The sequence below is a fragment of the Streptomyces sp. NPDC008079 genome (assembly GCF_042957385.1).
Taxonomy (GTDB): Bacteria; Actinomycetota; Actinomycetes; order Streptomycetales; family Streptomycetaceae; genus Actinacidiphila.
In genome coordinates this window covers 1-110,033 of sequence record NZ_JBIBIC010000023.1, presented here as the reverse complement: position 1 = coordinate 110,033, position 110,033 = coordinate 1, and the positions used below count along the sequence as shown (strand labels likewise).

Sequence of the window (110,033 nt, the reverse complement as noted above, 5' to 3'; positions counted from 1 at the left end):
CCGGCCGCCGATGGGGCGGCGCAGCACAGTCTCGTCCATGACGACCCACAGCAGCGGGGCCTCGTGCTTGCGCACCAGCGTCTGGCGCTCGACGCGCAGTTCGACCAGGCGGTCTATCTCCTCGGCCGCCGCGTGCGGCATCCCCGCGCGCAGTACGGCGCGCGCGTACGCGGGGGTCTGGAGCAGGCCGGGCACGTAGTGCGGCTCGTAGGCGCGGATGACGGTGGCCTCGCCCTCCAGGCTGACGAAGGCGCTGAACCAGTCCGGCAGGACGTCGCGGAAGCTGTGCCACCAGCCGGGCCGGTTGGCCTCGCGGGCCAGGGCCAGGAAGCCGCCGATCTCCTCGGGAGTGGTGATTCCGTAGGTGATCAGGAGTTTTTCGACATAGGGGATCTTCAGCCCGACTTCGGCCTTTTCCATCCGCCGGATCGTGGCGTGGGTGACATCGAGGGCCTGCCCGGCCTGTTCGAAGCTGAGCCCGGCCCGCTCGCGGAGGTCCTGGAGTCGCTTGCCGAGCACCATGCGCAGGACGGTCGGAGCGCCGCCCGGCCGCGGGTCCATCACGTGGCTCAACCCCCAACTCCCTTGACTGATAAGCAGTGTGGCATGTCGTCAGCGTCAGCGACAGCGTGTTCTGTTGAATTTGCAAATTACAGAACGGACCTTGCCATGTGTCCGGCACGAGCCCCATAGTTACGGAGTGGTTCCTTCACCCAACGCTCTCCGACGCGAGCGCCATGACACCGGTGGCGGCTGTGGCCGCCACGACGTCTTTCGGCTGCCCGCGCAGAGCGCTTCGGTGGCCGACGCCCGGGGCCGGATACGCGACCGGCTGAGCGAGTGGAACGTGTGCCCCGAACTGGTGGACGACGCGAGCCTGGTGGTGACCGAACTGTTCACCAACGCGGTGCGGCACACCGACAGCGAGAAGATCACCTGCGTCGTGCACCAGCGCGGCGCGGTGATACGGCTGGAAGTGACCGACCAGGGCCGGGGCTCCAGCAGGCCCGAACCGTGCGACGCGGGCGCGGACGAGGAGGGCGGTCGCGGACTGCTCCTGGTGAGCGTGCTGGCGACGGCCTGGGGATCGGAACCCGCGGAAGACGGGACAGGGCGCGTGGTGTGGGCCGAACTGGCCGTACACCCCGCGCCCTCGTGTTAGCTACAGCGGCAGCAGATCGGGCCGCTTCGGCTCGACGTCGTCGCCGGAGGACTCCCCGCGCAGCCGCCGTCCGATCCACGGCACCAGATACTCCCTGGCCCACTGGATGTTGTCCTTGCGCACCGCGGAGGCCGGCCGCTGGGACAGCGGCGGCCACGCCTGGTCGGGGTCGGCGGGCACGTCGAGGCCGAGCACCTGCGCGGCGCGCAGCGCGACCCTGGTGTGCCCCTCGGGCGACAGGTGGAGCCGGTCGTCGCTCCAGGCCCTGCGGTCCTGCACCGAACGCAGCGACCACAGGTCGAGCACCGGACAGTCGTAGCGGTCGGCGATGGACCTGACATGCGCGGTGTACGTGGCGATCTTGCCGCGCAGGTGCCGCAGCACGGGTACGTCGCGGGTGTCGAAGCCCGTACAGACCAGCACCGTGCCGACGGCGCCGCTGAGATCGGCGACGGCGGCCTCGAAGCGCTCGGCGATGGCGTCGGGGTCACCGCCGGGGCGCAGGATGTCGTTGCCCCCGGCGCAGAAGGTCACCAGGTCGGGAGCGAGTTCCTTGGCGCGCGGCACCTGCGCGGCCACGATCTGGTCGAGCAGCCGGCCGCGGACCGCGAGATTGGCGTAGCGGAAGGTGTGTTCCTCGCGCCGGTCGGCGAGGAGTACGGCCAGGCGGTCGGCCCAGCCCACGTACATACCGTCAGGACCGGGGTCGCCGACGCCTTCGGTGAAGCTGTCCCCCACCGCGGTGTACGACCCGATCGCACCGTTGTCGTCTGTTTGCGAATCGTCAGCCACGTCGGACCATCTTTCTCCTCCGGGTGTGACTTACGCGACCGTAAGGAGGGGTTGACGCGACGTGATTCATCCCACCAGGTCAAAGCCGCCAGGAAGGAATAGGCCGCCTGATGACGGCGCACCGGACACATACCGTTCGGTACGTGGTGTTCCGCGCTGCCGTATCGTCGGCAGTGCCCCAGGTCGCGACGTATGAGAGGTAGGAGGATCACCGGTGACGCAGGAATTGCCGCGGACCGACCCGACCGGATCCGAGCCGATAGCCGAGGCGCTGTCAGAGCCCGAACTGACCGGTGTGCGGAATTTCCGGGACGTCGGGGGTCTGCCCACGACGGACGGGCGCCGGGTACGGCCGGGCGTGCTGTTCCGCAGCGGTCACCTCGCGCACGCCGACGCCGACGCCATCGCGTTCCTCACCGGGCTCGGCCTGCACACGATCTTCGACTTCCGCAACCGGGACGACATCCGCGTCGAGGGCCCGGACGTCGACCTGCCGGGCACCGTCAATGTGAACCTCCCGCTCAGCGACCCGGCGAACAACAACAACGCCGGTTTCTGGCACACCGTCCGCAACGGCGACCTGGCCGCGCTGGAGGAGGTGCTGGGCGAGGGGCGCGCCGCGGAGCGGATGGCGCAGTCCTACCGCACGTTGATCCGCGAGCGCACCGCGGAGCACGCCCGGATGCTCGAACTGCTCACCGAGCCCGCCGACCCGGCCGTCCCCGCGCTGCTGCACTGCGCCGCGGGCAAGGACCGCGCGGGTACGTCGATCGCGATCATCCTGCTGGCGCTGGGCGTCGAGCGCGCCGCCATCGAGGCGGACTACCTGGAGAGCAACGCGCCGCACCGCCGCTACCGGGTGCGCCGCGGCGACGGCAGCACCGGCTCCGAGATCGACCCGGCGGTGATGGCGCTGCTCGACCCGCTCTTCGAGGCGCGGGCGGAGTACCTGCGGGCCGCCTTCGAGACCATCGACGAGGAGTGGGGCTCGGTCGACCGCTATCTGGAGGAGGGCCTGGGCCTGACGAAGGAGCGGCGCGAGCGGCTGCGGGACGTGCTGCTGACGGACTGAGACCCCCGGGGGCCCGTACGCGCGGCGTACGGGCCCCCGTCCGTGTCCCGGCGGTGCGCCTCAGCGGTTGGCGACCGCCTGCTTGACCAGCGTGCGGCCGAAGTCCCACATCAGGCCGCCCCCACCGTGCGCGTCGTCCATGACGGCGGTGAAGGCCGTCACGAAGCGGTCGACGTCCGCCTCGTTCACGACCAGCGGCGGGATCAGCTTGATGACCTCGACGTGGTCGCCGGAGACCTGGGTGAGGATGTGGTGCCGCTGGAGCAGCGGCACCACGACCATCTGCGCGAAGAGCCCCTTGCGGGCGGCCTGGAGCATCGTCCAACGGCTGCGCAGGCCGAGCGACTTGGGGCGGCCGAATTCGATGCCGACCATCAGGCCGCGACCGCGGACGTCCTTCAGGAACTCGTACTGGTCGGTGAGCGCGGCCAGCCGGGTGCGCAGCAGGTCGCCCATCAGCCGGGAGTTCTCGACCAGCCGCTCGTCCTCCACCACCGACAGTGTGGCCAGTCCCGCCGCCATCGCCTGGGCGTTGGACCCGAAGCTGGCGGAGTGCACCAGGACCCGGTCCATGGAGGAGTAGACCTTCTTGAAGATCCAGTCCTTGCCGAGCGTGGCGCCGACCGGCACGTATCCGCCGGAGAGCGTCTTGGCGACGGTCAGCAGGTCGGGCTCGACGCCCTCCTCCTGCTGGTAGGCGTAGAAGGTGCCGGTGCGGCCGATGCCGGTCTGCACCTCGTCGCAGATGAGCAGCGCCTTGTGCTTGTGCAGCAACTCCTGGGCGGCGCGCAGGTATCCGGGCGGCGGGATGTAGACGCCGTGGCCCTGGATCGGCTCGATGATCATCGCGGCCACGTCGCCGCGCTTCAACTCCCGTGCGAGCGCTTCGAGATCGCCCACCTCGATCGGGGTGTCGGGCAGCAGCGGTGCGAAGCCGTCCTGGAATCCGGCCTCGCCGTTGACGGACAGCGACCCGGTGGTCAGCCCGTGGAAGGAGTGCTTGCAGTACAGGACGCGCGTCTTGCCGGTGGCGTACCGGGCGAATTTCAGCGCGGTCTCGACGGCCTCGGTGCCGCTGTTGCCGAAGAACACCCGGTCCAGGTGCGGCGAGTGGGCGAGCAGCTTCTCGGCGAGCAGGCCGGGCAGCGGCTGGCAGTCGAAGCGGGTCAGGTCCGCGAGCCCCGCGTCGAGCACGTCGTGCAGCGCCTTGCGGACCACCGGGTGGTGCCGTCCGACGCCCATCACGCCGAATCCGGCGAGCATGTCCAGGTAGTCGTTGCCGTCGGCGTCCCAGAAGTGCGCGCCCTCGGCCCGCTCGTAGACCTTGTCGAAGCCGATGGTGTGCAGCATCCGCGGAAGCTGGTGGTTCAGGTGCTTGGCGTGCAGGTCGTAGCGCTCGCCGCCGCGCTCGGCGAGCAGCGTCGCCAGGTCGAACCCCTTGGCCGGGCCGGGCACTTCGCCGCCGCCGGCCTGCGGGGCGGGCCCTTCGCCCACGCTGCTCTCAGACGATGTCATCGCTCACCTGCTCCTTGCGTACGTGAATGGGTACGGCCTCCCGCGCGGTGTCGTCCGCGGCCCCGGCCGGTTCCCCGACCGTCACCGTACGCGCGCCGCCGTTCCGGGTGTCGGTACGGGTGTCGATACGGGTCAGGGCCGCGCCGATCCGACCCGCGATCTCGGCGGGGGTCAGTCCGATGTCGGCCAGCACCTCGGCGCGCTTGGCGTGCGCGAGGAACTGCTGCGGGATGCCGAAGTCGCGCAGCGGCACGTCCACACCCGCGTCGCGCAGCGCCTGCGCGACGGTCGAACCGACGCCGCCCGCGCGGCCGTTGTCCTCCACGACGGCCACCATGCGGTGGCGCGCGGCCAGTTCGGGCAGCGCCGGGTCGACCGGCTTGACCCAGCGCGGGTCGACGACGGTGACGCCGATACCGCGGCCGGCCAGCAGTTCCGCGACCGACAGGCAGGTGGCGCCGAGCGCGCCGACCGAGACCAGCAGCACGTCGGACGTCTCGCCCTCGGACGGCCGGTGCAGCACGTCCATGCCGCCGACCCGGTCGACGGCGGGCAGCGGCTCGCCGACGGTCTCCTTCGGGAAGCGGATCACGGTGGGCGCGTCGTCCACGTCGAGGGCTTCGCGCAGTTGGGCACGCAGTTGGTCGGCGTCGCGCGGCGCGGCGATCCGCAGTCCCGGCACGACCTGGAGGATCGACATGTCCCACATGCCGTTGTGCGAGGCGCCGTCGACCCCGGTCACCCCGGCCCGGTCGAGGACGAAGGTGACTCCGCACTTGTGCAGGGCCACGTCCATCAGGACCTGGTCGAAGGCGCGGTTGAGGAAGGTCGCGTAGACCGCGACCACCGGGTGCAGTCCGCCGGTGGCCAGGCCCGCGGCCGAGGTCGCGGCGTGCTGTTCGGCGATGCCGACGTCGTAGACCCGGTGCGGGTACGCCTTCGCGAAGGCTTCGAGTCCGACCGGTTGCAGCATGGCCGCGGTGATCGCCACGACGTCGGGCCGCTCGGCGCCGACCCGGACCATCTCCTTGCCGAAGACGGAGGTCCACGACGGGCCGCCGACCGGGGCGAGCGGGCGGCCGGTGAGCGGGTTGATCGCGCCGACGGTGTGGAAGCGGTCCGCCTCGTCCTGCTCGGCGGCCGGGTAGCCGCGGCCCTTCTCGGTGAGGCAGTGCACCAGCACCGGGCCGCTGAACCGCTTGGCGCGGCGCAGCGCGGTCTCGACGGCGGCGATGTCGTGGCCGTCGATCGGGCCGACGTACTTCAGGCCCAGGTCCTCGAACATGCCCTGCGGGGCGAAGGAGTCCTTGAAGCCCTTCTTCGCGCCGTGCAGCGACTCGTAGAGCGGCTGCCCGATGACCGGGGTCTGCTGGAGGACGCTCTTGCCCCAGGACAGGAAGCGTTCGTAGCCGTCGGTGGTGCGCAGCGTGGTGAGGTGGTTGGCCAGACCGCCGATGGTCGGGGCGTACGACCGCTCGTTGTCGTTGACGACGATGATCAGCGGGCGGTCCCGGCCCGCGGCGATGTTGTTCAGCGCCTCCCAGGCCATGCCGCCGGTGAGCGCGCCGTCGCCGATGACGGCGACCACATGGTCGTCGCCGCCCTTGACCTGGTTGGCCTTGGCGAGGCCGTCGGCCCAGCCGAGGACGGTGGAGGCGTGGCTGTTCTCGATCACGTCGTGCTCGGACTCGGCGCGGCAGGGGTAGCCGGACAGGCCGCCCTTGCTGCGCAGTTTGGAGAAGTCCTGGCGGCCGGTGAGCAGTTTGTGGACGTAGGACTGGTGGCCGGTGTCCCACAGGATCCGGTCGGCGGGCGAGTCGAAGACGCGGTGGAGCGCGATCGTCAGCTCCACCACCCCCAGATTCGGTCCCAGGTGGCCGCCGGTCCTGGCCACGGCCTGGACCAGGAACTGCCGGATGTCGGCGGCCAGTTCGTCGAGCCGGCCTTCGGGCAGTGCCTTCAGGTCGCGCGGGCTTCGGATGTTCTCCAGCATCGACATAAGTGGACCTCGTTCCCCCTGCCGGGATTGCTATGTTCAGCCGACCGTTCCCGCGACGGCTTGGCCGCCGACGGTCACGGAGGGTTCACCCGACGTGGTGCCGTCGGCCTCCATCTGCTCGGCGAGTTTCATCGCCTCTTCGATCAGCGTCTCGACGATCTTCGACTCCGGCACGGTCTTGATGACCTCACCCTTGACGAAGATCTGACCCTTGCCATTGCCCGACGCCACACCCAGATCAGCCTCACGGGCCTCACCCGGACCGTTGACGACACAGCCCATCACCGCGACCCGCAGCGGAACCTCCATACCGTCAAGACCCGCCGACACCTGATCCGCCAGCTTGTACACATCCACCTGCGCACGCCCGCACGACGGACACGACACGATCTCCAGCCGCCGCTGCCGCAGATTCAACGACTCCAGAATCTGGATACCGACCTTGACCTCCTCCGCCGGAGGAGCCGACAGCGACACCCGGATCGTGTCCCCGATACCCTCCGACAGCAGAGCGCCGAACGCCACAGCGGACTTGATCGTCCCCTGGAACGCCGGACCCGCCTCCGTCACACCCAGGTGCAGCGGATAGTCCGACTGCGCGGCCAGCAGCCGGTAGGCGTTGACCATCACCACCGGGTCGTTGTGCTTCACCGAGATCTTGATGTCCCGGAAACCGTGCTCCTCGAACAGCGACGCCTCCCACAGCGCGGACTCCACCAGCGCCTCAGGCGTCGCCTTCCCATACTTCCTCAGCAGCCGCGCGTCCAGCGACCCCGCGTTCACACCGATCCGGATCGGCGTCCCCGCGTCCGAAGCCGCCCGCGCGATCTCCTTCACCTTGTCGTCGAACTGCTTGATGTTCCCCGGATTCACCCGAACCGCCGCACACCCGGCATCGATCGCCGCGAACACGTACTTCGGCTGAAAATGAATGTCCGCGATCACCGGAATCTGCGACTTCTTCGCGATCGTCGCCAACGCGTCGGCGTCATCCTGCGTCGGACACGCCACCCGCACGATCTGACAGCCCGAAGCCGTCAGCTCAGCGATCTGCTGAAGAGTGGCACCGATGTCAGAGGTACGGGTCGTCGTCATCGACTGGACGGAAACAGGCGCGTCCCCGCCCACCGGGACCGACCCGACCTGGATACGACGCGAAACACGACGCGTCGCCAGAGGCCGGGCCGGCAGGGAGGGCAGGCCGAGCGCGACCGGCTCGACTGCTGTCATCGTCAGGTCACTTCGCCCTGTTGGAGGCGACCGTCTCACGGGCGGCGCGGATGGACTCCTTCAGGGAGCCCATGGTGGCCATGACGGCCGTGGGCTCGTAACCGCAGTGCGCCATGCAGTTGTCGCACCGGTCGTCCTTGCCCCGGCCGTACTTGTCCCAGTCCGTCTCGTCCAGGAGCTTCTGGTACGTGGCCACGTACCCGTCGGCCATCAGGTAGCAGGGGCGCTGCCAGCCGAAGAGCGAGTAGTTGGGGATCGCCCACGCGGTGCAGGGGAAGTCCGCCTTGCCCTCCAGGAAGTCCAGGAAGAGCGGGCTGTGGTTGAGCCGCCACTTGCGCCGGTTGCCGTCGTCGAACGCCTTCTTGAACAGCTCACGGGTCTGCGTCACGCCCAGGAAGTGGTCCTGGTCGGGCGCCTTCTCGTAGGCGTACGCAGGAGACAGCATCATCTCCTCGACCTTCAGATCGTCATTGAGGTAGTTCATCACCTCGATGATCGTCTGCGGCGTGTCGGTGTTGAAGAAAGTCGAGTTCGTGGTGACCCGGAAACCGCGGCGCTGGGCTTCCTTGATCGCGGCCACGGCCTCGTCGAAGGTGCCTTCCTTGGCCACGGACTCGTCGTGCCGCTCGCGCATACCGTCAATGTGAACGGTAAAGGCAAAGTAAGGAGAAGGTGTGAACTTCTCGATTTTCTTGCGCAGCAGAAGGGCATTGGTGCAGAGGAAGACGTACTTCTTCTTCGCGACGAGTTGCCGGACGATCTCGTCGATCTGGGGGTGCATCAGCGGCTCACCACCCGCGATGGACACCATCGGCGCGCCCGACTCCAGCACCGCACCGACGGCCTGGGCCACCGGCATGCGCTGCTTCAGCACGTTGGCGGGGTGCTGGATCTTGCCGCAGCCCTCACATTTGAGGTTGCAGGCGAAGAGCGGTTCGAGCTCGACGATGAGCGGGAACTTTTCGCGGCGCCTGACCATTTTCTGTTCGAAGAGGTACGACGCGACACGGATGGTCTGACGGAGCGGCATAGCCATCTAGCTCACCTCCAGGGGAGCACGGTAGTGCGGTGCCAATCAAGAAAGGCAGGAACAAGATCTCTGAGCACCCGGAATGCGATGATCCCGGTGCGAAGCGTTCCGACACGTACGAGTTCGAACTCGGGCGTGTCGACGACGACTCGGGCCGCCGCGATGTGGCGCGCGCCTTCGGCGAGCGCGGCGCGTCGCATCGCGGCCGATTCCATGTCCACGGCGATGGCACCGGTCGCCGCCAGTGCGGTGCGCTCGGCGCCCCGCACGACATGGTCGGATTCTGCGAGGGGGCCGGTGTGCACGGTGTGACCGGCCGCCTTGAGCGCGGCGGCGAGCGCCTCGCTCTCGTGGCCGTCCTCGGCGACCACAACGTCACCGGGGCGCATGCCGGGCGCGAGCCCGGCACAGAAGCCCGTGGTGAGGACGGCCGAGCCGCGCAGCTCCGGTTGGTGCAGGGCCTCACGGACCACCCGGTCGGCGGCCGTGGGTCCCATGCCGGTCCTGAGCACGGTGACCCTTTCGGCGGCGTTCCGGGCCGCTCCCCTGCGCAGCGCGACCTTCTCGATGCGCAGGGCGCACACCACCAGCAGCGGCGGTCCTGTATGGCCCACGAACTAGGCCCCCTTTCCAGCGGCGGTTCCGGCGGTGACGGCCGGGGCACCCGCGGTACCGAACGGCTCGTCGCGTACGTATCGCCCGAGGGCGGTCAGCGGGAAGACCATGCGGTAGAGGTGGTAGTTGATCGAGAAGTCGCGGGGAAAGCCCGTACCGGTGAAGTACGGCTCGTCCCACGACCCGTCGGGGAGCTGAGTGTCGGTCAGCCAGCGCACCCCGCGCGCGACCGCGTCACCGTCCCGTTCGCCCGCCGCCAGCAGCGCCATCAGGGCCCACGCGGTCTGCGAGGCGGTGGAGGCACCGCGGCCCACCCATTCCCGGTCGGAGTAGGAGCGCAGGTCCTCGCCCCAGCCACCGTCGTTGTTCTGCACCGATTCCAGCCAGCTCACCGCCTTGCGGATCGCCGGGTGGCTCGACGGCAGACCGGCCGAGGCCAGCGCGGGGACGGCGGACCCCGTGCCGTAGATGTAATTGACCCCCCAACGGCCGAACCAGGCGCCGTTGTCCTCCTGTTCCGCCAGCAGCCACTCGATGCCGCGGCGGGCGTGCTCGTCGTGCTCGAGACCGAGCGCGGCGAGCATCTCCACCACGTGCGCCGTGACGTCGGCCGACGGCGGGTCGATGACCTCGCCGAAGTCGCAGAAGGGCAGCCGGTTCGGGAACCTGCTGGTGTTGTCGGCGTCGAAGGCGCCCCACGCGCCGTTCCGCGACTGCATCCCGACGTTCCAGCGCACGGCCTTCTCCACCGCGGAGTCGACGCGCGCCCGGTCCGGGTGGTCGATCCTGCGCAGGGCGAGGACGACCTCGGCGGTGTCGTCGATGTCGGGGTAGATGTCGTTGTGGAATTCGAACGCCCAGCCGCCCGGGGCGAGCTGGGGCCGCTGCACGGACCAGTCACCCGGCCGGGTGATCTGCTCGCCGAGCATCCATTCGGCCGACTTGACCAGCGCCGGGTCGTCCGCGGGGACGCCCGCGTCGGCGAGCGCGATGGCGGCGAGGCAGGTGTCCCAGACCGGGGACTGGCACGCCTCGATCATCCGGACGCCCTCTTCCGGCCATACGGCGAAACGATCCAGCGAGTCGAGACCGGCCTTGACCACCGGGTGGTCGAGCTCGTAGCCCAGCAGGTGCAGGGCGATCACGGAGTAGACGGCGGGTGGCTGGATTCCTCCCCAGCAGCCGTCGGCCTCCTGACGCTCGATGATCCAGCGGGCACAGGCGTGCATGGCGCTGCGCCGCACCATGCGCGGGCTGAAGCGGCGGTAGACGTGCAGCACCTGGTCGAGCCGCTCGAAGACGCCGTCCCAGGTCCTGATGGAGGCTCTGCGCCGCTTGGGGTTGGGCTGTTTGGGGTTGATGTGCAGCTCGTCGATGCCGAACGGCGCCGGGCGGACCGGGCGGTGGGCTCCGACGACGGTGAGCGGCACGATGGTCTGCCGCGCCCAGCAGCCGAACGAGTAGATGTTCAGCGGCATCCACTTGGGCAGGTAGATGATCTCGGGCGGCAGTTCCGGGAGGTCGTCCCAGCTCCACCAGCCGAACAGGGCCAGCCAGATGCGGGTGAAGACCCGGCTGGCCGCCACTCCCCCTTCGCCGCGCGACCACTTGGCGGCGAGTGCCATGTGCGCCTCGTCCGGGGAGTCCCCGGCGAGTCGCAGCGCGACATACGCCTCGATGGTGGCCGACACGTCGCCCGGCCCGCCGTGAAAGGTGGGCCAGGCGCCGTCCTCACGCTGCTGCGAGCGGATCCACCGGGCGGAGGCCGCGGTGGTCTGCTCGTCCTGGATACCCAGGAACTGTCGGAGCAACAGATCCTCGGCGTCCATCGTCACGTTCGTTTCGAGGTCGCCCTTCCACCATCCGTCGGGGTGCTGCCGTGCCAGAAGGTGGTCTGCGGCGCGCTGCACGGCACGCTGCGCCGCCGCCTCGGTGCCGTCGGCTGGAACAGGGTCCGGCTCCGAGGTGCTGCTGGCCGAAGGTGTCCGGTGGGTTGGCGTCCCTGGACTGCCATCGGTCGTCGCTGTCATGGCTTCCCCTTTGCAGTTGAGACTATCTGCGGTGTTGGGGCGGCCGTCGGCCGTCACATAAGAGGGACCGGCGACGTTAGCGCTCCACGTTTCGTTCTGTCGTTCTCTTTATTTCTCGCGGACCACCACAAAATCCGCGAGACCAACGAGCTTACGTTGAATTTGTTCCGGCATGTCCATTTTGTCCAGCGCGGCGATGGCGGTCGCGTACTGCCTCCTGGCCTCCTGGGAGGTCCACTCACGTCCACCGGCCTCTTCGATCAACGCCGCGCGCATAGCGAACTCTTCCTCGCTGAAGGCACCGGTTTCAGGATTCTTCGCGTCCGCCGCGAGCAGTTCACCCAGGCGCTCCGACGCGGACCCTCCCGCGGCGAGCGCGGCGACCACGGGAAGCGACTTCTTGCGCTGCCGCAGATCGCTCCAGGTCTGCTTGCCGGTGGCCGCGGGGTCGCCCCAGATGCCCAGCAGGTCGTCCACCGCCTGGAAGGCGAGCCCCAGGTGGTAGCCGTACTCCTCCAGCGCGTCGGCGTCGGACTCCGAGGCCCCGCCGAGCACCGCGCCGATGGAGGACGCGCAGGCCAGCAGCGCGCCGGTCTTGTTGCCCTCCATCTCCAGGCACTCCTGGACGGTGACCCGCTCGCGGTGCTCGAAGGAGATGTCCTGCGCCTGACCGTCGATCAGTTTGCGGGTGGCGGTGGTCAGCCGGCGGGTGGCCCGCCCGGCGTCGACCGTGCCCTGTTCCAGCAGCAGCTCGTTGGCGAGCGCGAAGAGCGCGTCGCCGACCAGGATCGCCTGGGCGGGACCGTGCACCTTCCACACCGTGTCGCGGTGCCGCCGCTGCTCGTCGCCGTCCATCAGGTCGTCGTGCAGCAGCGAGAAGTTGTGCACCAGCTCCACGGCGACGGCGCCGGGTACGCCCGTCTCGGCCGAGGCGCCCGCGGCCTCCGCGGACAGCAGGGCCAGCGCCGGGCGTACGGCCTTGCCGCCGTCGCCGTCCGCGGGGCGGCCCGCCTCGTCGATCCAGCCGAAGTGGTAGGCGGCGACGGTGTCCATCGGGGGTGCGAGGCGGGCCACGGCCGCGCGCAGTACGGGTGTGGTCAGGATGCGGCCGTTTTCCAGCAGTTCGATGACGCCGGTGGCGGTCACGTTCTCTCCTCTGGTTGCACCAATAGCACTCATGCCGCCTCCAGGACGCCGTTGTCGAATGGCATCCCGAGCGCGGACAACGCTTCTCGGGAGGCGTGCAGGCCGCTGCGCACCGCGCTCTCCATGGTCGCGGGCCAGCCGGTGGCGGTCCACGACCCGGCCAGGTAGAGGCCGGGGGCGCGGGTCACCGGACCGGGCCGCAAGCTCCCGACACCCGGAGTGGGCGCGAAGGTCGCGGTGCGTTCCCGGGTGACGAAGAAGTCGCGGACGCCCGCGCCGCGGGCCGCGGGCAGCAGCCGTTCCAGCTCGGGCAGGTAGCGGGCGCGCAACTCGGCCACGGGGAGGTCGATCTCGTCCTCCACCGCCGACTGGGACACGGCCACGTACTGACCGCCGCCGGTGAGCCCGGAACTGACGGTGCGGTCGAAGACCCACTGGACGGGGCTGCCGAGTGCCGCGAAGAACGGCTGTCGGAGCACCTGTCTGTTGTAGATCACATGCATATTGAGGATCGGAGCGGTACCGATGCGCAAGAGCTTTTCCGGATCTTCGAGCGATCCGGCGGGCAGCAGGCCGTGCGCCTCGCGCTGCGGGACCGCCAACACCACGATGTCCGCGTCGAGTTGCTCGCCGCGTCCCGGTCCGGTCTCGATCGAGACGTGCCAGCCGCCGTCCGCCGCCTCTTTGATGCCGGTGGTACGGGAGCGCAGCATGGTGCGTACGCCCGCGGTGTCCAGCGCGGCGCGGGCCCGGCCGTCGTGCAGGTCGCCCAGCGGCGCCGAGGCCCAGCCGATGTCGGCGGCCCCCGGGTCGGAGAGCAGTCCGGTCTTGAAGACCTTCGCGGCCAGGCCCAACGAGGCGTCGGCCGACCGCGCGTTGAGCGTGGCCACACCGACCAGGTCCCACAGCGCCTCGATGGTGCGCGCCGACTGCCCGCGCGCACTGAGCCAGCTCGCGAAGTCCGTACGGTCCAGGGCCGGGTCGTCCAGGTCGAGGCGGCCCAGCGCGAGCGCGGCGCGGCCCACCGAGGCCCGCTCACGCGGGCTCAGATGCGGATAGCGGAGCAGGCTCGCGGCCAGGTGCAGGGGCACCGGCAGCGCGGTCCTGGACAGCCGCCCCAGCCGGAGCGTGTCGGCCTCCAGCACCGGTACGTCCAGCCGGTCCTGAAGGGTCACCAGGTCGCGGGCCGCGATCCGGTCGATGAACCACTGGTAGGCGTCGCAGCAGCGCAGAAAGACGTGCTGGCCGTTGTCGACGGTCAACTCGCCGCGCTTGAAGGAGAAGGCGAGGCCGCCGAGCCGGGGTCTGGCCTCGGCGAGGGTGACGCGCACCCCGGCGTCGGCCAGCGCGAGCGCGGCCGTCGTACCGGCGAGTCCGCCGCCGACCACGACGGCGGTGCGCATGCCGCCGCCGTCGGTGGTGATCCGCTCATGCGCGGTCATGCGTCCTCCCCCCTTCGGCCCCGCCGTGTCCAGCACGGCGAACCGTTGCTGGCAGTGACGCCGTACGTGTCCCGGTGGTTGCCTCGTCGTGCGCGTACCGTGCCCCGTGCCGTGCGCGCGGACCCGCGCCGTCGCGGGACGGTCTCACGCGTCACCTCGTGGGGAGCGGGCGGTACGGCGGGCGTCGAGCCCCGCGAGGCCGCGGACGGCGACGTACGCCTTCTGCCGTCCGGGCAGTGACACCCGGCCGCGCAGGACGGCCTCGGGGTCGGCGGCGATCCGGTCGAGCAGCCTGCGGTAGATCCCGGCCATGGCCGAGACGCAGGCGCCGCTGCGCCGGTCGAGCATCGGGAGCAGCCGGTATCCGGTGGCGAACAGGGCGCGGGCGCGCCGTACTTCGAATTCCACCAGGCCGGGGAAGTCGGAGCCGGGCGGCGCGGTATCGCTGTGGAAACCGGCCGCGCAGCCGAACTTGGCGAGATCCTCGGCGGGCAGGTACGTCCGTCCGTTCGCGGCGTCCTCGCGGACGTCCCGGAGGATGTTGGTGAGTTGTAGGGCGAGGCCGAGCGTGTCGGCATATTCTGCGGCACGCGCATGATCGTGCCCATTCGCGGTGCCGAACACGCCAAGCGAGAGCCGTCCGATCGCGCCGGCCACGCAACGGCAGTACACGGCGAGGTCGTCCCAGGTCTCGTACGTCTCGCCGCGGACGTCCATCAGGACGCCGTCGATGAGTTCGTCGAGCCCTTCGAGCGGCAGCGGGAAGCGGCGCGCGGAGTCGGCGAGCGCGACCGCGACCGGGTCGGTGTCGTCCTCCGCGACCTCTCCCGCGCGGACACGGGTGAGCAGCGCGCGGGTGCCGTCGAGCCGCTCGGCCTTCTCCCGCGGCGGCAGTTCACCGTCGCCGATGTCGTCGACCCGGCGGGAGAACGCGTACAGCGCGGACATCGCCTGCCGTTTGGGGGCGGGCAGCAGGCGGATGCCGTACGCGAAGTTGCGGGCCTCGTGGCCGGTCACAGCCTCGCAGTAGCGGTAGGCCGCGAGCACGGGACCGGACGTGTGGGCGGAACCGTTCACGGTCCGGCTCACCCCTCTCTTCGCAATGTCGACCCCACCTCGCGCAGCAGGCTGGGCTTGGTGGCTTTCGGCGATACCGCCAGTACGTCGTACCCCGCCGCTTCGACCGCCTTCAGCGCGGCACGGCCGCCGCCGACGAATCCGGCGAGCAGCAGCCTGAGCCTGCCACGGACGCTGCCCACCAGGGGGGTACCTTCATCCAACAAGTATCCGGCGCGTTCCGCCTCGTGCGCGACCAGGGCGCGCACCTGTGCGCCGGCCGTCGCGGCGGCGAGATCGGCCTCCTCGACCGAGAAACGCTTCATGTCCTCGGCGGGCAGATAGATCCGGTCGCGGCCGAGGTCCTCGGCCACGTCCTGGAGATGCTCCACGATCTGGAGCGCGGTGCAGACCGCGTCCGAGCGCCGGACGCGCTCGGGCGTCGAGGTGCCGGTGATGGACAGCACCAGCCGGCCGACCGGATTGGCGGACAATTCGCAGTACGCCAGCAGGTCGTCGTAGGTCGCGTACCGCCGCACCCGCTGGTCCTGCCGGTTGGCGGCGATCAGACCGAGGAAGGGCTCGGGGCTGAGGTCGTGGCGGCGGACGGTGGGCTGGAGCGCGAGCAGCAGCGGGTGCCGGGGAGTGCCGTCGAACACGCGGTTGAGGTCGGCCTCGAAGGCGTCCAGCATCGCGAGCCGGTCGTCGGCGGAGTCGGCGGACAGTCCGAGTCGCAGCGCGTCCTCCCGGCCGCCCCCCGCCAGGTCGCCGTCGCCGATGTCGTCCACCAGCCGGGCGAATCCGTACACCGCCATCAGGTCCCGGCGCCAGGCACGCGGCAGGAACACCGGTGCCACGGGGAAGTTCTCGCGCGCGGCCTTGTCCAGGACGGCCCGGGACTCGGCGTCCCCGGTCACCATGCTCTTCCCGGCACACAGGCGGCGAGCGTGCCCCGGAGCAGGATGGTCCCGATCATCATGGCCGCCACACCCCCCGTTCTACACCGCCCAGCAGATACTTCCCATTTCGGACACGCCGCACCGGGTGTCGCACCCGGGTGTCGGTCAGCGGTTTCGATCATCTCCAGGCTCCCAGCACCGGTACAGCTTACGACCGGTGATGCTGCGGCGTACGCCGGGGGCGTGACACGTGGTGGGATTGACATACAAGGTCCCCGCCGGATCGTCCGACGGGGACCTCGTACGCCTGCGAGCAGGCAGGGAACGCTACTTGCCGGTGTGCTCCTCGTACGCCTTGAGCACGTCGTCGGTCAGACCGTCCATCAACAGCTCGCCCTTCTCCAGCCACACCACGCGGTCGCACGTGTCGCGGATGGAGTTGTTGTTGTGGCTGACGAGGAAGACCGTGCCCGCTTCCTTGCGCAGTTCCCTGATCCGGGCCTCGGACCGGCGCTGGAACGCGCGGTCGCCGGTGGCCAGCGCCTCGTCGATCATCAGCACGTCGTGGTTCTTGGCCGCCGCGATCGAGAACCGCAGGCGCGCCGCCATGCCGGAGGAGTACGTCCGCATCGGCAGCGAGATGAAGTCGCCCTTCTCGTTGATGCCCGAGAAGTCGACGATCCCCTGGTAGCGGCGGCGCACCTCGTCCTGCGTCATGCCCATGGCCAGACCGCCCAGGATGACGTTGCGCTCACCCGTGAGGTCGTTCATCAGCGCCGCGTTGACGCCCAGCAGCGACGGCTGGCCGTCGGTGTAGATCTTCCCTCGCTCCGGCGGCAGCAGACCCGCGATGGCGCGCAGGATCGTCGACTTGCCGGAGCCGTTGGAACCGATGATGCCGATCGCCTCACCGCGGTACGAGGTGAAGCTGACGCCCTTGACCGCGTGCACCCGGCGGACGTTCGGCGAGCCCTTGCGGGAGATCAGCCGGCCCAGGGCGGCGGTCGCGCTGCCCTTGCCGGTGCCCGCGCCGTGCACCGTGTAGACGATGTGCACGTCGTCCACTATCACGGTGGGAACGCGGCTGTCGGAGGGCTGCTGTGCCCTCTCGACGCTCTGCTGCTCAGCCACGGCCATATTGCTCCTCCGCCTTCCAGAAGTAGACGTAGCCGCCGACGCCCACCAGCACGGCCCAGCCGACCGCGGACGCCCACACGTGCGGCGGCAACTGGGAGGAGGTCACGCTGTCGATGAGCGCGAAGCGCATCAGATCGATGTAGACCGCGGCCGGGTTGATGTCGAGCAGGATGCGTACGAAGTGCGGCGCGTCGCTGGTCAGCTTCTCGATGCTGTACATGACGCCGGACATGTACATCCAGGTGCGCAGGATGAACGGCATGAGCTGCGCCAGGTCCGTCATCTTGCTGCCCAGCCGTGCCACGATCAGCGCCAGGCCGGTGTTGAAGACCCACTGCGTGATCAGCGCGGGGAACATCAGCAGCCAGGAGGCGTTCGGCACCTCACCGGTCATCAGCACGATCGCCAGCAGGACGAACATCGACATGATGAGCTGCTGGAGCTGCATCAGCGTGAAGGCGATCGGCATCGAGGCGCGCGGGAAGTGCAGCGCCCTGATCAGACCGAGGTTGCCGGACACCGCGCGCACGCCGCTGAGTACCGAGGACTGCGTGAAGGTGAAGATGAAGATGCCGGTGACCAGGAAGGCGATGAAGTTGTCGATGCCTTTGCTGGTGCCGATCAGCAGACCGAAGATCAGGTAGTACACCGCCGCGTTCAGCAGGGGCGTCATCACCTGCCAGAGCTGGCCGAGGCGGGCCTGGGTGTACTGCGCCTGGGTGCGCGCCTTGGCGAACTCGTTGATGAAATGTCGACGGCCCCAGAGCTGCCGCGTGTACTCCACCAGGCCAGGCCGGGCGCCACTGACGGACAAGCCGTACTTGGCCGCTACCTGGGCGGGGCTGAGGCCGTCATCGGCCGTGGGTGCCGGGGGGACACCGACGGCGACCGCACCATTGTGCGTTGTCTCGCTCACAGTTGACACTTTCGTCCTCAAGGTGCGCGCCGGGGCAGGGGAATCCCGGGCTGCGCCTGATGCTCTCAGGTCCGAGCTTGTCAGATGATCGGGGGTCGGCCTAGCCGGGTCAACCTCCAGACGGTCCGCCAGCGCATCGGCCGCCGTTGACCGCAGGGAGTTGTCCATCCCTCACGGAATCCGCCGAGCCACGCTCGCAGCGCCGGCCCGGACGGCCGGCGCACCAGCGTCAGCGCGAACCAGACGCCGAGGTACGCCGGGACCAGCGGCCAGGGCAGATTGCGCCGGGCCAGCCACACTCGGTTACGGGCCACCAACCGGTGGTACACCGCGTGCCGGGCGGGTGAGGTCGCCGGATGGAACAGCACCATGTCATGCCGATAGTCGATCAGCCAACCCGCGTCAAGAGCGCGCCAGGCCAGATCTGTCTCCTCGTGCGCGTAGAAGAATTCAGCGGGCAGCGGACCGACCTGCTGGATGACGCGGCTGCGCACGGCGCACGCGCCGCCCAGGAAGGTGGTGACCCGCGAGTCCCGCATCGGGTCGGCGGCGCGCAGCCGGGGGACGTGCCTGCGCTGCGTCTGCCCGGTCTCGGGGTCGGCGATCCGGAAGCTGATGATGCCCAGCTCGGGGTCGGCCTCGAAGGCCCGCCTGACCAGCTCCGCGGTGTCGTCGCCCGGCAGCAGCCCGTCGTCGTCCAGGAAGAGGACGACGTCCACTTCCTCGGCGCCGGGGCCGAACATCTCGATGCCGACGTTGCGCCCGCCGGGGATGCCCAGGTTCTCGGGCAGCTCCGCGGTGCGCACCTCGGCGGGCAGCGGCGGCAGCGGTGACCCGTTGCCGACCACGGCGACCGTCACCGGCGGGCCCTGCTGCTTGGCGACCGAGTCCAGCAGGTCGTTCAGCTCCGCGGGGCGGTTGCCCATGGTGATGATGACCGCGCCGACGCGCAGCGGCGTCCCCTGCGTGCTCACTTCAGCCTGCTGGAGGCGAGGACGGAGACCAGGTGCAGCAGGGTCTGGAGCAGCGCGATGCCCGCCAGCACGGCGACGCCGAGCCGGGTGAAGAACAGGTCGCCGCGCGCCTGATCCACGATCGCGAGCAGCAGGATGAGCAGGGACGCCTCGACGCCCAGCACGAGGCGGTGCCACTTCAGCGCGGCGGCGGCCTTGCGGGCCAGCGCCACTCCGGAGGAGCGCGGCTCGGACGCCGCCTCCTTGACCGGTGGGAGCCCGCCCTGGTGCCGGGCGACCCCGACGAGGTCGGTCTCGGCCTTGATCAGCACCGCGCCGAGCGCGGCGAGGGTGCCGAGGAACGCCCACAGCCAGTCGATCCGGCCGCTGCCCCACAGGTCGGCGGCGCGCAGTCCGAAGCCGACCAGGACGGCGGCGTCGCACAGGTAGGCGCCGACGCGGTCGAGGTAGACGCCGGACAGCGAGAACTGCTGCTTCCAGCGGGCGATCTCCCCGTCCACGCAGTCCAGCAGCAGGTAGAGCTGCACCATCAGCACGCCGAGGACGGCGCCCGCGATCCCGGGCACCAGCAGCGCCGGGGCGGCGAGGACGCCGAAGACGGTCATGAGGTACGTCAACTGGTTGGGCGTGACGCGGGTGGGCGCGAGGTGCCGGTCTATGCGCAGCGACAGCTCACGCATGTAGAGCCGGCCGGCCCAGTGTTCGCCGCTGCGGCGGTCCTTGACCCCCGGGGGGTGAACGACCGGGCGCAGTTCAGCTACTGATGGCTTTGACATAGTCGGCGTATGCGTCCCTGATCTCGGTGGCGGAGAGGTCCAGGTGTTCCAGGATCGTGAAGCGGCCGGGGCGGGTCTGCGGCGCGTAGCGCACCGCTTCGACGAACTCCGGTTCCGTGAAGCCGATCTCCTCGGGGAGAACGGGCAGTCCGTGGCGGCGCAGGGTCTCGGCGATGAGGCCCGACTCCTCGCGCGCGCCGCGCAGGTGCATCGCGAAGGCGGCGCCGATGCCGACCTGCTCGCCGTGGGCGGCGGCCCGCTGCGGGTGGAGCAGGTCGAAGGCGTGGCTGATCTCGTGGCACGCGCCGGACGACGGGCGGGTGTCACCGCTGATCGACATGGCGATGCCGGTCAGCACCAGGCCCTCGGAGAGCGTGACCAGGAAGTCGTCGTCGCCGATGCCGCCGGGGTGCCGCAGCACGGACTCGCCGGCGCTCCTGGCCATCGCCGCGGCCAGGCCGTCGATCGGCTCGCTGTTCTCGCGGTGGGACAGCTCCCAGTCCGCGAGCGCGGAGAGGTTGGAGATCGCGTCGCCGATGCCGGCCCTGACGTAGCGGGCGGGCGCCTCGCGGATCACGTCGAGGTCGATGACCAGCGCGATCGGCGTCGGGACACCGTAGGAGCCGCGCCCGTTGTCGTTGTCCAGGGTGGCGACCGGTGAGCACAGGCCGTCGTGCGAGAGGTTGGTGGCGACCGCGACCATGGGAAGGCCCACCCGCGCGGCGGCGTATTTGGTGACGTCGATGATCTTGCCGCCGCCGAGGCCGATGACCGCGTCGTAGCGCTTGCCGCGCATGGAGTCGGCGAGCTTCACGGCCGCGTCGATGGTGCCGCCGTGCACCGGGTACCAGTCCGCGCCGGGCAGCTCGGGGGCCAGCCGGTCGCGCAGCTTGAGCCCGGAGCCCTCGCTGACGGCGAAGGCGAGCTTGCCGGAGGTGGAGATCCGCTGATCGGCCAGGAGTACGGCCAGGTCGGCGATCGCGCCGCCCCTGATGTCGACGACGACCGGGGAGGGGATGAGCCTGGTCAGTACTGGCACGCAATCACCCGCCCCTTGGCGAGGTCGTCGTTGTTGTCGATCTCGACCCAGGCGACGTCACCGATCGGGGCGACGTCGATGGTGAAGCCGCGGTTGACCAGCTCCTGGTAGCCGTCCTCGTAGTACAGGTCGGGGTCGCGCTCGAAGGTGGTCTTCAGCGCGTCGGCCAGCTCGGCCGCCGCCTCGCCCTCGATGAGGGTGACGCCGATGTACTCACCGGTGGCCTCGGCCGGGTCCATCAGCTTGGTGATCCGCCGCACTCCCCTGCCGGGCTCGGCGACGACCTTCATCTCCTCGTCGGCGAGGTGCTTGACGGTGTCCAGGGCCAGCACGATCCGCTTGCCGCCGCCGCGCGCGGCCAGCAGGGTCTTCTCCACCGACACCGGGTGCACGGTGTCGCCGTTGGCCAGAATCACCCCGTGCCTGAGGACGTCGCGCGCGCACCACAGGGAGTAGGCGTTGTTCCACTCCTCGGCCTTGTCGTTGTCGATCAGGGTGAGGGTGAGGCCGTACTTCTCCTCCAGCGCCGTTTTGCGCGCGTAGACCGCTTCCTTGCGGTAGCCGACGACGACGGCGACCTCGGTCAGGCCGATCTCCGCGAAGTTGGACAGGGTGAGGTCCAGGACGGTCAGGCTGTCCGCAGCCCCTTCGGGACCGACGACCGGCACCAGTGCCTTGGGCAGGGTGTCGGTGTGGGGGCGCAGGCGTCTTCCGGCGCCGGCCGCCAGCACGAGGCCGATCATGCGGGTTCTCCTGTTTCGTCGTGTACAGCGGGAGCCCCTGCGGACACCCAGAAGCGGACGCTCTCGGTGAGGACCAGCAGCGCGAGCGCCGCGGCGAGCACCGTCAGCGCGACCGTGAAGCCTGTGTGGTGTGCGACGGCGGCCAGGAGGGCGACCACCAGGGTGCGGCCCTCGTGTCCACCGGCCGCCCGTACCAGGGCCCGCGGCGGCGCCCCGGTGCCGCCGCGGATGCGGTACACCGTGTCGTAGTGATGGTAGGCGACCGCGGCCACCAGGCCGAAAGCAGCGGGCAACGCCCCGTTTACCCCGGAGACGGCCGCGAGGGCCAGCACCGTGCCGTACTCACCGGCCCTGAAGATCGGCGGGACCAGCCAGTCCAGAGCCCCCTTGAGCGGCCGGGAGACGGCGAAGGACGAGGTCAGGACGTAGACCACGGCCACCAGCGGCGGCCACCAGCTGCCCCGGGAGGAGAGCGCGGCGGTGGCGGTGACCGCGGCGGCGCCGAGCAGGGCGACCGCGGGCGCCGCGAAGGACGGCATACGACCGGCGAGCGGGCGCAGGATCCGGGCCCCAGCCTCGGCGAGCGGCCCGCTGTCGGCGAGGTCGGCGAGCGCCTGGGCGGCCCGGTCGGTGCGCTGGGCCTTGCGGGTGAGTGAGCGCAGGACGCGGCCCGCGGTGGTGTAGCAGGCGGCGAGGCCGCAGCCGACCAGCAGGACGACGAAGGTGACGCGCGGGGTGGTGACCGCGGTGAGCACGGCTATCAGCGCCCAGCGCTCGCCGATCGGCAGCACGATCATCCGCCGTACCCACACCGTCCAGCCGACGCTGTCGAGCCTGCCGGACAGCGCGGCGGTGGGGCTGGTGTTGGCGGTGGCGTCGTGGTTGGCCTCGTTGAAGGCGAAGTCGACGACATGGCGGCAGGTCTGGAGGACCATCGCGCCGAGCGCGAGCGCCCATACGTCGTGGCCGCCGCGGGCGGCGCCGAGCGCGAGGCCCGCGTAGTAGGCGTACTCCTTGGCCCGGTCGAAGGTGGCGTCGAGCCAGGCGCCGAGCGTGGAGTACTGGAGGGAGTAGCGGGCGAGCTGGCCGTCGGTGCAGTCCAGGACGAACGAGGCGAGCAGCAGGACGCCCGCCGCGACGTATCCGGTCCGGGTGCCGGTGGCCGCGCAGCCCGCGGCGATCAGCGCGACCAGCAGCGACGCGGTGGTGACCTGGTTCGGGGTGAGGCCGCGGCGGGCGCACCAGCGGGCCAGGTAGCGCGAGTACGGGCTGATGCAGTGGGTGGTGAAGAAGCCGTCGCGGGACTTCACCGCGCTGCGCAGCCGTACCGCCTCCTCGTCCACGGCGGCGACGGCCTCGGCCGTCGCGGCGCGCTCGGCGGCGTCGGCGGGGACGGCCGCGACCAGGACGCCCAGCTCGGGGCGGTGCGGGGCGGCGCCCTGCGCGTCGAGGGCGGCGGCCAGCGCGTCGGGGACGACGGCGGCCGAGGTGGCCGCGCGGGCGGCGGGGGCGGTGTCGCCGTCGGCGGCGGACAGCAGGGTGCCGCCGGGGGCCGATACGGACGAGGCCGGTACGGAGGGAGCGGTCTGCGACGGGACGGTGGCGCCGCCCTGCGCGGTCAGCCCGGTGACGGCGGCGGTGAGCGCCTGGCGGCCTGCGGCCTGCGCGGACACGGCGCCAGGAATCGCGGCGGTGTCGAAGCGCGGGTCGGTCAGGGCCAGGCGCAGCGCGTGCCGGTGACCGACGAAGCGGCGGTCGACGACGGCGACCCGGTCGGCGGCGGGCACCTGGGCGAGCCGCGCGGCGACGGCGACGGGCGTGTCCGCCTCGACCACCTGGAATCCCAGCGCCCGCAGGTCGTCCGCGAGCGGCGACGCTGATCCCGCGGCGGGCGGGCCGGTGAGAATGGCGGTCGACAGAGGAACTCACTCCCTGGATGCGTGCGAAGGGCTTGCCTGTAAGGGCCGCGGTCGGCAAGTCCGGGCCAGGCACGACGGCAGAGGCTATCGGATCCACGTCCGCCACCGTTCACCGCCCGTTCGCCTGAACTTGGCGTGCCCGGCGTGATCATCATCGTTGATCACGGGCGCCCGGACAAACGACGGACGCGCTCACCCGTACGAGTGAGGTGGGCGGTGTTCCCCGCGCCCCTTCTGCGCGCCTCATCACCGCAGGTCACCGCACATGACAACGGTCTCCAGTACCGGCTTGCCCACGGTGGGTAACCGGTGTTGACTGACCGCCGCACACCGGATGGCACGGCGGTCCGACGAGAGGGGGACGCGGCCATGGGGTCAGGCCACGCGCACGGCCACGGCGAAGGTCGCACGCGCAGCGGCGGCCAGGAGCGCGGCGGCGAGCGGAAGGACGGCGGCGACGGCGGCCGGAAGAGGGGCCACGGTCACGACCACAGCCACGGTCTGCGGCCGGGCGCCGACGGCACGGCTGGTTCCGCGTACCGCGGCCGGCTGCGGATCGCGCTCGGCATCACGCTCTTCGTGCTCGCGGTCGAGGTGGTCGGCAGCGCGGTCACCGACTCCCTCGCGCTGCTCGCCGACGCCGGTCACATGGCGACCGACGCGGCCGGTATCGCGATGGCGCTGCTCGCCATCCACATCGCCAACCGCCCCGCCAGCGAGCGCCGCACCTTCGGCTTCGCGCGCGCCGAGATCCTGGCGGCGGTCCTCAACGCGGTGCTGCTCTTCGGCGTCGGCGCGTTCATCTTCTACGAGGGCGTACGGCGGCTGATCAGCCCGCAGCACATCGACGCCGGCGGCACCGTCGTCTTCGGCGCGATCGGTCTGGTCGCGAACTCCGTGTCACTCGTTGTGCTGATGCGCGGGCAGCGCGAGAGCCTCAATGTGCGGGGCGCTTTCCTCGAGGTGATGGCGGACGCGCTGGGGTCGCTCGCGGTGATCGTGGCGGCCGTGGTGTTCATGACCACCGGCTGGCGGCAGGCCGACCCGGTGGCGTCGCTGCTGATCGGTCTGATGATCGTGCCGCGCACGTGGAAGCTGCTGCGCGAGGCCATCGACGTCCTGCTGGAGGCCGCGCCCAAGGGCGTTGACATGGGCGATGTCCGCAGCCACATCGAGGGGCTGCCCGGTGTGGAGGGCCTGCACGATCTGCATGTGTGGACGATCACCTCGGGGATGCCGGTGCTGTCGGCGCACGTGGTGGTCAGCCAGGAGGTCCTGGAGGCGGTCGGCTACGAGAAGATGCTGCACGACCTTCAGGGCTGCCTCGGCACGCATTTCGATGTGGAGCACTGCACCTTCCAGTTGGAGCCGGTCGGGCACGCGGAGCACGAGGCGCGGCTCTGCCACTGAGCGGCACGCGAAGTGAGGCAGACTGAGGGCCTGTCGTCGAAAGCGAAGGATGGACATGCCCACCAGTCCTGCCACCGGCCGACCCGGCTCCCCCACCGCCGTACCGTCGCCCAATGGTGTTGCCGCGCAGACCCTGGCAGATGCCGAGCAGACCCCGGCGGGTCAAGCCGTGGCGGAACCGATCCTGCTCGAACTCGTCGACGAGGACGGCCGGACCATCGGCACCGCGGAGAAGCTGTCCGCGCACCAGGCGCCCGGACGCCTGCACCGCGCCTTCTCGGTGTTCCTCTTCGACGGCGAGGGCCGGCTGCTGTTGCAGCGCCGCGCGCTGGGCAAGTACCACTCCCCCGGTGTCTGGTCCAACACCTGCTGCGGGCACCCGTACCCCGGTGAGCAGCCGTTCGTGGCCGCGGCCCGGCGCACCGCCGAGGAATTGGGCGCGGCGCCGGTGCTGATGCGCGAGGCGGGCACGGTCCGCTACAACCACCCGGACCCGGCCTCCGGTCTGGTGGAGCAGGAGTACAACCACCTGTTCGTCGGGCTGATCGGCGACGCGCTGCGGCCGGACCCCGAGGAGATCGACGACACGGCGTTCGTGGGCCCGCAGGAGCTGGCGCGGCTGCGCGCGGACGGACCCTTCTCGGCGTGGTTCCAGACGGTGCTCGACGCGGCGCTGCCGACCGTGCGCGAGGTCACCGGCGGTACGGCGGGCTGGTAGCCCCCGTCCAGCGGGGCCCCGTCCGGCACCGGGCAGGACGGGCAGGGCAGCGCGGGACAGGCACGCAGGTCAGGACGGGCAGGCAGAACGGGCACGCAGGTCAGGACGGGCAGGCAGGTCAGCGCAGGACGGGCCGGGGGGTTTCAGAGGGCGGTGGTCCGCAGCGGGAGCGCCGCCCAGATCACCTTGCCGCCGGTCTCGGTCTGCGCGATGTCGCACTGGCCGCCCGCCTCCGCGGTGATCGTCTTCACCAGCAGCAGCCCGCGCCCGCCGGTCTGCCCGTGGTCGGCCTCCAGCGCCCTGGGGCGGTACGGGTGGTTGTCCTCGACGGCGATCCTGATCCAGTCGGCGCCGACCGCGACCTCGACGGTGATCTCGGGCGACAGCACGGCCGCGTGCTTCACCGCGTTGGTGACCAGTTCCGAGACGATGACCAGCAGTCCGTACAGCAGGTCCTCGTCGATCGGCACCCCCTGGTCGGCGACGAGGGCGCGCACCCCGCGCCGCACCTGGGGCACGGACGAGTCGAGAGCCGGGGCGGTGAACCGCCACACCCCCTCGTACGGTCTCGGAGCCGGAGCCTGATCGGGCGGGACGCTCCCGCGCACCTCCATGACCGCACCCACCGTCGCTTTCGCGTGACGTGTCCCCGCGGCCCCTGCCGACAACCCCGGCAGCTTCCGCCTCACAGGTCGAGTGTCCGTAACGGCGGGAGCCGAACAGGCAGGAAACCGTAAGTCCGCACCTTTCTGTAATTTTTGACCGGAAACGATCGCCGACTTCGTTTTTTCGATCGATTCGCGGCAGTCTTCGGACGCTTCCCGAACTCTTCGACCGAGATCATCTGCACGTGCACCGGCGTACCGGTGCGTCCTGGCACGGCGTACCGGTGCCTCCCGGCGCGGGCGCCGTGCGCCCCCGGCCGGCCGCGCGCCGGTCGATAGGATCTGTCGGCACCGGCCAGCGCATGTCGCCCCCGTGAAGGAGCACGCATGTCCACCTCCGGCCCTGGGCTGCTCGTCAGCGCCGCGGACGGCACCGCGACCGTGACGATCAGCAATCCGGCCCGGCGCAACGCGATGACGACGGCCATGTGGCAGTCGCTGCCGGGACTCCTCCACGACCTCGCGGTCGATCCCGCCGTCCGCGTGCTGGTCCTCACCGGCGCGGGCGACACCTTCTGCGCGGGCGCCGACATCACCGACCTCGCCGACCCCGTCTCGTCGAGCGGCGCGCAGTCCGCCGCCATGGCCGCGGAGGAGGCGCTGGCCGCCTTCCCCAAGCCGACGATCGCGGCCGTACGCGGCTACTGCGTGGGCGGCGGCTGCCAGCTCGCCGTCGCCTGCGACCTGCGCTTCGCCGCGCGGGGCGCCCGCTTCGGGATCACGCCCGCGCGCCTGGGCATCGTCTACGGCGCCGCCTCCACCCGGCGCCTGGTGCGGCTCGCGGGGCCCGGTACCGCCAAACACCTGCTGTTCTCGGCCGAGTTGATCGACGACGAGCGGGCGCTGCGCACCGGCCTGGTGGACGAGGTGCTGCCGGAGGACGAGCTGGACAAGCGGGTCACGGAGTTCGCCGGGGTGCTGCGGTCGCGCTCGCAGCTCACGCAGGCCGCCGCGAAGGAGTTCACCGCGACGGCGGACGCGTCGGACGACACGGCCCGCGCCGCCCACTGGGCCCGGCAGGCCGCCCTCAGCGGCGACACCGCCGAGGGCGTCGCCGCATTCCTCGAACGCCGCGAGCCGCGCTTCACCTGGACCCCGGCAGCGGACTGAAGCAATTGCGCGGCCGACCGAGCGGAGGAACGAAGTCGATGGCACGGCTCACGACGGCCGAGGTCCGCCGCTGGCGGGCCCGCTCCCAGGGCCTGACCGAGGACGGAAGCGACGGCGCGGGCGGCAGCGCGGGCGAAAGCGACGGCAGCGGCAGCGGCAGCGGCAGCGGCAGCGGCAGCGGCAGCGGCAGCGGCAGCGGCAGCGGCAGCGGCAGCGGCAGCGGCAGCGATCGTACGGTGGCGGACGCCGTCCGGCTCTCGGCCGGTCTCCAGGCGCAGGACGCGAAGGCGTGCCGGCTCCAGGTCAGGGCGCGGACCGGCGGCACGGACGGAGCGCCGACCGCGGCCGACGTGGACAGGGCGTGCGGCGCGGACCGCCGCGCCGTCGTCCGCACCTGGCTCATGCGCGGCACCCTGCACGCGGTGGCGGCCGAGGACGTGCGCTGGCTGACCGCGCTGCTCGGCCCGCGCGCGGCCGACGCGTACCGCGGGCGCCGCGCCCGGCTGGGCCTCGACGAGGAGCTGTGCGAGCGGGCGCTGCCCGCCCTGGAGCGGGTGCTGGCCGACCGGCCGCCCGTACCGCGCGCCGAACTGGTCGACCTGCTCGCGGCGGAGGGGGTGGCCGTGGACCCGGGCGGCCAGGCCCCGGCGCACCTCGTTCTCTTCGCGGCGGCCAGGGGCGTGCTGTGCCGCGGCCCCGAGGCGGCGGGCGACGTGTCCACGTATGTCCTGCGTGAGCGGTGGCTGAAAGACGTCCCCGACGACGGCCCGACCGGCGACGACGCGCTGGCCGAACTGGCCGTCCGGCACGCCACCGCCTACGGCCCCGCGTCGGTCGCCGACTTCGCGCGCTGGTCCGGGCTGCCCCTGGGCCAGGCCAGGCGCGGCCACCGCGCCGCGGAGGACCGGCTCGCGCAGGTCGTGGGCCCGGACGGCGAGCCGCTGTGGGCCGCGGCCGGCACGGCGCCGCCTCCGGCGCGGCCCGCGGACCGGCCACGGGTACGGCTGACCGGGCACTTCGACCCGTATCTGCTCGGCTACCAGGACCGCGACGCCCTGCTCGACCCGGCCTTCGCGACCCGTATCGCCACGGGCGGCGGCATGCTCATGCCCTGCGTGCTGCGCGACGGCGCGGTGGTCGCCACCTGGCGCCACACCTGGCAGGGCCGCCGCCTCACGCTCCGCGTCGAGCCGCTGACCGGCCCCCTCCCCGCCCCGGTCGCCGCCGGCATCACGGCCGAGGTCGCCGACATCGGCCGCTTCCTGGGCACGGAGGCCGCGTGGGAGTGGGCGCGGGGACTGTAGGCGTCCCCATGACCGGCCCGGCTGAACGCCCAGCGCATACGAGTCGCACCGGCACGCGGTCCGCGCCGGAGTGGGCGCAGGGGTCGCGGGCGTCCCCTCACGGCCCGGCTGAAGGCTTCAGCGCATGCGGGTCGCGCCCACCGCCACGCGGTCGGCGGCGCCCGGCGGCATGGCCGGGTGGCGGCCGAGGAGGATCACGCCGATGGTGATGGCGGCGAGACCGGCGGCCTCCCAGGCGAGGGCGCCGGGGGTGACGCGCAGGCGGTCGCCGAGGAAACCTATGCCGCAGGCGATTCCGGCCAGCGGCTGGGCGGCGGTCAGCGCGGGCAGCGACATCCGCAGCGAGGCGGTCTCGAAGGCGCTCTGGACGAGCAGCATGCCGGTGAGGCCGATGACGGCGATGGCGTACGGCTGCCAGTGCACGGCGAGGGCGGCCACACCCTCGTCACCGGCCAGTTGGCTACAGATCCGGGTGAGGGCGTCCTGGAGCCCGTAGAGCAGGCCCGCGGCCAGCGCGAGGAGCGTGGCCTCGGACGACGGCGGCAGCCGCTTGGCCGCGCCGGTGAGCAGCAGCGCGAGCCCGGCGACGATGCCGAAGACCAGCCAGTGCCGCAGCGCCCCCGCCTCGGCCGCGCTGCCCTCCGGCTGGCCCGCGACGATGAAGGCGGTCACGCCGAGGGCGAGCAGGACGACGCCGCCCCAGCCGCTGAGGCCGAGGGACTGGCGCGGGGTGAGCCAGCGGGCGAGCGCCATGGCGAAGAGCAGATTGGTGGCGGTGAGCGGTTCGACCAGGGAGACCTCGCCGTAGACGAGGGCGACGGCTCCGAGCACCTGGCCGCAGACCATGAGGCCGACACCGAGCAGCCAGTCCGGCATCCGTACCAGGTGCAGCAGCAGCCGGAAGGACAGGAAGTCCGCGAGCGAGGCACGCGCGGCCGCACGCTGCTGCAACACGAAACCTAGGCCGAGGCAGCACGCGGCACTGACTCCCAGCAGGAACACGGCCACGCGGTCACTGTATAGGCACTGACCGCGGGATCGAGGGGTTCCGTGGGCTTCGCCACAGGTCCGCGTCGCCTTCGGGACAGCGACGCGGACAGCTCACCGACAGCTCACCGACAGCTCACGAACAGCTCGCGGACAGCGGTCCCACGGGAGCCGGCCGGCCCGGCGGACAGCCGAGCGCCGGCCGGCCGACAGCCGGGCGACAGGGCGCCCCGCAGCCGCCGTACGGGTCACGGCCGCGCGTTCGGAACCGTTTCCGCGCTCTCCCACACGGTGAGGAACGCCAGCCGCAGGCACGCGGCGAGCGCCGGGTGCTCGATGTAGAGCGCGGTCGTCGCGCCGGTCCCGGCCACCGGGTCCGGCATGTCGCAGAGCACCAGCGACGCGTCGGCGACCACCAGCTTCAGCGGCAGCGCGGAGGTGAAACGGTGCTCCTCGCCCGCCGCGCCGAAGCGCCGTACGTTCTCCAGCACCTCCGTGTCGTCGAGCGAGTCGTGGGTGTAGATCGCCCGCACCGAGCCGCCCGAGCGGCGCAGCCGACGTACCACCTTGATGCCGGGGGTGTTCGCGGCCGGGGCGACGAAGGGCGGTTTGCAGAAGCTCAGCAGTTCGGTCTTGGCCTGGCCCTGGATGTCGGTGAACGCCTCGGCTATCGACTTGGGGTCGCGCAGGATCTCGACGTAGTCGATCGGCACGGTCTGCGTGCGGCCGTCGGCCCAGACCGGGACGAGGGCGGCGGTCAGCGCGGAGGAGACGCGGTCGAGGCGTTCGAGGGTCTCGCGCTGGAGGGCCATGAGGCGGGCGACGGCCAGTTCCGGCGCGACGGCCGAGAAGGTGGCGACCCGGCCGGGGTGCGCGGTCGCCAGCCGCCGCCGTACCAGCGTGTCGAGCACGTCGTACACCCGCTGCCGGGGTACGTCCGCCGCCCGCGCGACCTCCGCCGCCGTGTACGACTCGCGTCGCACGAGGGCGAGATAGACCCGCGCCTCGTACCGCGCGAGACCCAGCGCGACAAGGTCGTTGACCGGTTCTTCCTCCGTCTCCATGGCGCCACAAGGTATACGGCGGAGATCGACTTGCGGAAGCGAGCCGGGGTCGGATCCAGGCCGATCCGAGGGCAACTCTTTGCCATAGGCCGGTAGTTACTTGGGCCCTCGGTCACTACGTTCAGCATCGGTCACCACTCACGGTGGTGGCAGTCGGCAGTAGATGACATCCGGATCACCAGTGAACGTGCGCCACACGAAGTCCCAGGCGTCGCCGTCGCATGATCGGTTGTCATGACCTTGACATGAAGGTCAGCGGCGGACGCCCTCGGGAGCCGATCCCCCCATGGAGGGCAGTTCATTGAAGTCGTCACACCCCGGCCGGGCCAGACGGGCCGTCCGCCGCACGGCGGTCGCCGTACTGTCGGCGGCGGCTCTCGTCACCGGCGGTCTGCTGGCCACCGCGGCGCCGTCCGTCGCCAGCACCCCGGCGTCGGGCGCGGCAGCCACCTCCGCGTCGTCGAGCACGGCCGCGTCGTCGCACACCTCCGCGTCGTCGAGCACGTCCGCGAGCACGTCGTCCGGCGCGTCCGCGTCCGCGTCGTCGGCCGCTCCCACCCAGCGCCTGTGCGCCGTCCCCGCCAAGAAGGGCCAGATGGCCTGCATGGCGCTGACCCGTACCGACGTCGTCCACCACCTCGGCATCACCCCGAACGCCACCCCCTCCGGCTACGGCCCCACCGACCTCCAGAGCGCGTACGCGCTGCCGTCGTCCGCGGGCGCCGGAGCCACCGTCGCGATCGTGGACGCGCAGGACGACCCCAACGCCGCGGCCGACCTGAGCACGTACCGCGCGCAGTACGGGCTGCCGGCCTGCACCACGGCCAACGGCTGCTTCAAGAAGATCAACCAGAACGGCTCGACCACGTCGCTGCCGAGCGCCGACTCCGGCTGGGCCGGTGAGATCTCACTCGACCTGGACATGGTCAGCGCGGTCTGCCCCCAGTGCCACATCCTGCTGGTCGAGGCCACCTCGGCGAGCATGGACGACCTGGGCACCGCGGTGAACCAGGCGGTCACGCAGGGCGCGAAGTACGTCTCCAACAGCTACGGCGGCAGCGAGGACTCCTCCGACACCACCGCCGACTCGCAGTACTTCAACCACCCGGGCGTCGCCATCACCGTCAGCTCCGGCGACGAGGGCTACGGCGCGGAGTACCCGGCCGCGTCCAAGTACGTCACCGCCGTCGGCGGCACCGCGCTCAGCCGGGCCAGCGGCACCACCCGCGGCTGGACCGAGTCCGTCTGGAACACCTCGAGCACCGAGGGCACCGGCTCCGGCTGCTCGGCCTACGACGCCAAGCCCACCTGGCAGACCGACACCGGCTGCGCCAAGCGCACCATCGCCGACGTCTCCGCCGTCGCCGACCCGGCCACCGGCCTGGCCGTCTACGACAGCTACCAGGCGTCCGGCTGGCAGGTCTACGGCGGCACCAGCGCCTCGTCGCCGATCATCGCCTCCGTCTACGCCCTGGCCGGCACCCCCGCGGCCGGGACCACCCCCGCCTCCTACCCGTACTCCCACACCGGCTCGCTGAACGATGTCACCAGCGGCTCCAACGGCTCGTGCGGCGGCTCCTACCTGTGCACCGCGAAGGCCGGATACGACGGGCCGACCGGGCTGGGCACGCCGAACGGCACGGCCGCCTTCACCAACGGCGGTTCGACCGGCGGCAACACGGTGACGGTCACCAACCCGGGCGCCAAGTCCACCGCGGTCAACACCGCGGCCTCGCTCCAGATCAGCGCCAGCGACTCAGCCTCGGGCCAGACCCTCACCTACAGCGCCTCCGGCCTGCCGACCGGTCTGTCGATCAACTCCTCCACCGGTCTGATCAGCGGCACCCCGACGGCGGCGGGCACGTACAACGTCACCGTCACCGCCACGGACACCACCAGCGCCTCCGGCAGCGCGTCCTTCACCTGGACGGTCACCGGGTCGGGCGGCGGCGGCTGCACCACCGCGCAGCTCCTGACCAACCCCGGCTTCGAAAGCGGCAACACCGGCTGGACGACGTCCTCCGGCGTCATCGACAACAGCACCGGCGCCCCCGCCCACAGCGGCTCGTACAAGGCGTGGCTGAACGGCTACGGGACCACCCACACCGACACGCTCTCCCAGTCGGTCACGATCCCCGCCTCCTGCACCAGCGCCACCTTCACCTTCTACCTCTACGTCAGCAGCCAGGAGACCAGCACCACCACGGCGTACGACAAGCTCACCGTCGCCGCGGGCAGCACCACGCTGGCCTCGTACTCCAACCTCAACAAGGGCACCGGCTACGTGCAGCGGTCGGTCAACCTGTCGTCCTACAAGGGCCAGACGGTCACCCTGAAGTTCACCGGCACCGAGGACTCCAGCCTCGCGACGTCGTTCCTGATCGACGACGCGGCGGTCAACGTCGGCTAGCCCGTCGTCCGCCGGGGTCCTCCGGATCGGCGACACCCGGCGACGGGAGGGCTTCCCGCCCCGGCCCCACAGGGGCGGGAAGCCCTCTCCGCCGCATCTGTGACGACGGCACCGCGTTCGCCGTCGCCACGGCCAGGTTCTAGAGGTCGATGACGACCTTGCCCCGCACGTGCCTGCCGGCCTGGAGTTCGGCAGCGCGGCGGATCCGCTCGACCGGGAAGGTCTCCGCGATCGGCACCCGGAGCCGGCCCGCGGCGACCAGGCGGGCGATCTCCTCCAGCGCGCCGGGGGCCGCGTTCGCGCCGTTGGCCGCGGGTACCCCGTCGACCTGCGCGGCGATGGCGCAGATGCGACCGTCCGGGACGCCGAGTTCCCTGGCGGCGTGCACGGTCTCCACGCCGTGCAGGTCGACGGCGGCCGTGACGCCGCCGGGAGCGAGCGATCGGACCCGGTCGGCCAGGCCGTCGCCGTAGACGACCGGCTCCGCCCCGAGCTCGCGCAGATAGTCGGCCGACGCCGGCGATCCCGTCCCGATCACGCGCGCTCCCGCGATCCGGGCCAGTTGGACGGCGAAGACCCCGACCCCGCCCGCCGCGCCGCCGATCAGCACGGTGTCGCCCGGGCCCGGATCGATGACGGCGAGGGCGGCGGATGCCGTACGGCCGGCGATCGTCAGGGTGGCGGCGGTACGGTCGTCGACGCCGTCGGGCGTGTGATGAGCCTCGTTCGCCGCCGTCCCCCCGGCCGGGTCGATCACCACGAAGTCGGCGACCGCGCGGGACAGGGCGCCCCCGAACACCCGGTCGCCGGGGGCGAACCCGCTCACCTCGGCACCGACCTGGTCGACCACTCCCGCGTAGTCGGTGCCGAACCCGGCCGGCAGGCTCAGGCCGAACCGGGCGGCGGTGTCCGCGTCGGCGGTCATGATCCAGTCCATCGGATTCAGACCGGCCGCGGTGACCCGTACGCGGATCTGTCCCGGCCCGGCTTGCGGGGCGGGAACCTCGCGGACCTCCAGGGCCTCGGGGCCGCCGAACGACTCGAGCCGGACCGCCCTGCTCCCGTCCGCGGGAGGCTGATCGCTCTGTGCCTTCATGTGCGCCTGTCTCCTTGGGACCGAGGGAACACACCGAAACGGACTATGCTCCGTTTACATGAATGACCGTAACATAAACGGAGCGCGATCCGTTTTGGCGGACGCGGAGCCCCGCGCGCCACGGGCGGACGCGGCCCGCAACCGCGACCAGTTGCTCGCGGTGGCGACCCGCGTGTTCATGTCGGCCGACGCCGAGTCGTCGATGCGGGCGATCGCCCGCGAGGCCGGGGTCGGGATCGCCACGCTCTACCGGCACTTCCCGACCCGCGAGTCGCTGGTCGACGCGGTCTACCAGGATCAGGTCGTACGACTGACGACCGGTGCCCGCGAGCTGCTCGGTCAGCTGCCCCCGGCCGCGGCGATGCGGCGCTGGACGGACCTGTTCGGCGACTGGATCGCGACCAAGAACGGCATGCTCGACACGCTCCTCGCGATGATCGAGTCGGGCGAGATCACCCATGCGCGGACCCGGACCGAGCTGCTGACGGCCATCACGACGATGCTCGACGCGGGTAGTGCGGCGGGCGACCTCCGCTCCGACGTCACCGCCGAGGACATCGCCGCCGCCCTCATCGGCATCTTCACCGTGGCCCCCCGGCCCGGGCGCGAGGCCAAGGCCGGCCGCCTGCTGGACCTGCTGATGGACGGCCTGTCGCCCGCCGCCCGGCCGAGCCGCGCCGAAGACTGAGTCGGCGTCAGCCGTGTCGGCGTGCCGCGCCGCAGGCTGACCGGGTCAACCTCGCGGGTGTGCCGCGCCGAAGGGATCGCGGGACCCGGGCCGGCCCCCACTGCCGACCCGGGGTCCCGCGATGGTGCCGATCACCGTACGTCGACGGTGATCTTCCACCCCGCGATGGCATGGCAGGACATGACACCGGGGGTGGCGCCGGGGCAGGCGCGCCGGAACCCGCTCAGTTCGGCGGTGCCCACCCGCGCGCCTCGGTAGACGCCGGGAGAGATCTCGGAGAGGGCGGCGCCCCGCTCGCCGGGCGGCCGGTCGCCGGGGGCGGTGGCGACCCGCAGGGTGCTGCCGACACTCAGGCAGACCTCGCGGCCTTCGGCCCCGCCGCCGGGCGTGACCGTGACGTCACCGCAGACCGGCCGGGTGCTGCTGTCGCTCGGATCGGGCGACCCGACACGTACGCCGCTCGCGCTTCCGCAACCGGCCACCAGCAGTACGGCGGCGGCAGCGGCGAATGTCCGAGCGCGCATCGTGTCCTCCTCCGGTGGCCGGTTCGGGGTCCGGTCATGGATGGGACGCAGCCGGACGCCACCGGGTTCCCTCCCGCCCGGAGGGTCCGGGGGCGCCGTCGGGAACGCGGCGCGGGCCGCCTCGGGGAATCGGGGCCAGGCGCGCTCGAAGGTTCGCTCAGCGCTCGGTGATGCGGCCGTCGGCGACCTCGACGCGGCGGGTCGTGTGCACGGCGTCCAGCATCCGCCGGTCGTGGGTGACCAGCAGCAGCGTGCCCTCGTACGCGGCCAGCGCCGCTTCGAGCTGTTCGATCGCGGGCAGGTCGAGGTGGTTGGTCGGCTCGTCGAGGACCAGGAGATTGACGCCGCGGGCCTGGAGCAGCGCCAGCGCGGCGCGGGTGCGCTCGCCGGGCGAGAGGGTCGCGGCGGGGCGCAGCACATGGGCGGCCTTGAGGCCGAATTTGGCGAGAAGCGTACGGATCTCGGCCGGATCCATGTCGGGCGCCGGGGCGCGGAAGGCGTCGAGGAGCGGTTCCTGCCCGCGGAAGAGGCCGCGGGCCTGGTCGACCTCGCCGACCAGGACGCCGGGGCCGAGCGCGCTATGGCCCTCGTCCAGCGGGAGGCGGCCGAGCAGCGCGGCGAGCAGGGTGGACTTGCCCGCGCCGTTGGCGCCGGTGATGGCCACCCGGTCGGCCCAGTCGATCTGGAGGTCGACCGGCCCGAAGGCGAAGTCACCGCGGCGCACGCGGGCGCCGCGCAGGGTGGCCACCACGGCGCCGGAGCGGGGCGCGGCGGCGATCTCCATCCGCAGTTCCCACTCCTTGCGCGGCTCCTCGACCACGTCCAGGCGCTCGATCATCCGGTCGGTCTGCCGGGCCTTGGCGGCCTGCTTCTCGCTGCCCTCGGCGCGCGCCTTGCGGGCGATCTTGTCGTGGTCGGGCGCCTTGCGCATGGCGTTCCTGACGCCCTTGTCCATCCAGCCGCGCTGCATGCGCGCCCGCGCTTCGAGTCCGGCCTTGGTGTCGGCGTACTCGTCGTACTCCTCGCGGGCGTGCCGCCGGGCCGTCTCGCGTTCCTCCAGATAGGCGGTGTAGCCACCCCCGAAGGTGCTGACCTGCTGCTGGGCGAGGTCCAGCTCCACCACGCGGGTGACGGTGCGGGTGAGGAATTCGCGGTCGTGGCTGACCAGGACCGTACCGGCGCGCAGGCCGCCGACGAATTTCTCCAGCCGTTCCAGGCCGTCGAGGTCGAGGTCGTTGGTGGGCTCGTCCAGCAGGAAGACGTCGTAGCGGCTGAGCAGCAGCGAGGCGAGTCCCGCGCGGGCGGCCTGGCCGCCGGAGAGCGAGAACATCGGCTGGTCCAGGTCGACGCCCAGGCCGAGCGAGGCGGCGGCCTCCTCGGCGCGTTCGTCCAGGTCGGCGCCGCCGAGCGCCAGCCAGCGGTCGAGTCCGGTCGCGTACGCGTCGTCGGCGCCCGGAGCCTCGTCCACCAGCGCCTGGGTGGCGGCGTCCAGGGCCGCCTGGGCGGCGGTGACCCCGGTGCGGCGGCTCAGGAACTCCCGCACGCTCTCCCCGCCCGGCAGCCGCTCGGGCTCCTGCGGCAGATGCCCGACGGTGGCGGTGGCCGGGCTGAGCCGCAGCGTCCCGTCCTCGGGCGTGTCGAGCCCGGCGAGCAGCCGCAGCAGCGTGGACTTGCCCGCGCCGTTGGCGCCGACCAGACCGATGACGTCGCCAGGGGCGACGACCAGGTCCAGGCCGGAGAACAGGACACGGTCGCCGTGTCCGGCGGCGAGATTCTTGGCGACGAGAGTGGCACTCATAAGAGGGCGGAGTTTATCGGGTGCGACGGGAGGCGGGCGAAGGGCTTTCACGGCGGGCGGCGGAGGCTTGCCCTCCGGTCGGCGGAGGGCGTGCCTCCGGTCGGGCCAAGGGCTGTCGCCGGGTCTCGCCGTGCCGCCGGGTCCGGCTCGACGCGAGGTGGGTGGCCGGTGCAGCCATATTGGCTGGTTGCCTTCTTACGCCGCCTTAACCTACGGTTGCGTAACTTACGTAGGCGTAGGTGCGAATCTCCGCTGCACCCGCAGGCCGTGCGTATGTGCCCGTGGATCAGTCCGCGGCGCCGTACGACCGACCGATCGCATGTCGCGTACGTACGTCCGTACGATCCGTACAGCCCGTGCGGGTCCCGTACACCCCCGTCCCATGTCCGTCCCCTCTCCCGTCCCCAGGAGCCCCCGTGACCTTGACCTCGCCCGACCGTGCCCAACCCGACGTCTGGAGCGACGCGACGCTGCTCTACGCGCTGGAGGAGGTCGTCGAGCGGGAGCTCAACCGGCACCTCGGCGTGGCCAAGGAGTGGATGCCGCACGAGTACGTGCCGTGGAGCGACGGCCGCAATTTCGACGGAATAATGGGGGGCGAAGCCTGGGCCCCCGAGCAGTCCAAGGTCACGGACGTCGGCCGGATCTCCCTCGTGGTCAATCTGCTCACCGAGGACAATCTGCCCAGCTACCACCACGAGATCGCGACACTCTTCGGCCGTGACGGCGCCTGGGGCACCTGGGTGCACCGCTGGACCGCCGAGGAGGGCCGGCACGCGATCGTCATGCGCGACTACCTGCTGACCAGCCGCGCCGTCGACCCGGTCGAGCTGGAACGGTTCCGCATGCAGCACATGTCGGAGGGCTTCGAGCACGACCACCGGCACAGCATGGTCCACTCCGTGGCGTACGTCGCCTTCCAGGAGCTGGCCACCCGCGTCTCGCACCGCAACACCGGACACCAGTCGGGTGACCCCGTGTGCGACCGGATGCTCGCCAGGATCGCCACCGACGAGAACCTGCACATGGTCTTCTACCGGAATCTCCTGGCCGCCGCCCTCGAGCTCGCCCCCGACCTCGCCATGCGGGCCATCCGTGACGTCGTCGTCGAATTCCGCATGCCGGGACACGGCATGCCCGGCTTCGAGCGGGCCGCCGCCCGCATGGCCATCGGCGGCATCTACAACCTCCGCATCCACCACGACGACGTCCTCCAGCCCGTCCTGCGCCACCTCAAGGTCCTCGAGATCTCCGGTCTGGGCCCCGAGGGCCTTCAGGCCCAGCAGGAGCTCGGCCTCTTCATGGGCGGCCTCAACGAGCAGGCCACCCGCTTCGACGAGCGCCGCGAAGCCCTTCTCGCCCGCCGCGCCGCCCGCGCCTAATCCCCTTCGGGCCGCGCCCCTACGACGTCCACCTCCCGAAGGTGGGCGCTCTGGGGGCGCGGCCCCGCGCGATTGTCTTACCGAGGTCGGTACGCCCGATCTTTTAGGGGGCGCAGGGAACTGCGCGCTCAGCCACGACGGTGGCGCGGCCTCAGAACCGGCCCCAGCGGGGCAGTTGCCGTGGGTTCTCGGGCCGCAGGCCCGGCGGGGGCCGGTCGCGCAGTTCCTCGCGCCCCCGACGGGACCCGGCTCCCCGAGAGCCGTGCGGGCCCTAGGCGGCACGCCCGGTCTTTTCAGGGGCGCGGGGAACTGCGCGACCAGCCACGACGGGGGCGCGGCCTGAAAACCGGCCCCAGCGGGGCAGTTACCGTGGGCTCTCGGGCCACAGGCCCGGCGGGGGCTCGCCGCGCAGTTCCTCGCGCCCCTGACGGGACCCGGCTCCCCGAGAGCCGTGCGGGCCCTGGACGGCACGCCCGATCTTTTGAGGGGCGCGGGGAACGGCGCGACCAGCCAGGGACGACGTGCACGTCACCACCGCCCCAGCAGGGCACCGGCTGTCGCAGGGACACCGACCCGGTGGAGGTGGGAAACAATCATGCACGCATGCTTGATTGTTGCGGGCCCCGCCTGCCACCCTCGTGGCCATGGCCGATCCGCAGTCCGTCCGTACCGTCCTGGCTGATCTGAGAGCGGAGAGCGACGCGCTCGACGACGTGGTGGCCGGGCTGGAGCCCGAGCAGTGGGCGAGGCCGACACCGGCCGAAGGCTGGACCGTTGCGCACCAGATCGCGCATCTGGCCTGGACGGACGCCCAGGCGCTGCTGGCGGTCAAGGACGCGGAGGCGTTCGCCCGCGAGGTCGGCGACGCGGCGGCGCGGCTGGACGCGTACGTGGAGGACGGCGCCCGGGAGGGTGCGATGCTGGCGCCGCCGGAGCTGCTGGAGAAGTGGCGGTCGGGCAGAGCCCGGCTCTGGGCGACCCTGACCGGCGAACCGCCGGGCAGCCGCTTCCCCTGGTACGGGCCGTCGATGAGCACGGCGTCGATGGCGACGGGCCGCCTGATGGAGACATGGGCCCACGGCGAGGACATCGCCGACGCGCTCGGCGTCGAGCGCCCACCGACCCACCGCCTGTGGCACGTCGCCCGAATCGCCTTCAGGGCACGGGACTTCGCCTTCGCGGTGCACGGCCGCACCCCGCCCGGCACGGAATTCCGCCTCGAACTGACGGCGCCCGACGGCACCTTGTGGGCGTTCGGCCCGGACGACGCCGAGCAGCGCGTGACCGGCCCCGCACTGGACTTCTGCCTGCTGGCGGTGCGGCGCAGGCACCGCGACGACGTGGCGGTACGGGCCCAAGGCCCGGACGCGGACGCGTGGTTGTCGATCGTGCAGGCATTCGCGGGCCCGCCGGGCAAGGGACGGCCGCCGCGCGGCGGCGCGGAGGGGAGCACGTCATGACGCAGGTCGACATACGCGGAGCGGACTTCGCCGAGCGGCGGGCCGCGATGCTGGAACGGCTGGCCGAGGTCGAGGCGGGGCACGCCGCCGCGCTGGCCGGTGGCGGCGAGAAGTACCAGGAGCGGCACCGGAAGCGCGGCAAGCTGCTGGTGCGGGAGCGGATCGAGCTGCTGCTCGACCCGGACACACCGTTCCTCGAACTGTCCCCGCTGGCCGGCTGGGGCAGCGACTTCGCGGTGGGCGCCTCGCTCGTGACCGGCATCGGCGTGGTCGAGGGCGTGGAGTGCCTGATCACGGCCAACGACCCGACGGTGCGCGGCGGCGCCAGCAACCCGTGGACGCTGAAGAAGGCGCTGCGGGCGAACGAGATCGCCTTCGCCAACCGCCTGCCGGTGATCAGCCTGGTGGAGTCGGGCGGCGCGGACCTGCCCAGCCAGAAGGAGATCTTCATCCCCGGCGGCGCCCTCTTCCGCGACCTGACGCGGCTGTCGGCGGCCGGAATCCCCACGGTGGCCGTGGTGTTCGGCAATTCGACGGCGGGCGGCGCGTACATCCCCGGCATGTCCGACCACGTCATCATGGTCAAGGAGCGGTCCAAGGTCTTCCTCGGCGGGCCGCCCCTGGTGAAGATGGCGACCGGCGAGGAGAGCGACGACGAATCGCTCGGCGGCGCCGACATGCACGCCCGGCGCTCCGGCCTCGCCGACTACTTCGCATTGGACGAGCCGGACGCGCTGCGTACCGCCCGGCGCGTCGTCGCCCGCCTCAACTGGCGTAAATCCGGGCCCGATCCGCGTCCTGACCCGCTGCCCCCCGCGTACGACGAGGAGGAGCTGCTGGGCATCGTGCCCGGCGATCTGCGCACCCCCTTCGACCCCCGCGAGGTCATCGCGCGGATCACGGACGCCTCGGCCTTCGACGAGTTCAAGCCGCTCTACGGGCCGAGCCTGGCCACCGGCTGGGCGGAGGTGCACGGCTATCCGGTCGGAATCCTCGCCAACGCGCAGGGCGTGCTGTTCAGCGAGGAGTCGCAGAAGGCGGCGCAGTTCATCCAACTCGCCAACCAGCGCGACATTCCGCTGCTCTTCCTGCACAACACCACCGGCTACATGGTGGGCCGCGAGTACGAGCAGGGCGGCATCATCAAGCACGGCGCGATGATGATCAACGCGGTCGCCAACTCGCGCGTCCCGCACATCTCGGTGCTGATCGGGGCGAGTTACGGCGCCGGGCACTACGGCATGTGCGGCCGGGCCTTCGATCCGCGGTTCCTCTTCGCGTGGCCGAGCGCCAAGTCCGCGGTGATGGGTCCCGCGCAGCTCGCCGGGGTGCTGTCCATCGTGGCCCGGCAGTCGGCGGCGGCGAAGGGCCGTCCCTACGACGAGGAGGGCGACGCCGCGCTGCGGGCGATGGTGGAGCAGCAGATCGAGGCCGAGTCGCTGCCGATGTTCCTGTCGGGACGGCTCTACGACGACGGCGTGATCGACCCGCGCGACACCCGTACGGTGCTCGGCCTGTGCCTGTCCGCCGTCCATGGCGCGCCGATCGAGGGCGCCAGGGGCGGCTTCGGCGTCTTCCGGATGTGAGGGGTCCCTTTCCGATGACCGATTCGAGCAGCGCTTCGCCGAGCGGAGACTTCACCGCTGACGGGCAGTCACCTCCGATGCGCCACAAGGACATCGGCTCCGTGCTGGTGGCCAACCGGGGCGAGATCGCGCGCCGCGTCTTCCGTACCTGCCGCACGCTCGGCATCGCCACGGTGGCGGTGTACGCGGACGCCGACGCGGACGCGGCACACGTCGCGGAGGCCGACGCGGCGGTACGGCTGCCGGGGAACGCGCCCGCCGACACGTATCTGCGGGCCGATCTGCTGATCGCGGCAGCGCTCGCGGCGGGCGCGGACGCCGTGCATCCCGGCTATGGATTCCTGTCGGAGAACGCGGAGTTCGCGCGTGCGGTCGAGGCGGCGGGGCTGGTGTGGATCGGTCCGCCGCCGGACGCGGTCGAGGCGATGGGGTCCAAGACGCGGGCCAAGGAGTTGATGGCCGCGGCGGGCGTACCGCTGTTCTCCGCGCTCGATCCCGCGCGGGTCACGGCCGCGGACCTGCCGCTGCTGGTGAAGGCGTCCGCGGGCGGCGGCGGTCGCGGCATGCGGGTCGTACGCGAACTGGACGCACTGGAGAGCGAGTTGGCCGCCGCGAGGTCGGAGGCCGCAGCCGCCTTCGGTGACGGCGAGGTGTTCGTCGAGCCGTACGCGGAGGGCGCCAGGCACGTCGAGGTGCAGGTGCTGGCCGACGCGCACGGCACGGTGTGGGTGCTGGGCGAGCGCGACTGTTCGCTCCAGCGGCGGCACCAGAAGGTGATCGAGGAGACCCCGGCCCCGGGTCTGGGCGACGAGGTGCGCCGTACGCTGCACGAGTCCGCCGCCCGCGCGGCGCGCTCGATCGGCTACACCGGCGCGGGCACCGTGGAGTTCCTGGTCGCGCGGGACGGGCGTCCGTACTTCCTGGAGATGAACACCCGTCTCCAGGTGGAGCATCCGGTCACCGAGTGCGTCACCGGGCTCGACCTCGTGGCGCTCCAGATCCGTGTCGCCGAGGGGGCCGCGCTGCCGCCCTCGCCCCCGCGGCCGCACGGCCACGCGGTGGAGGCCAGGCTCTACGCGGAGGACCCGGCCCGCGGCTGGCAGCCGCAGCCGGGCGCGCTGCATCTGTTCGAACTGCCGGGCGTGGACGCCGAATTCGCCGTGACGCCGGGGCTCGACGCGGGGTTGCGGCTGGACGCGGGGGTGAGCGGCGGCGAGACGATCGGCGTCCACTACGACCCGATGCTCGCCAAGGTGATCGCCTGGGCGCCGACCCGCGCCGAGGCCGTACGCCGTCTCGCGTACGCGCTGGAGCGGGCCCGGCTGCACGGCCCCGTCACCAACCGCGACCTGCTCGTACGGGTGCTGCGGCACCCGGACTTCGCCGCCGCGCGGCTGGACACCGGCTTCCTGGAGCGCCGCCTGGACGCGCTCATCGGGGCGTCGGGGGCGACCACGGACGCGCCGGGGCCGGTCGACGGGGACGGCGGTCCCGTGCGGTTCGCGGCGCTGGCCGCCGCGCTCGCCGACGCGGCCGGGCGTACGTCGGCGCGCGGGCCGGTGCCGGTCCGGCTCGGCGGGTGGCGGAACGTTCCGTCGCAGCCGCAGGTGAAACGCTTCCGCAGCGAGCCGGACGGCCGGGAGTACGAGGTCGGTTACCGGCTCGGCCGCGCCGGTCTGGAGGCGACCGGTGCCGACGGTGTCCGGCTGGTGTCGGCGTCGGCCCGGCGTGTCGTCCTCGACATCGACGGTGTGCGGCGGGTGTTCGACGTCGCCGCCTACGCCGAACGGGTGTTCGTCGATTCCCCGTTCGTGTCATGCGCTCTGACCGCTCTGCCCCGCTTCACCGCCCCGGAGGATCTGACGCCGCAGGGTTCGCTGCTTGCGCCGATGCCCGGCACGGTCATCCGGATAGGTGAATTCTCACCGGGCGACCGGGTCGAAAAAGGCCGCCCGCTGCTCTGGCTCGAAGCGATGAAGATGGAACACGTGATCGCCGCTCCCGCCACCGGGACACTCACGGAGCTCACCGCCGAGGTCGGCCGACAGGTCGACGTCGGCGCCGTACTCGCCGTCGTCAAGGAGGAAACCACGCCATGAGCACCGTTCAGGGAACCTTCGACAGCGCCTTGCTGGAAAGCGACGAGCGGCGCGCCCTGCGCAAGGCCGTCGGGGACCTCGCCCGCCGCTACGGTCGCGAATATTTCTCGGCCACCGTACGTGCGGGCAAGCACACCGACGAGTTGTGGCAGGAGGCGGGCGGCCTCGGATACCTCGGGGTCAACCTGCCTGAGGAGTACGGCGGCGGGGGCGGCGGTCTGGCGGAACTGTCCATCGTGCTGGAGGAGTTGGGGGCGGCTGGCTGCCCGCTGCTGCTGCTCGTCGTCTCCCCCGCGATCTGCGGCACGGTCATCGCCCGCTTCGGCACCGACGAGCAGAAGCGGCGCTGGCTGCCCGGGATCGCCGACGGCTCGCTGCGGATGGCCTTCGGCATCACCGAACCGGACGCCGGGTCCAACTCGCACCGCATCACCACCACCGCGCGGCGCGACCCCGACACCGGCGGGTGGCGGCTGACCGGCCGCAAGGTCTTCATATCCGGTGTCGACATCGCCGACGCCACACTGATCGTCGGCCGCACCGAGGACGCCCGCACCGGCAAGCTCAAGCCCTGCCTGTTCATCGTGGACCGGGAGACACCGGGCTTCGAATTCCGGCAGATCGAGATGGAGTTGGCCGCACCCGAGAAGCAGTTCCAGCTCTTCCTCGACGATGTCGCGCTACCTGCGGAAGCGCTCGTCGGCGACGAGGACGCCGGCCTGCTCCAGCTCTTCGCGGGGCTCAACCCGGAGCGGATCATGACCGCCGCCTTCTCCATCGGGATGGGCCGCTACGCACTGGACAAGGCGGTCGAGTACGCCAAGTCCCGGCAGGTGTGGCAGGCTCCCATCGGCTCCCACCAGGCGATAGCGCACCCGCTCGCCCAGGCCCACATCGAGCTGGAACTGGCCCGGTTGATGATGCAGAAGGCCGCCTACCTCTACGACGCGGGCGACGACATGGGCGCGGGCGAGGCCGCGAACATGGCGAAGTACGCGGCGGCCGAAGCCGGCGCCAAGGCCGTCGATCAGGCCGTGCACACCCTCGGCGGCAACGGCCTCACCGCCGAGTACGGTCTCGCCTCGCTGCTGACCGCGTCCCGTGTCGGCCGGATAGCCCCGGTCAGCCGGGAGATGATCCTCAACTTCGTCTCGCACCACACACTGGGACTGCCGAAGTCCTACTGACGACACACCGCCGAGGAGGCGCCCGTGACCACCGCACCACTTCGCACCCGCGCCGCAGCGCCCTTCCGCGCGGTCGCGCGGACCACGGAGGGCGCCGCCGCCCGCACCGAACGGCCGGACCCGTCATGGACCTGGTGACCGACCGCTCCCCCAAACAGGACCGCAGCCGCGCCACCCGTCGGCGGATACTGGAGGCCGCCGTCTCGTGCCTCGCCGAGCACGGCTGGTCGGGCAGCACCGTCGCCGTGGTGTGCGCCCGCGCCGGTGTCTCCAGAGGGGCGGCCCAGCACCACTTCCGCACCCGCGAGGAGCTGTTCACCGCGGCCATCGCGCACATGGCCGAGGAGTGGGTCGCCGCCGTCAGAGAGCGCGCCCTGGCCCTCCCCCGCGCGGGCCAGGACCGCACCTACGCCGTCGTCGACATGCTCGTCGCGGTCCACACCGGCCCGCTGTTCCGGGCCGCTCTCCACCTGTGGGTGGCCGCCTCCGACGAGGAACAGCTCCGCCCCGGCGTCGCCGCGCTGGAGTCCCGGATCGGCCGCGAGGCCCACCGCCTGGCGGTCGAATTCCTCGGCGCCGACGAATCCCTGCCCGGCGTCAGGGAGACCGTCCAGGCCACCCTCGACATGGCCCGCGGCCTCGGCCTCGCCAACCTCCTCAGCGACGACTCCGCCCGCCGCGCGGGAATCGTCCGCCAGTGGTCCCGCGTCCTCGACACGGTCCTGCGCGAACAGCCCTAGCGGCGGCCGGAGTCGGCGCTCGGCCTGCGGGTGAGGGCGGGATCAGTGCAGGGAGGCGTCGGCGGGTCCGGAGGAGAGGCGGGTGAAGTGGACGCGCAGGCCGGGGCGTTGGGGTGCGCAGCAGAACAGGCCCGCGCGGGCGTCGGCGGCGGGGTCGAGCCAGGCCAGGCGGATGGTGCGCCAGGGGTCGTCGGCGCGGCGGGCGCGGACGGTCACGGCGTCGCCCGAGCGGCTGACCCGGACGGTCACCTCCTGGCCCGCCCAGTCCGGGACCGGGGCGAGGGACCAGTCGGAGGTGCCGTGGGTGACGACGGCACCGACCTGGGGCGAACCGTCGGAGATCTCGACGCCCGCCTTGATCCAGGACTCGGCGTCGACGCGCACCAGGACACCGGCCTGGTCGTACAGCTCGGTGAAGTCGGCGACGAAGGTGACCTCGATGGCGGTGCCGGACGGGAAGGGGGTGAGCAGCGCGTGGCCGTCGTCGCGGACGAAGCCGTAGCTGGTGGTGCGCCAGAAGTCGCTGCCCTCGTTGGCGGTGACGTGCAGACCGGTGCTGTCGGCGACGGCCTCGGCGGGCGGGTTGAGCCAGGTCGCGTCGGACCAGGGGATGTCATGGTCGATCGGAGAGGTCACGGAAGTACCGCCATTCGTTGCCACAGGGTCGATAGCCGAGCCACCGGTTGACGGCCAGCATCGCGGCGTTGCCGTCGTCGTTGCTGGTGAACGCCTCGGTGTAGCCCGCGGCGCGGGCTCGGTGCAGGGAGTGGGCCTTGGCGGCCTTGGCCAGTCCGCGGCCCCGGAAGGCCCGGCGGGTGCCGGTGCCCCCCGACCAGTAGCGGTCGTGGCCGTCGGTCTGGACGTTGACGACCGCGGCGACCACACCGTCCACGACGGCGACCGTCGTCAGGTCGTGGTCGTAGTCGGACCGGTCCCAGGAGGTGGCGCGCCAGTCCGCGTAGCCGGGGACGCCGGTGGCGACATCGCCCGGCTCGTCCTCGATGGTCTCGGCGTCGGCCTCGTACACCGGGCGCGGGTCGGCGGCGTAGTCCGACGCGGGGCGCAGCAGCACGCCGGGCGGCAGCGGGGGCACGCCGGGCAGCGGGGCGCCGGGGGTGAGGTCGAGGCGGAGGAAGCTCGCGGACCGGCCGCGCCGGTAGCCGTGCCGGGCGGCGAAGGCGTGCGCCGAGGGCTCGTCGATCGCCCACGCGTAGACGGTGCTCGCCCCGAGGCCGGCGACATGGGACTCGGCGGTGGCCAGCAGGGCGCCGCCGATGCCCCGGCCGCGCTCCCCCGCGCGCACGTTCAGATTGACGAAGGCCATTCCGGGGGTGTCGTTGTCCGCGAAGAGCCCGGCTCTCGCACTGCCGACGATCCGGCCGTCGCCGGTCTCCGCGACGAGCATCAGGAAGCGTGTTTTCTCGGGTGCGTCGGTGACCTGCGCGTGCACGGTCCGCGCGGTCGTCACCATGTACGGGACGGTCTCGCGGCCCACGGCGGCGACGGCTTCGGCGTCCGCCGGGCCGTACTGTCTGATGATCACCTTCACGGTCCCGCACCCTACGCGGCGCCGCCGCGTACCGCCCCCGAATTTCCGGCCCACCTGGGCAGAGGCTCCCGCCCGGCCCGTCCGAGGTGGATGCTGGAGGTGAGGGAGATGGCACGGATGCGCAGAAGCGGATACGAACCCGTCCAGGCGCGCAGCCCGCTGCGGCTGCGGCTGGGGCTCGCGCTGTGCGGTGTGGTCTGGGGCACCGCGGCGGCCGTGGGCTTCGCGCTCGCCGGTCTGCCGGTCTGGGCCGCGGTGCTGGCCGCCGTCGCGCTGCTGGCCGCGATCGACGCCGTCCTGGTCGTCCGCCGCATGCGGCAGGGCTCGCGCTACCAGCCGAGCCGCACGACCCCGCCGTACCGCCCGGCGGCGCCGCACGCGGGAAAGCACTGAGGACCGGTCCGACGACCGCGGGCGCGGGCACGCGCCCGGGACAAGCGAAAGGGCCCGGCACCTGAGTGCCGGACCCTTCCTCTTCAGTAGCGGGGACAGGATTTGAACCTGCGACCTCTGGGTTATGAGCCCAGCGAGCTACCGAGCTGCTCCACCCCGCGTCGATGAACACCACCCTACGGGGTGCCGGCGCTCACACCAAATCGATGCGATGGCCGCCGCGCGCACAGGGCGCCGGGAGGTTTGGCGGGGGCGCCGCCGCGCCAGGTAGGGATCATGAGCACATCTGGATCAGGACCGAACACGGCAGCGAACGCAATCCCGGCCGTCACCCTCTCCGACGAGGTGCGGGACGCCGTCGCGAGCGGCGCGCCCGTGGTGGCGCTGGAGTCGACGATCATCGCGCACGGCCTGCCACGGCCGCGCAATTTGGGGGTGGCACGCGAGCTGGAGGAGATCGTCCGGGAGCAGGGCGCGGTGCCCGCGACCGTGGCGGTACTCGACGGGGTGCCGCGGGTGGGGCTCACCAAGGAGCAAGTGGAGCGGGTCGCCGAGGACGCGTCGCTGCGCAAGCTGGGGTTCCGGGACCTGGCGCCCGCGCTGGCGGCGGGTGCGAGCGGGGCGACGACCGTGTCGGGGACGGCGTTCCTGGCCGCGCGGGCCGGAATCCGGGTGTTCGGTACGGGCGGCCTCGGCGGGGTGCACCGCGACTGGGTGACCGTGCAGGACGAGTCGGCCGACCTGGGGCTGCTGGCCAGGACGCGGATCACGGTGGTGTGCGCGGGCGTGAAGTCGATCCTGGACGTGCCCGCCACGCTCCAGCGGCTGGAGACCCTGGGCATCGGCGTACTCGGCTTCGGCACCGACCGCTTCCCCGGTTTCTACCTCAGCGACTCCGGTGAGCCCGTGGACTGGACGGTCGAGTCCGCGCGGCAGGTCGCGGACGTGATGGCCGCGCAGGACGCACTGGGCGGGCACGACTCGGCGCTGATCGTCGCCAATCCCGTGCCGCGGGAGCTTCAGCTCGACCCGGAGCTGCACGACCGGGTGCTGGCGGACGCGCTCGCCGCCGCCGAGGCCGGGGGTGTCACGGGACAGGCGATCACGCCGTTCCTGCTGGGCTACCTCACCGAGCACACCGGCGGCGCGTCCCTGGAGTCCAACCTCGCGGCCGTACGCGGCAATGTCCGGCTCGCGGCCGGGATCGCGGTGCGCTGGTCGCAGCGCGCATGACCGGCGACAGCGCCGGACCGGGCGACGGGACGGGCGACGGCACGGGACCGGCGGACGACATAAGACGGTCGGACGGCACGGGACGGTCGGACGGCACGGGACGGTCGGACGGCACGGGACGGTCAGATGGCGCGAGACCGTCCGACAGCGCCGGACCCGCCGCCGTGGAGCCGGTGCCTCCCGGACTCCTCGTCGTCGGCGATGTCGTCACCGACGTGGTGGCGCGGCACGCGCGGCCCCTCGCCGCCGACACCGACACCGCCGCCCGGATCGCGGTGCGGCCGGGCGGCGCGGGGGCCAACGTGGCCTGCTGGGCGGCCGGTCGGGGCGCGCGGGTGCGGCTGCTGGCCCGCGCGGGCGCCGACTCCGCCGACTGGCACCGCGCCGCGCTGGAGGCCGCGGGCGTGGAGCCGGTGCTGCGGGTCGACGACGAGGCGCCGACGGCCGTGGTGATCGCCCTGGTCGACGCGGCGGCCGAACGGACCCTGGTCACCGACAGCGGCGCCGCCTTCCGGCTCGGACCCGCCGACTGGGACGCCGCGCTGCTGGACGGCATGGGGCACGTCCACCTCTCCGGCTATCTCTACTTCTCCGAGTGGGGACGCGAGTTGGCGGCCGTGGTCACCGAGGCGGCGCGCGCCCGGTCGCTGCCGGTGAGCGTCGATCCGGCCTCCGCCGGTTTCCTGCGCGAGGCGGGCGTGGCCCGTTTCCTGGCCGACGTGGCAGGTACGGATCTGCTGCTGCCCAACGACGCGGAGGCGGCGCTGCTGTCCGGTGCGCCCGAACCGGCCCGCGCGGCGGCCGAGTTGAGCGCGGCGCGCGGCGGCGGCACGGTCGTGGTCACCCTCGGCGCGGGCGGCGCGCTGGCCGCCGTGAACGGCGAGGTGACGGTACGGGTGCCCTGCGTCCCGGCCGTCGCGGTGGACACCACGGGCGCCGGAGACGCCTTCACCGGCGGCCTGTTGGCCGCCCGTCTCGCGGGCGCGGACCTCGCCGCGTCGCTCGCGGCGGGCTGCCGCACCGGAGCGGAGGCGGTGACCGTGGTCGGCGGGCGGCCGGAGACGTAATGGGGGTCGTCGGACCGCGCCCCCGCCGTCACGTCGCGGACCGCCCGACCGGCGCCGTCAGATGGCGTCCCACGGCGCGGACTCGTACAACTCCCCCACCCGCGCCAGGAGTTCGGACCGCGTGGGCAGCGGGACGCCGTCGATCTCCGAAATGACCGCCGTGCCGCGCGAGTTGGCCAGGAAGGCGCCGTCGTACGACCCCACGTCGGTGAGCCGCAGCGGGCGGCGGTCCTGCGGGACACCGGCCCGTACGAGTTCACGCTCCAGGACCTGGAGGGTGATGCCGCGCAGATGCGGGGCGGCGTCCGGCCAGACGACGGTGTCGCCGTCGATGAAGCCGACGTTGGTGATGGCGCCCTCGGCGATCTCGCCGCCGGGACCGGCCAACAGCGCCTCGTCGTACCCCTCGGCGGCCACCTGGCGGCCGAAGTACGCCTGCCCGAAGCCGCCGACGTGCTTGAGGTGGGCGGCCGGGCGCTGGTAGGGCACCGACTTGAGGCGCTTGAGGCCGGGTTCGACACCGGCGGGCGGGCGGACGGCGACCATGACGGCGACCGGCTCGTCGGCGCCCTCCACCGGCTGGAAGACGTTGACCCGCACGGAGGCGTCCGCGCGCCCCGACCCGGCCAGCGCGTGCCGCACGTGCGCCCGTACGCGCCCGCCGTCCAGGGCCGCGCCGAACAGCTCCCGCGTGGCGCCGTCGAGGCGTTCGACGTGGAACGCCAGGCCGCGCACCTTTCCGCCGCGTACCTGCATCGCCGTGAAGTGGCCGTAGCCGCCGAGCGCGGGCGCGATGGCCTCCACCGTCGCGGCCCGGCCGTCGATCTCGATGAACGGTGATTGCGTCATGACCTCACCCTAGGCACGCCCGCCCTTCCGGCACACAGGCCCGTCAGCCAGCCAGCGCGGCCGTCAGGTCCAGCTCGACCAACTGCGCGGTGAAGCCGAGCTGTGCCACCCCGAGCAGGGTGCTCGCGGTGTCGAAGGCGCCGCCCAGCGGCGAGGCGTTCAGCGCGTCCCACACCGTGGACAGCGTCTCGCGGTCGTCGCTCACCACGTAGATGACCGAGCGCACGACGTCGCCCGGCCCGGCGCCGACGGCTTCGAGCGCCGTCAGGGCGTTGGCGGCCACCTGGCGGGCCTGGGCGGCGTAGTCGCCGCGGCCGACGATCCGGCCCTCGGCGTCGAGCGGGCACTGACCGGCGAGGTAGGCGGTCCGCCCGGCCTCGACGACGGTGATGTGGTGGTAGCCGGGGGTCTGGTGGAGGGCGGGAGGATTGACGCGGGTGATGTGGGCGCTCATGGGTGGTGAGTCTGCCGGGGCGCGGGGGCCTGGGCCCACCCGTTTTCGGCTCCCGGACCGCGCGGGCGGCTCGGGCGGTCCGGAAGTCCGGGCAGCCCGGCCACCGGAGATTTGGCCGGGGGCCGTCGCGGTGTCGGTGGGGGGTGGAATCATGTGCCGCAGCGGACGGGCCCGGCATCCGTGGTGACACGCGCATCGGCCGCATCGGGACCGGCATCGGAATCGGAATCGGCGGGAGACGGGGAGCCATGGACGCGGACGGGGGTGTCGGACAGGAAGAGGCGGGTGCGCGGCAGGCGCCGGTCGGCAAGCAGGCGCGGAAGGTGTCCGGCCAGGCCGCGAAGCTCGTCGCCTCGGCTCGTACGGTCACCGCGGACCACACACGGGTGCGCGCGGACGTGCAGGCCGCGCTGGTCCCGCTGCGGGAGGTACGGGTCCGCCGCGAGCTGGACGGCATCCCGGTCGCCCGGCTCAAGGACGTCACCGAGGGCAGGCTGCGCCTCGGCGCCATGGAACAGGCCGGGTACGACACGGTCGGCAAGGTCTACGGCGCCCGGTCGTACGAGCTGCGGCAGGTCCCCGGCGTGGGCGCGCAGAGCGCGGACCAGGCCATAGCGGCGGCGCGCCAGATCGCGTCGGCGGCCGAGGAGCACGTGGCCGTCCGTATCGATCCGGCCGACCGGGACGACCCGGACACCACCGCCCTGGTGATGGCGCTCAACCGGCTGGTCAACGCGGGTCCCGAGATTCCGCGGGCCGTGGAGACCGCCGCGCGCGTGGACGCCGAGCTGACACCGCTGCTGGCCGCCGCCCGCCCGGCGGGCGCCCGGCTGCGGATGCTGCTGGCGGGCAGGCTCGGGCGGCTGCGCGCGCAGGACGCCGTGCGGCGGATCGAGGAGCTGCTGGCGGAGCACACCGCCGACGGCACCGGGCTGCTGCTGACCCAGGCGAGCACCGACCTGCTGCGCCCGGCGGCGCCCGCCGCCGAGGCGTGGCTGGACTTCGAGGTCAGGCCGTCGGAGTACACCGTCCTGCTCGCGGAGATCGCCGAACTCGCCCCGGACATCGACGCGGCGGAAGGCTTCCTGCCGTCGTCGGTCTCCGAGCGGGTGCGCGGACAGCGTCTTGACGACACGCACCGCCGGGTGTCGCTGCGCGGCTACCAGGCGTTCGGCGCGCGCTTCGCGCTGGCCCAGCGGCGGGTGATCATCGGCGACGAGATGGGCCTGGGCAAGACCATCCAGGCCATCGCGGCCCTGGCCCACCTGCGGGCGGAGGGCCGTACGCACTTCCTCGTCGTCTGCCCGGCGAGCGTGCTGGTCAACTGGTCGCGGGAGATCGAGTCGCGCAGCGCCCTGGACGCGTACCGGCTGCACGGCCCGTACCGGAAAGCGGCGCTGGCGGACTGGGTGCGGGACGGCGGCGTGGCCGTCACCACGTACGACGCGCTGAGTTCGCTGGACGTGCCCGAGGGGGTGCCGCTGGGGATGCTCGTCGTGGACGAGGCGCACTACGTGAAGAACCCGGACACGCGCAGGTCGCGGACCGTCGCGCTGTGGACGGCCAGGACCGACCGCGTGCTGTTCCTGACCGGCACCCCGATGGAGAACCGCGTCGAGGAATTCCGCAGTCTGGTGCACCACCTCCAGCCCGATCTGCTCCCCCACATCCGGCACAGCGACGCGGTCGCGGGCTCGCAGGCGTTCCGCAGGGCCGTCGCCCCGGCCTATCTGCGCCGCAATCAGCAGGACGTGCTCACCGAACTGCCGGAGCTGGCGCAGTCCGACGAGTGGGAGGAGTTCAGCCGTACGGATCTGGCCGCCTACCGGACGGCGGTCGCGGAGGGGAACTTCATGGCGATGCGGCGCGCCGCCTACGCGGCGCCCCATCGTTCGGCGAAGCTCCAGCGGCTGCGCGAACTGGTGAAGGAGGCCGAGGAGAACGAGCTGAAGGTCGTCGTCTTCTCCTTCTTCCGCGATGTGCTGACCACCGTGCACGACGCGCTCGGCCCGGCCGCCTTCGGCCCGCTGACCGGCGCGGTCGCCGCCACCGAGCGCCAGGAAATGGTCGACGCCTTCGCGGCGGTGCCCGGCCACGCGGTGCTGCTCAGCCAGATCCAGGCGGGCGGCACCGGGCTGAACATGCAGGCCGCCTCGGTGGTGATCCTCTGCGAGCCGCAGGTCAAGCCGACCCTGGAGGCCCAGGCCATCGGGCGCGCCCACCGCATGGGCCAGATCCGCCACGTGCGCGTGCACCGGCTGCTGATCGCCGACAGCGTCGACCAGCGCATGCTCGACATCCTCGGCACCAAGCAGGTGCTCTTCGACGCCTACGCGCGCCGCAGCGACCTCGCGGAGTCGACTCCCGACGCGGTCGACATCTCGGAGCAGTCGCTCGCGCGGCGGATCGTGGAGGAGGAGCAGATGAGGCTGTCCCTCACCAAGTGACGGGGGCGCGCGGCGCGGCGCCGTAGAGGGCAACCGAGGAAACCGGGGCGCCGAGGGAGGTCGAGCGTCGCCGGGAGGCCGAGCCCGCCGGGTGCCGGGAGGCGGGGGGGCCGGGAGGCGCGGGGGCTGGGGGCCGGGGGCCGTAAATCGCGTTCGTCGTGCCGGACCTCTGCGGTACCGTGATCAGGTCCTGTTGTCTCCGATAGAGGTGGACGTTGCGCATCTGAGGTCCGCGATCATCGCGCGGTACGGCCTTCGCTTCGCCGTATACGCGTCACGTGGCAGTCGGCGTTCCCGCCGCGCCGTGACGTCCGCGCAGATGCGACCTCGGTGCCCTGGGCCGTCCGTCACCTCACGGAGGCCCGCACCCTCCCGCTGTCCGGCCAGGTCGCCGCGTGGTGCTCGCATACGAAGCCCCCCATCCACCGCGCTTTCGACTGCGAGACCCACCATGGCCCATCCCACCGCCACCCCGCCCGGCGCGTCCCTGACCTGCTCGGGGCTGTCCTTCCAGTGGCCGGACGGCACGCCCGTGTTCGACGGCCTGTCCCTGACCATCGGCCGCGGCCGGACCGGGCTCGTCGGCGCCAACGGCACCGGCAAGTCCACGCTGCTGCGGCTGCTCTCCGGCGAACTGCGGCCCGCGCGGGGCTCGGTGAGCGTCGGCGGCACCCTCGCCTGCCTCCCGCAGAACATCACACTCGACACCGGCCGCCGCGTCGACCAGGCGCTCGGCATCGCCGAGCGGCGGGCCGCCCTGCGCGCCATCGAGGCCGGTGACGTGGACGAGGCGCACTTCGAGACGGTCGGCGACGACTGGGATGTCGAGGAGCGGGCGCTGGCGACGCTCGGCACGCTCGGTCTCGGCGGCATCGGCCTCGACCGGGCCGTCGGCGAGATGTCCGGCGGCGAGACCGTACTGCTGCGGCTGGCCGCGCTCCTGCTGGAGCGCCCCGATGTGCTGCTGCTCGACGAACCCACCAACAATCTGGACCTGGTGGCCAGGCGGCGGCTCTACGAGGCCGTCGACTCCTGGCGCTCCGGCGTGCTGGTCGTGGTCAGCCACGACCGTGAACTGCTGGAGCGCGTGGACCGGATCGCCGAACTGCGGACGGGTTCCGTGAACTGGTACGGCGGCGGCTGGTCGGCGTACCAGGAGGCGCTGGCCGCGCAACAGGAGGCGGCCGGACGGACGTTGCGGGCCGCGGAGGCCGATGTGCGGCGGCAGAAGCGGGAGTTGGAGGAGGCGCAGATCAAGGTGGCCCGGCGCCAGAAGCAGGACAAGAAGCTGGACGCGCAGCGGCGGGCGCCGCGGATCGTCGCGGGCGAGAAGAAGCGGTCGGCGCAGGAGTCGGCGGGCAGGCTCCGCGGCGTGCACGAGGACCGGCTCGACGAGGCGCGCGAGCGGCGCGAGAAGGCCGCGGACGCGGTCCGTGACGACGCCGAGATCCGGGTCGACCTCCCCCACACCGCCGTGCCCGCCGGCCGTACGGTCCTGAGCCTGCGCGCGCTGCGCCCCCGGTACGGCCGGCTGCTCGACGGCACCTTCGAGCTACGCGGCCCCGAGCGCGTCGCGCTGGTCGGACGCAACGGGGCGGGGAAGACCACGCTGCTGCGCACCCTCGCCGGTGAGCTGGCGCCGCTGTCCGGCGAGGCGGTCGGTCACGTACCGCTGCGGTTCCTGCCGCAGCGACTCGACGTGCTGGACGAGGAGTTGAGCGTCGCGGCGATTGTGGCCCGGCGGGCGCCCGGCGTCACCGACAACCACATCCGTTCCCAGCTCGCGCGGTTCCTCTTCAAGGGCGCGCGGGCCGAGCAGCGCGCGGGCACCCTCTCCGGCGGCGAGCGCTTCCGCGCCGCGCTCGCCGCGACGATGCTCGCCGCTCCCGCGCCCCAACTCCTCATGCTGGACGAGCCCACCAACAACCTCGACCTGGCCAGCCTGCGTCAACTCACCGGCGCCCTGGACTCCTTCGAGGGCGCCCTGCTCGTCGCCAGCCACGATCTGCCGTTCCTGGAGTCGATCGGTGTGACGCGCTGGCTCCTCGTCACGGACGAGCTCCAGGAGACCACCGCGGAGGAGGTCCGGGGACTGCTCGGAGCGGCCGAGGCGTAGGGACGGGCACCAACCGGGACGAGACCTGCAAACCCTGAGCCCGGAAACCCTGAGGCTGCCGAGGTCGCTGAGTGCCTTGGCGTACCTCGGACCGGGAAGCCGACCGGGGCGCCGCCCGCTCAGGGCTGGATGTTCTCCAGGTCCTCCAGGAGACCGGGGTGCTTCGGCTCCCAGCCGAGCACCTTGCGGGTGTGGGCGCTGGACGAGGGCTGGTCGGCCGCGAAGATCGGGCCGAGAGTGCCGTACGTCTCGGCGGGCACGGACTCGACCGGCAGGTTCAGCCGGCGGCCGATGACCGCGGCGATGTCCCGGACCTGGTCGCCCTCGTCGGCCACGGCGTGCCAGGCGGTCCCGGCCTCCGCGCCTTCCAGCGCGAGCCGGAAGAGCACCGCCGCGTCGAGCGCGTGCACGGCGGGCCAGCGCTGGGTGCCGTCGCCCGGGTAGCCGGAGACGCCGCTCTGGCGCGCGATGTGGGTCAGCAGACCGGCGAAGCCGCCCGCGCCCTCGTTGTGGACCGTACGCGGCAGGCGCACGGCCGAACTCCTGACCCCGCGCGAGGCCAGGTCCAGGACCGCCGTGACCGCGCGACCGCGACCGCCGACGGGTCCCTCGGTCGGGACCGGGTCGCTCTCGACGGAGGCGCGGCCCGGCACGTAGGGCGTGCCGGAGGCGGTGACGAAGGGGCGGTCGCTGCCGACCAGCGCCTCGCCGAGGGCCGCGAGGGCGGCGGTCTCCTCGGCGACCGCGTTCGCGACCGCTTCGGCGCTGCTGAAGTCGTTGGCGAACGCCAGGTGGACCACCCCGTCGGCGCGCCCGGCGCCGGTGCGCAGGGCGTCCAGGTCGGCGAGGTCTCCCCTGATCGCCTCGGCCCCGGCCGCCTCCGCGGCTCGCGCGGACGCGTCGGAACGGGTGAGTGCGAGGACGGTGTGGCCGTTGCCGAGCAGTTCGGCGACGACGGCGGAGCCGATCAGACCGGTGCCGCCGGTGACGAAGACGCGCATGGAAACACTCCCACAAGTGACGGGACTCTTGTCCCATCACCGTAACAGACTGATGGGACAAGAGTCCCGTCAGATAGGATGACCTCATGAGCCGGTGGGAACCAGGGGCGCGCGAACGCCTCGTCGTGGCCGCCGTCGACCTGTTCACCGAGCAGGGGTACGACGCCACGACCGTCACGCAGATCGCCGAGCGTGCCGGGGTCACCAAGAGCACCTTCTTCCGGCACTTCCCCGACAAGCGCGAGCTGCTGGTCGCGGGGCAGGAGACGCTGAGCCGGCTGCTGGCCGAGGGAATCGCCGAGGCGCCCGCGGACGCCAGCCCGCTGGAGGCGGTCGCCGCCGGTCTCGCGCGCGCCTCGACCGCGATGGGCCCCATGAACCGCGACTTCGCCCCCCGCCTCAAGGCGGCCGTGGCCGCCAGCGCCGAGCTCCAGGAACGGGATGCGCTCAAGAGCGTCAGCCTCGCCAACGCGATGACCAGCGCCCTGGCGGCGCGCGGGATTCCCGGTCCGACCGCCGCCCTCGCGGGCGAACTCGGCCTCCTCGCCTTCAAGCGGGGTTACGCGGTCTGGTCCAAGGGCGACCGCGACGCCGGGGACGACCTGGGCGGGCATCTCGTCACGGCCCTCGATGAGCTGCGCGCGGCGAGCGCGTCGCTGGGCTGAACCGGAGACAGCATGCGGTCACTTGCCCGCGCCGACCGCGTTCATGTGGATCTGAGTGGTCTGGAGGTTCTCGTCGGGGTTGTCGAGCGGGATGTTGATGGTCGCGCCGACGCTCGTGGAGTGGGTCTCGTTGGGCGGCGTGACGGTCATCGTGGTGAAGGTGTAGCCGCTGCCGCCGCTGTTGTTGAACGGGTAGTACAGGACGGCTTCGGTGCGCTCGCCGGGAGCCAGCGTGACGGTAGGCACCTCGCTGCCGGGGCGGCGGGCGACGTTCACGGTGTCCGTGCCGCTCTTCAGGTCGATGCCCGCGAAGCCGTGCATCGTGCAGGAGCCGGAGCCGGTGTTCTTGAAGTGGATCAGCTCCATGCCCTCGCCCGAGATGCCGTGCTCGGCCGAGATGGCCAGGTTCGAGGTCGTGCACATGGTGCCGGCCGCCGACCCGCCGTTCGAGGAGCCGCCGTTCGACGAGCCGGAGCCTCCGGTCGTACCGCCGGAACCGTCGCTGGAGCCGCTGTCGGAACCGCTGCTGGAGCCGTCACCGGAACCGTCGGAGGAGCTGTCCTGGCCGGGCGCGGCACTGGGCGACGACGTGGCGCCGGGGGCACTGGGCGACGCCGTCGTGCCGGAGGCGCTGGAGTCCTCGGGGCCACAGGCCGTGAGCGACATTCCGGCGGCCACGACGACGAGGGCGAGAACCGAGAGCCTCTTACTGCTGCGCATTGCTACTCCGTAAGTCGGGTGCCGGCCCGCCCGTCGCGGACCTTCTGCGCTGATGGAGGCACCCGGCAGGGGCGGCGGTTGCGCGGGGAATCCCACCGGGACGCCCCCGTGACACGCGAGAAGCATGATCAAGACAGACGGAATGCGGTCGTCGCATCCGTCACACGAATCCCCGGCGGCCCGGTGGGCACGTCACCGCACCGGGCCGGTGGTCACTCGTCGTAGGTGATGTTCCCGTGCTCGTCCATCGTGGGGTGGATCTTCGACGGGCCGTACGGGTCGACGTCGGAGGGGCGGGGCGGCTCGGGGCCGTCGGCGCCGACCCGGATCAGCCGCGCGACGCGGGCCACGGAGAACTGCCGGCCGCCGACCTCGAGTTCATTCGCCCGGCCGGCCGCGCGGAACTCCTCGGCGGCGCGGGCGTAGTCGGCCTCCTCGGCCGCGTCCAGCTCGTACATCCGGGGCCACATGGTGGTCAGCGCGTCGGCCAGGGCCCGGCGGGCGGCGTGCGGGGTGGCCAGGATGTTGATGGCCGGCTCCCAGCCGACGTCCGTCCGCTCGACCACCCGGAACGCCGCCGGGAGCAGGACGACTCCCGGATGCGTCCGCAGCGCGGAGCGCGAGTCGGCCCGTACGTCGGCGGGGTAGCGGAGGCTGCGGTAGTGCAGGTCGCGCAGCGCGAGGCGTTCGGCGCTCGCCATCACCCCGGTCGCGGCGGCGTGGTCGATGACGACGTCGCCGTCCAGCTCGGGGTCCGCGGCGCGGTCGTCCCAGTCCAGGACCGCGGGATCGGGGTCGGTGGGGCGCGGCGGCTCGACCTTGCCGTCATGGGTGTAGAAGAACTCGTCGCCGCGGACGACCCGGTAGCGGGTCCCGGCCACGGTCAGCTCGTCGAGGGGTTCCGACTCCAGGCGGTCGACCGCCGACAGCAACTCCCGGCGCAGCGCCGGGTCGTCGGTGTCCTCCTTGGCCCGGAACCAGAGGCGGGAGTTGAGGGCGTCGCGCGACGCCTGGGGGAAGCCGTCCGTCATGGGGGTCAGCAACCGCCATCCGACGTCGCCCGGTGCGCACGCCGCCAGGGCGAAGAGCGGGCCGCGGACGATGTAGTGCCCGTACCGCTGCGCGGCGTCTCTGCGGTCTGCCTCGGCGGCCAATTCGACGGGGTGGCCGCCTAGTTGGACGTTCATGATCAGGTTCTCTGACGCTGTGGGTTCGTCCCCGCTCATGGAGCCATTGTCCCCACACCCGAGCGGCGGCTGTCAGCGAATTGCCTGATACCGCACACCACACGTACGCGACATCGTTGTCAGCAGGGGGCTGAAAAAGGCCGCCCGAAGGCGGCCTTGTCAGGAAAACCATGGGTGTCCGAGGGGGGACTTGAACCCCCACGCCCGATAAAGGGCACTAGCACCTCAAGCTAGCGCGTCTGCCATTCCGCCACCCGGACGGGGTGTGCCACCGCGACCCGCCGGGTCGTGGTGACGGGGTCAACGATACCAAGGATTCGGAGTGCTTCTCACCTGGGATTGCGGCGGGCGGTCCGGCCGGGTGCGGGGCCCGGACGGACGCTGCGGAGCAGGTGGGGGCGGGTGGGGGCTCAGGTGGCGATGCCGATGGCCTGCTTGACGGTGGCGGGGTCGGAGAGGGCGTGGAGCATGAAGTGGGCGACGTCGGCGCGGGAGGCGAGGGCGCCGCCCCGGAGGTTCTGGTCGACGGCGGTGCGGTAGGTGGTGGAGAGCGGCTTGTCGGTGAGGCGGGGCGGACGGACGGAGGTCCAGTCGAGGCCGCTGTCGCGGAGGATGTCCTCCATGAGGGCGAGGTCGGCGAAGTGCTTGCCCAGGAAGAGCTTGCCCATGGGGGCGCCGACATAGCGCATGAGGGGGCCCTCGCCCGGGTCGTGCTTGGGCGGGTTCGGACGGCCGGGCGACGGGGTGGTGGAGACCGGCGCGGCGCTGACGACGACGATCCGGCGGGCGCCGGTGGCCTGCATGGCCTCGACGATGGCGCGGGTGCCGACCGAGGTGATGCCGGTCTGGGCCCGTGAGCTGGGACCGAACGCGGACAGGACGCCGTCGGCGCCCTCGACCGCGCCGCGCAGCGCGTCGGCGTCGGGGTGGGTGAGGTCGGCGGTGACGGAGTGGACGTCCCGGGTGAGTCGCGCCGGATTGCGGACGACGGCCGTCACGTCGTGTCCCGCGTCGACCGCCTGATCGACCAGGAGCCGGCCGATCCCCCCGGTCGCCGCGAAGATCGTGAGCTTCATGTGGTGGCTCCCTGTGTGTGCGTGTGCTGTGCCAGGTTCAACGCGGCGCCCCACCACCGGGTTTCGGGGTGCGGGCGCCGGGCACTTGACGCACGGTCAGGAGCGGCCGTTCAGGGGGCCGGTCAGGAACCGTTGTTCGGGGCCTGCTTCGGACGGGCGGCGATGGCACGGTGGTGCCGTACGACCTCGTCGATGATGAAGTTGAGGAACTTCTCGGCGAAGGCAGGATCGAGCTTGGCGTCCTCCGCGAGGCGGCGCAGCCGGCCGATCTGGTCGGCCTCGCGGGCCGGGTCGGCGGCCGGGAGGTGGTGTGCGGCCTTCAGCTCACCGACCTGCTGGGTGCACTTGAAGCGCTCGGCGAGCAGGTGCACCAGCGCCGCGTCCAGGTTGTCGATGCTGCCGCGCAGGGCGCGGAGTCTTTCCAACGCCTCCTCGTCGCTCACCAGTGAGTGCTCGGCGGTCGGCTGGTCGCTCATCTCGGTCTGCCATCCTGGTCGGTCCGTGGTGCTCGGCGGCGAGTTCCCGATCACCCTACCTATGTCACTCTTGAGGCATGGGACGGGTCACCGAGCGGCGCCGCGTACTGCGGATCAGGGACGGCGTGGCGGGGCACCGCGCGGACACGCTGGTGGCCGAGGAGCCGCTGGAGATCCGGCTGAACGGCAAGCCGCTCGCCATCACGATGCGCACGCCCGGCGACGACTTCGCGCTGGCCACCGGCTTCCTGGTCAGCGAGGGCGTGCTCGCCGCGGCCGACGATGTCAGGTCGGTGGTGTACTGCGCGGGCGCCACCGCGGACGGCGTGAACACGTACAACGTCGTGGACGTCCAGCTCGCGCCCGGTGTCCCGCTTCCGGACATCTCGCTGGAGCGGAACGTTTATACGACGTCGTCCTGCGGGCTGTGCGGCAAGGCCAGCCTGGACGCGGTGCGTACGGCGACGCGGCTGCCGATCACCGATCCGGACTCCCCCAGGCTCACCCCGGCGCTGCTGTCCTCGCTGCCCGACCGGCTGCGCGCCGCGCAGGCCGTCTTCGACCGCACCGGCGGGCTGCACGCCGCCGCCCTCTTCGACGAGCACGGCGAGCTGCTGGACGCGCGGGAGGACGTGGGGCGGCACAATGCGGTGGACAAGCTGGTCGGCCGGGCGCTGCGCGAGGGCCGGCTGCCGCTGGCGGGACACATCCTCATGGTCTCGGGCCGCGCCTCGTTCGAACTGGCGCAGAAGGCCGTGATGGCAGGCATCCCCGTACTGGCCGCCGTCTCCGCCCCCTCCTCGCTCGCCGTCGATCTGGCCGCGGAGTCCGGTCTCACCCTCGTCGGCTTCCTGCGCGGCAACTCCATGAACGTGTACGCGGGCGAGTCCCGTATCGCGCTCGCGGCGGAGCACACCAGGTGACCGGGTCATCGGGTCACCGGCTGATCGGGTCACCGGCTCATCGGATGATCCGCTGAACGGGGCCGTCAGCGGCCGACGTCCCCGTCGTACCGCTCGCGGATGATGTCGGCGTGGCCCGCGTGCCGCGCCGTCTCCTCGATCATGTGGACCAGCACCCAGCGCAGGGACGGCGCCGGGGTCTCGCGCAGGGAGCGGGCGCCGGGGCGTTCGAGGTCGGCGCAGGCGGCGACGGTCTCGTTGCTGCGCAGGGCGGCGGCGCGGTAGGCGGCGATCAGGTCGGCGCCGCTCTCGTCGTCGGACGGCGGGATCTCGTCGTCCCGCAGCGGGAGGTCGGCGCCCTCGTAGGCCCAGACGAACCAGTTGAACTCGACGGCCGTGAGGTGCTTGACCAGGCCGAGGAGGCTGGTGCCCGAGGTGACGCCCGGCGCCTTCGCGACCTCGTCCGGCACGCCTTCCGCCTTGGCGACGACGGCCTCCCGCAGATAGTCGAGGAAGCTCAGCAGCGTCGTCGGCTCATCCGCGTTCAGCCCCGGCGGGCGCAGGTCGCCGCGGAGCGGCGGCGGGTCCGGCTGGTCGCGTGGCGTCGTCGTCCTGGTCATCGCGCCACGCTACCTCCGGGTCCGGCTGGCGTGCCCAGCGTTTCGCGATCACCGCGCAGACCATGAGCTGCATCTGGTGGAAGAGCATCAGCGGCAGTACGGCGAGCCCGGCGCCGGACCCGAACAGCACGGTGGCCATGGGCAGTCCGGACGCCAGGCTCTTCTTGGACCCGGCGAAGACGATGGTGATCCGGTCGGCCCGGTCGAAGCCGAGGCGGCGCGCGCCGAAGGAGGTGAGGCCGAGCATCAGGGCGAGCAGCACCGCCTCCAGGACGAGCAGTTCCGCCAGCCGCGGCACCGCGACCTTGTGCCAGATGCCCTCGGCCATGCCCGCGCTGAAGGCGGTGTAGACGACCAGCAGGATCGACCCGCGGTCGACGTAGCCGAGCACCTTGCGGTGCCGGGTGAGGAACCCGTTGATCCAGCGGCGCAGCACCTGCCCGGCGACGAAGGGCGCGAGCAGCTGGAGGGAGATGTCGAGCAGCGCGTGCGCGTCGACGCCGGAGTCGCCGCCGATGAGGGCCGCGGCCAGCAGCGGGGTGAGGACGATCCCGGCGAGGCTGGAGAAGGACCCGGCGCAGATGGCGGCGGCGACGTTGCCGCGGGCGATCGAGGTGAACGCGATCGAGGACTGGATGGTGGACGGCAGCAGGCACAGGAAGAGGAAGCCGGGGTAGAGCTGCGGCGCCAGGACGTACGGGACCAGGCCGCGGGCGGCCAGGCCCAGCAGCGGGAAGGCGACGAAGGTGGCGGCGAGCACGGTGAGGTGCAGCCGCCAGTGGCGCAGCCCGGTCAGCGCCTCGCCGGTGGACAGCCGGGCGCCGTAGAGGAAGAAGAGCAGCGCGACCGCGCCGTTGCTGGCACGGCTCGCGGTGTGCGCGGCGGTCCCGGTCGCGGGCAGCAGCGCGGCGAAGGCGACGGTGGCGAGCAGGGCCGCGATGTACGGGTCGACGGGCAGCCGCTTGAGCAGCCTCGACCGCTTCGGGGCCCGCGGCGCGGAGTCCGTCGCGGCGGCCCGCGGCGCGGTATCTGTCACGGCCTGCGGCGCGGTGTCCGTCCCGGCGGCCTGCGGCGCGGTGTCTGGCGGGTCCTGCGGCGCGGTATCTGATGGCACCGCTCCAGCATCGTCGGGGCGTCGGCGATCGGGAAGCCCGGTTGCCGTACTCACTGTCATCACGGAACGCGATAGCCGGACTAGACTTGCGGCATGTTCGATCCCGTGCAACTGCGGACCTTCCTCGCCGTGGCGCAGACGCTGAGCTTCACGCAGGCCGCGCAGCGGCTGGGGCTGCGGCAGTCCACGGTGAGCCAGCATGTGCGGCGCCTGGAGGAGGCGGCGGGCTGCCGGCTCTTCGCCCGCGACACCCACGGCGTGGAGCTGACCGAGGACGGCGAGGCGATGCTCGGCTTCGCCCGGACGATCCTGGAGGCGAACGAGCGCGCGGCCGGTTTCTTCACCGGCACCCGGCTGCGCGGACGGCTGCGCTTCGGCGTCTCGGAGGACTTCGTGCTGACCCGGCTGCCGGAGATCCTGGAGGGCTTCAGGCGCGAGCACCCCGAGGTCGACCTGGAGCTGACCGTCGAACTGTCCGGCACCCTCCACCAGTGGCTCGACGCGGGACGGCTCGACCTGTGCCTGGCCAAGCGGCAGGGGCCGAACGGCCCCGGGCAGCTCGTGTGGCGCGACAAGCTGGTGTGGATCGGCGGCGAGCGGCTGCGCCTGGACCCGGACCGTCCGGTGCCGCTGATCGCCTTCCCTCCGCCCGGCATCACCCGCGCCCGCGCGCTGGAGGTGCTGGAGCGCGACGGGCGGGCCTGGCGGGTGGCGTGCACCAGCGCCTCGCTCAGCGGTCTGGTCGCGGCGGCCCGCGCGGGCCTCGGCGTGATGGCGCACGCGCAGGGCCTGGTGCCCGCCGGGCTGGTACGGCTGCCCGCCCGGTCCGGGCTGCCGGAACTGGGTGCGGTGGACTTCGTCCTGCTGCACGGGCGGCGGCAGGCCCGCGCCCAGGACGCGGCCGACGCGCTGGCCGCAGCGATCCTCGCGGGCGGCGACCGGCTGCACAAGCCGCTGCCCTGACCAGGCGCGGGGCTGGACGCGGGGCGGATGACGCGGGGCCGGGCGCGGGGCGCACGTGGCCCCTGGGACAGTGGAGCGCCAGTGACCGGTCGGCGCAGATTTGGTGGAGATAAAAGTACGGCGGCGGAAGCATCGGAAACGGCCGCGTGGGCACGACTCCCTTGTGAGACGCGGTCATACGCCCGCCACCAGCACAGATGTCCGATAACACGGGCCTGCCACGGCCCTCCCGCCCGTGCGGCGGATCGGATAGCTTACGGGCCCCGCACTGTGCGGTATGAGGAGAGCACCCGTTGCGCGAGTTCACCGTCCCCCCCATGGCCACGACGCCACAGGCCGGAGGTTTGGCGGATGCCGTGTTCGGCAACGCACGGCAGGCCCCCGACAAGGTGGTGTTCGGCCGCGCGGACGAGGACGGCGTCTGGCAGGACGTGACGACGAGCGAATTCCGCGACCAGGTGGTCGCGGTGGCCAAGGGGCTGCTGGCCGAGGGCGTACGGTTCGGCGACCGGGTCGCGATCATGTCCCGTACCCGGTACGAGTGGACGCTGTTCGACTTCGCGCTGTGGGCGATCGGCGCCCAGTCCGTACCGGTCTATCCGACCTCCTCCTCCGAGCAGGTGCGGTGGATGCTGCACGACTCGGGCGCGGTGGCGGCGGTCGTGGAGCACGAGGACCACGCCATGACGATCGGCGCGGCCGTGGACGAACTGCCCGCGCTGACCCGGCTGTGGCAGCTCGACTCCGACTGCGTGAGCGAACTGTCGGAGGCCGGGCGGCAGATCGGCGACGAGGTCGTGGAGCGGCACCGCCTCGCCGTCACACCCGACGCCGTCGCCACCGTCATCTACACCTCGGGCACCACCGGGCGGCCCAAGGGCTGTGTCCTCACGCACGCCAACTTCATGGCGGAGACCGAGAACGTGGTGGCCCGCTGGGAGCCGGTCTTCCGGAGCAAGCCGGGCGAGGAGCCGTCCACACTGCTCTTCCTGCCGCTGGCGCACGTCTTCGGCCGCATGGTGGAGGTCGCCGCGGTACGGCACCGGATCCGCCTCGGCCACCAGCCGAGCATGACGGCCGCCGAACTCATCCCGAGCCTCGCCGCCTTCCGGCCGACGTTCGTCCTGGCCGTGCCGTACGTCTTCGAGAAGGTCTACCAGGGCGCGCGCCGCAAGGCGGAGGCGGGCGGCAGGCTCCGGCCGTTCGAGAAGGCGGTCGACGTCGCGGTGCGGTACGCGGAGGCGGTGGAGGCGCGGGCCTTCGGCACCGGACCAGGTCCGAGCACGGGTCTGCGGATGCAGCACCAGCTCTACGAGAAGCTGGTCTACAGCAAGGTCCGCGACGCGCTCGGCGGCCGGGTGCGGCACGGGATCTCGGGCGGCTCGGCGATGGACCGGCGGCTCGGCCTGTTCTTCTCCGGCGCGGGCGTCACGATCTACGAGGGCTACGGCCTGACCGAGACGACGGCCGCCGCGACCGCGAACCCGCCGGAGCAGACGCGTTTCGGCACCGTCGGCCAGCCGGTGCCCGGCACCACCGTGGCCATCGCCGACGACGGCGAGATCTGGCTGAGCGGCGGCCAGGTCTTCCACGGCTACCTCAACAACGCCAAGGCCACCGAGGAAGTGCTGCGGGACGGCTGGCTCGCCACCGGGGACCTGGGCGCGCTCGACGAGGACGGTTATCTGACGATCACCGGCCGCAAGAAGGAGATCCTGGTGACCAGCGGCGGCAAGAGCGTGTCGCCGGTCGCGCTGGAGGAGCGGGTGCGGGCGCACCCGCTGGTCGCGCAGTGCGTGGCCGTGGGCAACAACCGGCCCTTCGTCGCCGCGCTGATCACCTACGACCGGGAGGCCGTCGAGCACTGGCTGCGGATGCGCGGCAAGCCGAATCTGCCCGCCACCGAGCTGGTGCACGACCCGGACCTGGAGGCGGAGATCCGGCGGGCCGTGGTCGCCGCGAACACCCTTGTCTCGCAGTCCGAGTCGATCCGCACCTTCCGCATCCTGGCGGCGCCGTTCTCGGAGGAGCGCGGCACCTTGACGCCGTCGCTGAAGCTGAAGCGGCGGGCGATAGAGAACGCGTACGCGCGGGAGATCGAGGCGCTCTACCGGGGCTGAGGCGGGAGCCCGGCCCGCCGGGCCTGCGTCAGGGAGCCCACGTCAGGGGCTGGCCCTACGCCAGGGGCTGCCGGTCACCGGACGCGGCCGGTCCCCCGGACGCGGCCGGTCCCCCGGACGCGGCCGGTCCCCCGGATGCGGCCGGTCCGCCTGGTGCGGCCGGTCCGCCTGGTGCGGCCGGTACCGCCGCGCCTGACAGGCCGCCGTCCGCCTCGTTGAGCTGCCGGATGCGCGCGCTCAGGTCCGTACGCCAGTCGACGGTCTCGGACTCGACGTGGCCGCGCACCGTCGTGACGAGCCGGGCGATGAGGGCCAACTGGCGCTCGACCTCGGCCGGTTCGAGCGGTCCCGAGGTACGGGCGGCGGCTCCTCCCGGCCCGGCCCGCAGCACGTCGGCGGCCCATTCGAGGCGTACGGCGTTCAGCTCGCCGCGCAGCGCGTGGGCGACGGTGATGTCCCGCATCCAGCCCGCCGACAGCCCGAAGAAGTGGTCGAATCCCTTGCAGCCCGCGGCGAGGGCGAGCAGGACGTATCCCCAGCCCTGCCCGGAGCCGCCGCTCGCCGCGGTGGCCAGCGGCACGGCCGTACCGGCCACCGCGAGGGCGATGGCCAGCGCCTGGAGCGTGCGGGAGGCGGTGCGCTTGCGCCGCTTGTCGCGCTGGTACCAGTCGATGGCGTCCTGCGCCTCCTGCTCGGCCCAGGCGCGCAGCCGCGCCAGCGCCTCGCGCTGCCCGTCCGGTCCGTCGACCGCGATGTCCGGGAAGGGCCTGCCGCCCAGATCGCGGGCCTGCCGTTGCCGCCGCCCGGTCCCGGACGCGCCCGTCGGCGTACCGCCGCCGTCCAGCTCAGTCATCCGGCGAGGTTATCGGCTGCCGCGCCGCCGTCACGTCCGGTCGCGGTAACGCGCCGTTTCTCAGGGCGGGTTCACCGCCGAGCCGTGGGATTCCGCACCCACAAGCCCCGCAGGGCCCCCACCGAGCCCGAGGGGCGCCGTGTGACGCGTATACGGAAACGTGCGGCGCGCTGACGGGACGTGGGGCCGAAGGGCGTGCGCGAGCCATCGCGGTGTCCGGTTCCCGCCGCGCCCGTCCGCGCCGTGCGGGGGACGGGCGGTCGGCGGCACCTGCGGTGCGCTGGAGCGCGCCGCGCTCGGGCCGGTCGGGCCCGGCCGCGCGGAACCGGTGAATCCGGACAACGGTACCCGCCTCGGGCCGGATCCGGACCCTTCGGCCAGACGTAACACTGGCCTCACCACGTAACCGGCGCGCAAGGTCCCGGGTGAACCCCTGTTCACCTGGGGCCTCTAGCATTTCGCACATGCTGGACTACGACGTGGAGGCGGCGCGTTACGACGCCACGCGCGGCGGTGTGCCGCGGGCCCGGTCAGCGGCCCGCGCGATCCTCGCCCTGGTGCCCGAACGCGCGGGCACACTGCTGGACATCGGCTGCGGTACGGGTCTGGTCACCGGGCTGCTCGACCGGCCGGGACTGCGGGTGTTCGGCGTCGACTCCTCCGAGGGCATGGCCCAGGTGGCCGCCGAGCGCCTCGGCACGTCGGTGGTGCTGGGCAACTGCCATCGGCTGCCCTTCGCCGACGCGTCCTTGGACGCGGTGAGCGCGGTGTGGCTGCTGCACCTGCTGCCGGACGCGCCCGCGGTGGTCGCCGAGTGCGCCCGCGTACTGCGGCCCGGCGGGGTGTTCGTGACGACGGTCGACAAGGACTCGGGCCACGACATGAACAGCGACGTGGACGAACTGCTGGCGCCGTACCGGGTGCGGAAGGCGTACGACGCGGCCCCGCGGATCCTGGCCGTCGCCTCAGAGCACGGGCTGCGCAGGGCGGGCGAGGCGCGCTTCACCGGCCACGGGCAGGGCCGCTCCCCCGAGCGGACCGCCGGGGATCTGGAGCGCGGGTACTACGCGTCGGCGCTGGCGCTGGACGACGAGCAGGCCGGCGCGCTGGTGCGGCGGCTGGCGCTGCTTCCCGGCCAGCAGGTGCCGCGCCCCGACCCGGTGTACCGGCTGCTGGCGCTGCGCAAGGAGAGCTGAGGGGCGACGCCGGACCGGCCGGGGAGGGCCGGGCCGGCGCCGGGCGGCCGTGCCGGTCACTCCTTGGCGAGGTCGGCCAGGCTCGCGAGGGTCCACGCCTCCGCCGCCTCGTGCGTGACGCCGAGGCCGGCGAGCGCTCTGGCGGCGGGTTCCTGGTCGTCGCTGAGGACGCCGAGCAGGATGTGTTCGGTGCCGATGTAGTTGTGGCCGAGCCGCAGGGCCTCGCGCAGCGCCAGGTGGAGGGTCTTCTTGGCGGCGGGGCTGACCGGGAGGTTGCCCTTGAGAGGCTCTTCCTCGGTGCCGGGGGTGGAAACGGCGGCGCGGACGGCTTCCGCGCTGACGCCGAGGGCGCCGAAGCACAGGGCGGCGAGGCCGTGGGGCTCGTCCAGCAGGCCGAGGACCAGGTGCTCGGGTGCCACGGCGCTGTGCCTGGCGCCGCGGGCCTCCTCCTGTCCGGCGGCGACGGTCTTGCGGGCGCGCGCGGTGAAGCGGTTGAAGCCCGCCTCCACGCTCAGATACTCCAGGTCCTCGGGGACCTTGGGCACGAACCGCTTCTGCGCGGCCTGCTTGCTCACCCCCATGTGCTGGCCGATGTCGGTCCAGGAGGCGCCCGCCCTGCGGGCCTGGTCCACGAAGTGGCCGATGAGGTGGTCGGCGATTTCGCCGACGTGGGTGGCGACGGCCACCGCGTGCTGGAGGTCTTCGAGCGGTTCGCTGCCGGGGTGCTGTTCCTTGACGTAGTCGATGAGGTCGTCGAGTCGTACCGGGTGTTGGGTCATGCGTCAACGTTAGGTTGACGATTCCTCGATCGTCAACCTTTAGTTGACGATCGGCTCTTTCTTGACCGATCGTTCTCATTGACCCTAGGGTCATCGGCATGGCGAGGAGCAAGGAATTCGACCCGGACACGGCGCTCCAGGCGGCACTTGAGCTGTTCTGGCGGCGCGGTTACGAGGCCACGTCGATGGCCGACGTCGTCGAGGCGCTGGGCATCGCGCGGGCGAGCGTCTACGCCACCTTCGGCAGCAAGCACGAGCTGTATCTGCTGGCGCTGCGCCGCTACGGCGAGCTGTGCGACCCGCGGCTGCTGGAGGAGTTGTCACAGCCGGGGCCCGCGCTGCCGGGGGTACGGGCGGTGGTGACCCGCTTCGCCGAGGAGTCCGCGCGCGACGAACTGCGGCGCGGCTGCTTCATGACCAACACCGCGGTGGAACTGGCCCCGCACGACCGGGCCGCGGCCCGCCGGGTGGAGGCGAGCTGGGACCTGCTGGAGGCCGGGCTGACCTCGGCGCTGCTGCGGGCCCGCGCCCAGGGCGAGCTGCCCGCCGGGCGGGACCCGCGGGCGCTGGCCCGCATGCTCCTGGTGCTGCTCCAGGGGATCCGCGTGGTCGGCAAGGCCGGCGGCGACCCGGAACGCCCGCGCGACGCCGCGGCGCAGGCGCTGGCCCTGCTCGACTGACCGGACGGGTCCGAGCCCCCTTTTCGCGACCGATCGTTCTCATTCCCGTAGGCACCCAAGGCATCTGGAGAGCCGTCATGTCCGACACCTTCACCGGCAGGGCCGTCCTCGTCACCGGCGGCGGCAGCGGTATCGGGCGGGCCGTCGCGCTCGCCTTCGCCCGTGCGGGCGCCCGCGTCGCCGTCGCCGGGCGGAGTGAGCGGACCCTTGAGGAGACGGTCGCCCTCATCGCGGCCGAGGGCGTCGGCGAGGCCGCCGCCGTACCCGCCGACATCACCGTCGCGCCGGACGTCGAGCGCCTGGTCGACGCCGTGACGGCCCGCTTCGGCGGCCTCGACGTGGCCGTGAACAACGTCGGCGTCATCACCCCTCCCGCCCCGGTCGCCGACATATCCGAGGCCGACTGGCGGCACAGCCTCGACACCAACCTGACCGGGCTGTGGCTCTCCATGAAGTACGAGATCGGCTACATGCGGGCGCACGGCGGCGGCGCCGTCGTCAACGTCGCCTCCAACATCGGCGCCCACCGCCGCGTTCCCGGCCTCGGCGCGTACACCGCGGCCAAGGCCGCCGTCAGCGCCCTCACCCGCGCCGCCGCCCTCGACCACATCGGCGACGGCGTCCGGATCAACGCCGTCAGCCCCGGCGCCGTCGACACCCCCATGTCCTCGCGCCCCGGCGAGACCCCCGCCGCCAAGGCCGCCCGCCTGCGCGCCCAGATCCCCCTCGGCCGCGCGTCCAGCGTCGCCGAGATCGCCGCCGCCGTCCTCCACCTCGCCTCCCCCGCGGCCACCTCCACCGTGGGCACCGACCTGGTGATCGACGGCGGCGCCACGGCCTGACCGGCGGCGGCGTCAGGTCGGTTCACGCCGTCGTCGCGCGGGTCGGTTCCTCGCGAACCGGTTCCTGGTGGATGGGTTCCTGGTGGATGGGTTCCTGGTGGGTGGGTTCCTGGTGGGTGGGTTCCTCGCGGGATCGCTCCTCGCCGGGCCGCTTCTCCTGGGATGAGGCGGGGCGCGGCGGGGTGAGCCATGTGCGCAGCAGGGAGTGCAGGGCCTCGGCTCCGACGAGGGGGGCGGGCGGCACGGGGAGTTCGACGGGGGTCAGGAGGAAGGGGTGGCTCTGCGGGCCGCCCAGGCCCCCGTGCGAACCGGCCTGTTCCTCGAAGGCGTGCACGGCTCCGGAGCGCGGATCGCAGGCGGAGTTGACCATGAGGTCGGCGATGTGGGGGAAGCCGTCCGCCCGCAGCACGGCGTCCGCGGCGCCCTCGCCGAAGGGCGCGAGCGGGTCGTCGCCCTTGATCCGCCCGGTGGCCAGCTCGCGCTGCGAGCCGTCGGGGCCCAGCACGAGCGGACCGCGCTCGGCGCTGTGCACGAGCACGAAGCCGATACCGGGGTGCCCGGTGAGCGCGTCGAGGAGCGCGGGCGAGCGGCGGTCGATCTCCTCCAGCGTGGCCCGCCCCTCGATCTCGGGGAAGGCGACGAGCCCGAGGTTGCCCGAGGCCAGCACGACCGGCTGCGACGCGGGCCCCGCGCACTCGGCCTCCTCCTGCGCCCGCCGCTCCTGCTCGGGGCGGCGCAGCGCGGTGCGGGCCGCCGCCCGCGCCTCGGCGCCGCGCGCCGCCCGCCGCCTGGCCTGCCGTTCGGTCCCGGCCAGCCCGCAACCGGCCCGCACCAGTTCGCGGAAGGTCACCCCGTACGCGCTCTCGAAGGTCTCGCCCTCGCTCTGCCCGTGGTCGGACAGCAGGACGATGCGGTACGGCCGGGGCGCGTACCGCGAGGCGTCGGCGATCAGCGCCACCGAGCGGTCGAGCCGGCCCAGCACCTTGCGCGCGTCCTTGCTGCGCGGGCCCGAGTGGTGGGCGACCTCGTCGTACGCCACGAGGTCCGCGTAGACGGCGGTCCTTCCGGCCAGCATGTCGCCGATGACGGCGGCCACGGCCACGTCCCGTTCCACGACGGTGGCGAAGGCGCGCAGCAGCGGGTAGAGGCCGCCGCGCTTGATCCGGGGCCGGTCCCGGCGCAGCCGCGACGCCGTCGACTCCCCGATCTCGCGGCACACCTCGGCGCTGAACGACCAGGCGGTGCGCACCGCGTTCGCCGGGTCGGAGAAGTAGGCGAAGTAGCCGGATCTGGAGCGGCTGAACTTGTCGCGGCGGGCCGCCACCGACATCACCAGCGCGGACTGTTCCGCGCCGCCGGTGAACAGATTGCCGCGGCTGGCGCCGTCCTCGGCGAGCAGTCCGCGAAAGCCGGTACGGGCCACCGCGCGGCGCTCCAGTTCCGCGGCGCTGGAGGGCCGGTTGCAGACCATCAGCTGGCCGGTCTCCTTCTCGAACCAGCGGAAGGCGGGCACGTCGTGGTTCGTGCCGTGCAGGATGGCGAGCTGGCTCGCGCCGGTCTGGCTGCTCCAGTCGGTGCGCCACGGGGTGAGCCGGTGGGTGGTGCCGAGCCAGCCGGCCAGGGTCGGCATCGCGGGCGGCGCGGAGGTGAGGGCGTCGCGCAGCACGTCGTGGCCGACGCCGTCGAGTTGCAGGAAGACCGTGCCGGGCGTGGTCGGCAGCGGCGGGTCGCTCGCACGGGTTCTGCGGCCCGCGAGCCGGGCGAGCCTGCGGCCGTACGCGGCGTCGTCCCGTACCGCGAGGGCGGTGCTGGTGGCGGAGGACGTCGCGGACATCACGGCGGCGATCACCACGGCGGTGGCCGGGGCGACCTGGCCGCGGCCGTCGGGGGTGAAGCGCAGGGCGACGAGCAGCAGCGAGCCGTTGAGGAAGAAGACCAGGGCGCCGAGCACGAGCGCGGGCACGAGCAGCAGGGCGCGGACCAGCAGCGGCCACACGAGAGCGCTCAGTACGCCGAAGGCGCCCGCGCCGATCGCCGAGGTCACCGCGATCTGGGTGGGGCTGTCGCCGTTGGGAGCCTCGAGGCGGAAGTCGGGGAGCACCCAGGCGAGTACGGCCAGGGTCGCGCTGGAGACCATCCACACAGCGAGCACCCGGCCGACGGCCCTCACCACGCTCCGGCCGACGGCCCGTTCCCGTCTCTTCGCAGGCTGCGGCACACCTCCACAGTGCCATACCGCCCGCCGCGTCCCGGCGCCCCGTCGGGCGCGCGCCGGGCCCGGCCCTCGGCAGGGCATACGCTCGGGCCTGCGAGGGTGTGCGCGGGCACGGTACGAGTCCCCTGACCGGGGAGGTGCGACGCGTGTGTGCGATACGGGCGCCCTGGACGGATGCCGGGAAAGGACGGGCGCGGTGGCGGTGGAGATCACGTGGTGGGGCCATGCCACGGTGACCGTGCGGGACTCCGGGGTACGGGTGCTCACCGACCCGCTGTTCACCCGGCGGCTCGCCCATCTGCGCAGGCGGCGCGGCGCCGTACCGCCCGCGTCGGCGACCGCGGCCGACGCCGTACTCATCTCTCATCTGCACGCCGACCACCTGCACCTGGACTCGGTGCGGCGGCTGGCGGCGGGCACCACCGTGGTCCTGCCGCGCGGCGCGGTCGCCGCGGTGCCGGGGCTGCGGCGGCTGCGTGACCGGCTGCGGCTGGTGGAGGTCGGCGCGGGCGACTCGCTCCTGGTACGCGGCGCGGACGGCGGGGAGCTGACGGTCAGGGCGGTGCCCGCCGCGCACGACGGACGGCGGCTGCCGTACGGGCCTGAGCGCTCCCCCGCGCTCGGCTATGTCGTGGAGGGGGCCGCGCGCACGTACTTCGCCGGGGACACCGGGCTGTTCGACGGGCTGGCCGACGCGGTCGGCCCCTGCGACGTGGCGCTGCTGCCGGTCGGCGGCTGGGGCCCCTTCCTCGGGCACGGGCATCTGGACGCGGCGCGGGCCGCGCGGGTGCTGGCCGATCTGGCGCCCCGAGCCGCGGTGCCGGTGCACTACGGCACATTCTGGCCGATCGGCATGGACGCGGTACGGCCGCACGAATTCCACACGCCCGGCGAGGAGTTCGTGCGGATCGCCGCACGGCTGGCCCCGCGGGTGTCGGTGCACCGGCTCGACCACGGGCAGTCGGTGCTGGTCGAGGACGCCGGGCGGGAGAGCCGCGGGTGATCGGTTTCCTGGCGTCGGCCGCCGCCAATTCCCCCGCGTCCGAGACCACGCAGCAGGCCATAGGTTATCCGTCGCTGTTTTTGCTGGTGTCGCTAGGCTCGCTGGTGCCGGTGGTGCCGACCGGCGCGGTGGTCTCCAGCGCGGCCGTCGTCGCCTTCCACCAGTCGGAACCCCCGCTCGCGCTGCTCGGGGTGTTCCTCGTGTCGTCCTTCGCCGCCTTCCTCGGCGACGTGGCACTGTACTGGCTCGGCCTGCGCGGGGTGCGGTCCCGCAACGGCTCGCGCTGGCTGCACCGGCTCCAGGACCGGGTGGACAACACGACGCTGGAGAAGGCACAGAACCGGCTGGACGCGCACGGCGCGGCCGTCCTGGTGCTGTCCCGGCTGATCCCGGCGGGCCGTATCCCGGTGATGGTGGCGTGCCTGCTGGGCGAGATGTCGCTGCGGCGGTTCGTCCGCGGCGACATCCCGGCCTGTCTGGTGTGGGCGGCGGCGTATCAACTGGTCGGCATCCTGGGCGGGTCGCTGTTCCCCGAGCCGTGGCAGGGGGTGGCGCTCGCGGTGGGGCTGACGTTCGCCTTCGCGGCGGGGCCCATGGTCGTGCGGCGGCTGCGCCGCAAGTAGGCCGCGCGCCGCAAGCGGGGGCGGCCGTCCCGCGATCAGGCCGCCGGGCGTGCCCTCACGGCGTGCCGTGCCTCGGCGTGCCGTGCCCTCACGGCGTGCCGGACAGCACCCGCGAGCCGCCGATCGGCAGGTCCCACAGGTCGTCGCGGGGGCGGCCGGTCGCGGCCCACGCGGCGTGCAGCCGGGTGAGCGGTTCCAGCGGCGGCTCGGCGGAGAGCAGGAACGTCGCCCAATGCATGGGCGCCATCGCGGTCGCGCCCACGTCGAGGCAGGCGCGTACGGCCTCTTCCGGGTCGGTGTGCACGGTGCTGAGCATCCAGCGCGGCGAGTAGGCGCCGATCGGCAGCAGCGCGAGGTCGATGCCGGGGTGGGCGCGGCCGATCTCGCGGAACCAGTGGCCGTAGCCGGTGTCCCCGGCGAAGTAGACGCGCCGCCCCGAGCCGTCGGTCAGCACCCAGCCGCCCCACAGCGAGCGGCAGGTGTCGGTGAGCGTGCGCTTGCTCCAGTGGTGCGCGGGGACGAAGTCGAAGCGGACACCGCCCAGTTCCGCCGCCTCCCACCAGTCGAGCTCGGTGACCCGCGTGAAGCCTCGGCGGCGGCACCAGGCGGCCAGGCCCGCGGGCACGAACAGCGCGGTGTCGCGCGGCAGCCGCTTCAGCGTCGGCGCGTCGAGGTGGTCGTAGTGGTTGTGGCTGATGACGACGGCGTCCACGGGGGGCAGCGTCTCCCAGGGCACGCCCACCGGGGTGACCCTGGCCGGGGTGCCGGGGATCCGGCGGGACCACACGGGGTCGGTGAGCACGGTCAGCCCGCCGATGCCGATCACCCAGCTCGCGTGTCCCACCCAGGTGAGGCTGACCGTGCCCGCCGTCGTCGCGGGCAGCGGTCCCTGCTCGACCGGCAGCGACGGCACCTGCGCGAGCGCGGCGGCCGGCGGGCGCATGCTGCGTTCCCGTACCGAGCGCAGGACGTCGCGCAGCCCCGGCAGCGGGTCCGTCAGCCGGTCGGCGAACGACTTGGGCCAGGTCCTCAACTCGCCCAGCGGACGCGGACCGGCGAGGGTGCTCTCGCTCTCGGCGAGGGTGCGCTCGCTCTGATCGGTCATCGGGACTCCCATCCGTCACGGTCTCGGCGCCGTCGGCGACACTCGCCGGGCAACAGCGGGCCGGGGCGGCGGCCCCGGCGGTTCGAGCCAGGGCGGCGGCCCCGGCGGTTCCGACCGGGCCGGGAAGCCCGACGGGACCGGCAGGACCCGTGGCCGCGGCACAGGGTGTGGGGAGGGCGGGCGAGGCACGTGTGGCCCGCCCGGCCGTCCCGAACACCGCTCGCACCCACCGGATCCCCGATCATCGTTCATCGACCTACCCAAAAAATAGGTCAGGTCCCACGCCCCCGCGATCCGGTGTCCGCCGATTCGCCGATGTCGGCGGATTCACCGATGCGCGCGGATTCGCCGACCGCCCCGCCCGCGGGGCCCGACCCGCCCTCCGGGTACCCGGTGGCGTGGCCGCTGACGGCGACGGCCAACGCGGCCAGCGCGGCGACGACATGCGGGACGGCGAGCGGGTCGGGCGCGGCCAGCGCGACACGGCGCTCGTCCTCGGTGGCGCCGTGCAGGTGACCCGTGCTGATCCGCACGCGCGGCTCGTCCGGGTCGTCGCCGAAGCGGTGGCCGCCGAGTACGGGGTAGCCGAGGGCCGCGGTCAGCCGCTCCTCCAGCGCGGCGGCGTCCAGGCCGGGCGCGGGCAGCGTCGGATAGAGCTGGAAACCGGCGCGCGGCGGACGGCAGGTCGCCCCCGCGCCGGTGATCGCGCGGAAGGCGGCAGCGGCGGTACGCGCGTGCAGCCGGTTGGCCGCGGCGGTGCGGTCGGTGACCTCCGCGGGCTCGGTGAGGACGTATCCGGTGGCGGCGGCGACCGGCGCGGGCAGCACGGCGCGCAGCGCGGCGAGTACGTCGAGGGCCCGCTCCCGCCAGGCCGCGCCGTGGGCGGTGGCGGGGAAGCGGGCGAGCGCGGCGGGCACCGCGGCCGGGACCAGCGTGGCGCCCAGGTCGGCCAGGACGACGGTGTGGTCGGGCAGCATCTCGGCCGGGCTGAGCAGCACCGTGTCGCGGTGGTGGAGCGTGTCGGAGTACGTCTCGTCGGAGACGATCAGCAGCCCCGCCTCCGCCGCGGCCTCGCACGTCTCGTGCAGCAGCTCGGGCGCGGTGACGGTGCCGGTCGGGTCGTCGGCGGCAGACAGCACCAGCAGCCGCGGGTCGGCGCCCGCGGCGCGCGCCCGCCGTACGGTCTCCAGCAGCGCGAAGGGGTCGGGCACGCCGCCCTCGGGCGGGGTGGGCGCGGTGTGCACCCGGCGGCCGAGCAGCCGGGCCACCGGGGCCTGCCACGCGGGGGCCGGGCGGGCCAGCACCGGGTCTCCGTCGACGGCGGCGAGCAGCGCGAACAGCAGCGGCTCCGCGCCGGGCGCGGCGAGCACGTGGTCCGCGCGGCAGGGCAGGCCGCGCCGGGCCCAGTAGCCGCAGGCGGCGTCGAGCAGCCGCGGGCCGCCGCCAGGGACCTCGGCGCCGGGCCGGGCGGCGGCGGTCCGTTCCCGCCAGTACGCGGGCAGCGGCAGTCCCGAGTCGGGTCGCAGGTCGTACCGCGGGCCGAGCCGCATCCGGTTACCTCCGCTGCGTAGGTGGGCACCCCTGGGGCCCACTTTCTCCCGCGGCGGCGCGGTCCGCATCCGACGCAACGGCGCGGTCCGCATCCGACGGAACGGCCGGTGGGGCGGCCGACGGCCGAGTGCGCGGGTGAGGAGGCGGCGGCGCGCCCCGCGTTCAGCGCAGCAGCAGTGCGGGCAGGTCGCGCATGTCGTCGAAGACCGTCGTGCCGGGTCCTTCGAGCCAGCCCGCGGGGGTGAGTCCGCCGCAGTAGCCGTACGCGCGCATGCCCGCCGCGCGGGCGGCGGCCACCCCGTACCGGCTGTCCTCGACGACCACGCAGCGCGCGGGCTCGACGCCGAGGCTGCGGGCCGCGTGCAGGAAGAGGTCGGGGGCGGGCTTGCCGTGCTCGACCTCGCTCGCGCTGAAGATCCGGCCCTCGAAACGCTCGTAGAGCCCGGTGAGGCCAAGCGTGTGGCGCAGTCCCTCGTGGCTGGTGCTCGACGCGACGCAGCTCGGCAGGGTGAGCGCGTCCAGGGCCTGCGTGATGCCGTCGACCTCGGTCAGGTCGGCGTCGAACGCCTCCTGGTAGAGGTGCCGGTAGGGGGCGTCCCAGTCCTCGGGCAGGGAGCGGCCCAGGTGTTTCTCGATGGCGGTGGTCATGTCGCGGTAGGAGCGGCCCACGAACCGTTCCACGATCTCGGCCTCGCTCAGCGGCCAGCCGACCGCGGCGAGCACGAACGCGTCCACCTTCACCGCGATCTTCTCGCTGTCGACCAGCACACCGTCGCAGTCGAAGATCACGAGTTCCGGCTCTGGCCAAGGGGTGTGCGGGTGAGCTTCGTTCACCCGGTGAGACTACAGCGGCGGCGCCGGTGGACGGCGGACACGGGGGCGGCGGCGCGGGTGCGGTACCGGGGGGTACGCGGGCGGGTACGCGAGTGCGGTACCGGCGGATACGCGGGCGGGTACGCGAGTGCGGTACCGGCGGATACGCGGGCGGGTACGCGAGTGCGGTACCGGCGGATACGCGGGCGGCCGTCCGTGACGGAACGGCAACGGCCTTGATCAGGCGGTGTGCCGCGGCCAGGCGTGGGTAACCGGCCCGCATGACGTATCCCTGGAAGAACTGGGACAAGGCGCTGTTCGCCGAGGTGGCGGAGCGCCACTGGCCGGGCGCGGAGCCGGTCCTGCCCCGGCTGAGCAGTGCCGCGAACCACGGCCGGCTGTGGTTCGCCGTCGCCGCGGGCGTCGCGGCCACCGGCGGCAGGACCGGACGCCGGGCGGCGGCGCGCGGACTGGGCTCGCTGGCGCTGGCGTCACTGACGGTCAACACCGCGGGCAAGGGCGCGGTTCGGCGGTCGCGGCCGATACTCGACACCGTCCCGGTCATACGGCGGCTGCACCGCCAGCCGATCACCTCGTCGTTCCCCTCGGGCCACGCGGCCTCGGCCGCCGCCTTCGCCGCGGGCATGGCGATCGAGTCGCCGCGCTGGGGCCTGGTGATCGCGCCGCTCGCCGCGAGCGTGGCCTTCTCACGGATCTACACCGGAGTGCACTATCCGAGTGACGTGGTGGCTGGCGCGGCCCTGGGCCTTGGCGCCGCCGCCGTCGTACGCGCCCTGGTGCCGCCCGCTCCGGGAAAGCCGGAGCCGGGCGCCGACGCGCAGGTGCCGTCGCTGCCCGAGGGCCGCGGGCTGCACGTGGTGGTGAACTCCGCGTCGGGGCCGCCGCCGCTGCTGTCGGCGCCCGTCGACCGGATCGCCGCCGCGCTGCCCGAGGCGTCGGTCGGTGAGTGCACCGAGGACGACGACCTGCTGGAGATGCTGGAGAAGGCGGCGCGCACGGCCGTGGAGCAGGGCGGCGCGCTCGGGGTGTGCGGCGGTGACGGCACGGTGTGCCTGGCCACGGCCGTCGCCCTGCGCCACCGGCTGCCGCTGGCGGTCTTCCCCGGCGGCACCCGTAACCACTTCGCGCTCGACCTCGGCCTGGAGACCGTCGAGGACACCGCGAAGGCGGTCGCGGCGGGCCGGGCGGCCAATGTGGACGTGGCCCGGCACACCAGCCTGGACTCGCCGTACAGCGAGTCGGCGCCCTTCCTCAACACCTTCAGCATCGGGTCGTACCCGGAGCTGGTACGGGTACGGGAGCGCTGGTCGCGGCGGGTGGGGAGCTGGCCCGCCAGTGTGCTGGCCGCCGTGCACGTCCTGCGGACCTGCGAGCCGGTGGACATCGAGGTGAACGGACGGCCGCGCTCGGTGTGGCTGATCTTCGCGGGGAACTGCCGCTACTCCAGCGTCGGGCTCGCCCCGGTGCGCCGCCGCGACCTCAACGACGGCGTGCTGGACGTGCGCATCGTGGACGGCGGGCCCTTCGCCCGTACCCGGCTGCTGGGCGCGGCCCTCACCGGGGTGCTGACCCGGTCGCCGGTGTACACGTCGGCGACCGTACGGCGGCTGCGGCTGCGGCTGCCCGGCGAGGGCGTCCACCTCGCCTACGACGGTGAGGTGGCACCCGCGCCCGGTGAGCTGCTGCTCGACAAGGTGCCCGGCGGGCTGGTGGTGTACCGGGGCTGACCGGGTCCGGGGGGCATGCCGGGGCCTGCTCGGAGCCGCCTCAGGCGGCTCGGGCGGGGTTGACGACGCGGGCGGCGGTCAGTTCTGGCCGCCGACCAGCCCGGCCAGGGCGCGGACGCCTTCGCCCGAGATGCTCAGCGAGTCGGGGCTGCCGGTGTCGATGGACAGGATCAGTTCGTCGGAGGGCCAGGCGCCGCTGAGCACGGCGAGCTGGACCAGCCGGTAGCGACTGGTCGTCGGCAGAGCTTCGGCCATCCGGGTCTCGGAGGTGAAGACGGGCACGAGCTGGCGGCCGTCCTCCTGTTCGTACACCGGGAGCTGGATCTGCCGGGGAGGCTCGCCGCCGTTGGGGTCCTCGTCCACGCCCGGCACCGGCAGCAGGACTTCGCTGACCGCGAGCGTGCTGAGGGCGACGACGTTCTCGCTGCCGTGGGCGATCTCGCGCAGCGCGCGCTGCGCCGGGGGCAGGCCGCTGTCCGGGTCGAGGCCGTCGGGGGTGATGTCGGTCATCGCTTCTGGTTCCTCTCGCCGCTTCTGGCGTCAACGGTGCTCGGATCCCCCGCACGTACCCGGCTGAGCCGAGAGCATGCGGTCCACGAGGTGAAATCGCGTTGCCAGGACCCGCTGGCCGCTGGTTACGGTGCGTCCATGGTTGCCAGAACCCCCGCTCACACGGTGCTCGAAGGCCGTTTCGTCCGCCTCGAACCGCTCGCTCCCGGCCATGTGCCCGATCTGTTCGCCGCGGGCGGCGGTGACGAGGAGGTGTGGCGCTGGCTGCCGGTGGAGCCGCCGCGCACCGAGGACGAGCTGCGCGATCTCGCGGTACGGGTCGCCGCCGACGCGGAGGCCGCGGGCGGTCTCGCCTTCGCCGTCGTGGAGCGGGCGGGCGGCCGGGCCGTCGGCTGGACGACGTACCACGACGTGAGCGCCAGGGACGAGCGGCTGGAGATCGGCTGGACCTGGTACGGCCGCGCCCATTGGCGGACCCCGGTCAACACCGAGGCCAAGCTGCTGCTGATGGGCCATGCCTTCGAGGAGCTGGGCATGGGGCGGATCTGCTGGAAGACGGATCATCTCAACATCAGGTCGCAGCGGGCCATCGCGCGGCTCGGCGCGGTCCGCGAGGGGGTCTGGCGCCGCCACCGGCTGCGCTCGGACGGTGTGACGTGGCGCGACAGCGTCTTCTTCTCGATGCTGGCCGAGGAGTGGCCGGAGGCGAAGCGGCGGTTGCGGGCGCGGCTGGAGGGCGGCGCGGAGGCGGGGGCCGGACGGGTCGGGGCGGGCTGACGGTCCGGGGTGGGCCGACCGTGGGCCGACGCTGTTCGGGGAAGGGCGTCGGCCCACGGTCGGCGGCTGGCGGTCACGCGGGGGCCGGTCACGCGGGGGCCGGTCACGCGGGGGCCGGTCACGCGGGGGCCGGTCACGCGGGGGCCGGTCACGCGGGGGCCGGTCTCGCGGGGGCCGGTCTCACTCGTACTCCGTGCCGCCTTTGCGGGTCAGGTAGGCGTCGCTGACGACCTTGGCGATGGCCCGGCCGCCGAGCACGTCGCTGTAGCGGTCGTCGGCCGTGCGCACCACGACGCCCTCGCGCAGGTGCAGGCCGCGGCCGGAGACCGTCTCCGTGCCCTGGGCCAGCGCCAGCACCGCCTCCTGCTCGAAGGGGCCCTCGAACAGCTTGGGCACCAGCGGCACTTCGCCCTCCAGCAGCGCGAAGGCGTCCAGCCAGCGCACCCGCCCGCCGATGTCCGCGCACACGTCGAACGCCGCGTAACCGGGCGCGCCCTGCGCGCGGGCGTCGGCGCCGTAGCCGAGATCCTGCACACCGCTGCCGTACACCTCGCCGTAGACGCCGATCCGGTCGGCGCCCAGCCGCTCGGCGAGCCGGGCCGCGACGGCGGGCAGGCCGTGGCCGAGGACGGCGCGCCAGTAGAGATTGCGGTCGGTCTCGGTGAGGGCGAGGCGCTGTCCGCCGAGGCCCTTGGACGTGACGTGCACGGCGCCGCCGTCCGCGTAGTAGGTGAGGCAGCAGGCCGTGCCGTGCAGCTTCTCGGTGACGGTGACCGGGTCGCCCGGCGCGAAGATGTCCGGGTAGCGCTTGAGGTTCTCGATGTCGATCCAGGGCAGCAGGTCGGGCGCCGACTCCACGTCGCCGCTCATCGACACCGGCACCGGAGGCACCCATTTGACGATGCCGAGCCGTTCGGCGAAGTCCGCTCCCCCGGCGGCGGCCCGCTCCAGATCCGTACCGTCGAGCGCGGCCGGGCGGCAGACGATGCCCTGCGACAGCTCGCCGCGCAGCCGGACCGCCCTGACGCGGTTCGCGGCGCTTCCGGCCAGCCTGCCGGTCAGGCCCAGCTCCGTGATCAACGGCTCGGGCAGCACGGCCTGTTCGGGGATGTAGACGGCGAAGTCGCCGCTGCGGTAGGCGCCTTTGGCGACCACGGCGCGGTAGAGGCCGACCTGCGCCAGTTCGAGCGCGTCGGCGTTGGGGTGGTCGAGGATGGTGAGCCGCTCCGCGGTCACGCGCAATGTGGACATGACGGTCCCCCCGTATGTGGTGGTCGGATGGTGGTGGTCGGGTGTTCTCCCCGACGATCACTGTGGCGGGGGGCGCGGGCGCCCGGCCACCGGTTTTCGGCGCGGTGCGGCGGGGGGACCGGGGCGGGCGTGTGCGAGTCTCTTGGTGTGCGATACATCATCATCGGAGCGGGAGCGGTCGGCGGCACGATCGGCGGGCGGCTGTTCGACGGCGGTCACGAGGTCGTCCTGGTGGCACGCGGCGGCCATCTCGACGCGCTGCGCGAGCGGGGCCTGCGGCTCGAACTGCCGGACCGCACGATGACGTTGCCCGTGCCCGTCGCGGACGGGCCGGAGGCGCTGCGGGCGCGGCCCGACGACGTGCTGGTGCTGGGCGTCAAGACGCAGGACACGGCGTCGGTGCTGACGCGGTGGGACGGGTACGGGGTCGGCTCGGACGGTGCCGGTCCCGCCGTGGTGTGCGCGCAGAACGGGGTCGAGAACGAGCGGCTGGCGCTGCGCCACTTCCCGAACGTGCACGGGATGTGCGTCTGGCTGCCGGCCTCCCACCTGGAGCCGGGTGTCGTGCAGGCGCCGGGTGCGCCGCTGTCCGGGATTCTGACCTTGGGCCGCTATCCGTCGGGCGCGGACGACACGACGCGGCGGATCGCCGCCGACCTTGAGGGCTCGGGCTTCGCGGCGCCGGTCTCGCAGGACGTGATGGCGTGGAAGTACGGCAAATTGCTGTCGAATCTGGGCAACTCCCTGGAGGCGGTGTCCGGTCCGATCGGTGAGGGGCCGCTGTTCGAGGTGTATCAGCGGGCCCGCGCGGAAGGAGTCGCGGTGCTGGACGCGGCCGGTGTCGCGCACGTCAGCCAGGAGGAGCAGGCCCGCGTGCGCGGCGACCGGGTGGAGCTGCTGCCCGTCAACGGCGGTGAGCGCGGCGGCGGTTCGTCCTGGCAGAGCCTCACCCGGGGCACCGGCTCCATCGAGGCCGACTACCTCAACGGCGAGATCGTGCTGCTGGGCCGCCGCTTCGGCGTGCCGACGCCCGTCAACGAGGCGCTGCGCCGTACCGCCAACTCCTTTGCCCGCGACGGCCGCCGCCCCGGTGACCTGACGGCGGACGAGACGGCGGCACTGGTCGCCGCGAGCCGGGCGTAGGCGGCACGGCGGCCAACGGACGTCGGCCGCAGTCGCTGTGCGGCCGGGACCGCCCGCTCCCTACGGCACCGTCTCCGGCCGCATCCGGAAGTCGTACGCGGCGGGCAGCGGGTGTTCCGCCCGCGCGCGGGTCCTGATGTCGTCGGTGACGGGGCCGTCGCCCGCGACAAGGCGCTCGGCTATGGCGTACCAGGTGTCGGTCAGCGCCTCGGCGCCCTCGTACAGGTCCTCCACGACGAAGCCCTCGTCGAACAGCGCGCGGGCCTCGGCGACTTGGCCGCGGGCGAGCGCGGTCTGCGCGCGCAGCAGCCGTAGCCGCCCGCAGTCGGGGTCGTGCCGGTCCCCCTCCGGGGCCTGGTCCGGATCGGCGAGGACGCGTTCGGCGTCGGCGGCGCGGCCCGCGGCGAGCAGGACGGGCACGGCCTCGACGATCAGGGCGCGCCGGACGTCCGGGCGGTCCGGGAGCGCGGTGAACGTCTCGCGCAGGCTGTCGTACGCGGCCAGGTAGCGGTCGGCGGCGCGGTCGGTCTGGCCCGCGTCGGCCTCGGCGACGGCCAGGGCGCGCAGGCCCCACGGCGAGGGGTGGGCGGCGACCGACCGTTCCCAACTGCGCACGGCCTGCGCGCGGTCGCCCGCGGCCCACTGGGCGATGCCGAGGTAGTAGTCGCGGAACCACTCGTTGCCGGGATAGGTGTCGGCGGACTCCAGCAGTTCGCGCCACTCCGGGGAGACGAGCGCGGGTCCCGGCGGCGCGTCGGCGGCGGGTCTCGGGAAGATCCCGGCGAGCAGCAGTTCCAGCCAGGGCTTCTGCGGGTCGCCGAGCGTGGTGGCGGGGAACGGGGTGCCGGGCAGGTGGAAGTGGCCGCGCTCGCTTTCGAGGGCGCCCCAGCCGGAGCCGGTGGCGAGCACGTCCTTGGGGTCGCTGTCGGCGTGCGCCAGCCACGCGGTGTAGGCGGCGTCGACGGTGGCGCGCGGGAGTGCGGCCTCGAGTCGTCCCCCGGCCTCGGCGCGCGCGGCGGACCAGTCGTCGCCGTGCACGAGCGCGGGGTCGGCGGCGAGCGGTCCGTACGCCTCCAGCCAGGAGAATTCCGAATCCGCGGCCATGGGGATGTGTTCGAGCTGTGTCCTGGCGAGACCGGCCTGGATCTCCAGGTAGCCGCCGGTGCCGGGCTCGGTCAGCCACTCCTGCCAGCGCCGCCCGCCGCGGCCGTGGCCCCACAGGAAGAGCTTGCGTCCGCGCAGCAGGTCGGTGGAGGTCTGGACGAGGCCGTGTCCTTCGCCGTCCAGGGCGGTGATCCAGCGGCGGTCGGTGTCGGCCACGTCGAAGAAGTAGTCGGCGGCGTGCTCGGAGCGGGTGGTGTAGGTGATGTCGGTGGCGCCGTCGGGCGCGGGGACCGGCACATGGCTGAGGGTGCGGCTGTAGCCGAAGTGCCAGGCGGCGTCAGCGGGGGCGAGCACCCGGGTGCGGTCGGTCTCGGGAACGGCGATGTTGGACCACCAGTAGGCGGGCACGGTGCGCTCGTGCGGATTGCGGACCCGGATGCCGACGTAGAGGAAGTCGGAGTCGGCGGGCAGCCACATGTCGATCTGGAAGGGCAGGTCGCGCAGCCGCTCCCACTCCCACAGGCGCAGCATCTCGCCGCCGTCCGGGGCGGGGACGCGGGCGGCGTGCAGCGCGGCGCAGGTGTGGGCGGCGTGGCCGGTGGCGCCGAGATTCCACTCCACGCCGCCGGAGAACCAGGCACCGGCCAGCGCGAACGCGGCGGGCTGGAACACCGGGTTGCGGTAGAGCAGTTCACGTCCGGTCGCCTTGTGGACCAGCGAGTACAGCCTGCCGCCGAGGCCGGGCAGCACGGTGGCGCGGATGCGGTCGTTCTCGATGACGAGTGCGTCGAGGTCGGCCGGGGCGCGGTCCCGGCCGTAGCCGTCGAGGACGCGGACCGGCAGCACCGAGCGCAGCGGCGCGTAGCCGAGCTGCCTGGCCATGTCGGCGGGCAGTCCCTCGCGGTCCTTGAGGTCCAGCCGGTGCAGCTCGTCGAGCGGGCGCAATGCGGGCAGCGGGTTCTCCGGGCCGAGGGCCGCGGCCGGAATGCTCACAGCGGTACGCCGCACGGTCGTAGGCAAGGCCACCTCTTCTGGCACACGTGGCCGCCTTCGGTCGCGGCGGCCGTCTGATGACCATGGAACAGGTTTCCCGTCGCGGTGAACAGAGCCCGCCGTGGTCAGGGTTGGGCAAAACCTGTGGAATCGGTCAGAAATCCGGCCATAAATTCGGCCGCGGGACCGGCCGGGCGCGGCCTTCTCGATCTTCCGCGCACCGCACCGGACAGGGAGCCCGCGGGCTGTCCCGGCCGCCGGACCGGGGGCATTGTCGGTGGTCGCTGCTACAACGGTGGCCATGACGACTTCGCGCTCCTCGCAGACGCCGGCCTCGCCCGAACTCCGGTTCACCGACTGGCTCGAACTCATCGAGGAGCGGTCCGCGGTCCTGCGCGAGGCCGCGCGGGCCGCACCCGTCGAGGCCCGGATTCCGGGCTGCCCCGACTGGACCGTCCGGGATCTGCTGACGCATGTCGGCCAGGTGCAGCGCTTCTGGGCGGCGACGGTCGCCGCGGGCCCCGCCGTCCGGCCGCCGTCGGACGGGGTGCTCGGCGACCGCATGCCGGGGGACGACCTGCCATCCTGGTCGGCGGCCTCGACGGTGCTGCTGCTCGACGCCCTGCGGGCGGCCGGTCCCGACACCGGCTGTTGGACCTGGTGGGCGGAGTCGGGCAACGCGGCGACCTCAGGCTCCGTCGCCCGCCACCAGGTCCAGGAGGCGGCCGTCCACGCCCGCGACGCACAGGAGGCCGCGGGGGTCACCGAACCGCTGCCGCCCGCCCTCGCCGCCGACGCCCTGGATGAATTCCTGCACGTCGGCTTCGGCTCGATGGACGGCTGGCCGCACGCACCGGCCCGTGTCGCGCTGGTCGCCGACGAGGGCCCGGCCTGGACCCTGATCCTCGACACCACCGGTGCCTCGGCGGTCCGCGGCGGACCCGGCGACGGCCCGGAGCCCGGTGCCACCCTCTCCGGCCCCGCCAGCGATCTGCTGCTGGCGCTGTACCGCAGGGCCCCCTGGGACGGGGCCGACGCGCTGCGGCTGACCGGAGACCCCGCGCTGGTACGGCAGTTGGTGGTCTGGCCGCCGCTCGGCTGACCACGTACCGTCCTGCGTGAGGGAGTGATGCGCATGTCTGGTCGCGGGATACGAGCGTCCGGTGTGGCGTTAGGGGTGATCGCCCTGCTGTCCGCCTGCTCCTCGGGCGGTTCCACGCACCGCCCCGTCGTCACCGACTCCGCCCGCGTCACCATCGAGGCACCGCCTCCGGTCGGCAGCATCGAGCACCCCCGCCCGGTGGCGTGCGTCGAAGCCATGCGCTCGCCCGGCGGCTCCGCCACCGAGGTGACCACGGGCAACAGCCCCGCGAAATCCACTGGTTCGACCACCATCGCACCCACCACCCCTTCCTCTACTTCCTCTTCTTCCGATGCTTCCGCTTCGTCTTCCGCCGCACCGGCCACCGCGAAGAACGATGTGACGGTGGGTCCCCTCACCTGGACCGGTCTGCGCGCCCTGGCCGACGGCGACCAGACCGGCCACGGCTACCACAACTCCGACGGCTGGCATTACAAGGTCGCCGCTTCCATACGGACCGGGTCGACGGTCACCTTGACCATCGGCGCCGAGCAGCGGGCCAAGGCCGGACTGGAGTACGGCCGTGCCTTCGGGTCCACCCCGGCCCCCGCGATCACCTTCGACGCCTGCCCGGCCCAGCCCGTCGTCTTCATCGGCGGCTTCTTCGTCGCCGGTGACGGCCACGCCTGCGTCCCGGTGGACGTCCAGGTCGGCCAGGGCGCGCCGCAACGCGTGGTGATCTCCTTCTTCAACGGACAGTGCCCCGCTGCGTAGGCTGGGATCATGACCGAGCCGACGCCCGATCCCGCCGCCGAGAGCGAGCCCGCTCACGACCCCGAGCTGCTTCAGCTCGCCGCCCAGGTCTTCGACCTCGCCCGGCAGGGCGACACCGACAAACTGGCCGCCTACATCGACGCGGGAGTCCCCGCGAATCTCACCAACGACCGCGGTGACACCCTGCTGATGCTCGCCGCCTACCACGGTCACGGGCAGACCGTGCGGGCGCTGCTGGCCCGCGGCGCGGAGCCGGACCGTGCCAACGACCGGGGCCAGACCCCGTTGGCCGGCGCCGTCTTCAAGGGCGAGCAGGACGTCATCACCGCCCTGGTCGACGGCGGCGCCGACCCGGCCGCGGGCGTGCCGTCCGCGGTCGACACGGCCCGGATGTTCGGCAAGGACGAGTTGCTGAAGCTCTTCGGCGCCCAGTGACCCCAGCGACGCTCGTCCCCTCCTGCGTGGCCTCGGCCCTCGGCGGTGCGGCACCCACCTGGTCCTACACCGAACTCACCCACAATCAGGACAACCAGGCCACCGACGGCATCTGGCGGGTGACCGGCCCCGACGGCAGCGCGGTTCTCAAGGTGTGCGTCCCCAAGGGCTCGGGCAGTTGGCAGACCAGCCCCGAGCCGCGGCACTGGAACCACTGGCGCCGTGAGCCGCTCGCCTACCGCGACGGCCTGACCGCGACCGTCTTCGCCGACGCCGGGATCGACGGCCCCCGCCTGCTCGCCGCGGACGAGCGGGCAGACGGCTCCTTCGCCCTGTGGCTGGAGGACGTCACCGGGGTGCCCGGCTCACAGTGGCCGGTGGAGCGCCTGGCCGCCTTCGCCCATGGTCTCGGCTTCGCACAGGCCCGCTGGACCGGGCGGCTCCCTGCGGAGCCCTGGCTCTCCCGGGGCTGGCTCCGCCAGTACGTGGAGAGCAAGTCCCTGCCCGCTGAACTCCCCTGGGACCTGCCCGACGCCGCCGCCGTCTGGCCCGCCGCCCTGCGCACCGGCCTGCGCCGTATCTGGGAGCAACGCGACACCCTGCTCGCCGCCGCCGAATCCGGCCCCCGCACCCTGTGCCACCTCGATGTCTGGCCGCTCAACCTGATCGCCCAGGACGACTCCCCCGCGCACTCCCCCGGCGCCCCGGCCGCCCGACCGGCCGGCGGCCGTACCGTCCTGCTCGACTGGGCCTTCGTCGGGGAGGGCGCCGTGGGCGAGGACATCGCCAACCTCATCCCGGACTGCGTCGCCGACGGCCTGATACCAGGGGAGTTGCTGCCGGAGATCTCCGCCGCCGTCATCGAGGGCTATCTGGCCGGTGCCCGCGATGCCGGGGCCGCCCTGCGCGAGGACGAGCTGCGCCGCTCGGTGGCCGCCGCGGGCGCCGCCAAATACTGCTGGCTCGCCCCTTTGATGCTCACCCGCCTCGCCGTCGGCGGCCGGGTCGGCTCCGCCGCCTACGACGTGGACCACGACCCCCTGGCCGTACTCCGCCGCAGGACCGACCTCTTCGAGCACCTGGTCTCCTGGTCGGAACAGATCCTCAGCCCCGCCCGCTGAGGACCCTCCCGCAGAAGACCCTGACGAACGGGGCCCCCTCCCCCACGGGGGCCTGCCCGATGTCGGCCTCGCGCTAGCTGATGGCTTCCGTCCGCTCGGCCAGGCTGGTCGCGCCACGCTCGGTCAGCGAGCCGTGCAGCCGCAGCCGGGATATGCCGCCGTCGGGGAAGATCTCGATCCGGACGTGGGTGGCCGGTATCGGGTTGACCAGGAAGCGGTGCACGCTGTCCGGCTGGAGCTTGACCCGCGGCAGCAGCGGGATCCACTCGCCGTCCTCCCCGTCGCGGACCGACAGCGTCGCCCAGCCCGCCGCGTTGCCCTTGAGATAGGCCGTGTCGATCTCGATGGCACGGATCACGCCTTGGTCCACGAGCCGGTACTGGATCCAGTCGTTCCCGGTGTCACGGCGGCGGCGGGTCTCCCAGCCGTCGTCCATCTTCCGGGAGCGGCCGGGCAGGATGGTGTGCTCGGGCGGGGAGTAGAAGCGGTCGGAGGCGTCCTCCACTGTGCCGCCGTTCTCCAGCGCCACCAGGTCGAAGGTGCCCAGCTCGGCCAGCCACCCCGGGTCGGGCGCCACCTCGCCGTAGACCCGCAGCCGGGCGATCCCCCCGTCGGGGTGCTGCCACAGGCGCAGGTGGGTGAAGCGGCGCTCCACATGCACCGCGAACGCGTTCTCCGCGTGCCCGCCGACCGCCGTGCGCGGGACCAGCTCGGTCCACTCCACCGCCGGGTCGAGCAGATCCTCGGGCGCCGCCGACATCGAGTGCGCGGTGGCCTCCACCGACACCGCCTGCGGGTAATTGCCCCGGAAGTGCGCGGTGTCGATCACCAGGCCGCGGATCACGCCCGGCGCCCCCAGCCGTATCAGCGCCCAGTCGTGGTCGGCCGGATCGGGGTGCGGGACCTGCGCGGACGCCCCCCGCCTGCGCCGCGTCTCCCAGCCGTCCATGATCTTGCCCTTGTGCCCGAAGCGCTCGGGGTCGAAGACCGCGGGCCCGGCCACCAGCAGATTCTCCCGCTCGGCGAAGAACTCGTCATTGGCGGCGACCACCCCCGCGCCCAGCCTGCGGTCGGCCAGGTCCGCGAGACCCGCGAAGGGCAGCTCCACACGTCGGTAGTCCGCGAAGGGGTTGCCGCCGCCGTAAGGAAGCGCGTCACCCGTGAAGGAGGTCAGGTCCGTGAAAGTGCCGGCCCCGGTTCCGGCCGCCGCGCCTGCCGCCGCTCCCCCAGCCGGTGCCGTCCCCGGCGCCGATCCCGCTGCCGTCGTCTCATGCGTCTCTGTCGTCGTCATGCCTCTACTCTCGGCCGACCCGACCCTTCACGTCCATCGAAACTTACTGAAGCCATTGTTCAGTCCAACTGCATGGTCGGGTCCAGCTCCGCGGCCCGCCGCAGCGCCCCCAGCGTCCGCCGCAGCAGCGGGGCGTCCTGCGAGCCGCCGCGCACCGCGCCCACGATCCGGCGCCGCGGCCGGTCCACGTCCAGCGGGCGTACCGCCAAGTCCTGGGTCAGGGCGCCGGACGCGGACATCCGCGGCACCAGCGCGATCCCCATTCCGGCCGCGACCAGGGCGAAGATCGCGGGCCAGTCGGCGGCGGCGTGCGCCTGCTCCGGCACGAATCCGGCCTCGGCGCAGGCCGCCAGGGTGATCTCGCGCCACGGTCCGCGACTGCCGAAGATCCACGGGTCCTCGGCGAGCTGGGCCAGTCGCAGCCCCGGCGCGGCGGCCAGCGGATGCGTCGCGGGCAGCGCGATGTCCAGCGGGTCGGTGAGCAGCGGGGCGATCACGAAGCGCGTGTCGCGGGCCGTCGGCGCGTCCACAGCCAGCGACAACGCGAGATCCACGTCTCCGGCGGCCAGCTCCTCGTACACCTCGGCGGCCTCCGCCTCGCGCACCGACAAGGTGATGCCGGGCGCGTCGCGGCGCAGCAGCCGGGCGGCGGGCACCACCAGGCGCGTGATGGACGTGGCGATGGCGCCGACCTTCACGACGCCGACCTCGCCCTGTGCGTACCCGTCGAGTTCGGCGCCCGCGCGTTCGAGTTGCGCGAAGACGACCTCGGCGTGTCTGAGCAGGACGTGCGCGGCGCCGGTCAGCCGTACGCCGCGACCGCGCGCCTCCAACACCGGCGTGCCGATCTGCTTGGAGAGCGCGGCCAGTTGCTGCGAGACGGCCGACGGGGTCATCCGCAGCGCGCCCGCGGCGGCCGTGACCGTACCGGTGTCGCGCAGCGCGCGGAGGATTTGCAGCTTGCGGAGATCCCAGTCCTTCATGCAGCCAGCCTAAACAATTCCGGCCCGACACCCTGGCTCAAACCGAACGGTGCGCGGGACGCAGGATTCGTACGAGGCGCCCGTACGCCCCCCGAAGGCCCCCTTGAGTCCGCCGGACGGATCAGGACGCCGCGCTCCCCTCCGCCACCACGCCCTCGCGGTGCTGCTGCGGGCTGATGCCGCGGACGCGCTTGAAGGCGGCGCTGAGCGCGAAGGGGCTGCCGTATCCCACCTTGCGGGCCACGGCGCCAATGGTGGCGTCCGGCTCGCGCAGCAGGTCGGCGGCGAGGGAGAGCCGCCAGTTGGTCAAATACGACATGGGCGGTTCGCCGACGAGATCGGTGAAGCGGCGGCCGAGGGCGGCGCGGGAGACGCCGGTCCTGGCGGCCAGCGCCGCGACCGTCCACGGGTGCGCGGGGTCGTCGTGCAGCAGGCGCAGCGCGGGGCCGACGACCGGGTCGCTCTGGGCGACGTACCAGGCGGGCGCGCCGGCCTCCGGGCGGGAGAACCAGGCGCGCAGCACCGCGATCAGCAGCAGGTCGAGGAGCCGGTCGAGGACGACCTCCTGCCCCGGCTCGTCCCTGACGATCTCCTCGCAGAGCAGTGCGGGCAGCGGGCTGGCCCAGGCGTCGCCCGGCATGACCAGGACGTGCGGCAGGGCGGAGAGCAGCCGCTGGCTGATCTCGCCGCGCATCTGATACGTCCCGGTGATCATCACCGCGGAGTCCTCGGCGGTCCCGGCACCCCTCTGACCTGCGCCGACGGCTCCCGACACGGACCGCACCGGTCCCGGCGCGCCGACCGTACCCACCGCCTCGGGCGGCACGTCACCCCACGTCCGGACCCCCAGGTCCATCTCCTCGCACATCTCGACGCCCTGCGGGGTCGCGGAGACCTGTCCTGGATGGATGACGATCTGCGGCTCGGTGGCCGGCGCGTCCGCGACCGTGTACGGCTCCGGGCCGCGGATCACCGCGATGTCACCGGGGCACAGCCGTACGGGGTCGCCCTTGTCCGGCACCACCCAGCCGTCGCCGCGCACCATCAGGGCCAGCGTCAGCGGCGCCCGGTCCTCGATCCGCAGCGACCAGGGCGGGGTGAGGATCGACCGCAGCAGGAAGGCGCCTCGGGCCCGCGGCCCGTCCAGCAGATTCGCCAGTGCGTCCATGCGCCCAGCCTAGGACTGGACGCCCGCGCATGGGGGTGAGCTTTTCGACGATGGTCCCGCCGCCCTCGCCGCCGTTTCACTGAGGCCATGACACCGAACGCGCATACCGCGCCCCGCGACCGGACACCTCAGCGGGCACCTCGACAGCCACCTCAGCAGCCACCTCAACAGGCTCCGCACCAGCAGCATTACGCGGCGTGGCCGTACGGTACGCCGCCGCCTCAGCCGATGTCCGGCGGCGGCGCGGCGGACCCGGAGCGGCAGCCGCGCCGGGAGCGGCCGCTCCCGCAGGACCGCTCCGGTCGGGACCGCCAACCCGCCTACCAGCGGCCCGAGTCGGGCCGGAATCCGACCGCTCGTCCCCGAGGACCCAGAGGAGTTGCCATGTCCGGCGACATCCGCAGTCTCGTGCTGCTCGCCGCCACGCTCGCCACCGGCCTGATGGCGGGCCTGTACTTCGCCTTCTCCGTCGCCGTCATGCCGGGCCTCGCCGCCTCCGACGATCGGACGTTCGTGGAGGCCATGCAACGCGTCAACGTGGCCATACTCAACGGCTGGTTCAGCCTCGCCTTCGGCGGCGCACTGGTCCTGGGCGGGATCGCGGCGGCGCTGCACTGGCGCGGCGACGGACGGTCCGCGCTGCCGTGGATCATCGCGGGGGTGGTCCTCTACGCCGTCTCGCTCGTCGTCACCATGGGCTTCAACGTCCCGCTCAACGACAAGCTCGCCGCCGCGGGCGACCCGTCGAAGATCCGCGATCTCGCCGCCGTCCGGGAGCAGTTCGAGTCCGCCTGGCTGCGCTGGAACGTCGCCCGCGTCCTGACCACGACCGCCGCGCTCGGCTGCCTCGCCTGGGCCCTGCGGCTGGGCCGGGGATGACCCCCGCCGGGCCGACGGGCGAACGGCGCGCGGCTTCGCGGCCGTTACGTCCTAAGGCGTGTCCGGCGGATCATGGGCGCTCCATGGGGCGTGTGGTGTTCCCCCGGACTCCGTCCGGGGGCCCTTGAGCGCAAGGCGCCGGGGTGGCCTCATAGCGGAGCTATTCGGGTGTTCCGGCGACGCGGCAGGCGTGCGTGCCAGGCGCCGTCAGCCAGAGGCGACTTCACGGACACGCCCTGGGCGGTCACCGCGGCCGCGATCCGCCGCGCCACCTCGTCGGGGGCGATGTCCGCCGTCTCGACGATCTCGGCCTCCTCGCGCAGCCAGGGGAGGGCGTCGGCGTACGGGGCGAGGTGGTCGTGCCGCCAGCGTCGGATGCCGGTGACCTCGGGGTCGTTGTCGATCCGCGCGGCGAGCGTCAACGGGTCGGCGTGCAGCACGAAGTGCCGCAGCGGAATGCCGGACTTCGCGAGCCCGTCCCGCAGTTCGGTCCAGTACGCCCGCACCAGCACCGACTGCGGTACGACCAGCGTCCCGCCGACGTAACCGAGGATCTGCGCGGCCGTCTCGACCACGAGGGCGCGCCACGGCGGATGGTCCTGGAAGTCGGCGACGGGGACCGAGTCGAGGACGGGGCGCAGCATGGAGCCGATCGTCTCGGAGTCGAAGATCCGCGCGTCGGGGAGGAGTTCGGTGAACAGTCGGGACGTCGTGGCCTTGCCGACGCCGAAGGTGCCGTTGAGCCAGACGATCATGCCCGCGAGCACAACGGGCACGTGGGTGGCCGTCCGGGGACCCCGACAGGACTACGGCGCCGGCGCGTACGGCCGACAGCGGGCGTACGGCGTCAGGTGAACGATCCGTGGCGGCCCTCGCCGGAGGCGAAGCGGGAGGCGCCCGCCGCCGCCTCGGTCAGGGAGGTCCGGCCGTGGGCCAACTCCACGGCCAGGGCGGCCTCTTCGGGCAGACCTTCCTGCTCCAGCAGGGAGAGCCGGTCCTCGCGCAGGCAGGTCTGAGGGAAGGCGGCGATCTCGGCCGCGAGTCGCTCGGCGGCGGCGCGGGCGGTGCCGGTCGGGACGACGCGGTCGACGAGGCCGATGGCGAGGGCTTCCGCCGCGTCGACCGGACGGCCGGTGAGGACGAGGTCCATCGCCCGGCCCGCGCCGATCAGCCGGGGCAGCCGAACGGTGCCGCCGTCGATCAGCGGCACGCCCCAGCGGCGGCAGAAGACACCGAACACGGCGTCCTCCTCGGCGACGCGGAGGTCGCACCAGAGCGCGAGTTCGAGGCCGCCCGCGACGGCGTGCCCGGAGACGGCGGCGATCACCGGTTTCCCGAGCCGCATACGGGTCGGCCCCATCGGGCCGTCGCCGTCGTCGGCGACCGTGTTGCCGCGTGCGGTGCCGATCGCCTTGAGGTCCGCGCCCGCGCAGAAGGTGCCGCCCTCGCCCCAGAGGACGGCGACGGCCGCCTCCTCGTCCGCGTCGAAGGCGCGGAAGGCGTCCGCGAGCGCGGCGGCCGTGGGCCCGTCCACCGCGTTGCGCGCCTCCGGCCTGGACAGCACCACGGTGGTGACGGCGCCTTCGCGCTCGCTGCGTACGGACATCTCTCGCGCCTTCCGGTCGGCCGTCTGCGTGTCTACGTGTTTACGTGGTTACGTGTTTACGGGTCGCGGGCATCGCACATGGACCGTGTACCCGCAGCGTTAACACGCGGGCACCCGCCTGAGCAAGACACCCCCTGGGGGTATATCGTCAACCGGGTGACAGCGGACGGCGACGGTACGGCACACGCGCACCGGTCGCGTACGCCCCGGCTGTTGGCGGTGTGCGCGGTCCTGCTCGGGCTGTTCTTCATGCACGGCGCACCGGCTTCCGCGAGCGAGGGCTGCCACGGCGTGCCCATGGCCATGAACATGGGCACGGACATGGGTATCGCGCGGATGTCCACTACCGCGCCCGTCGCCGCCACCACCCACTCGACTCCGCACGTACGGCCGCAGGCCCCCGCCCCCCACGTCGCCAAGACCGGCTCCGGCGGTACGTGTTGGGCCACGCCCGTACGCGCGCGGGCACCGCTCACCGGCTGGGCGCAGGTCGCCTTCGCCGTACCGCCGTTGCTGGGGGCGGGGTTGGCCGCCTCCGGCGCCGCGCCGTCTCGGGACCGGCGGCGCGCTCCGCCGCCGGGCGGGCGGGCGATATTGCTGCGGGTGTGCGTCGCGCGGACGTGAAGAGGCCCGCCGCGCCGGGGAGTTACCGGTGCGGTGTCGCGCCCTCACATCCGTCCGCATCGCATCCATATGCGCGCCGTTTTCCGCGCGCTCACCCGAAAGAGCATCATGCGAACACTCCGGCCCGCTCTCCTCGCGGCCACCGCCGCGACCTGCGCTCTGCTGCTCGGCCTGACCGCCTGCGGCGGCGGCTCCTCCCCGACCGACGGCCAGGCGCACGGCCACGCCCCGGCGTCGTCACCCGAGTCGCCCACGTCGCCCCCCGCGTCCATGCCCTCCACGAACGGCATGGACGGCATGGACGGCATGGACGGCATGGACGGCATGGACGCCCCAGCCTCCGCCAACGGCCTGTCCGCCGACCGCGACGGCTACCGCCTCGTCTCCCCCGACGCGCGGCTGCCTTCCGGTGCGCCCGCCACGTACCGCTTCTCCGTCACCGCGCCCGACGGCAGGCCGTTGACCGCCTTCGCGCTCGACCAGACGCAGCGGATGCACTTCTACGCCGTCCGGTCCGATCTCACCGGCTTCCAGCACGTGCATCCGGGGATGGCGAAGGACGGCACCTGGACGGCGCGGCTGGCGGCGCTCGCACCCGGCGCGTGGCGGTTCTTCGCGTCCTTCACGCCGGACGCGGGCCCCGGCAAGGGGACGGACGTCGTCCTGAGCCGTACGGTCACGGTCCCCGGCGCCGCCTCGTCGCCCGTGCCGCTGCCCGCGCCCAAGACCAGCGCCACGGTGGACGGTTACACGGTGACGGTGAAGGGCGACATCATGGCGGGCATGTCGGGCATGGCGCATCCGCTGGCCGTGACCGTGACCAGGAACGGCCGCCCGGTGACCGATCTCCAGCCGTACCTGGGGACGTACGCGCACCTGACCGCGTTCCACACCGGCGATCTGGCGTTCGCGCACCTGCATCCGACGACGGCCGTGAACGGCGATCACGGCGGCCCCGAACTGGCCTTCCACGCCGAGCTTCCGACGGCGGGCGACTGGCGGCTGTTCCTCCAGTTCCGCACGCAGAACACCCTGCACACGGCCGCGTTGACGCTCCGCGCGGGCTGACGCACCGCCACCACGGGCGCTGCAAGCGGAGTTGACTCAGGGCGGCGTCAGTGGTGTTCCTGGACGAGCACCGCGAGGGTGTCCGGCTCCAACGCGCGGAAGATGTGCGGCTCGTCGCCCGGATAGGCGATGTAGTCGCCGGGGTGGAGTTCGACGGGATCGTCCGTGAGGCCGACCAGCGCGCGGCCGGTACTGAGCACCACGTGCTCGATCATGCCGGGCGCGTGCGGGTCGGACTCGCGGGCGGTGCCGGGCTGTACGGACACCAGGTAGATGTCGCGGCGCGCGTGCGGCGGGCAGGAAGCGAGGAGCGTGGCCACGTAATCCGCGCGCTCGGCGGCGAAGGCGACGCCCTCGCCCGCGCGGACGACGCGGACGCGGGGGCGGGGCGGGTCGACGAGCTGGGCGAAGGCCACGTTCAGGGTGACGCTCAACGCCCACAGGGTCTCGACGCTGGGGTTGCCGGTGCCCGATTCGAGCTGGGAGAGCGTGGATTTCGCGATGCCCGCACGGCGGGCGACCTCGGCGAGGGACAGGCCCGCGCGGCGGCGCTCGCGCTGGAGGGATTCCGCGATGGCCGCCAGCGGTGCGCGCCCGCTCTGCCGCTCCCGTCCACCCTCGTCCGCGCCGCGTCCCGGCTCCCCCGACTCTCCTGACGCGTACGCCCCCTTGTCCGCCGCCATCGCCGCACCCTTCGTTCGCCAAACAAGTCCACTCGTTCGCCTTGACGAACGACCCCACTCCGTTCAATATAGGCGGCGATGCGTTCGATATGGCGAACTCCGGAGAAGGACCTGGTGCGGGACATCGCCCTGGTCTGCGTCGCCGATGCCGTCGTCGGGGTGTCGTTCGGCGCCATCGCCGTGGGGCTCGGCCTGCCGGTGTGGCTGCCGATGCTGCTGTCGGTGGTGGTCTTCGCGGGCGCGTCGCAGTTCATGTTCATCGGCATCGTCGCGGCGGGCGGCAATCCGGTGGCGGCGGTCGTCGCGGGCCTGCTCGTGAACGCGCGGCACGTACCGTTCGGCTTCGCGGTCGGCGACGTCTTCGGCACCGGGCCGCTCCGCCGCATCGCGGGCAGCCATCTGATGGCGGACGAGACCGTGGCCTTCACCCTCGCCCAGCGCGAACCGGAACGGCGGCGGGCGGCGTACTGGGCGTGCGGCATCGGCCTGTTCGTCTGCTGGAACGCCGGTGTCGTCCTGGGCGCTCTGGGCGGCGGCGCTGTCGGCGACACCGACGCCTTCGGGCTGGACGCGGCCTTCCCTGCCGTGCTGCTGGCCCTGGTACTGCCGTCCCTCGGCGACTCCGCGACGCGCGGGGCAGCGCTGGCCGGAGTGGTGATCGCACTCGTCGCGACGCCGTATCTGCCCGCCGGACTGCCGGTGTTGCTCGCCTTGGCCGGGGTCGGAGCGGCGCGGGCGGGCGGTCGTCGCGAGGAGCCGGACCCCGCCGTGCGGACCGGAGCGGGACGATGAGTACGGGGACGAGCCTGCTGCTCGCCACCGTCGCCCTGGGCGCGGGCACCTTCGCCTTCCGTTTCGCCGGGCCCGTGCTGCGCGCCCGCGTCACCCTCTCGCCGCGCCTGGAACGGCTGATGGCGCTCTGCGTCGTCGTGCTGCTCGCCGCCCTGGTCGCCACCTCCACCCTCACCGAGGGCCACGGCTTCGCCGGAGCCGCCCGCCCGGCCGGCGTCGCCGTCGGCGGTCTGTGCGCGTGGCGCCGGGCACCCTTCCTCGTGGTGGTGCTCGCCGCCGCGGCCACCACGGCGGCGCTGCGACTGCTGGGCGCGAGCTGAAAGCGGTACGGACGTGACGCGGGCCCCACAACCCACCGAAGCGCCCCTGACGTGGCGTCAATTCCGTTGAAGATCGGCTCGATTCGTAGCTGACAGCCGGATTCCAGATCGTGTTACGTGACATGTCTCCGTCGATTCACGCTCGGCAGTCACCGTCCGGACGGAGAGACCCCCCCACTGGAGGACACGTGACCGGTCCGCTGTCCCGACGAGTTTCCCTACGACTGCGCACGGCGCTGCTCGGCGTGCTCACCACATGCCTGGCGTTCACCGTCGCCGGAGCCGGAGGCGGCGCATCCGCGTCCGCCGCTGACACCGGCTCCCTGCCGTTCTCGGGCGCCACGACGTCCGGCCTGCACAACACCTACGACCCCGCCGCCTTCCCGTACCTCGCCCAGGCGTTGGACACGGGCACGTCGCTGATCGAACTGGACGTGTGGGACGACTTCTTCACCCAGGAGTGGAAGGTCAGCCACTCCAGCCTGACCAGCAACGGCAACAACTGCGTGGACGCGTCCTCGCCGTCGCAGCTCTACACGGGCGGCGCGAACAAGGACCTGGAGAGCTGCCTGGACGACGTACGCGTCTGGCTCGGCGCGCACCCCGGCCACGCGCCGCTGATGATCAAGCTGGAGATGAAGGCGGGCTTCCAGGCCAACCTCGGCATGAGCCCTGCCAAGTTGGACCAGTCGATCAGCGCGCACCTCGGCGGCCTGGTGTTCAAGCCGTCCGACCTGCTGGCCAAGCCCGGCGGCGGCAGCTACGGCACGCTCGACGAGGCCGCCCAGGCGGGCAACTGGCCGACGCGGCAGCAACTCGCGGGCAAGGTGATCCTGGAGATCATCCCCGGCACCGTCGAGGAGAACAACCCGACCGACACGCTGTGGACGGACGTCGAGTACGCTAGCTACCTCAAGGGGCACGTCTCGACCGCCCAGGTCTTCCCGACCGTGCACAACGTGCAGTCGGGCGACCCGCGTTCGCGCTACTCCGACGCCTCGCTGCGCCCGTGGTTCGTGATCTTCGACGGTGACGCCTCGGCGTTCCTCAACGTCGACACGAACTGGTACGACGCGCGTCATTACCTGCTCGTGATGACCGACTCGCAGAATGTCGCGCCCGCCCTGGACGACGCGAATCCGTCCCCGGCCGACGCTCAGGCGCGGATCGCCCAACTCGCCGCGGCTCACGCGACGATCGCCTCGAACGACTGGAAGGGGCTTCCCCAGATCCAGTCGCTCGTCCTGCCGCGCGGCAACGGCTGACGGTCCTGGTTCCAGGGCCGGCCGCGGCCTCGGCCGCGCAGCACGGCACCCCACGGCGACCGCCGGCCGTGGGGTGCCGTTCCTTCTCCGCCTGCCTTTCCGGTCCCGCTCAGACGGGGACGGCGCCGCCGAACGCGGGCGCCCGGTAGGTGTCGAGGCGGGCGGCCTTCGGCCCGGCCGCCTCCTCCCGGTGCAGGCCGCGGACCGCGGGCAGCGCCGCCGCCAGCGTCCGCGTCGACGCCTCCGTCCACGGGCCGCCCGGCACCAGCACCACGTGCCCGATGCCCAGACCGGCGAAGTGGCGGCAGTGCGCGACGAGTTCGTCCGCCGACTCCTGCGGCCGCAGCCTGACGCTGACGGATGTGTCGATGTCGCCGAGCGGGCGGCCGATCTTGCGGCAGTGCACGGCGAGGATGTCGAGCTTGCGGCGGATGGTGGCGCCGCCGTTCGGCACGTCGAGCAGATTGCAGGCGTCGGCGTACCGCGCGACCAGCGGCAGCATCCGGGCCTCGCCGTTTCCGCCGATCAGCACCGGCGGGTGCGGGCCGCTGAGCGGCAGCGGACTGGCGTACGGCCTGGCCAGGTCGCAGTGCGCGCCGCGGAAGGGGCTGTCGTCGCCCGACCACATCCGGTGCGCGAGCCGCAGCACGTCCTCCATCCGCTCGAAGCGTTCGGGGGCGCCGGGCGCGGGCGGGCCCAGCGCGGCGGACTGGTGGTCGGCGTATCCGGCGCCGATGCCGAGCCAGGCCCGGCCGCCGGACAGGACGTCGAGCGTCGTGACCGCCGTGATCAGCGGGCCGGCCGCGCCGTTGCCGACCGGGCTCGCCATGGCGCCGAGCCGCACCCGTTCACTGCGCGACGCGAGGAGTCCCAGCGTCGCGTACGCCTCCAGGACCGCCTCGTCCGGTGAGCGCGTCGGGTCGGTCCGCGTCGGGTCCGTCCGCGTCGGGTCCGTCCGCGTCAGATGGTCCGTGACCCACACCGTGTCGAGCCCGATCTCGTCGGCGGTGGCGACGACCCGCTCCAACTGCCGTGCGGAGCCGCGCGGTCCCTCGGGCCAGGCGTCGTGGGCGACACTGATACTGATCCGCATGGTCTACGCCTCCGGTCCCGGACGGTCGCCGGTCGGACTGAGGTGGAGCGCGGCCAACCGCCATACGCCGTCGGTCTCGACGATCGTCTGCGTCACCCGGAAGTACCCGTCCGCGTCCCGCCCGTCGAAGATGCTCTGCTGGCCCTGCACCCCGGTGGCGACGGCCGCCCGCCCGTACTGACGGATCGTCACCTCGGCCCAGGTGAAGGCGTCGTGGACGAGCGCGCCGGAGGCGTAGCGGTCGAGCCACTGCTTCTTGTCGAGGACGAAGCCGCGCGGTCCCACCGCGCTGAAGTCGTCGGTCAGCAGCGCGTCCAGCGCGGTCACGTCACCGCGCCGTTCCGCCTCGGTCCATCGGCGCGCGAAGTCCGTCAGCTCCTGCTCGTCTTCCATGGCCGTGCCTCCTCGCGAGCGGGTGCGAAAGCCCCGGCGGAGGCCGGACTCCCGGCCACCCGTGTGCCGGTCCGGGGTGCCTCACCAGACTCCCGCGTACGCCGCCGCGCCGCATCGCCCGGCGGTATGCCTCTGCCGTACTCCCCCGGTCAACCCGCCCCGCTCCCACCCGTACTCCCCGGGGAGTAACGCCTCGCCCTCGCCCTCCCCTCACCCCCTTCGCCGGGCGTTCCCGCCCCGCAATTCGCTGGCCACCCCCACCGCCTCGACGGCACTGTGTCCCCATGCGAGAACCCGCCCGGCGCGTCCGCGCCCTCCACACCCCCACCACGATCACCGTCTACCAGGCCTACGCCCCCGCGATCGGCCTCCCCGCCGCCCGCGACGGCCGCTTCCCCGCCGCCTGGAGCCGGGACCGCATGACGTGGATCAAGCCGTCGTTCCTGTGGATGATGTACCGCTGCGGTTGGGCCGCCAAGGCGGGGCAGGAGACGGTGCTCGCGGTGGAGATCACCCGTGACGGATTCGAGTGGGCGCTTCGGCACGCGTGTCTGTCCCACTACTCCCCCGACGTGCACGCCGACCGGGACGCGTGGCGTCGGCAGCTCAAGGGCGCTCCCGCGCGGGTGCAGTGGGACCCCGAACGGGACGTGCGGCTGCGGCCGTTGCCGTACCGGTCGCTGCAACTCGGGCTGTCGGGCGAGGCGGTGCGGGAGTACGCGGACACGTGGATCGTGGGGATCAGGGATGTGACGCCGCTGGCTCGGGAGGTGCACCGCTTGGTCGGGGCCGGGGACGTCGAGGGGGCGGAGCGGCTGGTGCCGGAGGAGCGGGCGTATGACGTCGTGGGCGGGCTGCCGGAGCGGGTGGGCGGGAGTTCGGGTGTCTGACCCGTGGGCGGCGGTGGGCGGGGCCCGGGGCGAGGGTGTCGCCCTGTGGGTCTTCTCGGTCGTGTTCGGGCGGGTCACCGTCGGCATGGTGGCGCAATTCGCGGTGCGCTGGCGGGCGTGCGGATGCGCGGCCTCGGCGATCCGTCAGCGGGCGCGGAGACCGGGAGAGGGCTACGCCGACAGCGAGGCGTGGTCGCCCATCACGATCACCGGGTGGTCCGCCGGGACGAGCGTGTGCAGGAGGTCGACCATGTGCGCGGCGGAGACGCTGACGCAGCCGTGCGTCGGGCCGCCGTGGTCGACGTGGACCCAGATGCCGCCGCCGCGGTTGGCACCGAGCGGCTGGGTGCCGTCGAGCGGGGACGTACCGGGCACGCGGTTGTAGTCGATGGCGATGACGTAGTCGAAGGCGGCGTCCAGCGGCTCGCCGTCGAAGCCGACGCCGCCCGCGCGGAAGGCGGACGAGTGGTGGTAGGGCAGCTTGGCGCCCGGATCGGCGTCGAAGCCGCCCGCGTCGCTGAGGGTGAACACGCCGATGGGGCTGTGCAGATCGCCCGAGTGGTGCTTGTCGGTCCAGCCGCGCAGGGCGTTGTGCGCGGGCCAGGCCGCGCCCGCGCTCCAGTGGCCGTCGGCGGTACGGGACCACAGGGTGACGGTGGAGTCGGCGGAGTTCTTGGCCTTGCCCGAGGCCACCAGCACCTGCCGGGTGGCGGCGGGGATCGCGGAGCGGGTCTTGGGGCCGAGGCCCGGGATCACGGTGGGCGCCTCGTCCTTGACGCTCAGGGTGCCGGGGCCCGCGGCCTTGGCGGACGCGCCGGGCACCGCGGCCTGACCGTGCCCGGAGCCGCCGTTCCTGCCGCTGTCCGCGGCGGCGGAACCCGCGCCGTGCCGGTCCATCACCACATATCCGGCGCCGACGACCGCCAGCACGACGAACGCGGCGGCGCCGATCCCGGCCCTCCGTCGCAGCACATGTTTCCGACGCCGGTGGCGGTTTCGGCCACGGCCTTCTGTGGAGCGGCTCTCAGCGAAGGAGCCCGCGGGAGCGGAAGTCATCCCGGCGATCCTCGCAAACTCAGACCCATATGCACCACCCAGGGTGACCTCTCGCCCGATTTGCCCCGCATATCCCCCACCGTCCGCACCCGCCGCGCACACCGTACGCCCTGACCGGGCGTCAGCGAAGGATCAGCGGACGGCGCGGTGGATCGCGACCAGCAGCCGCCACACGTGAGCGGCGAAGGCGTCCGGCGAAAGGTCCAGACGGCCGTGCAGCCAGTCGGCGAGCAGGCCGGTGAACACGGCCGCGGTGGCGGAGGCGGCGAGCGCGGGCGACGGGGCGCCCGCGCGGGTGCGGTCGGCGAACGAACGAGCGCGGAGTTCGTCGTGGAGGAGCGCGCCGAGCGGGCCGCCGCCGCCTTCCGCGATCAGACCGCGGTAGAGGTCGGCCCGCCCGGCCACGACGGCGAGGAATTCGGCCAGCGGGGCGGGCGGCGCGTCGGGCCCCGGCGGCGCGGTCCAGGCGTGCAGCGCGTCGACCGCTTCCCGTACGACGTCGGCGCAGGCGTCGACCGCGAGCGCCTGGAGACCGTCGTAGTGCAGATACAGGGTCGCCCGGCCGACCCCCGCGCGGCGCGCCACCGCCGACAGGCTGATCTGGTCCAGCGGGCGCTGCGCGCACTCGTCGAGCAGCGCGGCCCGCAGCCGGGCGCGGGTCCTGAGCGTACGGGGATCGGACGTCGCGCGCCCCCCGCTCACCTCACCCGTAGCGATCACACCCCTCATCCAGCCACAAGCACCGCCGCCAGCGCCACGACCGCGGGCGCGAACTGCACAAAGAGAATCTTGCGGGACGCGGTCGCCGCGCCGTACGCACCCGCCAGGATCACACAGCACAGGAAGAACACCCGCGCCTGGAAGCCCACCGGGTCGGAGGCGATCAGGCCCCAGACGAGTCCGGCGGCCAGGAAGCCGTTGTAGAGGCCCTGGTTGGCGGCGAGCGGCGCGGTGATCCTGGCGCCCTCGTCGTCGAGCCCGTGCAGCGCCCGGCCGCGCGGACCGCGCCACAGGAACATCTCCAGCACGAGCGCGTACACATGGAAGGCGGCGACCGCGCCGACCAGGATTCCCGCGACGACCTTCACGACCGTGCACCACGCCTTCCGTTGACCGGACTTCCCACTCCCCGACTTCCTGGACAACTGTACAGGAAGTCGGAAAGTGCTCTTCCCGCCGGGAAGCCCGCCGGGCAGTCGCGTCTGCGCCAGGAAGTCCCCCCAGGCCGGGGGGAAGTCGCCGTTTTACGCGGCCGACCGCACGCGGCTCACACGTCCCGCACCAGCGCCTGCGCCAGCTCGCGCGGTCGGCTCAGCGCGAGCAGATGCCCGCCGGGCAGTTCCTCGACGTCCACGCCGATCCGCTCCTTGCCCAGCCGCCGCTGGAATTCCAGCGGGAAGAAGCGGTCCTGCGCGCCCTGGAGGAAGCGGGTCGGCACATCGGGCCACGCCGTCAGCGGCCACGGCTGCGTGAAGACCCGTTCCGGCGCGCCGCCCGACGGGGCGGAGTTCATGGCCTCCTCGGTGATCTCCCGCGGCACGTCGTGGAAGAAGTCGACGCGCACGTCGAACGCGGTGTCGCGTCCCTCCTCCCGCGCGTACGCCTCGCGCGCGGCCTGCTGGCCGGTGTGGTCCCACCACTCCCCCGCCGTCTCGCCGGGCAGCGGCACCATCGCGTTGAGGAGTACGAGCCGGTCGGCGCGCAGCCGCTCGCAGGCCAGCGGCGCGGAGAATCCGGCGAGCGACAGCGCCACGAGGACCAGCGGCCGGGCCAGCCGGTCGATGTCGCCGCACGCCGCCACGATCGCGTCCGCGTAGGCGTCGAGGTCGGCGGCGCTGTCCTCGGGCAGGTCGAGCGTCACCGCCTCGTGCCCGCGGGCGCGCAGTTCCGGTACGAGCCGGTGCCAGCCCCAGGCGCGGCCGTCCGCGCCGGGGACGAGTACGAAAGTCGCCATCGTTCACGCCTGCTTTCGTCGGGGCGCGCCCGGGACACGGGCCCGCTGCTCCCCATAGGACCGCGGGCGCGGCCGAAACTCATCGCGGATCGGCGGCGGCCGTCCCCGGTCGGCCGGGCCGACGACGGCGGTTTCCGCGCCGCCCGCGTCGTCGTCCCGGCGCCGGTCACGGCCGCCGCCCTTCCCGCCCCCGACTCCGCCCTGACATACGGCGTCGGTACGTCCTCCCCGACCGGCCGGTCGGGCCCTTCGGGTGCCTCACGGGCTCACCGGCTCAGCGGCTCACCGCATCAGCGCATCACCGCCTCAGCGGCTCAGCGGCTCAGCGGCTCAGCCCGAAAGTGATCCGGTACCCGGCCTCGCCCCGGCTGGTGAAGGTGCTGGTCGCGTCGTCGTCCACATACGAGTACGCGAACGGCTCGGCCTTCTTGAACACGTCCGCGTACCTCACCGGCCACTGGTCGGGCAGGCACATCGAGCGCGGCGCCCACGTGCCGCGGCAGCAGTACTGGTCGGTGTCGAAGACCCCGCAGGGCGACTCGCAACCGACCACCCGGCCACCGGACGTCACCTGGAGGGCGGCCGGACAGTCCACGGCGTGGGTGCAGCCCGCGGCCGAGCAGCCGTTCGCCGAGATCGGGTCCTTCGTCGTACCGCCGACGAGGTTGATGTACATCGGGAGGTTGGAGCCGTCGACGAGGCTGACGTCGTAGAAGTCCATCCCGTCCCACGAGTTGAGGTTGAACTCCGCCAGCGTCGCCGGGATCACCCCGTAACCGGGGCACTGGAAGCGGCCGTCGCAGTCGCCGGTCTCGCAGTGGCCGCGGCCCGAGGCGTCGAAGGAGCAGCCGGTACGGCCCCAGAAGCGGCCGTTCCAGTGGTCGGGCACGCGGACGCCAAGGGTCTGCCCAGGGCGCAGGACCCAGCCGGTGGTGGTGAGCGCGGGCCGGGCGGTCTGCTCGCCCGAGGCGAGCCAGATCGTCTGGTCCACGTCGTTGACGAAGGTGAACACCCGGGTGCCGGAACGCGGTGGGAGCTTCGTACCGGCGGGCGGCGCGGCGGTGCGCGACGCGGTCGGCCGCGGGGACTGCCGGGAAGCGGTCGGCTTCGGCTTCTTGGCGGCGGTCGTCGCGGAGCGGGTGCCGGTCGGTGTCACGGACGGCGCGGCCGTGGTCGTGACCTGCCCCGCCGATACGGGCGCGGCGCCCGCCGTGGCCGAGGTGTCGGCCGAACCGCCGCCAGGCCGTTGGCCGGAGACCACCCAGACCGCCACGCACAGGGCCGCGACGGCCAGCGCCACCGCCGCCGACACGGCACCGCGCCGTGATCGTCCGCCGTGCCGAGCTCTGCGTCCCATCGCTTCCTCCGCGCCGTGGCCGCCGTGGCCGCCGTCAATACCGTTGATGCCTGTGGCCAGCGCATCCCGTACGTCCCGCACATGCCGACTCACCGGCGATCAGGAGACGGCCGGTGAGCGGCGGGGATAACGGATTTCCGGTACGGCGAAGGCCCGACTCCGGCCGCGGGAGGGGGCGTTACGCGTAGACCCCGGCGAGCCAGCGCGTCCAGTCCGCGCCGATCCGCTCGGCGTCGGCGCCCGGCGCGAAGTCGTGCACGCTCACGCCGACCGTCGCGCCGAAGTGGTTGCGGCCGAAGAAGCGGTACATCGCCTGGTCGGTGCGGAGCCCGATGAAGTACGGGTTGCGGAAGTCGAGCACGGCCTCCACCCGTCCAGCGCCCGGCAGTTCGACCTGTACGGTCGCGCCCTCGGCCGCGTCGTCCGCCAGCCCGAGCGCGCGGGCCGCCGTCTCGAAGGCGTCGGGCGCGCCGGACGCCTTCGGGCCTTCCGCGCCGCCGAAGACGGCGATGCGGCCGGTGAAGTACCGCAGGTACTCCCGCAGGGTGTGCATGTAGAAGTCGGTGTGCTTGTTCGCGCCGTCGTACTGGTTGTCCCAGTCCTCGACGAGGATGCCGCTGTGCACGTACCGCACCCATGAACCGCCGCCCTCGCGGGGCTCGATGAGGTGGTCGACCTGATTGAAGGTCTGCACCGAGATGCCCTCGGCGTCCTCGGTGCGCCCGGTCAGCCGGTGCGGCGGGTCCCACGCGACCACGGTCCCGCCGAACGGCGCCGCGCCGCCCTCCTTGGGCTCGTACTCCATGGGCCACAACCAGCCCCCGGTACCGGTGGTGATGGCGTCCCAGACCTGCGACGGGCTGGCGTCGACCTCGAATTCACGGACGATCTCGAAGTGCTTGGACATGGTTGTTCAGAGCTCCTTGCTCCAGGGGATACGCGGTTGGGGGCCGTGCGGGTGCGGGAGGGCGGACGGGCCCTACGCCTTCCGCGGCGCGTAGACGACGTGGTGGACGCCGGACGCGAACATCTCGGAGGAGACGACGGTGAACGGGGTCTGCGGCAGGCCGTCCTGGAACAGCCGCTTGCCGCGGCCGACCACGATCGGGTGCACCAGCAGGTCGAACTCGTCCACCAGGCCCTGCCCGAGCAGCAACCGCACGAGCGTCGCGCTGCCCATCACGGTGATGTTCGCGCCGTCCCGCTGCTTCAGCTCGCGGACGGCGGCGGCCGGATCTCCGCTGAGGACGGTGGAGTTGTTCCAATCGGCCTTCTCCAGCGTGCTGGAGACGACGAATTTGGCGATGCCGTTCATGTGGTCGCCGCCGGGCTGGCCGGCCATCGCGGGCCACGCGGCGGCGAAGCCGTCGTAGGTGGTGCGGCCGAGCAACAGGGCGTCGGACGCGTCCATTTGGGCGGACACGGCACCGGCCATGTCATCGTCGAAGTACGGCCCGTGCCACTCGTGGGGCGCCTCCATGACTCCGTCGGCGGACAGGAACTCACTGACGACAAGCTTCCTCATGACGCTTCCTCAGGGGGTGTGGTGGGCCGGCCGACGGCCGGTTCGACAGCGGAGGCATCGGCGCCACCGCTCGTGACGGCGGGGGCCTCGGGGGTCTTCACCGTGGGGTGCAGGGCGACGACGATCCGGTGCGGACGCCCGCCCTCGGCCTCCTCGTCGTGGTACTTGGCGACCAGCGCGGCGATGCCGCGGGTCAGTTCGTCCACGAACGCGGCGCGGTCCGCCGCCGTGCCGAAGCGGACCTCGCCGTCGAGCGCGAAGGTCGCGATCCGCTGCCGCGCCCGGTCCGCGCCCGTGATCAGCGTGCCGACGTCCCGCACCAGCCGGGCGGCGACGGCCAGCAGCCAGCGCGCCGAGAGCTGGTCGCGGAAGCGGGCCGGATCGGGCTGCACGGCGGCCAGCGCCATCGGCGAGATCACGTACGAGGCCGCGGTCGCCCGCATCAGCCGCTCGGTGACATTGCCCTTCTTGCGCTCGCCCGACAGCTCGACCAGGCCGTGCTTCTCCAACGCCTTGAGGTGGTAGTTCACCTTCTGCCGCGGCAGCCCCACCCTCGCCGCGAGCATCGTCGCCGATGCCGGGCCCGCCGCCAGCTCAGCCAGCAGCCGGGACCTTATCGGGTCCAGCGATGTCGCCGCCGCTTCGGGGTTCTCGATCACGCTCACGTCCAACATGGCTTCAGCGTCTCACCGAAAACTTTTTTTGTCCAGACGCATTCTCTTGTCGGTGAGCGAGCGGCCTTCGGCGTGGGTAGCGGTCAGGCTGATGCAGGCACTGGCCGGTCCCATGGAGGCGCCGGACGGTCCCACCAGCGGCTCCGGCGCGCGGTGAAGGTCCGCGCGGGGTCAGTGCCGGGTGGGGTCAGTGGCGGGTGATCAGTGGCGGGTGGGGGCGGCGTCGCGGAGTGCTTCGGCGACGACGGCTTCGAGGCGGGTGTGGTGGGCGCCGCGCCAGTAGACGCGGCCGCAGGAGGCGCACGCGGCGAAGACGTCGTAGGAGCGTTCGGTGCCGCCCTCCAGGCGGTCGCGGACGGACTCCTTGTCGGCGGGGGTCAGCAGGCCGTTGCAGGCGACGCAGCGGGTCCAGGGCGCGAGGTCGGGCGCGAACCGCTGGAGGATGTCGCGCAGTTGGTCGGCCGGGCGGTCGCTGTAGACGTACGCGCCCGCCCACAGTTCGCGGCGGCGCAGCAAGCCCCGGTCGCGCGTGAGCATGACCCTGCGGTCGCTCGCCGAGAGCGCGGCGAGCGCCGGGTCGCCGATGTCCTCGTTCTCGTACGCCGCGTCGACCCCGAGCAGCCGCAACCGCCGTGCCAGCGTGCCGAGATGGACGTCGAGCAGAAAGCGCAGCGGCGCGCCCGGCACCTCCTGCGGCCGTACGACCGCGTGGACCCGTACCGCCTCGCCCGGCGCCGGGACGTGCGCGTTCGGGACCGCGCGGCCGTCGACGGACAGCCCGCCGACCTCGGTGAGTGGCACGCCCAGCGACTCCACGACGTGCCCGAGCGACGACGTGCCGTCGGTGACCACGGCGCCGGGTTCCTCGCGGCGCCGGTCGGCGGCCACGAAGAGGTGCAGCTCAGCCGGGATACTGACGGTGATGTGCGGTCCGTTCACGGACTCAGCATGCCATCGCCCACCGGGCCCGGCCACGGAGTTCCGCACCGCTCGTCAGTGCCTTGGAGACGGTGGAGCCGGGGGTGTGACGCGCGCGCCGCGCCGCCGTGGCCTAGGGCGTTTCGTTTGGATCATCGGGCGGACCAGATGAAGATGCCGGCGAGGTGGAGTCCGGCGAGGTAGATGGTCGCGGTCTTGTCGTAT

The 110,033-nt window shown here is 72.8% G+C and carries 104 protein-coding genes, 2 tRNA genes and 1 pseudogene (1 of these 107 running past the window's edge); 42 read left to right on the top strand and 65 right to left on the bottom strand.

Annotated features, from left to right (window positions below; translation table 11 throughout):
• Positions 1 to 522 carry the 5' portion of a helix-turn-helix transcriptional regulator gene (locus tag ACFZAM_RS33325; RefSeq protein ID WP_355342885.1) on the bottom strand. The gene continues 303 nt to the left of window position 1, outside the view, so 522 of the gene's 825 nt are visible here — the first part of the coding sequence; it begins with the start codon at positions 520 to 522; its stop codon lies off the left edge, out of view.
• 178 nt (positions 523 to 700) lie between these two features.
• Between ACFZAM_RS33325 and ACFZAM_RS33320 the strand changes: the two genes are divergently transcribed.
• Positions 701 to 1,162, top strand: coding sequence for an ATP-binding protein (locus tag ACFZAM_RS33320; protein ID WP_355342846.1), 462 nt, complete (start codon positions 701 to 703; stop codon positions 1,160 to 1,162).
• On the opposite strand, the gene ACFZAM_RS33315 is transcribed toward ACFZAM_RS33320, so the two are convergent.
• Entirely contained in the window at positions 1,163 to 1,954 is a 792-nt protein-coding gene (locus tag ACFZAM_RS33315; protein ID WP_391051426.1) for a GDSL-type esterase/lipase family protein, read from the bottom strand. It abuts the gene before it with no gap.
• A gap of 214 nt (positions 1,955 to 2,168) precedes the next feature.
• Here ACFZAM_RS33315 and ACFZAM_RS33310 point away from each other — a divergent pair, with 214 nt between their 5' ends.
• Positions 2,169 to 3,026, top strand: coding sequence for a tyrosine-protein phosphatase (locus ACFZAM_RS33310; RefSeq protein ID WP_391051424.1), 858 nt, complete (start codon positions 2,169 to 2,171; stop codon positions 3,024 to 3,026).
• 60 nt (positions 3,027 to 3,086) lie between these two features.
• On the opposite strand, the gene ACFZAM_RS33305 is transcribed toward ACFZAM_RS33310, so the two are convergent.
• The 17 genes from ACFZAM_RS33305 to ACFZAM_RS33225 form a co-directional block, all read right to left on the bottom strand.
• Complete coding sequence (locus ACFZAM_RS33305; protein WP_355342852.1) at positions 3,087 to 4,541, bottom strand: aspartate aminotransferase family protein; 1,455 nt, start codon at positions 4,539 to 4,541, stop codon at positions 3,087 to 3,089.
• Positions 4,528 to 6,540: a 1-deoxy-D-xylulose-5-phosphate synthase gene (gene dxs, locus ACFZAM_RS33300; RefSeq protein ID WP_391051421.1), complete on the bottom strand. Its 2,013-nt coding sequence runs from the start codon at positions 6,538 to 6,540 to the stop codon at positions 4,528 to 4,530. The genes ACFZAM_RS33305 and dxs overlap by 14 nt, the downstream gene beginning before the upstream one ends.
• Before the next feature lie 36 nt (positions 6,541 to 6,576).
• Positions 6,577 to 7,770 (bottom strand): flavodoxin-dependent (E)-4-hydroxy-3-methylbut-2-enyl-diphosphate synthase, encoded by a 1,194-nt coding sequence (ispG, locus tag ACFZAM_RS33295; RefSeq protein WP_391051419.1) that lies wholly within the window; start codon positions 7,768 to 7,770, stop codon positions 6,577 to 6,579.
• A 7-nt stretch (positions 7,771 to 7,777) separates the two neighbouring features.
• Positions 7,778 to 8,806: an adenosyl-hopene transferase HpnH gene (gene hpnH / locus ACFZAM_RS33290; protein WP_355339472.1), complete on the bottom strand. Its 1,029-nt coding sequence runs from the start codon at positions 8,804 to 8,806 to the stop codon at positions 7,778 to 7,780.
• Positions 8,807 to 8,811: 5 nt separating this feature from the next.
• Positions 8,812 to 9,414 carry a 1-hydroxy-2-methyl-2-butenyl 4-diphosphate reductase gene (locus ACFZAM_RS33285; RefSeq protein WP_355339469.1) on the bottom strand — a complete coding sequence of 201 codons (603 nt, stop codon included), beginning with the start codon at positions 9,412 to 9,414 and terminating at the stop codon, positions 8,812 to 8,814.
• Between the two features lie 3 nt (positions 9,415 to 9,417).
• Complete coding sequence (gene shc / locus ACFZAM_RS33280; protein ID WP_391051416.1) at positions 9,418 to 11,445, bottom strand: squalene--hopene cyclase; 2,028 nt, start codon at positions 11,443 to 11,445, stop codon at positions 9,418 to 9,420.
• Positions 11,446 to 11,553: 108 nt separating this feature from the next.
• Positions 11,554 to 12,624 carry a polyprenyl synthetase family protein gene (locus ACFZAM_RS33275; protein WP_188282688.1) on the bottom strand — a complete coding sequence of 357 codons (1,071 nt, stop codon included), beginning with the start codon at positions 12,622 to 12,624 and terminating at the stop codon, positions 11,554 to 11,556.
• The gene (gene hpnE, locus ACFZAM_RS33270; RefSeq protein WP_391051414.1) at positions 12,621 to 14,033 is read right to left on the bottom strand and encodes a hydroxysqualene dehydroxylase HpnE; all 1,413 of its coding nucleotides are present in this window, start codon (positions 14,031 to 14,033) and stop codon (positions 12,621 to 12,623) included. The genes ACFZAM_RS33275 and hpnE overlap by 4 nt, the downstream gene beginning before the upstream one ends.
• Before the next feature lie 144 nt (positions 14,034 to 14,177).
• Entirely contained in the window at positions 14,178 to 15,122 is a 945-nt protein-coding gene (gene hpnD / locus ACFZAM_RS33265; protein ID WP_355339460.1) for a presqualene diphosphate synthase HpnD, read from the bottom strand.
• Complete coding sequence (gene hpnC / locus ACFZAM_RS33260; protein ID WP_391051411.1) at positions 15,119 to 16,009, bottom strand: squalene synthase HpnC; 891 nt, start codon at positions 16,007 to 16,009, stop codon at positions 15,119 to 15,121. The genes hpnD and hpnC overlap by 4 nt, the downstream gene beginning before the upstream one ends.
• A gap of 306 nt (positions 16,010 to 16,315) precedes the next feature.
• Positions 16,316 to 17,125, bottom strand: coding sequence for an ABC transporter ATP-binding protein (locus tag ACFZAM_RS33255; RefSeq protein WP_355339454.1), 810 nt, complete (start codon positions 17,123 to 17,125; stop codon positions 16,316 to 16,318).
• The gene (locus tag ACFZAM_RS33250) at positions 17,112 to 18,041 is read right to left on the bottom strand and encodes an ABC transporter permease (RefSeq protein ID WP_355339451.1); all 930 of its coding nucleotides are present in this window, start codon (positions 18,039 to 18,041) and stop codon (positions 17,112 to 17,114) included. The genes ACFZAM_RS33255 and ACFZAM_RS33250 overlap by 14 nt, the downstream gene beginning before the upstream one ends.
• A gap of 80 nt (positions 18,042 to 18,121) precedes the next feature.
• The gene (locus tag ACFZAM_RS33245; protein WP_355339541.1) at positions 18,122 to 18,967 is read right to left on the bottom strand and encodes a glycosyltransferase; all 846 of its coding nucleotides are present in this window, start codon (positions 18,965 to 18,967) and stop codon (positions 18,122 to 18,124) included.
• A 44-nt stretch (positions 18,968 to 19,011) separates the two neighbouring features.
• Complete coding sequence (locus ACFZAM_RS33240) at positions 19,012 to 19,791, bottom strand: CDP-alcohol phosphatidyltransferase family protein (protein ID WP_188282694.1); 780 nt, start codon at positions 19,789 to 19,791, stop codon at positions 19,012 to 19,014.
• Complete coding sequence (locus ACFZAM_RS33235) at positions 19,769 to 20,830, bottom strand: iron-containing alcohol dehydrogenase family protein (protein ID WP_355339448.1); 1,062 nt, start codon at positions 20,828 to 20,830, stop codon at positions 19,769 to 19,771. The genes ACFZAM_RS33240 and ACFZAM_RS33235 overlap by 23 nt, the downstream gene beginning before the upstream one ends.
• Positions 20,818 to 21,573 carry a phosphocholine cytidylyltransferase family protein gene (locus ACFZAM_RS33230; protein ID WP_355339445.1) on the bottom strand — a complete coding sequence of 252 codons (756 nt, stop codon included), beginning with the start codon at positions 21,571 to 21,573 and terminating at the stop codon, positions 20,818 to 20,820. The genes ACFZAM_RS33235 and ACFZAM_RS33230 overlap by 13 nt, the downstream gene beginning before the upstream one ends.
• Entirely contained in the window at positions 21,570 to 23,492 is a 1,923-nt protein-coding gene (locus tag ACFZAM_RS33225) for a DUF5941 domain-containing protein (RefSeq protein ID WP_391051493.1), read from the bottom strand. Before ACFZAM_RS33225 ends, ACFZAM_RS33230 begins: the two co-directional genes overlap by 4 nt.
• Positions 23,493 to 23,861: 369 nt before the next feature.
• Here ACFZAM_RS33225 and ACFZAM_RS33220 point away from each other — a divergent pair, with 369 nt between their 5' ends.
• Together ACFZAM_RS33220 and idi are read left to right on the top strand one after the other, a co-directional pair.
• Entirely contained in the window at positions 23,862 to 24,902 is a 1,041-nt protein-coding gene (locus ACFZAM_RS33220) for a cation diffusion facilitator family transporter (RefSeq protein ID WP_391051406.1), read from the top strand.
• Between the two features lie 55 nt (positions 24,903 to 24,957).
• Positions 24,958 to 25,620, top strand: a complete 663-nt coding sequence (idi, locus tag ACFZAM_RS33215) for an isopentenyl-diphosphate Delta-isomerase (RefSeq protein WP_355339441.1) — start codon at positions 24,958 to 24,960, stop codon at positions 25,618 to 25,620.
• Positions 25,621 to 25,763: 143 nt separating this feature from the next.
• On the opposite strand, the gene ACFZAM_RS33210 is transcribed toward idi, so the two are convergent.
• The gene (locus ACFZAM_RS33210) at positions 25,764 to 26,234 is read right to left on the bottom strand and encodes an ATP-binding protein (RefSeq protein ID WP_355339439.1); all 471 of its coding nucleotides are present in this window, start codon (positions 26,232 to 26,234) and stop codon (positions 25,764 to 25,766) included.
• Positions 26,235 to 26,612: 378 nt separating this feature from the next.
• On the opposite strand from ACFZAM_RS33210, the gene ACFZAM_RS33205 reads away from it, so the two are divergent.
• Both ACFZAM_RS33205 and ACFZAM_RS33200 read left to right on the top strand, forming a co-directional pair.
• The gene (locus ACFZAM_RS33205; protein WP_391051403.1) at positions 26,613 to 27,395 is read left to right on the top strand and encodes an enoyl-CoA hydratase-related protein; all 783 of its coding nucleotides are present in this window, start codon (positions 26,613 to 26,615) and stop codon (positions 27,393 to 27,395) included.
• 38 nt (positions 27,396 to 27,433) lie between these two features.
• Positions 27,434 to 28,699 carry a DNA glycosylase AlkZ-like family protein gene (locus tag ACFZAM_RS33200; protein ID WP_391051401.1) on the top strand — a complete coding sequence of 422 codons (1,266 nt, stop codon included), beginning with the start codon at positions 27,434 to 27,436 and terminating at the stop codon, positions 28,697 to 28,699.
• A 117-nt stretch (positions 28,700 to 28,816) separates the two neighbouring features.
• Here ACFZAM_RS33200 and ACFZAM_RS33195 read toward each other — a convergent pair whose 3' ends face one another.
• From ACFZAM_RS33195 to ACFZAM_RS33185, 3 genes are all read right to left on the bottom strand, one after another.
• Positions 28,817 to 29,707, bottom strand: a complete 891-nt coding sequence (locus ACFZAM_RS33195; RefSeq protein ID WP_355339433.1) for a DMT family transporter — start codon at positions 29,705 to 29,707, stop codon at positions 28,817 to 28,819.
• 227 nt (positions 29,708 to 29,934) lie between these two features.
• Positions 29,935 to 30,750: a helix-turn-helix domain-containing protein gene (locus tag ACFZAM_RS33190; RefSeq protein ID WP_355339430.1), complete on the bottom strand. Its 816-nt coding sequence runs from the start codon at positions 30,748 to 30,750 to the stop codon at positions 29,935 to 29,937.
• Positions 30,751 to 31,002: 252 nt separating this feature from the next.
• A complete protein-coding gene (locus tag ACFZAM_RS33185) occupies positions 31,003 to 31,356 on the bottom strand; it encodes a hypothetical protein (protein WP_355339428.1) in 354 nt (117 codons plus the stop codon).
• Here ACFZAM_RS33185 and ACFZAM_RS33180 point away from each other — a divergent pair.
• A complete protein-coding gene (locus ACFZAM_RS33180; RefSeq protein WP_391051398.1) occupies positions 31,346 to 33,160 on the top strand; it encodes a putative Ig domain-containing protein in 1,815 nt (604 codons plus the stop codon). The two genes, ACFZAM_RS33185 and ACFZAM_RS33180, sit on opposite strands and share 11 nt — an antisense overlap.
• A gap of 139 nt (positions 33,161 to 33,299) precedes the next feature.
• Here the strand turns inward: ACFZAM_RS33180 and ACFZAM_RS33175 are convergent, their stop codons facing one another.
• A complete protein-coding gene (locus ACFZAM_RS33175; protein ID WP_391051396.1) occupies positions 33,300 to 34,256 on the bottom strand; it encodes a zinc-binding dehydrogenase in 957 nt (318 codons plus the stop codon).
• Between the two features lie 58 nt (positions 34,257 to 34,314).
• Between ACFZAM_RS33175 and ACFZAM_RS33170 the strand changes: the two genes are divergently transcribed.
• Positions 34,315 to 34,944, top strand: a complete 630-nt coding sequence (locus ACFZAM_RS33170; RefSeq protein WP_391051394.1) for a TetR family transcriptional regulator — start codon at positions 34,315 to 34,317, stop codon at positions 34,942 to 34,944.
• Between the two features lie 131 nt (positions 34,945 to 35,075).
• On the opposite strand, the gene ACFZAM_RS33165 is transcribed toward ACFZAM_RS33170, so the two are convergent.
• Positions 35,076 to 35,468, bottom strand: coding sequence for a hypothetical protein (locus ACFZAM_RS33165; protein WP_391051392.1), 393 nt, complete (start codon positions 35,466 to 35,468; stop codon positions 35,076 to 35,078).
• Positions 35,469 to 35,625: 157 nt separating this feature from the next.
• On the bottom strand, positions 35,626 to 37,266 hold the full coding sequence (locus tag ACFZAM_RS33160; RefSeq protein WP_391051390.1) for an ATP-binding cassette domain-containing protein: 1,641 nt from the start codon (positions 37,264 to 37,266) through the stop codon (positions 35,626 to 35,628).
• A gap of 416 nt (positions 37,267 to 37,682) precedes the next feature.
• Between ACFZAM_RS33160 and ACFZAM_RS33155 the strand changes: the two genes are divergently transcribed.
• From ACFZAM_RS33155 to ACFZAM_RS33130, 6 genes are all read left to right on the top strand, one after another.
• Positions 37,683 to 38,648, top strand: coding sequence for an acyl-ACP desaturase (locus ACFZAM_RS33155; RefSeq protein ID WP_355339410.1), 966 nt, complete (start codon positions 37,683 to 37,685; stop codon positions 38,646 to 38,648).
• 644 nt (positions 38,649 to 39,292) lie between these two features.
• On the top strand, positions 39,293 to 40,108 hold the full coding sequence (locus tag ACFZAM_RS33150) for a TIGR03084 family metal-binding protein (RefSeq protein ID WP_391051387.1): 816 nt from the start codon (positions 39,293 to 39,295) through the stop codon (positions 40,106 to 40,108).
• Complete coding sequence (locus ACFZAM_RS33145) at positions 40,105 to 41,694, top strand: carboxyl transferase domain-containing protein (RefSeq protein WP_391051385.1); 1,590 nt, start codon at positions 40,105 to 40,107, stop codon at positions 41,692 to 41,694. Before ACFZAM_RS33150 ends, ACFZAM_RS33145 begins: the two co-directional genes overlap by 4 nt.
• 77 nt (positions 41,695 to 41,771) lie before the next feature.
• The gene (locus ACFZAM_RS33140; protein WP_391051383.1) at positions 41,772 to 43,793 is read left to right on the top strand and encodes a biotin carboxylase N-terminal domain-containing protein; all 2,022 of its coding nucleotides are present in this window, start codon (positions 41,772 to 41,774) and stop codon (positions 43,791 to 43,793) included.
• On the top strand, positions 43,790 to 44,980 hold the full coding sequence (locus ACFZAM_RS33135; RefSeq protein ID WP_355339398.1) for an acyl-CoA dehydrogenase family protein: 1,191 nt from the start codon (positions 43,790 to 43,792) through the stop codon (positions 44,978 to 44,980). Before ACFZAM_RS33140 ends, ACFZAM_RS33135 begins: the two co-directional genes overlap by 4 nt.
• A gap of 125 nt (positions 44,981 to 45,105) precedes the next feature.
• A complete protein-coding gene (locus ACFZAM_RS33130; RefSeq protein ID WP_391051380.1) occupies positions 45,106 to 45,720 on the top strand; it encodes a TetR family transcriptional regulator in 615 nt (204 codons plus the stop codon).
• A 42-nt stretch (positions 45,721 to 45,762) separates the two neighbouring features.
• On the opposite strand, the gene ACFZAM_RS33125 is transcribed toward ACFZAM_RS33130, so the two are convergent.
• Both ACFZAM_RS33125 and ACFZAM_RS33120 read right to left on the bottom strand, forming a co-directional pair.
• Positions 45,763 to 46,356 (bottom strand): DUF1349 domain-containing protein, encoded by a 594-nt coding sequence (locus ACFZAM_RS33125; RefSeq protein ID WP_391051378.1) that lies wholly within the window; start codon positions 46,354 to 46,356, stop codon positions 45,763 to 45,765.
• The gene (locus ACFZAM_RS33120; RefSeq protein WP_391051376.1) at positions 46,334 to 47,269 is read right to left on the bottom strand and encodes a GNAT family N-acetyltransferase; all 936 of its coding nucleotides are present in this window, start codon (positions 47,267 to 47,269) and stop codon (positions 46,334 to 46,336) included. Before ACFZAM_RS33120 ends, ACFZAM_RS33125 begins: the two co-directional genes overlap by 23 nt.
• 117 nt (positions 47,270 to 47,386) lie before the next feature.
• Here ACFZAM_RS33120 and ACFZAM_RS33115 point away from each other — a divergent pair, with 117 nt between their 5' ends.
• Positions 47,387 to 47,662 (top strand): DUF6343 family protein, encoded by a 276-nt coding sequence (locus ACFZAM_RS33115; protein WP_355339386.1) that lies wholly within the window; start codon positions 47,387 to 47,389, stop codon positions 47,660 to 47,662.
• Between the two features lie 87 nt (positions 47,663 to 47,749).
• Here ACFZAM_RS33115 and ACFZAM_RS33110 read toward each other — a convergent pair.
• Positions 47,750 to 47,823: transfer RNA gene (locus ACFZAM_RS33110), tRNA-Met, on the bottom strand.
• Between the two features lie 115 nt (positions 47,824 to 47,938).
• On the opposite strand from ACFZAM_RS33110, the gene ACFZAM_RS33105 reads away from it, so the two are divergent.
• Entirely contained in the window at positions 47,939 to 48,895 is a 957-nt protein-coding gene (locus ACFZAM_RS33105) for a pseudouridine-5'-phosphate glycosidase (protein WP_391051373.1), read from the top strand.
• Positions 48,896 to 49,068: 173 nt separating this feature from the next.
• Positions 49,069 to 49,962, top strand: a complete 894-nt coding sequence (locus ACFZAM_RS33100; protein ID WP_391051491.1) for a PfkB family carbohydrate kinase — start codon at positions 49,069 to 49,071, stop codon at positions 49,960 to 49,962.
• A 57-nt stretch (positions 49,963 to 50,019) separates the two neighbouring features.
• Here the strand turns inward: ACFZAM_RS33100 and ACFZAM_RS33095 are convergent, their stop codons facing one another.
• Both ACFZAM_RS33095 and ACFZAM_RS33090 read right to left on the bottom strand, forming a co-directional pair.
• Positions 50,020 to 50,811: an aminotransferase class IV gene (locus ACFZAM_RS33095; protein WP_391051371.1), complete on the bottom strand. Its 792-nt coding sequence runs from the start codon at positions 50,809 to 50,811 to the stop codon at positions 50,020 to 50,022.
• Between the two features lie 43 nt (positions 50,812 to 50,854).
• Positions 50,855 to 51,265: a Rid family hydrolase gene (locus ACFZAM_RS33090; protein WP_391051369.1), complete on the bottom strand. Its 411-nt coding sequence runs from the start codon at positions 51,263 to 51,265 to the stop codon at positions 50,855 to 50,857.
• Between the two features lie 248 nt (positions 51,266 to 51,513).
• Here ACFZAM_RS33090 and ACFZAM_RS33085 point away from each other — a divergent pair, with 248 nt between their 5' ends.
• Both ACFZAM_RS33085 and ACFZAM_RS33080 read left to right on the top strand, forming a co-directional pair.
• Positions 51,514 to 53,712 carry an SNF2-related protein gene (locus ACFZAM_RS33085; RefSeq protein WP_391051367.1) on the top strand — a complete coding sequence of 733 codons (2,199 nt, stop codon included), beginning with the start codon at positions 51,514 to 51,516 and terminating at the stop codon, positions 53,710 to 53,712.
• Between the two features lie 451 nt (positions 53,713 to 54,163).
• Positions 54,164 to 55,828, top strand: a complete 1,665-nt coding sequence (locus ACFZAM_RS33080) for an ATP-binding cassette domain-containing protein (RefSeq protein WP_391051365.1) — start codon at positions 54,164 to 54,166, stop codon at positions 55,826 to 55,828.
• 119 nt (positions 55,829 to 55,947) lie between these two features.
• On the opposite strand, the gene ACFZAM_RS33075 is transcribed toward ACFZAM_RS33080, so the two are convergent.
• The gene (locus tag ACFZAM_RS33075; protein ID WP_391051363.1) at positions 55,948 to 56,829 is read right to left on the bottom strand and encodes an NAD-dependent epimerase/dehydratase family protein; all 882 of its coding nucleotides are present in this window, start codon (positions 56,827 to 56,829) and stop codon (positions 55,948 to 55,950) included.
• An 86-nt stretch (positions 56,830 to 56,915) separates the two neighbouring features.
• On the opposite strand from ACFZAM_RS33075, the gene ACFZAM_RS33070 reads away from it, so the two are divergent.
• The gene (locus ACFZAM_RS33070) at positions 56,916 to 57,494 is read left to right on the top strand and encodes a TetR family transcriptional regulator (protein ID WP_391051361.1); all 579 of its coding nucleotides are present in this window, start codon (positions 56,916 to 56,918) and stop codon (positions 57,492 to 57,494) included.
• 18 nt (positions 57,495 to 57,512) lie between these two features.
• On the opposite strand, the gene ACFZAM_RS33065 is transcribed toward ACFZAM_RS33070, so the two are convergent.
• The 5 genes from ACFZAM_RS33065 to ACFZAM_RS33045 form a co-directional block, all read right to left on the bottom strand.
• A complete protein-coding gene (locus ACFZAM_RS33065) occupies positions 57,513 to 58,214 on the bottom strand; it encodes a DUF4232 domain-containing protein (RefSeq protein WP_391051359.1) in 702 nt (233 codons plus the stop codon).
• Positions 58,215 to 58,426: 212 nt separating this feature from the next.
• Complete coding sequence (locus tag ACFZAM_RS33060; RefSeq protein WP_391051357.1) at positions 58,427 to 59,440, bottom strand: DUF5954 family protein; 1,014 nt, start codon at positions 59,438 to 59,440, stop codon at positions 58,427 to 58,429.
• A gap of 136 nt (positions 59,441 to 59,576) precedes the next feature.
• Positions 59,577 to 59,661 (bottom strand) — tRNA-Leu (locus ACFZAM_RS33055).
• 150 nt (positions 59,662 to 59,811) lie between these two features.
• Entirely contained in the window at positions 59,812 to 60,477 is a 666-nt protein-coding gene (locus ACFZAM_RS33050; protein ID WP_355339358.1) for an NAD(P)H-binding protein, read from the bottom strand.
• Between the two features lie 122 nt (positions 60,478 to 60,599).
• Complete coding sequence (locus ACFZAM_RS33045) at positions 60,600 to 60,953, bottom strand: chorismate mutase (protein WP_188281279.1); 354 nt, start codon at positions 60,951 to 60,953, stop codon at positions 60,600 to 60,602.
• A gap of 77 nt (positions 60,954 to 61,030) precedes the next feature.
• Between ACFZAM_RS33045 and fdhD the strand changes: the two genes are divergently transcribed.
• Positions 61,031 to 61,876, top strand: a complete 846-nt coding sequence (gene fdhD, locus ACFZAM_RS33040) for a formate dehydrogenase accessory sulfurtransferase FdhD (protein WP_391051354.1) — start codon at positions 61,031 to 61,033, stop codon at positions 61,874 to 61,876.
• A 65-nt stretch (positions 61,877 to 61,941) separates the two neighbouring features.
• Here fdhD and ACFZAM_RS33035 read toward each other — a convergent pair whose 3' ends face one another.
• Complete coding sequence (locus ACFZAM_RS33035; RefSeq protein WP_391051352.1) at positions 61,942 to 62,475, bottom strand: DUF664 domain-containing protein; 534 nt, start codon at positions 62,473 to 62,475, stop codon at positions 61,942 to 61,944.
• The gene (locus ACFZAM_RS33030) at positions 62,390 to 63,445 is read right to left on the bottom strand and encodes a bile acid:sodium symporter (RefSeq protein ID WP_391051489.1); all 1,056 of its coding nucleotides are present in this window, start codon (positions 63,443 to 63,445) and stop codon (positions 62,390 to 62,392) included. The genes ACFZAM_RS33035 and ACFZAM_RS33030 overlap by 86 nt, the downstream gene beginning before the upstream one ends.
• Before the next feature lie 237 nt (positions 63,446 to 63,682).
• On the opposite strand from ACFZAM_RS33030, the gene ACFZAM_RS33025 reads away from it, so the two are divergent.
• Both ACFZAM_RS33025 and ACFZAM_RS33020 read left to right on the top strand, forming a co-directional pair.
• Positions 63,683 to 64,552: a LysR substrate-binding domain-containing protein gene (locus ACFZAM_RS33025; RefSeq protein WP_355339349.1), complete on the top strand. Its 870-nt coding sequence runs from the start codon at positions 63,683 to 63,685 to the stop codon at positions 64,550 to 64,552.
• A gap of 293 nt (positions 64,553 to 64,845) precedes the next feature.
• Positions 64,846 to 66,672 carry an AMP-binding protein gene (locus tag ACFZAM_RS33020; RefSeq protein ID WP_391051350.1) on the top strand — a complete coding sequence of 609 codons (1,827 nt, stop codon included), beginning with the start codon at positions 64,846 to 64,848 and terminating at the stop codon, positions 66,670 to 66,672.
• A 55-nt stretch (positions 66,673 to 66,727) separates the two neighbouring features.
• On the opposite strand, the gene ACFZAM_RS33015 is transcribed toward ACFZAM_RS33020, so the two are convergent.
• Positions 66,728 to 67,525 (bottom strand): SLATT domain-containing protein, encoded by a 798-nt coding sequence (locus ACFZAM_RS33015; protein ID WP_391051348.1) that lies wholly within the window; start codon positions 67,523 to 67,525, stop codon positions 66,728 to 66,730.
• Between the two features lie 464 nt (positions 67,526 to 67,989).
• Between ACFZAM_RS33015 and ACFZAM_RS33010 the strand changes: the two genes are divergently transcribed.
• Positions 67,990 to 68,721 (top strand): class I SAM-dependent methyltransferase, encoded by a 732-nt coding sequence (locus tag ACFZAM_RS33010; protein ID WP_355339340.1) that lies wholly within the window; start codon positions 67,990 to 67,992, stop codon positions 68,719 to 68,721.
• 56 nt (positions 68,722 to 68,777) lie between these two features.
• On the opposite strand, the gene ACFZAM_RS33005 is transcribed toward ACFZAM_RS33010, so the two are convergent.
• Positions 68,778 to 69,500: a Clp protease N-terminal domain-containing protein gene (locus tag ACFZAM_RS33005; protein ID WP_355339337.1), complete on the bottom strand. Its 723-nt coding sequence runs from the start codon at positions 69,498 to 69,500 to the stop codon at positions 68,778 to 68,780.
• A 98-nt stretch (positions 69,501 to 69,598) separates the two neighbouring features.
• Between ACFZAM_RS33005 and ACFZAM_RS33000 the strand changes: the two genes are divergently transcribed.
• Together ACFZAM_RS33000 and ACFZAM_RS32995 are read left to right on the top strand one after the other, a co-directional pair.
• Positions 69,599 to 70,180, top strand: coding sequence for a TetR family transcriptional regulator (locus ACFZAM_RS33000; protein WP_355339334.1), 582 nt, complete (start codon positions 69,599 to 69,601; stop codon positions 70,178 to 70,180).
• A 77-nt stretch (positions 70,181 to 70,257) separates the two neighbouring features.
• Complete coding sequence (locus ACFZAM_RS32995) at positions 70,258 to 71,022, top strand: SDR family oxidoreductase (RefSeq protein ID WP_355339331.1); 765 nt, start codon at positions 70,258 to 70,260, stop codon at positions 71,020 to 71,022.
• 22 nt (positions 71,023 to 71,044) lie between these two features.
• Here ACFZAM_RS32995 and ACFZAM_RS32990 read toward each other — a convergent pair whose 3' ends face one another.
• Entirely contained in the window at positions 71,045 to 73,159 is a 2,115-nt protein-coding gene (locus ACFZAM_RS32990) for an alkaline phosphatase family protein (RefSeq protein WP_391051487.1), read from the bottom strand.
• Positions 73,160 to 73,433: 274 nt separating this feature from the next.
• On the opposite strand from ACFZAM_RS32990, the gene ACFZAM_RS32985 reads away from it, so the two are divergent.
• Both ACFZAM_RS32985 and ACFZAM_RS32980 read left to right on the top strand, forming a co-directional pair.
• On the top strand, positions 73,434 to 74,240 hold the full coding sequence (locus tag ACFZAM_RS32985) for an MBL fold metallo-hydrolase (RefSeq protein WP_355339328.1): 807 nt from the start codon (positions 73,434 to 73,436) through the stop codon (positions 74,238 to 74,240).
• Positions 74,237 to 74,863, top strand: coding sequence for a VTT domain-containing protein (locus ACFZAM_RS32980; protein ID WP_391051343.1), 627 nt, complete (start codon positions 74,237 to 74,239; stop codon positions 74,861 to 74,863). The genes ACFZAM_RS32985 and ACFZAM_RS32980 overlap by 4 nt, the downstream gene beginning before the upstream one ends.
• 88 nt (positions 74,864 to 74,951) lie before the next feature.
• On the opposite strand, the gene ACFZAM_RS32975 is transcribed toward ACFZAM_RS32980, so the two are convergent.
• The 3 genes from ACFZAM_RS32975 to ACFZAM_RS32965 form a co-directional block, all read right to left on the bottom strand.
• On the bottom strand, positions 74,952 to 75,968 hold the full coding sequence (locus ACFZAM_RS32975; RefSeq protein WP_355339322.1) for an MBL fold metallo-hydrolase: 1,017 nt from the start codon (positions 75,966 to 75,968) through the stop codon (positions 74,952 to 74,954).
• A gap of 272 nt (positions 75,969 to 76,240) precedes the next feature.
• Positions 76,241 to 77,518 carry an aminotransferase class I/II-fold pyridoxal phosphate-dependent enzyme gene (locus tag ACFZAM_RS32970; protein ID WP_391051341.1) on the bottom strand — a complete coding sequence of 426 codons (1,278 nt, stop codon included), beginning with the start codon at positions 77,516 to 77,518 and terminating at the stop codon, positions 76,241 to 76,243.
• Positions 77,519 to 77,681: 163 nt separating this feature from the next.
• Positions 77,682 to 78,308 carry an HAD-IA family hydrolase gene (locus ACFZAM_RS32965; protein WP_391051485.1) on the bottom strand — a complete coding sequence of 209 codons (627 nt, stop codon included), beginning with the start codon at positions 78,306 to 78,308 and terminating at the stop codon, positions 77,682 to 77,684.
• Between the two features lie 305 nt (positions 78,309 to 78,613).
• On the opposite strand from ACFZAM_RS32965, the gene ACFZAM_RS32960 reads away from it, so the two are divergent.
• On the top strand, positions 78,614 to 80,080 hold the full coding sequence (locus ACFZAM_RS32960) for a phosphatase PAP2 family protein (protein WP_355339316.1): 1,467 nt from the start codon (positions 78,614 to 78,616) through the stop codon (positions 80,078 to 80,080).
• A 78-nt stretch (positions 80,081 to 80,158) separates the two neighbouring features.
• Here ACFZAM_RS32960 and ACFZAM_RS32955 read toward each other — a convergent pair whose 3' ends face one another.
• Positions 80,159 to 80,590 (bottom strand): SseB family protein, encoded by a 432-nt coding sequence (locus ACFZAM_RS32955; protein WP_355339313.1) that lies wholly within the window; start codon positions 80,588 to 80,590, stop codon positions 80,159 to 80,161.
• Between the two features lie 138 nt (positions 80,591 to 80,728).
• On the opposite strand from ACFZAM_RS32955, the gene ACFZAM_RS32950 reads away from it, so the two are divergent.
• Positions 80,729 to 81,367 (top strand): GNAT family N-acetyltransferase, encoded by a 639-nt coding sequence (locus tag ACFZAM_RS32950; protein WP_391051339.1) that lies wholly within the window; start codon positions 80,729 to 80,731, stop codon positions 81,365 to 81,367.
• Between the two features lie 180 nt (positions 81,368 to 81,547).
• Here ACFZAM_RS32950 and ACFZAM_RS32945 read toward each other — a convergent pair whose 3' ends face one another.
• Positions 81,548 to 82,618, bottom strand: a complete 1,071-nt coding sequence (locus tag ACFZAM_RS32945) for an RNA ligase (ATP) (RefSeq protein WP_391051337.1) — start codon at positions 82,616 to 82,618, stop codon at positions 81,548 to 81,550.
• A 147-nt stretch (positions 82,619 to 82,765) separates the two neighbouring features.
• Between ACFZAM_RS32945 and ACFZAM_RS32940 the strand changes: the two genes are divergently transcribed.
• Positions 82,766 to 83,761, top strand: coding sequence for a 2-dehydropantoate 2-reductase N-terminal domain-containing protein (locus tag ACFZAM_RS32940; RefSeq protein ID WP_391051335.1), 996 nt, complete (start codon positions 82,766 to 82,768; stop codon positions 83,759 to 83,761).
• 60 nt (positions 83,762 to 83,821) lie between these two features.
• On the opposite strand, the gene ACFZAM_RS32935 is transcribed toward ACFZAM_RS32940, so the two are convergent.
• The gene (locus ACFZAM_RS32935; RefSeq protein ID WP_391051333.1) at positions 83,822 to 85,873 is read right to left on the bottom strand and encodes a DUF5107 domain-containing protein; all 2,052 of its coding nucleotides are present in this window, start codon (positions 85,871 to 85,873) and stop codon (positions 83,822 to 83,824) included.
• Between the two features lie 286 nt (positions 85,874 to 86,159).
• Here ACFZAM_RS32935 and ACFZAM_RS32930 point away from each other — a divergent pair, with 286 nt between their 5' ends.
• The 4 genes from ACFZAM_RS32930 (at position 86,160) to ACFZAM_RS32915 (ending at position 89,269) form a co-directional block, all read left to right on the top strand.
• Complete coding sequence (locus ACFZAM_RS32930; RefSeq protein WP_391051331.1) at positions 86,160 to 86,960, top strand: maleylpyruvate isomerase family mycothiol-dependent enzyme; 801 nt, start codon at positions 86,160 to 86,162, stop codon at positions 86,958 to 86,960.
• Positions 86,961 to 87,023: 63 nt separating this feature from the next.
• A complete protein-coding gene (locus ACFZAM_RS32925; protein WP_391051329.1) occupies positions 87,024 to 87,713 on the top strand; it encodes a hypothetical protein in 690 nt (229 codons plus the stop codon).
• Between the two features lie 9 nt (positions 87,714 to 87,722).
• Positions 87,723 to 88,148, top strand: coding sequence for an ankyrin repeat domain-containing protein (locus tag ACFZAM_RS32920; RefSeq protein WP_355339292.1), 426 nt, complete (start codon positions 87,723 to 87,725; stop codon positions 88,146 to 88,148).
• Positions 88,145 to 89,269, top strand: a complete 1,125-nt coding sequence (locus ACFZAM_RS32915) for an aminoglycoside phosphotransferase (RefSeq protein ID WP_391051327.1) — start codon at positions 88,145 to 88,147, stop codon at positions 89,267 to 89,269. The genes ACFZAM_RS32920 and ACFZAM_RS32915 overlap by 4 nt, the downstream gene beginning before the upstream one ends.
• A gap of 73 nt (positions 89,270 to 89,342) precedes the next feature.
• Here ACFZAM_RS32915 and alc read toward each other — a convergent pair whose 3' ends face one another.
• From alc to ACFZAM_RS32900, 3 genes are all read right to left on the bottom strand, one after another.
• Positions 89,343 to 90,560, bottom strand: a complete 1,218-nt coding sequence (alc, locus tag ACFZAM_RS32910) for an allantoicase (RefSeq protein ID WP_391051325.1) — start codon at positions 90,558 to 90,560, stop codon at positions 89,343 to 89,345.
• Between the two features lie 59 nt (positions 90,561 to 90,619).
• Positions 90,620 to 91,543 carry a LysR substrate-binding domain-containing protein gene (locus tag ACFZAM_RS32905; protein WP_355339283.1) on the bottom strand — a complete coding sequence of 308 codons (924 nt, stop codon included), beginning with the start codon at positions 91,541 to 91,543 and terminating at the stop codon, positions 90,620 to 90,622.
• Between the two features lie 121 nt (positions 91,544 to 91,664).
• Positions 91,665 to 92,711: a cupin domain-containing protein gene (locus ACFZAM_RS32900; RefSeq protein ID WP_391051322.1), complete on the bottom strand. Its 1,047-nt coding sequence runs from the start codon at positions 92,709 to 92,711 to the stop codon at positions 91,665 to 91,667.
• Between the two features lie 384 nt (positions 92,712 to 93,095).
• On the opposite strand from ACFZAM_RS32900, the gene ACFZAM_RS32895 reads away from it, so the two are divergent.
• Positions 93,096 to 93,590, top strand: coding sequence for an anthrone oxygenase family protein (locus ACFZAM_RS32895; protein WP_355339277.1), 495 nt, complete (start codon positions 93,096 to 93,098; stop codon positions 93,588 to 93,590).
• A gap of 251 nt (positions 93,591 to 93,841) precedes the next feature.
• Here ACFZAM_RS32895 and ACFZAM_RS32890 read toward each other — a convergent pair.
• A pseudogene (locus tag ACFZAM_RS32890) lies at positions 93,842 to 94,345 on the bottom strand (ATP-binding protein); the annotation flags it as partial.
• 92 nt (positions 94,346 to 94,437) lie between these two features.
• Complete coding sequence (locus ACFZAM_RS32885; protein ID WP_391051320.1) at positions 94,438 to 95,196, bottom strand: crotonase/enoyl-CoA hydratase family protein; 759 nt, start codon at positions 95,194 to 95,196, stop codon at positions 94,438 to 94,440.
• Between the two features lie 156 nt (positions 95,197 to 95,352).
• On the opposite strand from ACFZAM_RS32885, the gene ACFZAM_RS32880 reads away from it, so the two are divergent.
• On the top strand, positions 95,353 to 95,820 hold the full coding sequence (locus ACFZAM_RS32880) for a hypothetical protein (protein WP_391051318.1): 468 nt from the start codon (positions 95,353 to 95,355) through the stop codon (positions 95,818 to 95,820).
• A gap of 108 nt (positions 95,821 to 95,928) precedes the next feature.
• On the top strand, positions 95,929 to 96,888 hold the full coding sequence (locus tag ACFZAM_RS32875) for a hypothetical protein (protein ID WP_391051316.1): 960 nt from the start codon (positions 95,929 to 95,931) through the stop codon (positions 96,886 to 96,888).
• Between the two features lie 47 nt (positions 96,889 to 96,935).
• On the opposite strand, the gene ACFZAM_RS32870 is transcribed toward ACFZAM_RS32875, so the two are convergent.
• Entirely contained in the window at positions 96,936 to 97,571 is a 636-nt protein-coding gene (locus tag ACFZAM_RS32870; RefSeq protein ID WP_391051314.1) for a helix-turn-helix domain-containing protein, read from the bottom strand.
• Between the two features lie 78 nt (positions 97,572 to 97,649).
• Between ACFZAM_RS32870 and ACFZAM_RS32865 the strand changes: the two genes are divergently transcribed.
• The 3 genes from ACFZAM_RS32865 to ACFZAM_RS32855 all read left to right on the top strand — a co-directional run bounded on the left by ACFZAM_RS32865 (position 97,650) and on the right by ACFZAM_RS32855 (position 99,948).
• Entirely contained in the window at positions 97,650 to 98,363 is a 714-nt protein-coding gene (locus ACFZAM_RS32865) for an AzlC family ABC transporter permease (protein ID WP_391051312.1), read from the top strand.
• Positions 98,360 to 98,683, top strand: coding sequence for an AzlD domain-containing protein (locus ACFZAM_RS32860; protein WP_391051310.1), 324 nt, complete (start codon positions 98,360 to 98,362; stop codon positions 98,681 to 98,683). The genes ACFZAM_RS32865 and ACFZAM_RS32860 overlap by 4 nt, the downstream gene beginning before the upstream one ends.
• A gap of 188 nt (positions 98,684 to 98,871) precedes the next feature.
• The gene (locus ACFZAM_RS32855) at positions 98,872 to 99,948 is read left to right on the top strand and encodes a Ca2+-dependent phosphoinositide-specific phospholipase C (protein WP_391051308.1); all 1,077 of its coding nucleotides are present in this window, start codon (positions 98,872 to 98,874) and stop codon (positions 99,946 to 99,948) included.
• Positions 99,949 to 100,057: 109 nt separating this feature from the next.
• On the opposite strand, the gene ACFZAM_RS32850 is transcribed toward ACFZAM_RS32855, so the two are convergent.
• Together ACFZAM_RS32850 and ACFZAM_RS32845 are read right to left on the bottom strand one after the other, a co-directional pair.
• Complete coding sequence (locus ACFZAM_RS32850; protein WP_391051306.1) at positions 100,058 to 101,041, bottom strand: LLM class flavin-dependent oxidoreductase; 984 nt, start codon at positions 101,039 to 101,041, stop codon at positions 100,058 to 100,060.
• 3 nt (positions 101,042 to 101,044) lie between these two features.
• Complete coding sequence (locus tag ACFZAM_RS32845) at positions 101,045 to 101,434, bottom strand: nuclear transport factor 2 family protein (protein ID WP_355339250.1); 390 nt, start codon at positions 101,432 to 101,434, stop codon at positions 101,045 to 101,047.
• Positions 101,435 to 101,718: 284 nt separating this feature from the next.
• On the opposite strand from ACFZAM_RS32845, the gene ACFZAM_RS32840 reads away from it, so the two are divergent.
• Complete coding sequence (locus ACFZAM_RS32840) at positions 101,719 to 102,324, top strand: DUF4291 family protein (RefSeq protein WP_391051303.1); 606 nt, start codon at positions 101,719 to 101,721, stop codon at positions 102,322 to 102,324.
• A 171-nt stretch (positions 102,325 to 102,495) separates the two neighbouring features.
• Here the strand turns inward: ACFZAM_RS32840 and ACFZAM_RS32835 are convergent, their stop codons facing one another.
• The 9 genes from ACFZAM_RS32835 to ACFZAM_RS32795 all read right to left on the bottom strand — a co-directional run bounded on the left by ACFZAM_RS32835 (position 102,496) and on the right by ACFZAM_RS32795 (position 109,829).
• Positions 102,496 to 103,296, bottom strand: coding sequence for a L,D-transpeptidase family protein (locus tag ACFZAM_RS32835; RefSeq protein WP_355339244.1), 801 nt, complete (start codon positions 103,294 to 103,296; stop codon positions 102,496 to 102,498).
• Positions 103,297 to 103,512: 216 nt separating this feature from the next.
• On the bottom strand, positions 103,513 to 104,100 hold the full coding sequence (locus ACFZAM_RS32830) for a TetR family transcriptional regulator (RefSeq protein WP_391051300.1): 588 nt from the start codon (positions 104,098 to 104,100) through the stop codon (positions 103,513 to 103,515).
• Positions 104,101 to 104,105: 5 nt separating this feature from the next.
• Entirely contained in the window at positions 104,106 to 104,468 is a 363-nt protein-coding gene (locus tag ACFZAM_RS32825; RefSeq protein ID WP_355339239.1) for a DUF1304 domain-containing protein, read from the bottom strand.
• A gap of 179 nt (positions 104,469 to 104,647) precedes the next feature.
• Positions 104,648 to 105,334 carry an alpha/beta fold hydrolase gene (locus ACFZAM_RS32820; RefSeq protein ID WP_391051298.1) on the bottom strand — a complete coding sequence of 229 codons (687 nt, stop codon included), beginning with the start codon at positions 105,332 to 105,334 and terminating at the stop codon, positions 104,648 to 104,650.
• A 322-nt stretch (positions 105,335 to 105,656) separates the two neighbouring features.
• Positions 105,657 to 106,691, bottom strand: coding sequence for a thaumatin family protein (locus tag ACFZAM_RS32815; protein ID WP_391051296.1), 1,035 nt, complete (start codon positions 106,689 to 106,691; stop codon positions 105,657 to 105,659).
• Positions 106,692 to 106,869: 178 nt separating this feature from the next.
• A complete protein-coding gene (locus tag ACFZAM_RS32810) occupies positions 106,870 to 107,598 on the bottom strand; it encodes an SRPBCC domain-containing protein (protein ID WP_355339231.1) in 729 nt (242 codons plus the stop codon).
• A gap of 72 nt (positions 107,599 to 107,670) precedes the next feature.
• Positions 107,671 to 108,216 carry a dihydrofolate reductase family protein gene (locus ACFZAM_RS32805; RefSeq protein ID WP_391051293.1) on the bottom strand — a complete coding sequence of 182 codons (546 nt, stop codon included), beginning with the start codon at positions 108,214 to 108,216 and terminating at the stop codon, positions 107,671 to 107,673.
• Positions 108,213 to 108,890 (bottom strand): helix-turn-helix domain-containing protein, encoded by a 678-nt coding sequence (locus tag ACFZAM_RS32800; RefSeq protein WP_391051291.1) that lies wholly within the window; start codon positions 108,888 to 108,890, stop codon positions 108,213 to 108,215. The genes ACFZAM_RS32805 and ACFZAM_RS32800 overlap by 4 nt, the downstream gene beginning before the upstream one ends.
• Positions 108,891 to 109,091: 201 nt before the next feature.
• The gene (locus tag ACFZAM_RS32795) at positions 109,092 to 109,829 is read right to left on the bottom strand and encodes a Mut7-C RNAse domain-containing protein (RefSeq protein WP_355339223.1); all 738 of its coding nucleotides are present in this window, start codon (positions 109,827 to 109,829) and stop codon (positions 109,092 to 109,094) included.
• Between the last annotated feature and the right edge of the window lie 204 nt (positions 109,830 to 110,033).

Excerpts from the sequence above, each read along its gene's own strand:
- ACFZAM_RS33185 (WP_355339428.1), bottom strand. The coding sequence starts at position 31,356 with ATGCAGGCCATCTGGCCCTTCTTGGCGGGGACGGCGCACAGGCGCTGG.
- ACFZAM_RS32800 (WP_391051291.1), bottom strand. The coding sequence starts at position 108,890 with ATGTTGGACGTGAGCGTGATCGAGAACCCCGAAGCGGCGGCGACATCG.
- hpnH (WP_355339472.1), bottom strand. The coding sequence starts at position 8,806 with ATGGCTATGCCGCTCCGTCAGACCATCCGTGTCGCGTCGTACCTCTTC.
- ACFZAM_RS32930 (WP_391051331.1), top strand. The coding sequence starts at position 86,160 with ATGACGACTTCGCGCTCCTCGCAGACGCCGGCCTCGCCCGAACTCCGG.
- alc (WP_391051325.1), bottom strand. The coding sequence starts at position 90,560 with ATGACGACGACAGAGACGCATGAGACGACGGCAGCGGGATCGGCGCCG.
- ACFZAM_RS33190 (WP_355339430.1), bottom strand. The coding sequence starts at position 30,750 with ATGGAGACGGAGGAAGAACCGGTCAACGACCTTGTCGCGCTGGGTCTC.
- idi (WP_355339441.1), top strand. The coding sequence starts at position 24,958 with ATGCCCACCAGTCCTGCCACCGGCCGACCCGGCTCCCCCACCGCCGTA.
- ACFZAM_RS33050 (WP_355339358.1), bottom strand. The coding sequence starts at position 60,477 with ATGAAGCTCACGATCTTCGCGGCGACCGGGGGGATCGGCCGGCTCCTG.
- ACFZAM_RS32995 (WP_355339331.1), top strand. The coding sequence starts at position 70,258 with ATGTCCGACACCTTCACCGGCAGGGCCGTCCTCGTCACCGGCGGCGGC.
- ACFZAM_RS32850 (WP_391051306.1), bottom strand. The coding sequence starts at position 101,041 with ATGCGGATCAGTATCAGTGTCGCCCACGACGCCTGGCCCGAGGGACCG.
- ACFZAM_RS33105 (WP_391051373.1), top strand. The coding sequence starts at position 47,939 with ATGAGCACATCTGGATCAGGACCGAACACGGCAGCGAACGCAATCCCG.
- ACFZAM_RS32815 (WP_391051296.1), bottom strand. The coding sequence starts at position 106,691 with ATGGGACGCAGAGCTCGGCACGGCGGACGATCACGGCGCGGTGCCGTG.
- ACFZAM_RS32905 (WP_355339283.1), bottom strand. The coding sequence starts at position 91,543 with ATGAAGGACTGGGATCTCCGCAAGCTGCAAATCCTCCGCGCGCTGCGC.
- ACFZAM_RS33200 (WP_391051401.1), top strand. The coding sequence starts at position 27,434 with ATGGCACGGCTCACGACGGCCGAGGTCCGCCGCTGGCGGGCCCGCTCC.
- ACFZAM_RS32960 (WP_355339316.1), top strand. The coding sequence starts at position 78,614 with ATGACGTATCCCTGGAAGAACTGGGACAAGGCGCTGTTCGCCGAGGTG.
- ACFZAM_RS32805 (WP_391051293.1), bottom strand. The coding sequence starts at position 108,216 with ATGAGGAAGCTTGTCGTCAGTGAGTTCCTGTCCGCCGACGGAGTCATG.
- ACFZAM_RS32895 (WP_355339277.1), top strand. The coding sequence starts at position 93,096 with ATGTCCGGCGACATCCGCAGTCTCGTGCTGCTCGCCGCCACGCTCGCC.
- ACFZAM_RS33080 (WP_391051365.1), top strand. The coding sequence starts at position 54,164 with ATGGCCCATCCCACCGCCACCCCGCCCGGCGCGTCCCTGACCTGCTCG.
- hpnE (WP_391051414.1), bottom strand. The coding sequence starts at position 14,033 with ATGACCGCGCATGAGCGGATCACCACCGACGGCGGCGGCATGCGCACC.
- fdhD (WP_391051354.1), top strand. The coding sequence starts at position 61,031 with ATGGGACGGGTCACCGAGCGGCGCCGCGTACTGCGGATCAGGGACGGC.
- ACFZAM_RS33025 (WP_355339349.1), top strand. The coding sequence starts at position 63,683 with ATGTTCGATCCCGTGCAACTGCGGACCTTCCTCGCCGTGGCGCAGACG.
- ACFZAM_RS32945 (WP_391051337.1), bottom strand. The coding sequence starts at position 82,618 with ATGTCCACATTGCGCGTGACCGCGGAGCGGCTCACCATCCTCGACCAC.
- ACFZAM_RS33065 (WP_391051359.1), bottom strand. The coding sequence starts at position 58,214 with ATGCGCAGCAGTAAGAGGCTCTCGGTTCTCGCCCTCGTCGTCGTGGCC.
- ACFZAM_RS33095 (WP_391051371.1), bottom strand. The coding sequence starts at position 50,811 with ATGACGCAATCACCGTTCATCGAGATCGACGGCCGGGCCGCGACGGTG.
- ACFZAM_RS32900 (WP_391051322.1), bottom strand. The coding sequence starts at position 92,711 with ATGGACGCACTGGCGAATCTGCTGGACGGGCCGCGGGCCCGAGGCGCC.
- ACFZAM_RS33210 (WP_355339439.1), bottom strand. The coding sequence starts at position 26,234 with ATGGAGGTGCGCGGGAGCGTCCCGCCCGATCAGGCTCCGGCTCCGAGA.
- ACFZAM_RS33005 (WP_355339337.1), bottom strand. The coding sequence starts at position 69,500 with ATGACCCAACACCCGGTACGACTCGACGACCTCATCGACTACGTCAAG.
- ACFZAM_RS33060 (WP_391051357.1), bottom strand. The coding sequence starts at position 59,440 with ATGAGCGGGGACGAACCCACAGCGTCAGAGAACCTGATCATGAACGTC.
- ACFZAM_RS33145 (WP_391051385.1), top strand. The coding sequence starts at position 40,105 with ATGACGCAGGTCGACATACGCGGAGCGGACTTCGCCGAGCGGCGGGCC.
- ACFZAM_RS33180 (WP_391051398.1), top strand. The coding sequence starts at position 31,346 with ATGGCCTGCATGGCGCTGACCCGTACCGACGTCGTCCACCACCTCGGC.
- ACFZAM_RS33220 (WP_391051406.1), top strand. The coding sequence starts at position 23,862 with ATGGGGTCAGGCCACGCGCACGGCCACGGCGAAGGTCGCACGCGCAGC.
- hpnC (WP_391051411.1), bottom strand. The coding sequence starts at position 16,009 with ATGGTGACCGGGGACGCCGAGTCCCGGGCCGTCCTGGACAAGGCCGCG.
- ACFZAM_RS32950 (WP_391051339.1), top strand. The coding sequence starts at position 80,729 with ATGGTTGCCAGAACCCCCGCTCACACGGTGCTCGAAGGCCGTTTCGTC.
- ACFZAM_RS32920 (WP_355339292.1), top strand. The coding sequence starts at position 87,723 with ATGACCGAGCCGACGCCCGATCCCGCCGCCGAGAGCGAGCCCGCTCAC.
- ACFZAM_RS33305 (WP_355342852.1), bottom strand. The coding sequence starts at position 4,541 with ATGACATCGTCTGAGAGCAGCGTGGGCGAAGGGCCCGCCCCGCAGGCC.
- ACFZAM_RS33160 (WP_391051390.1), bottom strand. The coding sequence starts at position 37,266 with ATGAGTGCCACTCTCGTCGCCAAGAATCTCGCCGCCGGACACGGCGAC.
- ACFZAM_RS32875 (WP_391051316.1), top strand. The coding sequence starts at position 95,929 with ATGCGAACACTCCGGCCCGCTCTCCTCGCGGCCACCGCCGCGACCTGC.
- ACFZAM_RS32860 (WP_391051310.1), top strand. The coding sequence starts at position 98,360 with ATGAGTACGGGGACGAGCCTGCTGCTCGCCACCGTCGCCCTGGGCGCG.
- ACFZAM_RS33015 (WP_391051348.1), bottom strand. The coding sequence starts at position 67,525 with ATGACTGAGCTGGACGGCGGCGGTACGCCGACGGGCGCGTCCGGGACC.
- ACFZAM_RS33140 (WP_391051383.1), top strand. The coding sequence starts at position 41,772 with ATGCGCCACAAGGACATCGGCTCCGTGCTGGTGGCCAACCGGGGCGAG.
- ACFZAM_RS33045 (WP_188281279.1), bottom strand. The coding sequence starts at position 60,953 with ATGAGCGACCAGCCGACCGCCGAGCACTCACTGGTGAGCGACGAGGAG.
- dxs (WP_391051421.1), bottom strand. The coding sequence starts at position 6,540 with ATGTCGATGCTGGAGAACATCCGAAGCCCGCGCGACCTGAAGGCACTG.
- ACFZAM_RS32975 (WP_355339322.1), bottom strand. The coding sequence starts at position 75,968 with ATGACCGATCAGAGCGAGCGCACCCTCGCCGAGAGCGAGAGCACCCTC.
- ACFZAM_RS33035 (WP_391051352.1), bottom strand. The coding sequence starts at position 62,475 with ATGACCAGGACGACGACGCCACGCGACCAGCCGGACCCGCCGCCGCTC.
- ACFZAM_RS33085 (WP_391051367.1), top strand. The coding sequence starts at position 51,514 with ATGGACGCGGACGGGGGTGTCGGACAGGAAGAGGCGGGTGCGCGGCAG.
- ACFZAM_RS33240 (WP_188282694.1), bottom strand. The coding sequence starts at position 19,791 with ATGTCAAAGCCATCAGTAGCTGAACTGCGCCCGGTCGTTCACCCCCCG.
- ACFZAM_RS33170 (WP_391051394.1), top strand. The coding sequence starts at position 34,315 with ATGAATGACCGTAACATAAACGGAGCGCGATCCGTTTTGGCGGACGCG.
- ACFZAM_RS32840 (WP_391051303.1), top strand. The coding sequence starts at position 101,719 with ATGCGAGAACCCGCCCGGCGCGTCCGCGCCCTCCACACCCCCACCACG.
- ACFZAM_RS33205 (WP_391051403.1), top strand. The coding sequence starts at position 26,613 with ATGTCCACCTCCGGCCCTGGGCTGCTCGTCAGCGCCGCGGACGGCACC.
- ACFZAM_RS33070 (WP_391051361.1), top strand. The coding sequence starts at position 56,916 with ATGAGCCGGTGGGAACCAGGGGCGCGCGAACGCCTCGTCGTGGCCGCC.
- ACFZAM_RS32955 (WP_355339313.1), bottom strand. The coding sequence starts at position 80,590 with ATGACCGACATCACCCCCGACGGCCTCGACCCGGACAGCGGCCTGCCC.
- ACFZAM_RS33275 (WP_188282688.1), bottom strand. The coding sequence starts at position 12,624 with ATGAGTGCTATTGGTGCAACCAGAGGAGAGAACGTGACCGCCACCGGC.
- ACFZAM_RS32845 (WP_355339250.1), bottom strand. The coding sequence starts at position 101,434 with ATGGAAGACGAGCAGGAGCTGACGGACTTCGCGCGCCGATGGACCGAG.
- ACFZAM_RS32810 (WP_355339231.1), bottom strand. The coding sequence starts at position 107,598 with ATGTCCAAGCACTTCGAGATCGTCCGTGAATTCGAGGTCGACGCCAGC.
- ACFZAM_RS33075 (WP_391051363.1), bottom strand. The coding sequence starts at position 56,829 with ATGCGCGTCTTCGTCACCGGCGGCACCGGTCTGATCGGCTCCGCCGTC.
- ACFZAM_RS33010 (WP_355339340.1), top strand. The coding sequence starts at position 67,990 with ATGCTGGACTACGACGTGGAGGCGGCGCGTTACGACGCCACGCGCGGC.
- ACFZAM_RS32820 (WP_391051298.1), bottom strand. The coding sequence starts at position 105,334 with ATGGCGACTTTCGTACTCGTCCCCGGCGCGGACGGCCGCGCCTGGGGC.
- ACFZAM_RS32990 (WP_391051487.1), bottom strand. The coding sequence starts at position 73,159 with ATGGTCTCCAGCGCGACCCTGGCCGTACTCGCCTGGGTGCTCCCCGAC.
- ACFZAM_RS32865 (WP_391051312.1), top strand. The coding sequence starts at position 97,650 with ATGCGTTCGATATGGCGAACTCCGGAGAAGGACCTGGTGCGGGACATC.
- ACFZAM_RS33150 (WP_391051387.1), top strand. The coding sequence starts at position 39,293 with ATGGCCGATCCGCAGTCCGTCCGTACCGTCCTGGCTGATCTGAGAGCG.
- ACFZAM_RS33165 (WP_391051392.1), bottom strand. The coding sequence starts at position 35,468 with ATGCGCGCTCGGACATTCGCCGCTGCCGCCGCCGTACTGCTGGTGGCC.
- ACFZAM_RS33255 (WP_355339454.1), bottom strand. The coding sequence starts at position 17,125 with ATGGCCGTGGCTGAGCAGCAGAGCGTCGAGAGGGCACAGCAGCCCTCC.
- ACFZAM_RS33175 (WP_391051396.1), bottom strand. The coding sequence starts at position 34,256 with ATGAAGGCACAGAGCGATCAGCCTCCCGCGGACGGGAGCAGGGCGGTC.
- ACFZAM_RS32870 (WP_391051314.1), bottom strand. The coding sequence starts at position 97,571 with ATGGCGGCGGACAAGGGGGCGTACGCGTCAGGAGAGTCGGGGGAGCCG.
- ACFZAM_RS33090 (WP_391051369.1), bottom strand. The coding sequence starts at position 51,265 with ATGAGCGCCCACATCACCCGCGTCAATCCTCCCGCCCTCCACCAGACC.
- ACFZAM_RS33245 (WP_355339541.1), bottom strand. The coding sequence starts at position 18,967 with ATGGGCAACCGCCCCGCGGAGCTGAACGACCTGCTGGACTCGGTCGCC.
- ACFZAM_RS33115 (WP_355339386.1), top strand. The coding sequence starts at position 47,387 with ATGCGCAGAAGCGGATACGAACCCGTCCAGGCGCGCAGCCCGCTGCGG.
- shc (WP_391051416.1), bottom strand. The coding sequence starts at position 11,445 with ATGACAGCGACGACCGATGGCAGTCCAGGGACGCCAACCCACCGGACA.
- ACFZAM_RS32970 (WP_391051341.1), bottom strand. The coding sequence starts at position 77,518 with ATGCGGCTCGGCCCGCGGTACGACCTGCGACCCGACTCGGGACTGCCG.
- ACFZAM_RS33000 (WP_355339334.1), top strand. The coding sequence starts at position 69,599 with ATGGCGAGGAGCAAGGAATTCGACCCGGACACGGCGCTCCAGGCGGCA.
- ACFZAM_RS33130 (WP_391051380.1), top strand. The coding sequence starts at position 45,106 with ATGGACCTGGTGACCGACCGCTCCCCCAAACAGGACCGCAGCCGCGCC.
- ACFZAM_RS32885 (WP_391051320.1), bottom strand. The coding sequence starts at position 95,196 with ATGTCCGTACGCAGCGAGCGCGAAGGCGCCGTCACCACCGTGGTGCTG.
- ACFZAM_RS33135 (WP_355339398.1), top strand. The coding sequence starts at position 43,790 with ATGAGCACCGTTCAGGGAACCTTCGACAGCGCCTTGCTGGAAAGCGAC.
- ACFZAM_RS33230 (WP_355339445.1), bottom strand. The coding sequence starts at position 21,573 with ATGATCGGCCTCGTGCTGGCGGCCGGCGCCGGAAGACGCCTGCGCCCC.
- ispG (WP_391051419.1), bottom strand. The coding sequence starts at position 7,770 with ATGACAGCAGTCGAGCCGGTCGCGCTCGGCCTGCCCTCCCTGCCGGCC.